General features: G+C 69.2%; 114 protein-coding genes (1 of these 114 only partly in view). 76 read left to right on the top strand and 38 right to left on the bottom strand.

Annotation, left to right across the window (positions count from 1 at the left end):
• Both SL003B_RS15160 and SL003B_RS24005 read left to right on the top strand, forming a co-directional pair.
• Nucleotides 1–1,124, top strand: partial view of a malate synthase G gene (locus SL003B_RS15160; protein WP_013653742.1) — the 3' portion only. The gene continues 1,039 nt to the left of window position 1, outside the view; the window shows 1,124 of its 2,163 coding nt (coding positions 1,040–2,163); its start codon lies off the left edge, out of view; it ends in the stop codon at nt 1,122–1,124.
• Between the two features lie 249 nt (nt 1,125–1,373).
• Nucleotides 1,374–1,496 (top strand): hypothetical protein, encoded by a 123-nt coding sequence (locus tag SL003B_RS24005; protein ID WP_277914606.1) that lies wholly within the window; start codon nt 1,374–1,376, stop codon nt 1,494–1,496.
• 66 nt (nt 1,497–1,562) lie between these two features.
• Here SL003B_RS24005 and SL003B_RS15155 read toward each other — a convergent pair whose 3' ends face one another.
• Together SL003B_RS15155 and SL003B_RS15150 are read right to left on the bottom strand one after the other, a co-directional pair.
• Nucleotides 1,563–3,275 carry a SulP family inorganic anion transporter gene (locus SL003B_RS15155; RefSeq protein WP_013653741.1) on the bottom strand — a complete coding sequence of 571 codons (1,713 nt, stop codon included), beginning with the start codon at nt 3,273–3,275 and terminating at the stop codon, nt 1,563–1,565.
• Between the two features lie 70 nt (nt 3,276–3,345).
• Entirely contained in the window at nt 3,346–3,603 is a 258-nt protein-coding gene (locus tag SL003B_RS15150) for a helix-turn-helix domain-containing protein (protein WP_013653740.1), read from the bottom strand.
• 193 nt (nt 3,604–3,796) lie between these two features.
• On the opposite strand from SL003B_RS15150, the gene SL003B_RS15145 reads away from it, so the two are divergent.
• Nucleotides 3,797–4,213 carry a (R)-mandelonitrile lyase gene (locus SL003B_RS15145; RefSeq protein ID WP_013653739.1) on the top strand — a complete coding sequence of 139 codons (417 nt, stop codon included), beginning with the start codon at nt 3,797–3,799 and terminating at the stop codon, nt 4,211–4,213.
• Between the two features lie 15 nt (nt 4,214–4,228).
• On the opposite strand, the gene SL003B_RS15140 is transcribed toward SL003B_RS15145, so the two are convergent.
• Nucleotides 4,229–5,665: an ATP-binding protein gene (locus tag SL003B_RS15140; protein ID WP_041375572.1), complete on the bottom strand. Its 1,437-nt coding sequence runs from the start codon at nt 5,663–5,665 to the stop codon at nt 4,229–4,231.
• Nucleotides 5,665–6,390, bottom strand: a complete 726-nt coding sequence (locus SL003B_RS15135; RefSeq protein WP_013653737.1) for a response regulator — start codon at nt 6,388–6,390, stop codon at nt 5,665–5,667. Before SL003B_RS15135 ends, SL003B_RS15140 begins: the two co-directional genes overlap by 1 nt.
• Before the next feature lie 233 nt (nt 6,391–6,623).
• On the opposite strand from SL003B_RS15135, the gene SL003B_RS22420 reads away from it, so the two are divergent.
• The 4 genes from SL003B_RS22420 (at nt 6,624) to SL003B_RS15105 (ending at nt 11,797) form a co-directional block, all read left to right on the top strand.
• Complete coding sequence (locus SL003B_RS22420; protein ID WP_013653736.1) at nt 6,624–7,808, top strand: EF-hand domain-containing protein; 1,185 nt, start codon at nt 6,624–6,626, stop codon at nt 7,806–7,808.
• A gap of 542 nt (nt 7,809–8,350) precedes the next feature.
• Complete coding sequence (locus SL003B_RS15115; RefSeq protein WP_013653735.1) at nt 8,351–9,481, top strand: type III PLP-dependent enzyme; 1,131 nt, start codon at nt 8,351–8,353, stop codon at nt 9,479–9,481.
• A 12-nt stretch (nt 9,482–9,493) separates the two neighbouring features.
• Nucleotides 9,494–10,051: a GNAT family N-acetyltransferase gene (locus SL003B_RS15110; RefSeq protein ID WP_013653734.1), complete on the top strand. Its 558-nt coding sequence runs from the start codon at nt 9,494–9,496 to the stop codon at nt 10,049–10,051.
• A 174-nt stretch (nt 10,052–10,225) separates the two neighbouring features.
• Nucleotides 10,226–11,797 (top strand): homospermidine synthase, encoded by a 1,572-nt coding sequence (locus tag SL003B_RS15105; RefSeq protein ID WP_013653733.1) that lies wholly within the window; start codon nt 10,226–10,228, stop codon nt 11,795–11,797.
• Nucleotides 11,798–11,866: 69 nt separating this feature from the next.
• On the opposite strand, the gene SL003B_RS15100 is transcribed toward SL003B_RS15105, so the two are convergent.
• Nucleotides 11,867–12,211 (bottom strand): hypothetical protein, encoded by a 345-nt coding sequence (locus tag SL003B_RS15100; protein WP_013653732.1) that lies wholly within the window; start codon nt 12,209–12,211, stop codon nt 11,867–11,869.
• A 226-nt stretch (nt 12,212–12,437) separates the two neighbouring features.
• On the opposite strand from SL003B_RS15100, the gene SL003B_RS15095 reads away from it, so the two are divergent.
• Both SL003B_RS15095 and SL003B_RS15090 read left to right on the top strand, forming a co-directional pair.
• Entirely contained in the window at nt 12,438–13,667 is a 1,230-nt protein-coding gene (locus SL003B_RS15095; protein ID WP_013653731.1) for an aminotransferase, read from the top strand.
• A complete protein-coding gene (locus SL003B_RS15090) occupies nt 13,660–14,691 on the top strand; it encodes an asparaginase (protein ID WP_013653730.1) in 1,032 nt (343 codons plus the stop codon). Before SL003B_RS15095 ends, SL003B_RS15090 begins: the two co-directional genes overlap by 8 nt.
• A 29-nt stretch (nt 14,692–14,720) precedes the next feature.
• Here the strand turns inward: SL003B_RS15090 and SL003B_RS15085 are convergent, their stop codons facing one another.
• Nucleotides 14,721–16,100 carry a TIGR03808 family TAT-translocated repetitive protein gene (locus tag SL003B_RS15085; protein ID WP_013653729.1) on the bottom strand — a complete coding sequence of 460 codons (1,380 nt, stop codon included), beginning with the start codon at nt 16,098–16,100 and terminating at the stop codon, nt 14,721–14,723.
• Nucleotides 16,101–16,290: 190 nt separating this feature from the next.
• Between SL003B_RS15085 and SL003B_RS15080 the strand changes: the two genes are divergently transcribed.
• A complete protein-coding gene (locus SL003B_RS15080; RefSeq protein WP_013653728.1) occupies nt 16,291–16,557 on the top strand; it encodes a hypothetical protein in 267 nt (88 codons plus the stop codon).
• Nucleotides 16,558–16,562: 5 nt separating this feature from the next.
• On the opposite strand, the gene meaB is transcribed toward SL003B_RS15080, so the two are convergent.
• Nucleotides 16,563–17,564, bottom strand: coding sequence for a methylmalonyl Co-A mutase-associated GTPase MeaB (gene meaB, locus SL003B_RS15075; protein WP_041375570.1), 1,002 nt, complete (start codon nt 17,562–17,564; stop codon nt 16,563–16,565).
• 162 nt (nt 17,565–17,726) lie between these two features.
• Between meaB and SL003B_RS15070 the strand changes: the two genes are divergently transcribed.
• A complete protein-coding gene (locus SL003B_RS15070) occupies nt 17,727–18,761 on the top strand; it encodes a phytanoyl-CoA dioxygenase family protein (RefSeq protein WP_013653726.1) in 1,035 nt (344 codons plus the stop codon).
• A 19-nt stretch (nt 18,762–18,780) separates the two neighbouring features.
• Here the strand turns inward: SL003B_RS15070 and SL003B_RS15065 are convergent, their stop codons facing one another.
• The 4 genes from SL003B_RS15065 to SL003B_RS15050 form a co-directional block, all read right to left on the bottom strand.
• Complete coding sequence (locus tag SL003B_RS15065; RefSeq protein ID WP_013653725.1) at nt 18,781–19,368, bottom strand: DUF1131 family protein; 588 nt, start codon at nt 19,366–19,368, stop codon at nt 18,781–18,783.
• Nucleotides 19,369–19,478: 110 nt separating this feature from the next.
• Complete coding sequence (locus SL003B_RS15060) at nt 19,479–20,060, bottom strand: LOG family protein (protein WP_013653724.1); 582 nt, start codon at nt 20,058–20,060, stop codon at nt 19,479–19,481.
• Between the two features lie 121 nt (nt 20,061–20,181).
• Nucleotides 20,182–21,570, bottom strand: coding sequence for a dipeptidase (locus SL003B_RS15055; RefSeq protein ID WP_013653723.1), 1,389 nt, complete (start codon nt 21,568–21,570; stop codon nt 20,182–20,184).
• Between the two features lie 124 nt (nt 21,571–21,694).
• Nucleotides 21,695–23,308 carry a helicase HerA-like domain-containing protein gene (locus tag SL003B_RS15050; protein WP_041375568.1) on the bottom strand — a complete coding sequence of 538 codons (1,614 nt, stop codon included), beginning with the start codon at nt 23,306–23,308 and terminating at the stop codon, nt 21,695–21,697.
• Here SL003B_RS15050 and SL003B_RS24055 point away from each other — a divergent pair.
• The gene (locus SL003B_RS24055) at nt 23,214–23,888 is read left to right on the top strand and encodes a DUF2780 domain-containing protein (RefSeq protein ID WP_339325428.1); all 675 of its coding nucleotides are present in this window, start codon (nt 23,214–23,216) and stop codon (nt 23,886–23,888) included. The genes SL003B_RS15050 and SL003B_RS24055 overlap by 95 nt on opposite strands.
• A 52-nt stretch (nt 23,889–23,940) precedes the next feature.
• Nucleotides 23,941–24,348 carry a DUF4332 domain-containing protein gene (locus SL003B_RS15040; protein ID WP_013653720.1) on the top strand — a complete coding sequence of 136 codons (408 nt, stop codon included), beginning with the start codon at nt 23,941–23,943 and terminating at the stop codon, nt 24,346–24,348.
• A gap of 113 nt (nt 24,349–24,461) precedes the next feature.
• On the opposite strand, the gene SL003B_RS15035 is transcribed toward SL003B_RS15040, so the two are convergent.
• Complete coding sequence (locus SL003B_RS15035; RefSeq protein WP_013653719.1) at nt 24,462–25,163, bottom strand: LuxR C-terminal-related transcriptional regulator; 702 nt, start codon at nt 25,161–25,163, stop codon at nt 24,462–24,464.
• 384 nt (nt 25,164–25,547) lie between these two features.
• Between SL003B_RS15035 and SL003B_RS15030 the strand changes: the two genes are divergently transcribed.
• Nucleotides 25,548–27,539: a methylmalonyl-CoA mutase subunit beta gene (locus SL003B_RS15030; RefSeq protein ID WP_013653718.1), complete on the top strand. Its 1,992-nt coding sequence runs from the start codon at nt 25,548–25,550 to the stop codon at nt 27,537–27,539.
• The gene (gene scpA, locus SL003B_RS15025) at nt 27,536–29,701 is read left to right on the top strand and encodes a methylmalonyl-CoA mutase (RefSeq protein WP_013653717.1); all 2,166 of its coding nucleotides are present in this window, start codon (nt 27,536–27,538) and stop codon (nt 29,699–29,701) included. Before SL003B_RS15030 ends, scpA begins: the two co-directional genes overlap by 4 nt.
• Before the next feature lie 50 nt (nt 29,702–29,751).
• On the opposite strand, the gene SL003B_RS15020 is transcribed toward scpA, so the two are convergent.
• Both SL003B_RS15020 and SL003B_RS15015 read right to left on the bottom strand, forming a co-directional pair.
• Nucleotides 29,752–30,414, bottom strand: coding sequence for a haloacid dehalogenase type II (locus SL003B_RS15020; protein ID WP_013653716.1), 663 nt, complete (start codon nt 30,412–30,414; stop codon nt 29,752–29,754).
• A gap of 105 nt (nt 30,415–30,519) precedes the next feature.
• On the bottom strand, nt 30,520–30,948 hold the full coding sequence (locus SL003B_RS15015) for a VOC family protein (RefSeq protein ID WP_013653715.1): 429 nt from the start codon (nt 30,946–30,948) through the stop codon (nt 30,520–30,522).
• 191 nt (nt 30,949–31,139) lie between these two features.
• Between SL003B_RS15015 and SL003B_RS15010 the strand changes: the two genes are divergently transcribed.
• Nucleotides 31,140–31,997, top strand: a complete 858-nt coding sequence (locus tag SL003B_RS15010) for a branched-chain amino acid aminotransferase (RefSeq protein WP_013653714.1) — start codon at nt 31,140–31,142, stop codon at nt 31,995–31,997.
• Nucleotides 31,998–32,006: 9 nt separating this feature from the next.
• On the opposite strand, the gene SL003B_RS15005 is transcribed toward SL003B_RS15010, so the two are convergent.
• Nucleotides 32,007–33,179, bottom strand: coding sequence for a YbfB/YjiJ family MFS transporter (locus SL003B_RS15005; protein WP_013653713.1), 1,173 nt, complete (start codon nt 33,177–33,179; stop codon nt 32,007–32,009).
• A gap of 142 nt (nt 33,180–33,321) precedes the next feature.
• The gene (locus tag SL003B_RS15000) at nt 33,322–34,023 is read right to left on the bottom strand and encodes a thermonuclease family protein (protein ID WP_013653712.1); all 702 of its coding nucleotides are present in this window, start codon (nt 34,021–34,023) and stop codon (nt 33,322–33,324) included.
• A gap of 308 nt (nt 34,024–34,331) precedes the next feature.
• Here SL003B_RS15000 and SL003B_RS14995 point away from each other — a divergent pair, with 308 nt between their 5' ends.
• The 3 genes from SL003B_RS14995 to SL003B_RS14985 all read left to right on the top strand — a co-directional run bounded on the left by SL003B_RS14995 (nt 34,332) and on the right by SL003B_RS14985 (nt 36,499).
• Nucleotides 34,332–34,931, top strand: coding sequence for a superoxide dismutase (locus SL003B_RS14995; protein ID WP_013653711.1), 600 nt, complete (start codon nt 34,332–34,334; stop codon nt 34,929–34,931).
• Nucleotides 34,932–35,124: 193 nt separating this feature from the next.
• Nucleotides 35,125–35,574, top strand: coding sequence for a c-type cytochrome (locus SL003B_RS14990; RefSeq protein WP_013653710.1), 450 nt, complete (start codon nt 35,125–35,127; stop codon nt 35,572–35,574).
• A 10-nt stretch (nt 35,575–35,584) separates the two neighbouring features.
• A complete protein-coding gene (locus SL003B_RS14985; RefSeq protein WP_013653709.1) occupies nt 35,585–36,499 on the top strand; it encodes a cytochrome c in 915 nt (304 codons plus the stop codon).
• Between the two features lie 19 nt (nt 36,500–36,518).
• Here the strand turns inward: SL003B_RS14985 and SL003B_RS14980 are convergent, their stop codons facing one another.
• Nucleotides 36,519–36,872 carry a hypothetical protein gene (locus SL003B_RS14980; protein ID WP_013653708.1) on the bottom strand — a complete coding sequence of 118 codons (354 nt, stop codon included), beginning with the start codon at nt 36,870–36,872 and terminating at the stop codon, nt 36,519–36,521.
• Between the two features lie 128 nt (nt 36,873–37,000).
• On the opposite strand from SL003B_RS14980, the gene SL003B_RS14975 reads away from it, so the two are divergent.
• Both SL003B_RS14975 and SL003B_RS14970 read left to right on the top strand, forming a co-directional pair.
• Nucleotides 37,001–37,678 (top strand): Crp/Fnr family transcriptional regulator, encoded by a 678-nt coding sequence (locus SL003B_RS14975; RefSeq protein WP_013653707.1) that lies wholly within the window; start codon nt 37,001–37,003, stop codon nt 37,676–37,678.
• Between the two features lie 125 nt (nt 37,679–37,803).
• Nucleotides 37,804–38,004: a YgaP family membrane protein gene (locus SL003B_RS14970; RefSeq protein ID WP_013653706.1), complete on the top strand. Its 201-nt coding sequence runs from the start codon at nt 37,804–37,806 to the stop codon at nt 38,002–38,004.
• 97 nt (nt 38,005–38,101) lie between these two features.
• Here the strand turns inward: SL003B_RS14970 and SL003B_RS14965 are convergent, their stop codons facing one another.
• A complete protein-coding gene (locus SL003B_RS14965; protein ID WP_013653705.1) occupies nt 38,102–40,189 on the bottom strand; it encodes a S9 family peptidase in 2,088 nt (695 codons plus the stop codon).
• A 126-nt stretch (nt 40,190–40,315) separates the two neighbouring features.
• Here SL003B_RS14965 and SL003B_RS14960 point away from each other — a divergent pair, with 126 nt between their 5' ends.
• Complete coding sequence (locus tag SL003B_RS14960) at nt 40,316–40,693, top strand: hypothetical protein (RefSeq protein ID WP_013653704.1); 378 nt, start codon at nt 40,316–40,318, stop codon at nt 40,691–40,693.
• 79 nt (nt 40,694–40,772) lie between these two features.
• On the opposite strand, the gene SL003B_RS14955 is transcribed toward SL003B_RS14960, so the two are convergent.
• Both SL003B_RS14955 and SL003B_RS14950 read right to left on the bottom strand, forming a co-directional pair.
• Nucleotides 40,773–42,017, bottom strand: coding sequence for an MFS transporter (locus SL003B_RS14955; RefSeq protein ID WP_013653703.1), 1,245 nt, complete (start codon nt 42,015–42,017; stop codon nt 40,773–40,775).
• Nucleotides 42,018–42,164: 147 nt separating this feature from the next.
• Complete coding sequence (locus tag SL003B_RS14950; RefSeq protein ID WP_013653702.1) at nt 42,165–43,016, bottom strand: SDR family oxidoreductase; 852 nt, start codon at nt 43,014–43,016, stop codon at nt 42,165–42,167.
• A gap of 97 nt (nt 43,017–43,113) precedes the next feature.
• Here SL003B_RS14950 and SL003B_RS14945 point away from each other — a divergent pair, with 97 nt between their 5' ends.
• The gene (locus SL003B_RS14945) at nt 43,114–43,587 is read left to right on the top strand and encodes a winged helix-turn-helix transcriptional regulator (RefSeq protein WP_013653701.1); all 474 of its coding nucleotides are present in this window, start codon (nt 43,114–43,116) and stop codon (nt 43,585–43,587) included.
• 39 nt (nt 43,588–43,626) lie between these two features.
• On the opposite strand, the gene msrB is transcribed toward SL003B_RS14945, so the two are convergent.
• Entirely contained in the window at nt 43,627–44,046 is a 420-nt protein-coding gene (gene msrB, locus SL003B_RS14940) for a peptide-methionine (R)-S-oxide reductase MsrB (RefSeq protein WP_013653700.1), read from the bottom strand.
• Between the two features lie 114 nt (nt 44,047–44,160).
• Nucleotides 44,161–45,138, bottom strand: a complete 978-nt coding sequence (locus tag SL003B_RS14935) for a GGDEF domain-containing protein (protein WP_013653699.1) — start codon at nt 45,136–45,138, stop codon at nt 44,161–44,163.
• A gap of 256 nt (nt 45,139–45,394) precedes the next feature.
• Between SL003B_RS14935 and SL003B_RS14930 the strand changes: the two genes are divergently transcribed.
• The 9 genes from SL003B_RS14930 to SL003B_RS14890 all read left to right on the top strand — a co-directional run bounded on the left by SL003B_RS14930 (nt 45,395) and on the right by SL003B_RS14890 (nt 53,316).
• Complete coding sequence (locus SL003B_RS14930; protein ID WP_013653698.1) at nt 45,395–46,417, top strand: AI-2E family transporter; 1,023 nt, start codon at nt 45,395–45,397, stop codon at nt 46,415–46,417.
• 157 nt (nt 46,418–46,574) lie between these two features.
• On the top strand, nt 46,575–48,962 hold the full coding sequence (locus SL003B_RS14925) for a putative monovalent cation/H+ antiporter subunit A (protein WP_013653697.1): 2,388 nt from the start codon (nt 46,575–46,577) through the stop codon (nt 48,960–48,962).
• Nucleotides 48,962–49,381 carry a Na+/H+ antiporter subunit B gene (locus SL003B_RS14920; RefSeq protein ID WP_013653696.1) on the top strand — a complete coding sequence of 140 codons (420 nt, stop codon included), beginning with the start codon at nt 48,962–48,964 and terminating at the stop codon, nt 49,379–49,381. The genes SL003B_RS14925 and SL003B_RS14920 overlap by 1 nt, the downstream gene beginning before the upstream one ends.
• Nucleotides 49,381–49,758 carry a Na+/H+ antiporter subunit C gene (locus SL003B_RS14915; protein WP_013653695.1) on the top strand — a complete coding sequence of 126 codons (378 nt, stop codon included), beginning with the start codon at nt 49,381–49,383 and terminating at the stop codon, nt 49,756–49,758. The genes SL003B_RS14920 and SL003B_RS14915 overlap by 1 nt, the downstream gene beginning before the upstream one ends.
• A gap of 3 nt (nt 49,759–49,761) precedes the next feature.
• A complete protein-coding gene (locus tag SL003B_RS14910; RefSeq protein WP_041375567.1) occupies nt 49,762–51,342 on the top strand; it encodes a Na+/H+ antiporter subunit D in 1,581 nt (526 codons plus the stop codon).
• Entirely contained in the window at nt 51,339–51,815 is a 477-nt protein-coding gene (locus tag SL003B_RS14905; RefSeq protein WP_013653693.1) for a Na+/H+ antiporter subunit E, read from the top strand. The genes SL003B_RS14910 and SL003B_RS14905 overlap by 4 nt, the downstream gene beginning before the upstream one ends.
• Complete coding sequence (locus tag SL003B_RS14900; protein WP_013653692.1) at nt 51,812–52,168, top strand: cation:proton antiporter; 357 nt, start codon at nt 51,812–51,814, stop codon at nt 52,166–52,168. Before SL003B_RS14905 ends, SL003B_RS14900 begins: the two co-directional genes overlap by 4 nt.
• Nucleotides 52,165–52,521 (top strand): monovalent cation/H(+) antiporter subunit G, encoded by a 357-nt coding sequence (gene mnhG / locus SL003B_RS14895; protein ID WP_013653691.1) that lies wholly within the window; start codon nt 52,165–52,167, stop codon nt 52,519–52,521. Before SL003B_RS14900 ends, mnhG begins: the two co-directional genes overlap by 4 nt.
• A 378-nt stretch (nt 52,522–52,899) precedes the next feature.
• On the top strand, nt 52,900–53,316 hold the full coding sequence (locus tag SL003B_RS14890; protein WP_041375566.1) for a Ros/MucR family transcriptional regulator: 417 nt from the start codon (nt 52,900–52,902) through the stop codon (nt 53,314–53,316).
• A 91-nt stretch (nt 53,317–53,407) separates the two neighbouring features.
• Here SL003B_RS14890 and SL003B_RS14885 read toward each other — a convergent pair whose 3' ends face one another.
• The gene (locus tag SL003B_RS14885) at nt 53,408–53,707 is read right to left on the bottom strand and encodes a hypothetical protein (RefSeq protein ID WP_148259325.1); all 300 of its coding nucleotides are present in this window, start codon (nt 53,705–53,707) and stop codon (nt 53,408–53,410) included.
• Between the two features lie 179 nt (nt 53,708–53,886).
• Here SL003B_RS14885 and SL003B_RS14880 point away from each other — a divergent pair, with 179 nt between their 5' ends.
• Nucleotides 53,887–54,303, top strand: coding sequence for a helix-turn-helix domain-containing protein (locus tag SL003B_RS14880; protein ID WP_206771934.1), 417 nt, complete (start codon nt 53,887–53,889; stop codon nt 54,301–54,303).
• On the top strand, nt 54,300–55,115 hold the full coding sequence (locus SL003B_RS22415; RefSeq protein WP_013653687.1) for a DUF6456 domain-containing protein: 816 nt from the start codon (nt 54,300–54,302) through the stop codon (nt 55,113–55,115). The genes SL003B_RS14880 and SL003B_RS22415 overlap by 4 nt, the downstream gene beginning before the upstream one ends.
• A 21-nt stretch (nt 55,116–55,136) precedes the next feature.
• On the opposite strand, the gene SL003B_RS14870 is transcribed toward SL003B_RS22415, so the two are convergent.
• Nucleotides 55,137–55,568: a SufE family protein gene (locus SL003B_RS14870; protein WP_013653686.1), complete on the bottom strand. Its 432-nt coding sequence runs from the start codon at nt 55,566–55,568 to the stop codon at nt 55,137–55,139.
• Between the two features lie 313 nt (nt 55,569–55,881).
• The gene (locus tag SL003B_RS14865) at nt 55,882–56,331 is read right to left on the bottom strand and encodes a DUF5330 domain-containing protein (RefSeq protein ID WP_013653685.1); all 450 of its coding nucleotides are present in this window, start codon (nt 56,329–56,331) and stop codon (nt 55,882–55,884) included.
• Between the two features lie 376 nt (nt 56,332–56,707).
• On the opposite strand from SL003B_RS14865, the gene SL003B_RS14860 reads away from it, so the two are divergent.
• From SL003B_RS14860 to SL003B_RS14850, 3 genes are read left to right on the top strand one after another with little or no spacing between them, the layout of a single operon-like run.
• The gene (locus SL003B_RS14860) at nt 56,708–58,453 is read left to right on the top strand and encodes a PAS domain-containing sensor histidine kinase (RefSeq protein WP_148259324.1); all 1,746 of its coding nucleotides are present in this window, start codon (nt 56,708–56,710) and stop codon (nt 58,451–58,453) included.
• A gap of 13 nt (nt 58,454–58,466) precedes the next feature.
• Nucleotides 58,467–59,201 (top strand): peptidoglycan-binding domain-containing protein, encoded by a 735-nt coding sequence (locus SL003B_RS14855; protein ID WP_041375565.1) that lies wholly within the window; start codon nt 58,467–58,469, stop codon nt 59,199–59,201.
• Between the two features lie 30 nt (nt 59,202–59,231).
• Nucleotides 59,232–59,573: a DUF1491 family protein gene (locus tag SL003B_RS14850; RefSeq protein WP_013653682.1), complete on the top strand. Its 342-nt coding sequence runs from the start codon at nt 59,232–59,234 to the stop codon at nt 59,571–59,573.
• Nucleotides 59,574–59,602: 29 nt separating this feature from the next.
• On the opposite strand, the gene SL003B_RS14845 is transcribed toward SL003B_RS14850, so the two are convergent.
• Nucleotides 59,603–60,748, bottom strand: a complete 1,146-nt coding sequence (locus tag SL003B_RS14845) for a DUF2336 domain-containing protein (RefSeq protein ID WP_206771933.1) — start codon at nt 60,746–60,748, stop codon at nt 59,603–59,605.
• Nucleotides 60,749–60,921: 173 nt separating this feature from the next.
• On the opposite strand from SL003B_RS14845, the gene SL003B_RS23730 reads away from it, so the two are divergent.
• Nucleotides 60,922–61,119: a hypothetical protein gene (locus SL003B_RS23730; protein WP_013653680.1), complete on the top strand. Its 198-nt coding sequence runs from the start codon at nt 60,922–60,924 to the stop codon at nt 61,117–61,119.
• A gap of 49 nt (nt 61,120–61,168) precedes the next feature.
• The gene (locus tag SL003B_RS14835; protein ID WP_013653679.1) at nt 61,169–62,017 is read left to right on the top strand and encodes a hypothetical protein; all 849 of its coding nucleotides are present in this window, start codon (nt 61,169–61,171) and stop codon (nt 62,015–62,017) included.
• An 11-nt stretch (nt 62,018–62,028) separates the two neighbouring features.
• Here SL003B_RS14835 and SL003B_RS14830 read toward each other — a convergent pair whose 3' ends face one another.
• Genes SL003B_RS14830 through SL003B_RS14820 form a run of 3 tightly spaced genes read right to left on the bottom strand, consistent with a single transcriptional unit; the run spans nt 62,029 to nt 65,467 of the window.
• A complete protein-coding gene (locus SL003B_RS14830; RefSeq protein ID WP_013653678.1) occupies nt 62,029–62,601 on the bottom strand; it encodes a DUF1254 domain-containing protein in 573 nt (190 codons plus the stop codon).
• Nucleotides 62,598–63,260: a DUF1214 domain-containing protein gene (locus SL003B_RS14825; protein WP_013653677.1), complete on the bottom strand. Its 663-nt coding sequence runs from the start codon at nt 63,258–63,260 to the stop codon at nt 62,598–62,600. Before SL003B_RS14825 ends, SL003B_RS14830 begins: the two co-directional genes overlap by 4 nt.
• Entirely contained in the window at nt 63,257–65,467 is a 2,211-nt protein-coding gene (locus tag SL003B_RS14820; RefSeq protein ID WP_013653676.1) for a transglycosylase domain-containing protein, read from the bottom strand. The genes SL003B_RS14825 and SL003B_RS14820 overlap by 4 nt, the downstream gene beginning before the upstream one ends.
• A gap of 84 nt (nt 65,468–65,551) precedes the next feature.
• Here SL003B_RS14820 and SL003B_RS14815 point away from each other — a divergent pair, with 84 nt between their 5' ends.
• Nucleotides 65,552–66,049 (top strand): YcgN family cysteine cluster protein, encoded by a 498-nt coding sequence (locus SL003B_RS14815; RefSeq protein ID WP_013653675.1) that lies wholly within the window; start codon nt 65,552–65,554, stop codon nt 66,047–66,049.
• Between the two features lie 32 nt (nt 66,050–66,081).
• Here the strand turns inward: SL003B_RS14815 and SL003B_RS14810 are convergent, their stop codons facing one another.
• The 6 genes from SL003B_RS14810 to SL003B_RS14785 form a co-directional block, all read right to left on the bottom strand.
• On the bottom strand, nt 66,082–66,309 hold the full coding sequence (locus SL003B_RS14810; protein ID WP_013653674.1) for a hypothetical protein: 228 nt from the start codon (nt 66,307–66,309) through the stop codon (nt 66,082–66,084).
• 377 nt (nt 66,310–66,686) lie between these two features.
• Nucleotides 66,687–67,304: an alpha/beta hydrolase gene (locus tag SL003B_RS14805; RefSeq protein WP_013653673.1), complete on the bottom strand. Its 618-nt coding sequence runs from the start codon at nt 67,302–67,304 to the stop codon at nt 66,687–66,689.
• An 8-nt stretch (nt 67,305–67,312) separates the two neighbouring features.
• Nucleotides 67,313–68,245 (bottom strand): VOC family protein, encoded by a 933-nt coding sequence (locus tag SL003B_RS14800; protein WP_013653672.1) that lies wholly within the window; start codon nt 68,243–68,245, stop codon nt 67,313–67,315.
• Between the two features lie 153 nt (nt 68,246–68,398).
• A complete protein-coding gene (locus SL003B_RS14795; RefSeq protein WP_013653671.1) occupies nt 68,399–70,018 on the bottom strand; it encodes an FMN-binding glutamate synthase family protein in 1,620 nt (539 codons plus the stop codon).
• 164 nt (nt 70,019–70,182) lie between these two features.
• Complete coding sequence (locus SL003B_RS14790; RefSeq protein ID WP_041375562.1) at nt 70,183–70,383, bottom strand: hypothetical protein; 201 nt, start codon at nt 70,381–70,383, stop codon at nt 70,183–70,185.
• Nucleotides 70,384–70,631: 248 nt separating this feature from the next.
• Nucleotides 70,632–70,979, bottom strand: a complete 348-nt coding sequence (locus SL003B_RS14785; RefSeq protein WP_013653670.1) for an ElaB/YgaM/YqjD family protein — start codon at nt 70,977–70,979, stop codon at nt 70,632–70,634.
• A gap of 760 nt (nt 70,980–71,739) precedes the next feature.
• Here SL003B_RS14785 and SL003B_RS23860 point away from each other — a divergent pair.
• The 14 genes from SL003B_RS23860 to SL003B_RS14730 all read left to right on the top strand — a co-directional run bounded on the left by SL003B_RS23860 (nt 71,740) and on the right by SL003B_RS14730 (nt 80,536).
• The gene (locus SL003B_RS23860) at nt 71,740–72,468 is read left to right on the top strand and encodes a hypothetical protein (RefSeq protein ID WP_013653669.1); all 729 of its coding nucleotides are present in this window, start codon (nt 71,740–71,742) and stop codon (nt 72,466–72,468) included.
• Complete coding sequence (locus SL003B_RS14775) at nt 72,413–73,690, top strand: DNA-packaging protein (RefSeq protein WP_479687519.1); 1,278 nt, start codon at nt 72,413–72,415, stop codon at nt 73,688–73,690. The genes SL003B_RS23860 and SL003B_RS14775 overlap by 56 nt, the downstream gene beginning before the upstream one ends.
• A gap of 324 nt (nt 73,691–74,014) precedes the next feature.
• Nucleotides 74,015–75,154 carry a phage portal protein gene (locus SL003B_RS14770; RefSeq protein WP_013653667.1) on the top strand — a complete coding sequence of 380 codons (1,140 nt, stop codon included), beginning with the start codon at nt 74,015–74,017 and terminating at the stop codon, nt 75,152–75,154.
• Complete coding sequence (locus SL003B_RS14765; protein WP_041375560.1) at nt 75,151–75,345, top strand: hypothetical protein; 195 nt, start codon at nt 75,151–75,153, stop codon at nt 75,343–75,345. Before SL003B_RS14770 ends, SL003B_RS14765 begins: the two co-directional genes overlap by 4 nt.
• A gap of 157 nt (nt 75,346–75,502) precedes the next feature.
• Complete coding sequence (locus tag SL003B_RS24000; protein WP_277914605.1) at nt 75,503–75,625, top strand: hypothetical protein; 123 nt, start codon at nt 75,503–75,505, stop codon at nt 75,623–75,625.
• Entirely contained in the window at nt 75,622–76,074 is a 453-nt protein-coding gene (locus SL003B_RS14760) for an HK97 family phage prohead protease (RefSeq protein ID WP_013653666.1), read from the top strand. The genes SL003B_RS24000 and SL003B_RS14760 overlap by 4 nt, the downstream gene beginning before the upstream one ends.
• On the top strand, nt 76,071–77,369 hold the full coding sequence (locus SL003B_RS14755; RefSeq protein ID WP_013653665.1) for a phage major capsid protein: 1,299 nt from the start codon (nt 76,071–76,073) through the stop codon (nt 77,367–77,369). Before SL003B_RS14760 ends, SL003B_RS14755 begins: the two co-directional genes overlap by 4 nt.
• A gap of 88 nt (nt 77,370–77,457) precedes the next feature.
• Nucleotides 77,458–78,015, top strand: coding sequence for a head-tail connector protein (locus SL003B_RS14750; RefSeq protein WP_013653664.1), 558 nt, complete (start codon nt 77,458–77,460; stop codon nt 78,013–78,015).
• Nucleotides 77,906–78,337 carry a head-tail adaptor protein gene (locus SL003B_RS24125; RefSeq protein WP_083812100.1) on the top strand — a complete coding sequence of 144 codons (432 nt, stop codon included), beginning with the start codon at nt 77,906–77,908 and terminating at the stop codon, nt 78,335–78,337. Before SL003B_RS14750 ends, SL003B_RS24125 begins: the two co-directional genes overlap by 110 nt.
• Nucleotides 78,334–78,750: a DUF3168 domain-containing protein gene (locus tag SL003B_RS14745; RefSeq protein ID WP_013653663.1), complete on the top strand. Its 417-nt coding sequence runs from the start codon at nt 78,334–78,336 to the stop codon at nt 78,748–78,750. Before SL003B_RS24125 ends, SL003B_RS14745 begins: the two co-directional genes overlap by 4 nt.
• A gap of 23 nt (nt 78,751–78,773) precedes the next feature.
• Nucleotides 78,774–79,187 (top strand): phage major tail protein, TP901-1 family, encoded by a 414-nt coding sequence (locus SL003B_RS14740; RefSeq protein WP_013653662.1) that lies wholly within the window; start codon nt 78,774–78,776, stop codon nt 79,185–79,187.
• Nucleotides 79,188–79,343: 156 nt separating this feature from the next.
• On the top strand, nt 79,344–79,727 hold the full coding sequence (locus SL003B_RS23405; protein WP_049792596.1) for a gene transfer agent family protein: 384 nt from the start codon (nt 79,344–79,346) through the stop codon (nt 79,725–79,727).
• Entirely contained in the window at nt 79,724–79,945 is a 222-nt protein-coding gene (locus SL003B_RS23400) for a rcc01693 family protein (protein ID WP_148259461.1), read from the top strand. The genes SL003B_RS23405 and SL003B_RS23400 overlap by 4 nt, the downstream gene beginning before the upstream one ends.
• A gap of 3 nt (nt 79,946–79,948) precedes the next feature.
• A complete protein-coding gene (locus SL003B_RS14730; protein ID WP_013653660.1) occupies nt 79,949–80,536 on the top strand; it encodes a phage tail tape measure protein in 588 nt (195 codons plus the stop codon).
• A gap of 22 nt (nt 80,537–80,558) precedes the next feature.
• Here SL003B_RS14730 and SL003B_RS14725 read toward each other — a convergent pair whose 3' ends face one another.
• Nucleotides 80,559–80,813: an HP1242/YdcH family protein gene (locus SL003B_RS14725; protein ID WP_013653659.1), complete on the bottom strand. Its 255-nt coding sequence runs from the start codon at nt 80,811–80,813 to the stop codon at nt 80,559–80,561.
• Between the two features lie 96 nt (nt 80,814–80,909).
• Between SL003B_RS14725 and SL003B_RS14720 the strand changes: the two genes are divergently transcribed.
• The 18 genes from SL003B_RS14720 (at nt 80,910) to SL003B_RS14635 (ending at nt 99,520) form a co-directional block, all read left to right on the top strand.
• Nucleotides 80,910–81,545 carry a DUF2460 domain-containing protein gene (locus SL003B_RS14720; protein ID WP_013653658.1) on the top strand — a complete coding sequence of 212 codons (636 nt, stop codon included), beginning with the start codon at nt 80,910–80,912 and terminating at the stop codon, nt 81,543–81,545.
• Between the two features lie 18 nt (nt 81,546–81,563).
• Nucleotides 81,564–82,457, top strand: coding sequence for a DUF2163 domain-containing protein (locus SL003B_RS14715; RefSeq protein ID WP_013653657.1), 894 nt, complete (start codon nt 81,564–81,566; stop codon nt 82,455–82,457).
• Complete coding sequence (locus SL003B_RS14710; RefSeq protein ID WP_013653656.1) at nt 82,447–82,908, top strand: NlpC/P60 family protein; 462 nt, start codon at nt 82,447–82,449, stop codon at nt 82,906–82,908. The genes SL003B_RS14715 and SL003B_RS14710 overlap by 11 nt, the downstream gene beginning before the upstream one ends.
• On the top strand, nt 82,896–86,765 hold the full coding sequence (locus SL003B_RS14705) for a baseplate multidomain protein megatron (RefSeq protein WP_013653655.1): 3,870 nt from the start codon (nt 82,896–82,898) through the stop codon (nt 86,763–86,765). The genes SL003B_RS14710 and SL003B_RS14705 overlap by 13 nt, the downstream gene beginning before the upstream one ends.
• Nucleotides 86,758–87,480: a DUF2793 domain-containing protein gene (locus SL003B_RS14700; RefSeq protein ID WP_041375559.1), complete on the top strand. Its 723-nt coding sequence runs from the start codon at nt 86,758–86,760 to the stop codon at nt 87,478–87,480. The genes SL003B_RS14705 and SL003B_RS14700 overlap by 8 nt, the downstream gene beginning before the upstream one ends.
• Nucleotides 87,481–87,524: 44 nt before the next feature.
• The gene (locus tag SL003B_RS14695; RefSeq protein WP_013653653.1) at nt 87,525–88,400 is read left to right on the top strand and encodes a glycoside hydrolase family protein; all 876 of its coding nucleotides are present in this window, start codon (nt 87,525–87,527) and stop codon (nt 88,398–88,400) included.
• Between the two features lie 122 nt (nt 88,401–88,522).
• Nucleotides 88,523–88,735: a hypothetical protein gene (locus SL003B_RS14690; RefSeq protein ID WP_013653652.1), complete on the top strand. Its 213-nt coding sequence runs from the start codon at nt 88,523–88,525 to the stop codon at nt 88,733–88,735.
• Complete coding sequence (locus SL003B_RS14685; RefSeq protein ID WP_013653651.1) at nt 88,732–89,145, top strand: hypothetical protein; 414 nt, start codon at nt 88,732–88,734, stop codon at nt 89,143–89,145. Before SL003B_RS14690 ends, SL003B_RS14685 begins: the two co-directional genes overlap by 4 nt.
• A gap of 107 nt (nt 89,146–89,252) precedes the next feature.
• Nucleotides 89,253–89,510 carry a PepSY domain-containing protein gene (locus SL003B_RS14680; protein ID WP_013653650.1) on the top strand — a complete coding sequence of 86 codons (258 nt, stop codon included), beginning with the start codon at nt 89,253–89,255 and terminating at the stop codon, nt 89,508–89,510.
• A 30-nt stretch (nt 89,511–89,540) separates the two neighbouring features.
• Nucleotides 89,541–90,215 carry a response regulator transcription factor gene (locus SL003B_RS14675; RefSeq protein ID WP_013653649.1) on the top strand — a complete coding sequence of 225 codons (675 nt, stop codon included), beginning with the start codon at nt 89,541–89,543 and terminating at the stop codon, nt 90,213–90,215.
• The gene (locus SL003B_RS14670; RefSeq protein WP_013653648.1) at nt 90,199–91,578 is read left to right on the top strand and encodes an ATP-binding protein; all 1,380 of its coding nucleotides are present in this window, start codon (nt 90,199–90,201) and stop codon (nt 91,576–91,578) included. Before SL003B_RS14675 ends, SL003B_RS14670 begins: the two co-directional genes overlap by 17 nt.
• Nucleotides 91,579–91,779: 201 nt before the next feature.
• Nucleotides 91,780–92,229 carry a LipA a lipoprotein gene (locus tag SL003B_RS14665; protein WP_013653647.1) on the top strand — a complete coding sequence of 150 codons (450 nt, stop codon included), beginning with the start codon at nt 91,780–91,782 and terminating at the stop codon, nt 92,227–92,229.
• 227 nt (nt 92,230–92,456) lie between these two features.
• Nucleotides 92,457–93,884 (top strand): hypothetical protein, encoded by a 1,428-nt coding sequence (locus tag SL003B_RS14660; protein ID WP_013653646.1) that lies wholly within the window; start codon nt 92,457–92,459, stop codon nt 93,882–93,884.
• Between the two features lie 143 nt (nt 93,885–94,027).
• Nucleotides 94,028–95,146 carry a c-type cytochrome biogenesis protein CcmI gene (gene ccmI / locus SL003B_RS14655; RefSeq protein WP_013653645.1) on the top strand — a complete coding sequence of 373 codons (1,119 nt, stop codon included), beginning with the start codon at nt 94,028–94,030 and terminating at the stop codon, nt 95,144–95,146.
• A gap of 47 nt (nt 95,147–95,193) precedes the next feature.
• A complete protein-coding gene (gene ccmE / locus SL003B_RS14650) occupies nt 95,194–95,640 on the top strand; it encodes a cytochrome c maturation protein CcmE (RefSeq protein WP_013653644.1) in 447 nt (148 codons plus the stop codon).
• Nucleotides 95,641–95,680: 40 nt separating this feature from the next.
• Nucleotides 95,681–97,672, top strand: coding sequence for a heme lyase CcmF/NrfE family subunit (locus SL003B_RS14645; protein ID WP_013653643.1), 1,992 nt, complete (start codon nt 95,681–95,683; stop codon nt 97,670–97,672).
• A gap of 10 nt (nt 97,673–97,682) precedes the next feature.
• On the top strand, nt 97,683–98,186 hold the full coding sequence (locus SL003B_RS14640) for a cytochrome c-type biogenesis protein (RefSeq protein ID WP_013653642.1): 504 nt from the start codon (nt 97,683–97,685) through the stop codon (nt 98,184–98,186).
• Nucleotides 98,187–98,266: 80 nt separating this feature from the next.
• Nucleotides 98,267–99,520, top strand: a complete 1,254-nt coding sequence (locus SL003B_RS14635; protein WP_013653641.1) for a bifunctional alpha/beta hydrolase/OsmC family protein — start codon at nt 98,267–98,269, stop codon at nt 99,518–99,520.
• Here the strand turns inward: SL003B_RS14635 and SL003B_RS14630 are convergent.
• Nucleotides 99,517–100,476, bottom strand: coding sequence for an SLAC1 anion channel family protein (locus SL003B_RS14630; protein ID WP_013653640.1), 960 nt, complete (start codon nt 100,474–100,476; stop codon nt 99,517–99,519). The genes SL003B_RS14635 and SL003B_RS14630 overlap by 4 nt on opposite strands.
• Before the next feature lie 175 nt (nt 100,477–100,651).
• Complete coding sequence (locus SL003B_RS14625; protein WP_013653639.1) at nt 100,652–101,728, bottom strand: DUF2336 domain-containing protein; 1,077 nt, start codon at nt 101,726–101,728, stop codon at nt 100,652–100,654.
• A 312-nt stretch (nt 101,729–102,040) separates the two neighbouring features.
• Between SL003B_RS14625 and SL003B_RS14620 the strand changes: the two genes are divergently transcribed.
• The 4 genes from SL003B_RS14620 (at nt 102,041) to SL003B_RS14605 (ending at nt 108,822) form a co-directional block, all read left to right on the top strand.
• Nucleotides 102,041–103,582 (top strand): Do family serine endopeptidase, encoded by a 1,542-nt coding sequence (locus SL003B_RS14620; protein ID WP_013653638.1) that lies wholly within the window; start codon nt 102,041–102,043, stop codon nt 103,580–103,582.
• A gap of 150 nt (nt 103,583–103,732) precedes the next feature.
• Nucleotides 103,733–104,416, top strand: a complete 684-nt coding sequence (locus tag SL003B_RS14615) for a winged helix-turn-helix domain-containing protein (protein ID WP_013653637.1) — start codon at nt 103,733–103,735, stop codon at nt 104,414–104,416.
• Complete coding sequence (locus SL003B_RS14610; protein WP_013653636.1) at nt 104,400–105,854, top strand: sensor histidine kinase; 1,455 nt, start codon at nt 104,400–104,402, stop codon at nt 105,852–105,854. Before SL003B_RS14615 ends, SL003B_RS14610 begins: the two co-directional genes overlap by 17 nt.
• Nucleotides 105,829–108,822, top strand: coding sequence for a bifunctional [glutamine synthetase] adenylyltransferase/[glutamine synthetase]-adenylyl-L-tyrosine phosphorylase (locus SL003B_RS14605; protein WP_013653635.1), 2,994 nt, complete (start codon nt 105,829–105,831; stop codon nt 108,820–108,822). The genes SL003B_RS14610 and SL003B_RS14605 overlap by 26 nt, the downstream gene beginning before the upstream one ends.
• The last annotated feature ends 862 nt before the right edge of the window (nt 108,823–109,684 follow it).

Here is a 109,684-nt window from a genome sequence, read left to right as displayed (position 1 = left end):
TGGACCGGGACGGCAACGAGGTGCCGGAAGGCATCCTCGACGGCATGGTTACCGCGCTGATCGCGCTGCACGACATCGGGCCGAGCGGCCGGCGCGCCAATTCCCGCGCCGGCTCGGTCTATATCGTCAAGCCGAAGATGCACGGGCCCGAGGAGGTCGCCTTCGCCTGCGAACTGTTCGACCGCATCGAGGACGCACTCGGCATGGCGCGCAACACGCTGAAGATGGGCATCATGGACGAGGAGCGCCGCACCACGGTCAACCTCAAGGAATGCATCCGCGCGGCGAAGGATCGGGTGTTCTTCATCAACACCGGCTTCCTGGACCGCACCGGCGACGAGATGCACACGTCGATGGAAGCAGGTCCTATGATCCGCAAGGGCGACATGAAGACGGCCACCTGGATCGCGGCCTACGAGAACAACAACGTCGACGTCGGCCTGGCCTGCGGCCTGCCGGGCCATGCCCAGATCGGCAAGGGCATGTGGGCCATGCCCGACCTGATGCACGCGATGCTGGAGCAGAAGCTCGGCCATCCGATGGCCGGTGCCAACACCGCCTGGGTGCCGTCGCCGACGGCGGCCACGCTGCACGCGCTGCACTACCACAAGGTCAACGTCGCCGGGCGGCAGGCGGACCTTAAGTCGCGTGCCAAGGCCAGGCTGGAGGACATCCTGTCGATACCGGTCGCGACCCGGCCGAACTGGTCGCCCGAGGACATCCAGGCCGAGCTCGACAACAACGCGCAAGGAATTCTCGGCTACGTGGTGCGTTGGGTCGAGCAGGGCGTGGGCTGCTCCAAGGTGCCGGACATCAACAACATCGGCCTGATGGAGGACCGCGCCACCCTGCGCATTTCCTCGCAGCACATCGCCAACTGGCTGCGCCATGGCGTCTGCTCGAAGGACCAGGTCATGGAGACCATGAAGCGGATGGCGGCGCTGGTCGACAAGCAGAACGCCGGCGATCCGAACTACCGGCCGATGTCGGCGGACTACGACGCCTCGGTCGGCTTCCAGGCCGCCTGCGACCTCGTCTTCAAAGGGTGCGAGCAGCCGAACGGCTACACCGAGCCGGTGTTGCACCGTCGCCGCCTCGAATTTAAGGCGAAGCAGGCGGTCTGACGGCCGGCAGCGTCTCAAACGGCAGGATCTGCAAACGGCCGGCGCGGCGACGCGCCGGTCGTTTTGTTTTGGGTCATTTTGTTTTGGGGTCGGGGCGCGAGGCGCCAGGGAACCGAGCGGTCGTCAGCGGGTTGCTTTCAAGAAAGCGCACACTGTGCGCTTGATGTGCGCACAGTGTGCGCCTATCTTTGCTGCAGGCCGCGCATTCCGTTGCGGCAGAGCAAAACGCCCGTTTGGAAGGAGAAGACCATGAACGTCCTTGTCGCCCGCAGCCTGATCCTGAATTCACGCAGGGACACCCGCAACCGGTTGCCCTGGCTGCCCGCCGGGCTGTATCGCCTGATCAGGAAAATGTGGCTGGCCGCGCGCTGAGCCGATAGCACTGCCCGAACGCAAAGACCCCGGCATCAGGCCGGGGTCTTTGCGTTCGGGGTGGGCTCAGGCGGTGGCGCGATGGGCGGCGAGCGCGTCGTCGAGATGCGCGAAATAGCGCGCCGCACCCGACCCCAGGCCATGGGTCTGCAGCTCGTGCCGGATCCGCGGCGTGGCGCCGACGATGTAGAGGGCGACGTTCCTGCCCGAGGTCTTGCGGGCGACCCCGGCCATGGTCGTCGCCGCAGTCGAATCGAGCAGGGCGACGGCGGAGAAGTCGAGTACGAGGGCCTTGTGCTGGTCCGCGATGCGGTCGAGCACCGCGCCGACGGTTGCCGCCGAACCGAAGAAGAACGCACCCGAGATGCGGTAGACGACGACGTCCGGGTCGGAGGCGAGGCCGGGATCGAACGCCGTGCGGCCGCCGTTGCTGTCGTCGGCCTTGTCCGCCTCGACGAAGGCGCGGTGCTGCTCGACGGAGATCATCTTCGCCATACGGTCGATGAAGATCGCAGCACCCATCACCACGCCGATGAGGATGGCTTCGGTGAGGTCGCGGAACACGGTCAGCAGGAAGGTCGCCAGGAAGACGACGGCATCGGCGCGCGAGGTGCGGAACAGCGTTGTGATGGCGTGCTTTTCCATCATGTTCCAGGCGACCACCGCCAGCACGCCGGCGAGCGTGGCGAGCGGGATGTAGCCGGCGAGCGGCGCCGCGACGACGAGGAACACCAGCAGGAACACCGCATGCAGCATGCCCGCGATCGGCCCGTGGGCGCCGGCGCGCACATTGGTGGCGGTCCGCGCGATGGTGCCGGTGACGCAGATGCCGCCGAACAGGGCGCTGGCCATGTTGGCCACGCCCTGCGCGACCAGTTCGCAATTCGAGCGGTGGCGGCGGCCGGTCATGCCGTCGGCGACCACCGCCGACAGCAGCGATTCGATCGCCCCGAGCAGGGCGAAGGCGATGGCGTCGGGCAGCACCGCCAGGACCTTTTCGAACGACACCGCCGGCAGCGACGGCAGGGGAAGGCTGCCGGAAATGCCGCCGAAGCGCGTCTGGATGGTCTCGACCGGCAGACCGAGCAGCGCGGCCGCGACGGCGGTGGCGGCGACGGCGATCAGCATGCCCGGCCAATGCGGTCGCACCCGGCGCAGCCCCAGGATGATGGCGACGGTTGCGATCGCAAGCCCGACAGCGGCCGGGTTGACGGTCGGCAGGGCGGCGGTTAGCGCCGGGAGCTTCTCGAGGATCGGGCCGGGCTCGGCTCCGGACAGAACGAGGCCGAGCAGGTCCTTGATCTGGCTTGCGAAAATGATCACGCCGATGCCCGCGGTGAAACCGACCGTGACCGGATGGGGGATGTATTTGATGTAGGTTCCGAGCCGCAGGAAGCCGATGGCGGTGAGGATCAGGCCGGCCATGAAGGTGGCCAGAAGCATGCCGTCGTAGCCGTGCCGGGCGATGTTGGCGGCGACCAGCACGATGAAGGCGCCGGCCGGTCCGCCGACCTGGAAGCGGCTGCCGCCGAGGGCGGAAACGAGGAAGCCGCCGATGATCGCCGTCACGATGCCGGCGCCGGGGCTGGCGCCGGAGGCGATGGCGATGGCCATCGACAGCGGCAGGGCGACGATGGCAACGGTCAGTCCGGCGAAGGCGTCGGCCTTGAAACGGGCGAGGCCGTAGCCCTCCCGCAGCACGGTGACCAGCTTCGGTGTAAACAGGTCCGAGAAGCTCGGACGGGGAGACAGGGAATCTGCCTGTGCGCGCATGTCCATACACCCGATTTCAGGCCCGGCCATTGTGATTCAAGCGGTTTTCGCCAACAAGCCGCCGGGCGCGGCCTGCTTAATCCGACGGCTGTGACTTGAGCCGAACGCCGCGGCCGCCGGTTTCGCTGCGGGCGTTGTCGCCGATGAGTTCGATTCCGGCCGCCTCGAGCGCAGCGACCACCTTGGTCAGCGTGTCGACCACGCCCCGCACCGTGCCGTCGCTGGCCTCCATGCGCTGGATTGTAGGCACGGAAACGCCGGCGAGGGCGGCGAGGGTCTTCTGGTCGATCCCCAGGAGCGCGCGGGCGGCGCGGACTTGGCCTGCTGTGATCATGGTTGAGGCAAAAACTTCTATCTTGATATTTCAGATATCATAATCTAGGGAATTTATTAATAAATCCATATTCAGAAATCAAGGGGGTGTCGCCTTGTTGGATGGCCCAGCCTTGCTAGGATGATGTGCGGCAGGCGCCGGCTCGCTGCCGGAAAGGCGCCGGAGACGTGATGAAAACTGGAGAACAGCAGCCATGGACATCCATCGCGCCGGAAGCCGTCCGACCGGACGCGCCAATCTGGCCTATTTCACCGGCACGGTGTGGCAGGACCCGATCATCGAGTCGCCGCCGCCGGCGCGCGCGGTCGCCCTGCGCGTCGCCTTCGAGCCGGGCGCGCGGACCAACTGGCACACGCATCCCTTCGGCCAGACCATCCATGTCCTGTCGGGCGTCGGCCGGGCCCAGGTCTGGGGCGGGCCGGTGCGCGAGATCCGGCCCGGCGACACGGTCTGGTTCGCGGCCGGCGAGAAGCACTGGCACGGCGCGGCGCCGGACAGCCAGATGGTCCACCTGGCGATCCAGGAAGCCCTCGACGGCAGGACAGCCGACTGGCTGGAGCCGGTGTCGGAAGCCGACTATGATGGCAGGCCGCAGGACGGCGTGGACTGACGGCGGGGACAGAACTCAGGCGCCGAGGGGCAGGTGCACGGTGGCGCGCAGGCCGCCCTCGGGACGGTTCTCCAGCGCGATCGTGCCGCCGTGGGCATGGACGATGGAGCGGGCGATGGCGAGGCCGAGTCCGATGCCGCCGGTTTCGCCGCTGCGTGATTCCTCCAGCCGGACAAAGGGCTCGAAGACATCGGCAAGCCGGTCGTCCGCGATGCCTGGTCCGTCGTCGTCGACGGTGAGCACGGCCTGGCCGCCCTCCGCGCGCACTGCGATCCGCGCCCTGGTGCCGTAGCGCACCGCGTTCTCGACGAGATTGCGCAGGGCGCGCTTCAGGGCGACCGGCCGGCAGGCAAGCACGACACGGTCCCGGGCGGCGACCTCCACGTCGCGGCCAAGATCGGACTGGTCGCCGGCGATGCTCTCCATGAGGCCGCCGAGGTCGACCGAGCGGCGTTCCTCCTGGGTCGCCTCGTCGCGGGCGAAGGCGAGCGTCGCCTCTGTCATCTGGGCCATCTCGTCCAGGATGGCGATCATCTTCTCGCGGTCCTCGTCGTCGTCGATGAACTCGGCACGGATGCGCAGCGAGGTGATCGGCGTGCGCAGGTCGTGGCTGATCGCTGCCAGCATGCGCGTCCGGTCGCGCACGAAGCGGGTCAGCCGGTCCTGCATCTCGTTGAAGGCGCGGATGGCGCTACGCACCTCTTGCGGCCCCTCCTCGGCCAGCGGCGGCATGTCCTCGCCGCGGCCGAGCCTGTCGGCGGCAGCCGCCAGCCGGCGCAAGGGGCGCGTGAGGCGGCGGATGGTGAAGGCGACGATGGCGACGATGGCGAGCGCCATCAGCACGATCTGCAGAAGCAGGGTCTGGATCGCGCCGGGTGGCGGCGGCCGGTGGCTGGTCGTCACGTTCAGCCAGGACCCGTCGGCGAGCGCGACGGAAAAGTCGATGGCGATCCGCGCGCTCCGCTCGGGCCGCTCCTTGTCCCGAAGCTTCCGCTCGCCGCGCTCCTCCTCGTCGGCCCGCTCGCTCCTGTCCCGGCGCTGGGCATGGATGAGCGCAGGCAGCATGCGTCCCTTGCTGGACACGGCGACGCGGATGTCGCGCTCCGTCCCCAGTTCGTCGAGAAGGACCTCCCCCAGCCGGCGCTCGGGCGCCGACCGGCCGGGTTCGCGCACGGCAGGCGACGGCGCGATCCAGAACCGGGTCACCGGACTGCTGGTGGCTCGAAGCATCTGCTCGCGGACGTCGTCCGTGGCGGTTTCCAGAAGCGGAACCAGGGAGGCGGCGCGCACGATCACGGCGTCGCCGACGACCTCGAAGATTGCGGTGCGCCGCTCGCCGGCGAACAGCCACAGCGCGATGGCCTGCGTGCCGATCAGGGCAATGAGCAAGAGCGCGATCAGCTGGGCGCCGAGGCTGCGCGGCATCCGGGGTATCAGACGGGAGCGATCCATCACGCTTCTTCCCGGACGTCGGCGGTGAACATGTAGCCGCCGCCCCAGACGGTCTTGATGAGTTTGGGATCCTTCGGGTCAGCCTCGATCTTGCGTCGCAGCCGGCTGACCTGATTGTCGATCGAGCGGTCGAACACGGTCGGGGCGCGGCCGGTCGTCAGGTCGAGCAGCTGGTCGCGGGTGAGCACCATCTTGGGCCGCTTGAGGAAGGCGGCCAAGAGCTGGAACTCGCCGGTGGACAGCGGTACGGCGACGCCATCGGGTGCCTCCAATTCGCGGCGCGGCACGTCGAGCAGCCAGCCCTCGAAACGCAGCCGCTCGCCGTCGAGCGCGTCGCGCTGCCTGGGCACCGTCGCGGTGCGGCGCAGCACCGCCTTGATGCGGGCCAGCAGCTCGCGCGGGTTGAACGGCTTGGTGACGTAGTCGTCGGCGCCGATCTCCAGTCCGATGATGCGGTCGGTCTCTTCGGCCATGGCGGTCAGCAGGATGACGGGAATCGCGCCGTTGTCGACCAGATGGCGGCACAGCGACAGGCCGTCCTCGCCAGGCATCATGACGTCGAGCACCACGAGGTCGATGACCGCGGCCTTGAGCGCCTTGCGCGCGTGGGCGGCACTCTCGGCGACGGAGGCGCGCAGGCCGTTCTTGACCAGATAGCGGGCGAGCGTCTCCCGGATGTCGCGATGATCGTCGACGATCAGGATATGGGGGCTGGGCTCGTTCATGCTCGTTGTTCCTCAACGCCGTCTGCAGGCCGGCCGGTCCGGCGCACCGGTGTCCTCCCCATCGTTAGGTAATCGCAAAATCGCCGCGCTTGGAGACGAAAGTGTAACGAGATGTCGCGCCGGACCCGAGACGGGACAGATGACGACACTTGCGACCGGTTCCGGTCCTATTTCGTCGCGCATCCTTGCTTATGTTGAGCCCATCGCAACGAGCAACCAAGGAGTCGATACTCATGAAACCGCTCAAGACGATCGCCATGGCCGCGCTGGCGGCCTCCGTGGCGGGCATCGCCCTCACCGCCCAGGCCGACGAGCGCGGCGGCTGGGGCGGCGGTCCCGGCTGGCACGGCTTCGGCGCCCATCACATGGTGATGGGCAAGATGCAGCGGCGCGGCGCCGAACGCCTGTTCGAGCGCTTCGACGTCAACGGCGACGGCGTGGTGACGCAGGCCGAGGTCGACGAACGCGTCGCGGCCCGCTTTGCCGAAGCGGATGCGGACTCCAGCGGCGGCGTCAGCCTCGACGAATTCAAGGACCACTGGATCGCCCAGAGCCGCGATCGCATGGTGCGCGGCTTCCAGCGACTCGACCGCGACGGCGACGGCAAGGTGTCGCGCGCCGAGTTCGACCGCATCTCCGACCGCCTGTTCTCCCGCCTCGACCGCGACGGCAACGGCGAACTGGAACGCGTCCGCCCGGGGCAGGGCCCCGGACAGGGACAGGGTATGGGCCAGGGCCCGAGGCAGGGCCAGGGTCCCGGACAGGGCATGGGCCAGGGTATGGGCCAGGGCCCCGGACAGGGCCGCGGTCCCGGCATGATGCGTGCCGATGACGGCGACCGGGACACCGCGCCGCGCGGCCGCGGGGGCGACGGGCCGCGCAGGGGGCCGGGCCATGGTCCGGGCTATGGGCCAATGGCCGGCGGCATGCACGGATTTGGCCCGGGCTTCGGTGCGGGCTTCGGTCCCGGCTTCGGGGGCATCGACGAGCTGTTCGAGCGCTTCGACACCGACGGCGACGGTAAGATCACCCGCCAGGAGTTCGACGAGGTACGCGGCACGCTGTTCGCCTCGGCGGACAGCGCGGGCGCCGGGGCGTTCGACCTCGAAGGCTTCGCCGTGCTGTGGCGCGACATGCACGACCGGGCCATGGTACGCATGTTCCAGAGCCTCGACGCCGACGGCGACCTGTCGATCAGCAGCGACGAGCATGCGGCCCGCACGGCCGGCATGGTCGCGCGGATGGACCGCAACGGCGACGGCGTGCTGACCAAGGCGGACCTGCGCGGCGGCCCGAAGGGCCGGGACGGCAGGCACCATGGCAAGCATGAGGGCAAGTGGCACGGCAAGCATCACGGCGACCATCACCGCGGCCCCAGCGGCGACGGCCCGCGCTGGCGTGACCGCAGCGGCGACTGAGCCGCAAGCCCAAGCCGCAAGCCTTTGAGGCCGCCGCCGTCGAGCCCCCAATCTGCCGCGGCAGCCTCATGAGCCCCGGGGAGCGCCGTTTTTCGGCGCTCCCCGGGGCGCCGCGGGAATTTTTCGGTCAATGCGAATTTCCGCTTGAACATGACAGCAAATCGATCCAAATAACGCTTGCCCAAATTCGCACGTGCCCGTGGTCGTCCACGAATTCGAGTGGCAGCCGGTCGCAGGTCCCAGACGGGACGACCGGCAAAAACCGGACGGCTTAAAGCAACGACGTAAGAGGGCTTTTTTGGTCTCTGCCGGGTTCTCCAAATCCCGGGGTTACTGAAGAGGCACTTGTTACTTCATTGCCGGCCGTGCGGATCGGATCCCCCGTTCCAAGCCAAGGCATCACACGCGGGAAAGCGACCGGCCCCTGCCGCGCGCTCGACCGTTCGCCGTCGTATCGTCGGACCCCCGTCTCCAAAACGGGGGAGGTCTCCGCGATCGCACCGGCGTCCCTGCGACGTGACCGATCTGAACGGGAGAGCCCGATGACCGAACGTATCCGAGAATTCCTCCGCCGCCGCACCGAAGACGGCCCCTGCGTCGTGGTCGACCTGGACGTGGTGCGCGACAACTACGAAGCCTTCGCCCGCGCCCTGCCGGACACCTCCGTCTATTACGCGGTCAAGGCCAACCCGGCGCCGGAGATCCTGAGCCTGCTCGCCGAGCTCGGCTCGTCCTTCGACTGTGCCTCGGTCGGCGAGATCGAGATGGTGCTCGCCGCCGGTGCGGGCGCCGAGCGCATCTCCTATGGCAACACGATCAAGAAGGAGCGCGACATCGCGCGCGCCTTCGAGCTCGGCGTGCGCCTGTTCGCCGTCGACAGCGACGCCGAGGTCGACAAGATCGCCCGCGCGGCGCCCGGCTCGAAGGTGTTCTGCCGCATCCTGTGCGACGGCGTCGGCGCCGAATGGCCGCTGTCGAAGAAGTTCGGCTGCGTGCCGGAGATGGCGCCGGACGTGCTGGAGCAGGCCCATCGCTCGGGCCTGGTCGCCCACGGCGTGTCGTTCCACGTCGGCTCGCAGCAGGCCAACCTCGGCGCCTGGGACAATGCCCTGGCGACCGCCGCGGCGGTGTTCCGCGAGACCGCGCGGCGCGGCATCGAGCTGAAGATGGTCAACATGGGCGGCGGCTTTCCGGCGCGCTACCTGAAGGACGTGCCGGGCGTGCCGGCCTACGGTCAGGCGATCTTCCAGGCGCTCAGCGACCATTTCGGCAACCGCCTGCCGGAGACGATCATCGAGCCGGGCCGCGGCATGGTCGGCGACGCCGGCCTGATCGAGGCCGAAGTGGTGCTGATCTCGCGGAAGTCGGCCGACGACGCCGTGCGCTGGGTCTATCTGGACATCGGCAAGTTCCATGGCCTCGCAGAGACCATGGACGAGGCGATCCGCTATCCGATCCGCACGGCACGGGACGGCGACGAGACGGCGCCCTGCGTGCTCGCCGGCCCGACCTGCGACAGCGTCGACGTGCTCTACGAGAAGACGCCGTACGAGCTGCCCGTGTCGCTGTCGATCGGGGACAAAGTGCTGATCGAGGCCTGCGGCGCCTACACCACGACCTATTCGACGGTCGGCTTCAACGGCTTCGCGCCGCTGGCGTCCTACGTGATCTGAAGCAGGTCCGCCATGTCCGACATCGTCGACGAGGCGCCGGAGCACTTCGGCGCCCGTGAGGCGCTGCTCGACCGTGCCTTCGGTCGGGCGCGCCATGCCAAGACCAGCGAGCGGCTGCGGGAAGGACGCCTGCCGGCGCTCGCCTTCAGTGCGGTGGACGGCGAGGGCCGCCTCGTCGCCACCGTGCGGCTGTGGAACGTCGCGACCGGCGACGGCCGAGAGATCCTGCTGCTTGGCCCGCTGGCCGTGGAGGCGGCGTGCCGCAGCGACGGGCTCGGCGGCCGGCTGATGCGGCACGCGCTCAATCGGGCGAGCCTCGCAGGCTACGGCGCGGTGATCCTGGTCGGGGATGCGCCCTATTACGAGCGGTTCGGCTTTTCGGCCGGGCCGACCGGGGCGCTCGACCTGCCGGGGCCGGTGGAGCGGTCGCGTTTCCTCGGCCTGGAACTCCGGCCGGACGCGCTGGCCGGGGCCTGCGGCCTGATCCGTCCGAGCGGGGCGCTTGCCCCCGCCGACCGACTTCTGGCGATCCTGCCCGAGACGCAAATCGTCGCAGCGCAGGCCGCCTGACGACATGGCGGCGCGCGACCGGCTGGATCTGCGCGCCGAAATGTGATCGGTTCGATCGCACCACGAGCAGGCGGAAGGCTGCCGGCGCGCTGCGCCGGCGGCTCCGTCCGCCCAGTCCGTCGCCGCACCGCCTTCTCCGGTCCGGCTGCGGCTTCGAGTTGAGAGGATGTGCACATGAGCGAGGAAACCTCGGCGACCACGACCGCCGCGACCAAATCCGCCGGCAAGAACGGCCCCAAGCGCACTGCGGCCCGCAAGACCGCCGCCGGCGCGAAGCGCGCAGGGCGGGCGCCCGCCAAGGCGGCTGCAGCGGCCGAGCCGTCCTGGCCGGTCCACGGCCGGATCTCCGGCCCGATCGTGATGATCGGCTTCGGCTCCATCGGCCGCGGCACGCTGCCGCTCATCGAGCGCCATTTCGACTTCGACCGCTCGCGCGTGACGGTGATCGATCCCGTCGACGCCGATCGGGCGCTGGTCGAGGACCGCGGCTTCCGCTTCGAGAAGCAGGCGATCACGCGCAGCAACTATCGCGAGGTGCTGACGCCGCTGCTGACCGAGGGCAGCGGCCAGGGTTTCTGCGTCAACCTGTCGGTCGACACTTCTTCGCTCGACCTCATGAAGCTGTGCCGCAAACTTGGCGTACTCTACATCGACACGGTGGTCGAGCCCTGGCTCGGCTTCTATTTCGCCCAGGACGTCGGCGCGGCCGACCGCACCAACTACAGCCTGCGCGAGACCGTGCGCAAGGAAAGGAAGAAGAATCCCGGCGGCACGACGGCGGTGTCCTGCTGCGGCGCCAATCCGGGCATGGTGTCCTGGCTGGTCAAGAAGGCGCTGGTCGACGTCGCCACCGATACCGGGCTCGCGTTCGAGGAGCCGACCGGCCGCAAGGGCTGGGCCAAGCTGATGAGGAAGGTCGGCGTCAAGGGCGTGCACATCGCCGAGCGCGACACCCAGCGCGCCAAGAAGCCGAAGCCGATGGGCGTGTTCTGGAACACCTGGTCGGTCGAGGGCTTCCTGTCGGAGGGCTTCCAGCCGGCGGAACTGGGTTGGGGCACGCACGAGACGTGGCTGCCGAAGACCGCGCGCAAGCACAAGAAGGGCTGCAAGGCGGCGATCTACCTGGAGCAGGCGGGCGCCAACACGCGCGTGCGCACCTGGTGCCCGACGCCGGGCGCCCAGTTCGGCTACCTGGTCACCCACAACGAGGCGATCTCGATCGCCGATTACTTCACCGTCAAGGACGACAAGGAGGTCGTCTACCGGCCGACCTGCCACTACGCCTATCACCCGTGCAACGACGCGGTGCTGTCGCTGCACGAACTGTTCGGCGCCGCCGGCAGGGTGCAGCCGGAGCTGCACGTGCTGAGCGAGGCGGAGATCCAGGACGGATCCGACGAACTCGGCGTGCTGCTCTATGGCCACGCCAAGAACGCCTACTGGTACGGCTCGCAGCTGTCGATCGAGGAGGCGCGCCGGCTGGCGCCCTACCAGAACGCGACCGGGCTGCAGGTGTCTTCCGCCGTGCTGGCGGGCATGGTCTGGGCGCTGGAGAACCCGGAGGCCGGCATCGTCGAGGCCGACGACATGGACTATCGCCGCTGCCTGGAGGTGCAGGGGCCCTACCTCGGGCCGGTCAGGGGCTACTACACCGACTGGACGCCGCTCGACGGCCGGCCGGGCCTGTTCCCGGAAGACATCGACGAAAGCGATCCCTGGCAGTTCCGCAACATCCTGGAGCACTGACCGGGGCGGGTGCCGTTTGCCACGAAGGCGGCGCCGGATCGCTCCGGCGTCGCCTTCGCCTGTTCGACGTCAGTTGCAGACTTCCTGCTGGCCGACCACGACATACTGGCCGTAGTAGGGATCCCAGCGGTGGACCGGCGACAGCACGCAATGCGGCATCGGCGGGCCGTAGTAGGCGGGGCCGTAAGCCGGGCCGGGGGCATAGTAGACCGGCGGCGGCGCGTAGTAGGGCTGGCTCGCGGCCGAGCCGATGATGGCGCCGGCGGCGAGGCCGATGATGGCGCCGGCGGCGATCGCGCCGCCGTCGTGACGATGGTGGCGGCCGCCGGCCTCTGCCTCGTGGCCGGTGACGGTGAGCGCCGTGGCCGAGACGACGGCGACGGCGAGGGCGGTGCGTGCGGCTTTCCTGAGCATGTCCTCGGCTCCAAATACGCGGGGGCGGTGACGGCCGCCCATGAAGCGACCATAGGTGGACCGCGATCTGGGCGATGTGATGGCGATCACGCGCCGGACGGCGTGTCCCACCCGCGGCATGCGCCGGACACAGGGATATCTCGACGCGAAGGCCGACAGCGGCTAAAGATCGAGCCCTTGTCCGGGGCAGCACGCGCCCGTGCGCCGGCCTGAAGGAGAGCGAGCGATGAAGCCAACCAATCCGGTGTTCACGGGCCTCGAGACGACCATCTTCGAGACGATGTCGCGTCTGGCCATAGCGAACAAGGCGGTCAACCTCGGCCAGGGCTTTCCCGACGTCGACGGGCCGGAGGACGTGCGGCGCACCGCGGCGGAGGCGCTGATCGACGGGCCGAACCAGTATCCGCCCATGCTTGGCCTGCCGGAACTGCGCCAGGCGGTGGCGGCCTCGGCCAAGCGCTTCTACGATCTCGACGTCGACTGGCAGAGCGAGGTGATGGTGACCTCGGGCGCGACGGAAGCGCTCGCCGACTGCCTGCTGGCGCTGATGGAGCCGGGCGACGAGGTGATCCTGATCGAGCCGCTCTACGACTGCTACCTGCCGATGGTGCGCCGGACCGGCGGCATTCCGGTGCGCGTCCGTGTGACGCCGCCGAGCTGGAGCCTCGACCTCGACGCGCTGGAGAAAGCCTTCACCGAGAACACCAAGGTCATCCTGCTCAACAACCCGATGAATCCGGCCGGCAAGGTGTTCAGCGAGGCGGAACTGGCGCGCATCGCCGAACTGTGCGTCGAGCACGACGTCTTCGCCATCTGCGACGAGGTCTACGAGCACCTGCTGTTCGACGGCAAGCGGCACCGGCCGCTGATGAGCTTCCCCGGCATGCGCGAGCGCACCGTGCGCATCGGCTCGGCCGGCAAGACCTTCTCGCTGACCGGCTGGAAGGTCGGCTACATCACCGGCGCGCCGAAGCTGCTCGACCCGATCGCCAAGGCGCATCAGTACGTCACCTTCACGACGCCGCCGAACCTGCAGAAGGCGGTCGCCTACGGGCTCGGCAAGGACGACGGCTATTTCACCGGCCTGTCGGCCGAGTTGCAGGCCAAGCGCGACGTCTTCGCCGCCGGCCTGGCCGAGCTCGGCTTCGGCGTGCTGCCCTGCGAGGGCACCTATTTCCTGACCTGCGACGTCGCCCCGCTCGGCCTTGCCGGCCGCGACACCGAGATCTGCCGGCGCATGGTCGAGGAGGCGGGCGTGGCGGCCGTACCGGTGTCGGCCTTCTACATCGCCGACGCGCCGCCCAACTACGTGCGCTTCTGCTTCTGCAAGAAGGACGAGGTGCTGGCCGAGGCGCTGGCGCGCCTGCGGACCTGGCTGAAGCCGGAGAGCGCCGCGGCCGGAGCTGCGGCCGGAGCTGCGGCCGGAGCGGCGACCGGAGCGGCGGCCCATGGCTAACCCGGTCCTTGTCGAGGTGACGCGCGGGGCGCTGGTGGAAAGCCGGCACCGCGGCGCGCTGGCGATCGTCGACGCCGCCGGCCGGCCGGTGCTCAGGATCGGCGACGTCGCCGCCAGGGTGTTCCCGCGCTCGGCGATCAAGGCGCTGCAGGCGCTGCCGCTGGTGGAGTCGGGGGCGGCCGACGCGCTCGACCTCGACGCGGCAGAACTGGCGCTCGCCTGCTCGTCGCACAACGGCGAGCCGGTGCATGTCAACGCGGCGCGCGTCATGCTGATCAAGGCCGGGCTCGACGAGGACGCGCTCGAATGCGGTCCGCAATGGCCGGCGCGCATGGAGGACGTCGCCGCGCTGTGCCGCGCCGACGAGGAGCCGTGCCAGCTGCACAACAACTGCTCGGGCAAGCACGCCGGCTTCCTCGGCCTCGCCCGCGCGATGGGCGTGCCGACGCGGGGCTATGTCCTGCCGGACCACCCCGTGCAGCGGGAGATCAGGGCGGTGCTGGAGGCGATGACCGGAGACACGCTGACGGCCGACGTCTGCGGCACGGACGGCTGCTCGATCCCGACCTATGCCAGCCCGCTCGAGGGGTTCGCGCGCGCCTTCGCCGCCTTCGGCACCGGCGAGGGGCTGGAGCCGCTGCGCGCGGCGGCCGCGCGCCGGCTCTACGACGCCTGCGTGTCCGAACCCTTCATGGTCGCCGGCACGGACCGCTTCTGCACCAAGGCGATGCAGGCCTTCGACGGCCGCGTCTTCGTTAAGACCGGCGCGGAGGGCGTGTTCTGCGCCGCGCTCCCGGACCTCGGCTACGGCATCGCGCTCAAGTGCGACGACGGCGCCGGGCGGGCGGCGGAGGTGACGATGGCGGCGGTGCTGGAGGCGCTGCTCGATCTCGACGACGACGAACGCACCGCACTCGACGCCCTGGCGCGTCCCGAACTGACCAACCGGCGCGGCCTGCGCGTCGGCGCCATCCGGCCGAGCGCCGAGCTGCTGTCGCTGCTGCGCCAGGCTGCCTCGGCCTAGGTAAAGCCTACTTCGACCGCGCTCGCGCCTCAGGAGGCGGCGCGGTTGCCGGAGAGTGTGAGGTGGGGGAAGGCGTCGGCGCCGGCGAGCGCGAGGTCGCCGGTGACCCTGTCGAGCCAGCGGTAGCCGGCGATGGCGGTGTCGCGGGCGCCGCGGATGAGGTTGTCGGCGACGATCGCCGGGCCGGCGCCCTCGACCACGGTGACGGCGATGCCGGTGGCGCAGTCGCGGATGACGTTCTGGGTCGCGACCACGTCGCGCAGATAAGGGCCCCAGCCGAGCAGCAGGCCGAACTTCGGCGCGCCCTCGATGACGTTGCCGGTGACCGTGGTATCGGCCTCCACGGCGATGCCGATGCCGAAGCCGGCGACCTCCGGCGGATAGGGGCCTTCGCTCTTCAGGTTGCGCACGATGTTGCCGGAACAGACGGCAAGCCGGCCGCCGTCCATGAAATTGGCGATCGAGATGCCCATGGTGGCGCCGTCGACCAGGTTGTTGGCGATCACCGCGCCCTCGAAGCCGAACTCCGAGTAGATCGCGGTCTCGCCCGAGCGCAGGCACGCGTTGCCGAGGATCTGCACGTTGGAGCCGGCGTTGGAGCGGATCGCCGAGAACGCGCAATCGGCGACGCGGTTGTTAGCGACGAGGACGCCGTCGGCGCGGAAGACGTTGATGCCGTTGCCGTTCTGTCCGGTGCCGCCGGCACGCGCGGCGATCCGCTCGATGCGGTTGCCGGTGACCAGCGTGCCGTCCTCGCCGGGGCTCCAGCGCAGCACCAGGATGCCGCCGTTGGCGCAGTCGCTGACCGTGTTGTCGGCAATCGACAGGCCGCGCGCCTCGACCGAGCGGATACCGGCTTCGGCCGCCCCCGAGACGAGGCAGCGGCTGACATGGCCCGAGCAGCGGTCGAGGGCAAGGCCCGAGCGGCTGCTGCCGAGGATTTCGCAGTCGGTCACGGTCAGCTGGTCGACGGCGCGGAAATGCAGCAGGCCGAAGGCATGCTCGGCGAGGCTCTTGTTGGCGCCGTCGAAGACGAGGCCGTCGAGCCCGATGCGCTCGCCGCCCTCGGCGGTGGCGAGCAGGCCGCCGCCGCCCCGGTAGACCAGGCGGGTGCGTCCCGGCACGCCGACGATGAGCGTGCCCGACGGCAGGGCGAGGTCGGCGACCGGATAGCGGCCGGCGGGCAGGAACAGCGCCCGGCCGCGCTCCGCGGCGCGGTCGATCGCCGCCTGCAGCGGCACGGTCTGGTCGTCGACGGCGTCCGCAACGACGCCGAGATCGGCGGCGTCGATGGTGCCCCTCAGATCGGCGACCTGGGTCAGCGCCCGCGTCGCCGTCCCGGATAGGCACAGCGCGGCGCCGCCGAGGAGCGCGCGGCGGCTCATGGGGCGGGCGATAATCCCTTTCATGCCAATGCCTTCCTCGTGCCTGTTCCGGGAGCCCGCCGCTCGACGGCGGAGGCCTGAAGACCTGGGAGAGCAAGCCGCATGCCGGGACATCCGTCCGGAAACGGGACAGGGTTTGACCGCGATCAACGCAGGGCGATGCGTCTCGGCTACACTTGCCTCACGGTCGGACCGCGATGGGAGGAGGCGCGCGATGATTTCGCTTCAGGATTGCATCGACATGTGCGGCCTCGACGAGGCCGAGATCCTCGCGCTGGCCGAGCACGAGCACATTCCCGAAATCGCCGCGACCGCGCTGGCGGCCTATCTGATGCACCTGCCGCACGGGGCGGACAGGGTGAAGGAGATGATCGAGGACGACATCCGCGATGCCCTGCAGCGCGGCGACCGCGAGCACGCCAAGGATCTGTTCATGGCGTTGCGCCATTTCCTCAAGGAGCACCGGGACGAGCTGGACTGAGCGCGTCAGATCCCCATCAGTCCGGCGATCTCCTCGACGGCGACCGAGACGGCGACGTCGCCGTCGCGCACGGCGGCCTCGAGCGCCTTGATGCGGGCGGCGCGGGCCGGGTCGCGCGTCAGCGCCTCCATCATCCGCTGCTGCAGCATGTCCCACATCCAGGCGACCTGCTGGCGCGCGCGCCGCGCCTGCAACTCGCCGCTCGCCGTCATCCTGTCGCGGTGCAGCTCGACCTGCCGCCACATCTCGTCGAGGCCCTGGTTGGCGAGGCCCGAGATGGTGATCACCGGCGGCGTCCAGGTCGGCGAGCGCGGCGCCAGGATGTGCAGCGCGCCGCGGTAGTCGGCGGCGGCCGAGCGCGCGCGCAGGGCGCCGTCGCCGTCGGCCTTGTTGACCGCGATCATGTCGGCGATCTCCAGCACGCCCTTCTTGATGCCCTGCAACTCGTCGCCGGCGCCCGGCAGCATCAGCACGAGGAAGAAATCGACCATGTCGGCGACGGTGGTCTCCGACTGGCCGATGCCGACCGTCTCGACCAGGATGACGTCGAAGCCGGCCGCCTCGCACAAGAGCATGGTCTCGCGCGTCTTGGCGGCAACACCGCCGAGCGTGCCGGCCGACGGCGAGGGGCGGATGAAGGCGTTCGGATCGGTGGCGAGGCGCTCCATGCGCGTCTTGTCGCCGAGGATCGAGCCGCCGGTGCGGGTCGAGGACGGGTCGACGGCGAGCACGGCGACCCTGTGGCCGGCGGCGGTCAGGTTCGAGCCGAGCGTGTCGATGGTGGTCGACTTGCCGACGCCGGGCACGCCGGTGATGCCGACCCGGTGCGCCTTGCCGGTGAACGGCAGCAGGAGCTGCAGCAGCGCGCGCGCCTTGTCCCGGTGCGCGGCCTTGCGCGATTCGACCAGCGTGATGCCGCGGGCGAGCATCGCGCGGTTGCCGGCGCGGATCTGCGCGGCGAGCGTTTCGACATCGGGCGACGGTGCGGGCGGCAGGATGCGAGTCATGGCCCAAGGCTTAGCCGATCGCTCCTGCGCCGTCACCTCGTCCATCGGCCGGCGCCGCTGCCGGGGGGAGGCCGCGGCGGTATTTCGGCCTTCGACTGCGGCGTGGTTTTCAATATACTCCGCCAAGCCTGCATGCGCGGTCCGCCTGGAAGGAACATGTCAATGAGCGTCCTGTCCTATCTGAACGCGCCGTTGTGGCTGCTCGGCGTCTTCGGTTCCGAGAAGTCGCCGAGGAAGAACCCGATCCTGGGCAACCCGGCGCTCAATCGCTGGGGCCTGCACCGTCGGCGCGTGTCGTTTGCCGCCGCCATGGCGGAGCGCCGGCGGGCGCGGCTCGCCCGCGCGCTCGACGCCGACAGCCGCCGGCAGTTCGACGACAACGGCTTCTTCCTGACCCGCGACTTTCTGCCCGAAGATCTGTTCCGTCGGCTGAAGGAGGAGGTCTACGGCCATCCCTTCGAGGCGCGCGAGATGCGCCAGGGCCAGACGGTGACGCGCATGATCCCGCTGCCGCCCTCGGTGCTGGCCGCCCATCCCGCCCTGGCGGCGGCCGTGCGCGATCCGCGCGCGGTGGCGCAGCTGCGCTATGCCGCCTCCGACGGCGGCCAGCCGGTCTCGTTCCTGCAGACGATCATCGCCGAGCCGGAGCGCCAGACAGAGGATCCGCAGACGCAGGTGCACGCGGACACGTTCCACCCCACCGCCAAGGCCTGGCTGTTCCTGCACGACGTCGGCGAGGGCGACGGTCCGTTCGCCTATGTGCCCGGCTCGCACCGGCTGACGCCGGAACGGCTCGACTGGGAATACCGCTGCTCGATCGCCGCGCGCGACGACAGCCGCTCGCACCACGCCCACGGCTCGTTCCGCGTGCGCCCCGAGGAACTGGAGGCGATGGGCCTGCCGCAGCCGCAGCGGGTCGCGGTGCCGGCCAACACGCTGGTGGTCGCCGATACCTTCGGCTTCCACGGCCGCACGCCGAGCGACCGGGCGACGACGCGGGTCGAGCTGCACTGGACCATGCGCCGCAACCCGTTCCTGCCCTGGACGGGGCTCGATCCGAAGGCGCTGCCGTTCATCCGCGAGCGCGACCTGTCGCTGTTCCTCGCCTATTCGGACGCGCGCGAGAAGTGGCTAAAGAAGCGCCACATCTGGCGGCCGGTCGGGGCGGTCAGGGTCGACGCGCCGGCACAGACCTGAGCGGCCGGGACGGCCGCGCTCAGCCGGCGGGCGACCACAGGATGCGCTGGATGGCGGCGCCCCGCAGCTCGCCGTCCGGCGGCAGGGCGTCGAACGGGCCAGTGTATTGCGGGATGGCATAGACCAGCTCGACATTGTCGGCGCCGCGCGCCGTGCAGATCGCCATGCCGCGCCACAGGTTGCGCCCGACGCGGCAGTCGGAGCGGCGCGTGCCGACCTCCGCGAAGGTCATGCCGATCCGCTCGCCGTTCGGGCCCTGCAGGTGGTGGGTGACGCCGTGCACGGTGCGGATGCGGCCGTTGGCGCCCTTGAACACCTGCAGCACCTGGAAGCCGTCGGAGTTGAAGGCGCCGATCGCCCATTCGGTGCTGTCCTCGACGGCGGTCTGGATGCCGTCGGTGGTGAACCCGGGGAGCGCCGCCTGGATGGCCTTGGCGCTGTAGGCGGTGTCGGCGGTGATGCCGCCCACGCCGGTGCGGGTGATCTGGACCAGGGTGACGTTGGAGGTGCGGGCGACAGTGACGGGGCCGTCGTAGTCGACGGTCGGCGAGCAGGCGCCCAGGAAGGTCAGTACGAGGCCGGACAACGCGACAAGCGGCAAGCGCATCAGCTGGAGGACTCCCGGAGTTTCGGCGGAACCGGCCGGGCGGCCGGAGCGATGCGCCGGACATAGCACCGCAAGTGCGGCGATGCCAAGGCGGGGGCCTGCGGCGGCCGTCAGGTCTCGGTGCGCTCGATCCACTTCGGCGTGGCCGGCGGCCGGTAGGCGGCGAAGGCGGCGAGCAGGTCCTGCGGCGTCGCGCCGACCTGGACCATGTGCCGCATTTCCGGCCGGACGAAGCCTTCCTCGACCTGCAGGTCGAGAAAGGCGAGCAGGCCGTCGTAGAAGCCGTCGACATTGAGGAAGCCGCAGGGCTTGCGGTGATAGCCGAGCTGGCCCCAGGTCCAGATCTCGAACAGTTCCTCCAGCGTGCCGGCGCCGCCGGGCAGGGCCATGAAGGCGTCGGACAGGTCCGCCATCATGGCCTTGCGCTCGTGCATCGAGCCGACGATGTGCAACTCGCTGAGGCCCATGTGGGCCAGTTCCTTGTCCTGCAGCGCCTTCGGCAGCACGCCGATCACCCGGCCGCCGGCGCCAAGCGCGCCGTCGGCGACCGATCCCATCAGACCGACCCGGGCGCCGCCATAGACCAGCGTCAGCCCGGCTTCAGCGATCGCTCTCCCGGTCGCCACGGCGGCGACCTCATAGGCCGGGCGGGCGCCGGAGCTGGAGCCGCAAAAGACGCAGACGGATCTCATTCAACGCTCCTTTCCAGGATCTGGCCAGGATCTGGCCAGGATCTGACCGGGATCGGGCCGGTCTCGGGCCGGTCTCGCGCCCGTGTCGGTTTTTCCAGTCATGCGGGCCGCACGGGCGCGGTCAGCCCCTGGACAGTTCGTCCAGGACGCGTGCCCAGGAGCGGATGCCCTTGTGGAAGCTCTTGAGCTCGTATTTCTCGTTGGGCGAATGGATCTGGTCGTCGTCGAGGCCGAAGCCGATGAGCAGGCTGTCCATGCCCAGCATGCGCTTGAAATCGCCGACGATCGGGATCGAGCCGCCCATGCCGATCAGCGCGGCGTCCTTGCCCCATTCGGCTTTCAGCGCCGCTTTGCCCTTCTCGACCGCCGGCATGGCCGGGTCGAGCGACAGGGCCGGGCTGCCGTCCTTGGCGATGAACTCGACTGTGCAATCGGCGGGGATCTTCGAGCGCACATAGGCGCGGAAGGCGTCGCGGACCTTGTCCGGATCCTGGTCGCCGACCAGGCGGAAGGTGAACTTGGCATGGGCCTCCGCCGGGATCACGGTCTTGGAGCCGGGGCCCTGGTAGCCGCCCCACATGCCGTTCACTTCCGCGGTCGGACGCGTCCAGATGTGCTCCAGCGGCAGCCGGCCCTTCTCGCCGCGCGGATGCTTCAGGCCGACTTCGCCGAGGAACTCCTCGACCGAGAAGTCGAGCTCCGCCCACATCTTCGCTAGGCTCTCGGGCAGGTCGCGGACGCCGTCGTAAAAGCCGGGCAGCGTGATGCGGCCGGTGTCGTCGTGCAGGCCGGCGATGATGGCGGCGACGATGTGGTTGGGGTTCTGCGCCGACCCGCCGTAGCTGCCCGAATGCAGGTCGCGGCTGGCCGCCTTGACGATGATCTCGTCGCCGACCATGCCGCGCAGCATGATCGAGATCGCCGGCGTGCCGGCGTCCCACATGCTGGTGTCGCAGACCAGCGCGAGGTCGCAGGAGAGTTCGTCCCTGTTGGTGGTCAGGAACGGATGCAGCGACGGCGAGCCGGACTCCTCCTCGCCTTCGAACAGGACGGTGACGTCGACCGGCAGGTCGCCGGTCTCGGCGATGAAGGCGCGGGCGGCCTCGACGAAGGTCATCAACTGGCCCTTGTCGTCTGAGGCGCCGCGCGCGACGATTTTCTTCGAGCCGTCGGGCCGGGTGACCAGGCGCGGCTCGAACGGATCAGTTTCCCACAGATTGAGCGGGTCGACCGGCTGGACGTCGTAGTGGCCGTAGAACAGCACGTGCGGGCCGGGCTTGCCGGATTTGCGGTGGCCGACAACCATCGGGTGGCCGGCGGTGTCGCGGACGCTGGCCGGGATGCCGATGTCGGTCAGTTCCCGCGCCAGCCAGCCGGCCGCCTTGCGGCAGTCGTCCTTGTAGGCCGGATCGGTGGAGATGCTGCGGATCCGGATAAGGTCGAACAGGCGGGCGAGGGAGGCATCGAGATCGGCGTCGATGCGGGCGAGAATCTTGTCGATCTGGCTCATGGGAAGTCCTTGGCGAGAAACGGAATCGGGGCGCCGGGAGCGCGAAGCGCCCAGGAAACGCTCAGCATGGCCCCAAGCGGCGGGCGCGGGCAAGCCCCGGCGCACCGGAGACTTGCGGCAGGGATCAGAAGCCGCGCTTGAGCGAGCCGAGGACGCCGCGCACCAGCGCCCGGCCGAGCGACGAGCCGACGCTGCGGGCGGCGGACTTGAGCCCCGCCTCGAGGGCGGTGTCGCGCGATCCGCTGCGCGGCACGCGGCCCGAAGTGCCGCCTGAAGTGCCGCCTGGCGCGCGGCTGCGGCCAGAGCCCGTGCCAGAGCCCCTACCAGAGCCCCTACCAGAGCCCGTGCCTGGGTCCGTGCCGAAGTCGGGCAACCGGAAGCCGGTGGCGGTGCGCCGGCTGCCGTCGTCGCGCGCCCGTGCCTCGGCCTCGCGGCGCTGCTCGTCGGCGGCGCGCTGGGCCAGCATCTCGTAAGCAGAATGGCGGTCGACGCTGCGGTCGTAGAGCCCGAACACCGGGCTCGAGCGGACCAGCGCCTGCCGTTCCGTCTCGCTGATCGGACCGATGCGTGACGACGGCGGCCGGATCAGAGTGCGCTGCACGACCGAGGGCACGCCCTTGCCTTCCAGCGTCGACACCAGCGCCTCGCCGACGCCGAGTTCGGTGATGACGCGTTCGGTGTCTAGCGCCGGATTGGGCCGGAAAGTCTGGGCGGCGGCGCGCACCGCCTTCTGTTCGCGCGGAGTGTAGGCCCTGAGCGCATGCTGGATGCGGTTGCCGAGTTGGGCGAGGACGGTGTCGGGCACATCGAGCGGGTTCTGGGTGACGAAATAGACGCCGACGCCCTTGGAGCGGATCAGCCGGACTACCTGCTCGATCCTGGTCAGCAGCGCCTTGGGGGCGTCGGTGAACAACAGGTGCGCCTCGTCGAAGAAGAAGACCAGCCTCGGGCGGTCCGGGTCGCCGACCTCGGGCAGTTCCTCGAACAGCTCCGACAGCAGCCACAAGAGGAAGGTGGCATAGAGCCGCGGCGCGTGCATGAGCCGGTCGGCGGCCAGCACGTTGATGACGCCGCGCCCGTCGCGCGCCGTGCGCAGGAAATCGCGGATATCGAGCGCCGGCTCGCCGAAGAAGTGCTCGGCGCCCTCGCGTTCCAGCACCAGCAGGCGGCGTTGGATGGCGCCGATGGAGGCGGTCGAGACGTTGCCGTAGACGCGCGACAGCTCCTGCGCGCGCTCGCCGACATGGGCGAGAACGGCGCGCAGGTCCTTCAGGTCGAGCAGCAGCAGGCCTTCATCGTCCGCGAGCTGGAAGGCGATGGTGAGCACGCCCTCCTGCGTGTCGTTGAGCTCGAGCAGGCGCGCCAGCAGCAGGGGGCCGACCTCGGAGATGGAGGTGCGTACGGGATGCCCCTGGGTGCCGTAGAGGTCCCACAGGGCGACCGGGAAGTCGGTGAAGCGGTAGCTGTCGGTCAGGCCGATCTGGGCAGCGCGCTTGAGCAGGAAGTCCTTCGGCTCGCCGGCGAGCGCGATGCCGGACAGATCGCCCTTCACGTCGGCGCAGAACACCGGCACGCCGGCGTTCGAGAAGCCCTCGGCGAGGATCTGGAGCGTCACCGTCTTGCCCGTGCCGGTGGCGCCGGTGATGAGGCCGTGGCGGTTCGCCAGCTTCAGCGTCAGGAATTCGCTCTTGTCGCTGCCGCCGATGAAGATCTTGTCGTCCGAATCCACTGGCCTCATCCCCTTATTCTCCGGTCCTATTGTCCGGCCCTGCCGTGCGGGATCGGCCGCCGGTCCGCGCGGGGCGGTTTTTTCCGACCTTCCGCAGTGGCACCATCGACTTGTCCCGGTTCGAAAGTGTATAGCCGTTTCGAGGCGTCCGGGTCTGCAGGAGATTGCACGGCCGGCGCGCGATCTGGAGGCTAACATGGAAGAACTGATCAAGCGTATCGTGGCTGCCGCCGGCATCAGCGAGGAGACGGCGCGCCAGGCGGTCGGCATCATCCTGAAGTTCCTGAGCAAGGACGGGCCGAAGGAACAGGTCGCGCAGATCATCGAGGCGCTGCCCGGCGCCGAGGCCGTGCTGGCTGAGGCGGAAGGCAGCAAGTCCGGCGGCGGCCTGTTCGGCGGTCTCGCCGGCATGATGGGCGGCGGCATGGGCGCCATGGCGGCGCTCAACGAGCTGACCAACGCCGGCCTCGACATGGGCGAAGTCCAGTCGGTGACCAGGGAGATCGTCGCCTTCGCCAAGGAAAAGGTTGGCGAGGACGTCGTCAACGAAGTCGTTTCCAAAATCCCGGGATTGAATCAGATCGTGTAAGCGGAAATGATGGTCGCCCCCGGCGGGGAAACGTCCTGAGAGGAGAATGCGCATGTCTTATCCGGTGATAGATATCGAAGGCATCGGTCCGGTCTATGCAGAGAAGCTGAACGCGGTCGGCATCAAGACCACGGGCGACCTGCTCGAGCGGGCAAAGGACCCGAAGGGGCGCAAGGATCTCGCCGAGGAAACAGGCATCGACGCCAGCCGCGTCCTCAAGTGGGCGAACATGGCCGACCTGATGCGCATCAAGGGCGTCGCGGAGGAATATTCGGAGCTGCTCGAGGCCGCCGGCGTCGATACCGTGAAGGAACTCAAGCACCGCAAGCCGGAGAACCTCGCCGCCAAGATGAAGGAAGTGAACGAGGAAAAGAAGCTGGTGCGTCAGGTGCCGAGCGAGTCGATGGTCGCCAAGTGGGTCGAAGAGGCCAAGTCGCTGCCGCCGATGATGACCTACTGAGCGCAGCTTCTGAGCGCGCTTCCGGCCGCAGCAGGCAACGCGAAAAGGGGCGGACCGTGAGACGGTCCGCCCCTTTTTTCGCATGGTGATTCGTGCTGCCGCGGAAGGAGCGTTCAGACGCGGATCTGGCCGTAGCGCAGGGCCTCGACGACCGTGTGGGTCTTGTTGGAGGCGTTCAGCTTGACGCTGGCGTTCTGCAGGTGGGCGTGGACGGTCCGCTGCGAAATGTCGAGCAGCTCGGCGATTTCGCTCGCCGTCTTGCCGAAGGCGGTCAGTTCGAGGACCTTGCGTTCGCGCGACGACAGCGCACCGGGGCGCTGGCTGGACAGGGCGCCGATGTCCTGCAGCCGGGTGAAGGCGGCGTCGGTGAGGAGTTCGAGGGCGGCCAGTTCGTACTTGCCGGTCTTCAGCTTCGGGCCGGCGCAAAAGACGAAGGCCTGCAGCGGGTGCAGTTCGGTCACCGGAACGATCAGGATCTGGCTGCCTTCGCCGACGGCGGCGAGCAGCCGGGAATGGTCCATGTCGCCGGCGGTGACGGTCCACACAGTGGCGCGGTTGGAGGCCAGGCCGAGCATCAGCGCGCTGTCGCTGGCGTGCAGGACGGGGCTTTCGGTGCTGCCGTTGCGCGTGTCCGGCCAGCGGTAGCGGTGAACCAGGCTGTCGATCGGCCGGTTCGGCATCGGCAGGCCGGTGATCAGGATATGGGTCGCCCCGATCCGGGCAAGGTTGGCTTCGAGGATATCGAGGATTTTCTGGGCGGTGGTCGATTCGGAAACAATACGCAACTGCGTGCTGAGATCAACTTCATCCATCATAGTGCACATCCGTAATCCGCAGCCGGAAGCTGCTTGTTGGTTATTGTGGCCCGAAGGCTCTTGGTCCGCTTTGCCGTTCGAGGCCAATGTCAGGCGCGCCGTGTTTGCGATGGGAGGCGATCCTGCATTTATTGTGTGCCACGGCTGGCGATTTCTTCTACCGTAGCGGCAATTTCATTTAGCGCAGAAGGTATAAAATTACCAATCGTATAAACGCAGAGTTATTGTCAAAATGCGCCAATTTTTGATCATATCGCCGGTTCGGCATGTCGAGTGCCGTGTGGAGAGGGACGCGCGGCGCGGGAGTCGGACGACGCTTCCCTCTTTTGCCTAGCTTGCGCCGCACCATGACGGGTGGGATATAGGATCCATCCGGAGGACTGCATGACATTGGACATTCCCGAGACATTCCTGGCGTCCGGCGAAGCGGCTTGGCACGACGCGGTCAAAAGGGCGCTCAAGGGCGCGCCGTTCGACACCCTGGTCGGGCGCACCGAGGACGGGCTGCGGGTCGAGCCGCTCTATCCGCGCCGCGCTGATGCCGCGCCCCAGCGCGGCCGGGAGGCGGGCCGTCCGTGGCAGATCCTCCAGCGGATCGACCATCCGGATCCGGTCGTGGCCAACGAACTGCTGCTGGCGGACCTGGAGGGGGGGGCGGACGGCTTCGACCTGGTGCTGACCTCCTCCGCCAATGCTCATGGCCACGGCTTCGCCGGCCAGGACCTCGCCAGCTTCGCGCGCCTGTTCGAGGGCGTGCTGCTGGACCTCGTGACGGTGCGCGTCGACGGCGGCTATGAAAGCTCCTCGGCCCTGGCGCTGCTGATCCTCCACGCCAGGCAGACGGGTCTCGACCTCTCGAAGCTGTCCGTCATTTCCTGCAGCGACTACGTCAGCAAGCTGGTGCACACCGGCATCCTGCGCAATTCGGTGCCCATGCTGCGCCGGCGGATCGCGGATCTGGAGGCCTATGCGCGCGGCCACGGGCTCTCCTGCCGCCTGCTCTGCGCCGACGGCCGCATCTGGCACGACCGCGGCGCCACCCATGCGCAGGAACTGGCCTATGTCCTTGCGACCGGCCTGCAGTACCTGCGCGACCTGGACGCGGAGGGTGTCGCCGCCGACGATCCGGCGCGGCTGATCAGCTTCACGCTCGTCGCCGACGCCGACCAGACCGGCTCGATCGCCAAGGTGCGCGCCATGCGCCGGCTGTGGGCCTCCGTGCTGGCGGCGAGCGGGCTGCCGCAGAACCCGACCCACCTGCACGTCGAGACGTCCTGGCGGATGATGACGCGCACCGACCCCTATGTGAACATGCTGCGCACGACCGTAGCCTGCTTCGCCGCCGGTGTCGGCGGCGCCGACAGCGTCAGCGTGTTGCCCTTCACCTTCGCCAACGGCCTGCCCGACGCCTTCGCCCGGCGCGTGGCCCGCAACACCCAGGCGATCCTGATCGAGGAAAGCAACCTGCACAGGGTCGCCGACCCGTCGGCCGGATCGGGCGCGATCGAGGCACGCACGGACGATCTCGCCGAGGCGGCCTGGACGCTGTTCCGCGAGGTCGAGGCGGCCGGCGGCATCGTCGAGGCCTTGCGGAGGGGGCGCGTGCAGCCGCATCTGCGCGCCGCTGCGGCGGAGCGTGACAGGCGCATCGCCACCCGGCGCCAGCCGATCACCGGCGTCAGCGCCTTCCCCAATCTCGGCGAAGCCGCGGTGCGGACCCTCGCCGCGCCTGCGGAAGGGCTGTCGTCAGGCTCCGCGCATGTGCCGCTGCCCCAGCCCGGCGACGGGCAGCTGTTGACCGCGATCGAGGCGGCGCTGGCGGGCGGGGCGTCCATCACCGACATCATGGTGTCGCGGCCGCCGATCGATCCGATGACCGCCGACATCCCCGCTCCGGCGCGGCTGGCCGAGCCCTATGAGGCCCTGCGGGAGGCCGTCGCCGCGCTGCCGGAGGCGCCTGTCGTGTTCCTGGCCGCGCTCGGCCCGCTCGCGCAATTCACCGCCCGGGCGACCTGGGCGAAGAACTTCTTCGAGGCCGGCGGCCTGAGGGCGGTCGGCGGCGAGCCGGCCGCCGATCTCGACGCACTGGTCGCCGCCTTCTCCTCATCGGGCGCCACGCTCGTCTGCCTGGCCTCCTCCGACCGGATCTATGCGGAGCAGGCCGGCGAAGCGGCACGCGCATTGTCGCGCGCCGGAGCCCGCTTCCTGTACCTCGCCGGGCGTCCCGGCGACCAGGAGGAGGCGTTCAGGGCAGCCGGAATCGAGACCTTCGTGTTCGAGGGGTGCGACGCCCTCGACATCCTTCGCAACGCCCACCGTCGGCTCGGCATCGCGGCCGGAGCGGACGACGCATCGAGCGCGGAGACCCGGACATGAGCCGCATCCCCGATTTCTCCGAGATCCCCCTGACGGACACGCTGGCACGGGCGGACGCCGGTGGCGCAACGCCTTGGATGACGCCCGAGGGGATCGAGGTCGCGCCGGTGTTCGGCGCCGCCGACGTGGCCGGCCTCAGGCATCTCGACACCTGGCCGGGCCTGCCGCCGTTCCTGCGCGGGCCCTATCCGACCATGTACGTGCAGCAGCCCTGGACGGTACGCCAGTACGCGGGCTTCTCGACGGCGGAGGATTCCAACGCCTTCTACCGGCGCAACCTGGCCGCCGGCCAGAAGGGCCTGTCGGTCGCTTTCGACCTGGCCACGCACCGCGGCTACGACAGTGACCATCCGCGCGTGGCCGGTGACGTCGGCATGGCCGGCGTGGCGATCGACAGCATCCTCGACATGCGCACGCTGTTTTCCGGCATACCGCTCGACAGGATGAGCGTGTCGATGACCATGAACGGCGCGGTGCTGCCCGTGCTGGCGCTCTACATCGTCGCGGCGGAAGAGCAGGGGGTGGCACAGGAGGCCCTGTCGGGGACCATCCAGAACGACATCCTCAAGGAGTTCATGGTCCGCAACACCTACATCTATCCGCCCGCCCCCTCGATGCGGATCATTTCGGACATCTTCGGCTACACCTCCCGGCACATGCCGAAGTTCAACTCGATCTCGATCTCCGGCTACCACATGCAGGAGGCCGGCGCGACGGCGGACCTGGAATTGGCCTACACCATCGCCGACGGCATCGAATATGCCCGCGCCGGCGTCGCCGCCGGGCTCGACATCGATCAGTTCGCGCCGCGCCTGTCGTTCTTCTGGGCGATCGGCATGAACTTCTTCATGGAAGTCGCCAAGCTGCGTGCCGCCCGCCTGATCTGGGCCAAGCTGATGCAGGAGAACTTCGCGCCCAAGAGCGACAAGTCGCTCAGCCTGCGCACCCATTCGCAGACCTCGGGCTGGTCGCTGACCGCGCAGGACGTCTTCAACAACGTCGTGCGTACCTGCGTTGAGGCGATGGCCGCGACCCAGGGCCACACCCAGTCGCTGCATACCAACGCGCTCGACGAGGCGCTCGCCCTGCCGACCGACTTCTCCGCCCGCATCGCCCGCAACACCCAGCTGTTCCTGCAGCAGGAAAGCCGCACCTGCGAGACCATCGACCTGTGGGGCGGTTCGTTCTACGTCGAGAAGTTGACCGCCGACCTCGCCGAACGGGCGCTCGCGCACATCCGCGAGGTCGAGGACCTCGGCGGCATGGCCAAGGCGATCGAGAAGGGCATCCCGAAGCTGAGGATCGAGGAGGCGGCAGCCAAGACCCAGGCGCGCATCGACAGCGGCGTGCAGACCGTGGTTGGCGTCAACAAGTACAAGCCGACCGCCGAGGAGGCGATCGAGGTCCTCAAGGTCGACAATGCCGAGGTACGCGCCCAGCAGCTGGCAAAGCTGCAGCGCCTGCGCGCCGACCGCGACGAGGCGGCGACCCAGGCCGCGCTTGACGCGCTGACCGCCTGCGCGGCGAGCGGCGAGGGCAACTTGCTCGACCTCTCCGTCAAGGCGGCCCGCGCCAAGGCGACGGTGGGCGAGATCAGCCTGGCGATGGAGAAGGTGTTCGGACGGCACAAGGCGGAGATCAAGGCGATCTCCGGCGTCTACAAGCGGGAGGCCGGAGCCATGTCGGACTCGGTCGCGAAGGTTCAGGAACTGGTCGAGGCCTTCGAGGAGAACGACGGCCGCCGGCCGCGCATCCTGGTCGCCAAGATGGGGCAGGACGGCCACGACCGCGGCCAGAAGGTGATCGCCTCGGCCTTTGCCGACCTCGGCTTCGACGTTGACATCGGGCCGCTGTTCGCGACGCCCGAGGAGGCCGCGCGCCAGGCGGTCGAGAACGACGTCCACGTCGTCGGCGTGTCGTCGCTAGCCGCCGGTCACCTGACCCTGGTGCCGGCGCTGAAGAGGGCGCTGGAGGATGAGGGCCGAGGCGACATCATGATCGTCGTCGGCGGCGTCGTGCCGCCGCAGGACTATGACGCGCTGCACAAGTCCGGCGCGACAGCGATCTTCCCGCCCGGGACAGTGATCGCGGACGCCGCCGCAGATCTGATCCACAAGCTCAACCGCGCGCTCGGCTACGAGCCGAAGCAGGCGGCGGAATAGGCGCGCGTCCCGGCGGGCAGCAGAAACCGGTCGACCGGCTGTCCCCCGGGCTATCCCAAAGCAGGAAGGCCGGTGAGGTCGCCGAGCACGGCGACCGGAGCGAGGTCGGGGTATTCGTCCGGCAGGCCGGCGCGGTTCATCCACACTGTGCGGAAGCCGAAGGCGGTCGCGCCGGCGATATCCCAGCGGTTGGACGACTGGAACGAGATCGTCTCAGGATAGACACGGAAGTGGGTCGTGACCAGTTCGTAGACGCGCTCGTCGGTCTTGTAGGTGCGCAGCGCATCGACGGAGAAGATCTCGTCGAGCAGGTCGGTGATGCCGGCCGCCTTGGCGGCTGCCTCGAGCATCTGCGGCGTGCCGTTGGACAGGATCGCCAGCTTGGCGCCGTTGTGCTTGAGCGTCGTCAGCACCTGCGGCACCTCCGGGTAGCAGTCGAGCGTCCAGTAGGCGTTGAGCAGATCGGCGCGCAGCGACCGGTCGGCGGCCGGAAACAGGGCGAAGGCGGTGTCAAGCGCCTGCTCGGTCAGGACCCAGAAATCCAGATACCGATGCATCAGCGCCCGCACCCAGGAATACTCGAGTTGCTTCTGGCGCCAGACGAAGGAAAACGCCTGCGGATCCGGACCAAGCTTTTCGGCATGCTTGCGCACGGCGGCGTGCACGTCGAACAGCGTACCGTAAGCGTCGAATACATAGGCCGTGTGCGCCATTGGACTGCCCCCACCAACTGCCGATTATTTAGGCGGCGATAGAAGACCGCGTGGCGCGGCGTCCGTCAAGCGTATTGTGCGTTGCACAAAGGTCGTGGCGGCGAGTCAGTCCGGCAGCGTCAGGGCACCGTCGGCGCCGAGCGGCCAGAACGGGTTGAAGCTGATCTCGAGCAGGTGGCCGCCGGGGATGGCGACATAGGCGCAATAGCCGCCCCAGAAGACCTTTTCAGGCGCCGTCACCGGCTCGGCGCCGGCGGCAAGCGCCTGCGCATAGGCCGCGTCAACCTCCGCCTCGCTGCGTCCGTTCCAGGCGAGCGAGACGGCGCCGCCCGGGCCGGACGGAATCGCGCGGCCGATGTCCGTTTCGAGGCTCCTGCGCGGGTAGAGCGCCAGCACGCTGCCGCCGGTCTGAAAGAAGACGACGCCGTCCTGGCTCTGGCGCGATGCGATCCAGCCGAGGCCGTCCTCGAAGAACCGGCGGACGGCATCGAGGTCGTCGACGGCGAGGGTGACGAGGCTGATCCTCTGGTCCACGGGACGGTTCCTTTCCGCAAGAGAGGCAGGAAAATTCCCGCTATGGTGAAGTTTGTGCGAACGAAGCGGGAACATCAAGGGGTGACGGAACAAATGACGGCGATTTTGTCGCGGTCGGCCCACCGGTGTTGACCCGGATGATCGAAGGGCGTTTTTTGCCGGACTGACAATTCAAGACGAGGGAGACGGCCATGAGCGGCTGGAGCGAGACCTGGACCTATGTCGACGGTACGTGGCACGCGGGCAATCCGCCGCTGATGGGGCCGCGCACACACGCCGCCTGGCTCGGGTCCTCGGTGTTCGACGGCGCGCGCTTCTTCGAGGGCGTGATGCCCGACCTCGACCTGCATTGTCGGCGCGTCAACGATTCGGCCGTGGCGCTTGGCCTCAAGCCGACCATGAACGTCGGCGCGATGATCGAATTAACGCAGGAGGGAGTCGCCCGGTTCGCGCCGGGAACGGCCGTCTACATCAAGCCGATGTACTGGGCGGAGGGCGATGGGCCTGGGGTGATTCTCGGCGATCCGGACTCGACCCGGTTCTGCCTGTGCCTGTTCGAGGCGGCGATGGCGCCGAAGGATGCGGCCATGTCGGTGACCCTGTCGCCGTTCCGCCGGCCGACGCTTGAGACCATGCCGGTGAATGCCAAGGCCGGCTGCCTCTATCCCAACAACGCCCGGGCTATGGGCGAAGCGAAGGCGCGTGGCTTCGACAACGCCGTCGTGCTCGACATGCTCGGCAATGTCGCCGAGCTGACCAGCGCCAACATCTTCATGGTCCGGGACGGGGAGGTGCACACGCCGGTGCCGAACGGCACGTTCCTGAACGGCATCACGCGCCAGCGCGTCATCGCGCTGCTGCGCAAGGCCGGATACGCGGTCCACGAACGCACACTGGCCTATCGCGAGTTTCTCGAGGCCGACGAGATCTTCTCCACCGGCAACTACTCCAAGGTGGTGCCGGTGAAGCGGATCGAGAGCCGCGACCTGCAGCCCGGTCCGGTCGCCGCCAGGGCGCGCGAACTCTACTGGGACTTCGCCCACGCCTGAGGCGCGGCGTCAGGGCGCGGTTCGCGCGGGCACCAGCACCAGAGCTGACGCGACCAGGAGCGCCACGGCCGCGGCGAGCGAGGGAAGCACGAAGCTGCCGGTCAGCTCGGCGCCGAGCCCGGCAAGCCAGGGGCCGACCATCTGGCCAAGGCCGAAGCTGGCGGTCATGACGGCCAACACGCGGCGCGGGTCGCCGGTGGCCTGGCGGCGCGCCTCCACCAGGCCGAGCGCGGCGATGCCGACGAAGGTGCCGCCAAGCAGGACCGCGGCGAGCAGTATGTTGGCGATGCCGGCCTCGATCACGCTGAGGCCGACGCCGAGCGCCTCAAGGACGCAGGCGAACGCGAAGGCCTGTGCCGCCCCGATGCGTGCAGCGACGCGGTTCCAGGCGAGTATCGAGGGTGCGGCGGACAGGCCGACGGCGAGCCAGACATAGGGCTCGACCGGGCGCAGGTCCGAACTGGTGCGCACGATGACCGAAATGAAGGTCGCGGTGATCACGTAGCCGAAGCCGTAGAGGCCGTAGGCGACGATCAGGCGCAGCAGCGGCGCCGACAGCGGTGCCTTCGACCGGTGTCCGTCGGCACCGGATCCGGCAGCAGTGTCGGGCGTGGCGGGCACGAGGAGGGTGGCGGCGAGCAGGCAGGCCAGCGTCGCCGCACCGCTGGCATACCATTGCCCGCGCCAGTCGACGCCGGCTGCGGCAAGCGCGGCGACGAGCACGGCGGTGAGCGCGATGCCGCCGCCGACGCCGGAAAAATGCAGCGCCGAAAGGCCAGGCCGGCCGGCGGCTGCGACGCGGTCGAGGACGATTGCCGAGGAAAACACGAGCACGAAGGCACTGGCGACGCCGCCGAGGAAGCGCAGCAGCAGGAACGCAGACATGCCTCCGGCCGCGCCCATTCCGGCCGTGGTGGCGGCGCTTAGCAGCAGGGCGCCGAGCAGCCAGCGCCGCCTGCCGCCGGGCAGGGTGCCGACGGAGGCGGCCAGCGCGCCGACCAGATAGCCGAAGAAGTTCGCCGACGCGATCAGCCCGGCGGCGGCCGGGTCGAGCGGCACGCCTTCAGCCATGTAGGGCAGGATGGGCGTGTAGACGAAGCGCCCGATGCCCATCGCCGCGGCCAGCGCGAGCAGGCCGCCAAGGGCGGTTGGAACGGGGCGGGAGGCGGCAGTATCCGGCACGCGGCGGAGTCCTCGATGGCGGGGCGACAGAGGGGATCGAGCAGGGCAGGAAAAGCCTATCCTGCCGATCCCGGCGCCAGCAAGGGCGAGCTTCGACGCAGCAATGAGTTGCCGCGAAACGCGAGCGCGCCCCGGACCGGCGTCAGGAGGGCGGCCGCCAGCCGGCGGCGAGCGCCTCCGCCTCGCTGCAGAACCAGCGTTCGCCCCGCGCCGGGTCGATCCGCGTCCGGGCGTAGGACGACGACCACGGCATGTGGTAGATCCGCCCGCGTTCGGAAATGTTGCCCTTGATCCGGCAGTCGCCGGGAGCCGTCTGCTGCGCGCCCGCCCACTTGCGGCTGCGGTAGTCCCAGGGCCGCTCGGCCGTGCCCGCCCACAAGCCGGCCCGCGCGCGCCGGGCGGTCGCCTCGTCGGCCTCGTAGGAGTGGGAATAGCGGGTGAAGGCGAAGGCATAGCCGTCGACGACCATGGCGCGGTTGAGGGTGCGTTCGCCGGCACGGCAGGTGGCGAGCAGCCGGCCGTAGGCGTCGCGCTCCGTTCCCGTGCAGGAGACGGGACCGGCTGCGGCCAGTTCGCGCAGGTGACGGGCCGCCGCCGCGCCGCACGGCCAGGACCGGCCGGAAGCGTCGAGGCAGGTTTGGCCCAGTTCCGGGGCATCGATGCCTTCCAGACGCAGCCGCTCGCCGTCGAGGACCAGCGTGTCGCCGTCGATCACGCGCAGCCGGCCGTCGGCCGGGGCGCCGGCAAGCGGCACGAGGATGACGCAAGTGGCGCAGGCAAGGGCCGCGACGACCCGCCGGAGCAGCTGGCGGCGCGCTTCAAACCGTCCAAGAATCAGCAACATGAAGGAAGTTTGACGCTCCTGCAGGCGAGGCAAAAGTCCGGCAGGCCGTGTACAGCCGGTTTTCCGTGGATGGACGCAGAACCGAACGTGCCGTGACGGCGTTCGCGTCGCGCGGCCCGCGGCCGTTTCGAGCCGCGACCGCAACGCAATACGTCCGATATCGTTCCCAGATTGGAAAGAAAAATATTTTTTTATTTCCGGCGGCCGGGACATTGCCGCCGGCTGCGAAGGCTCTTATCTTGCGGCTCGACGCCGGCCGTATTTATACGGATCTGCCGCCGGTCAATCGACCCACAGGAGGACGCACGATGTCTTTTCAATTGCCGGACCTGCCCTACGCCTATGACGCGCTCGGCCCTTACATGTCGGCGGAAACGCTGGAGTATCACCACGACAAGCATCACTTGGCCTATGTCAGCAACGGCAATAACCTGCTGAAGGACAGTGGCCTGGAGGGCAAGTCGGTCGAGGAGGTGGTCAAGGAGAGCTTCGGCAAGAACCCGGGTCTCTTCAACAATGCCGGTCAGCACTACAACCACATCCATTTCTGGAAGTGGATGAAGCCGAACGGCGGCGGCACCAAGCTTCCGGGCGCGCTCGCCTCGAAGATCGACAGCGATCTCGGCGGCTACGACAAGTTCCGCGCCGACTTCATCAACGCCGGCATCACGCAGTTCGGCTCCGGTTGGGCCTGGCTGGCGCTCAAGGACGGCAAGCTGGCGATCATGAAGACCCCGAACGGCGAGAACCCGCTGGTCCATGGCGCCGCGCCGCTGCTCGGCGTCGACGTGTGGGAGCACTCCTACTACATCGACTACCGCAACCTGCGGCCGAAGTACCTGGAAGCCTTCGTCGACAACCTGGTCAACTGGGACTACGTCCTGGAGATGTACGAAGCGGCCGCGTGACGCACCGGCCTGCGATCGTCTGGAATAGCCAAGCCCCGGCCACCGCGCCGGGGCTTTTTCGTTGCCGGCGTCCAGGGGCGTCAACCTGCCGCAGCCGCGTTCACGCCTCCGTGACTTCACCTTGTGTGCCGAATGGACGTGAATGGGAAAGGACCCGGTCGGGTCCCCTATCTATGAGGCAAGGGAGAGGACGATGCGAAAGACCATTTTTGCCGGCGCGGTGCTCGCGCTGTCGGCGCCCGCTGTTCTGGCTGCCGGCGACCCGGTTGCGGTGCGCAAGGCGACCATGCAGTCGGTCGGCGCGGCGGCCGCAGTGTCGGGTGCGATGATGAAGGGCGAACTCGCCTATTCGCCAGCGGTCGGCAAGGCGGCGATCGCGACCATGAATGCCGCGGCTCTGTCGTTCGGTGCCTTCTTCCCCGAAGGGTCGGACCTCGACGGCGACACCACCGCGGCGCCGAAGATCTGGGAGGACATGGCCGGGTTCGAGGCAACGCTTGCCAAGTTCGCCGAAGTCACCGGGGCGGCGGCGGCAGCCGCCGGCAAGGACGGTCCCGCGGACCTCGACGCCTTCAAGGCTGCGATGGGCCCCGTGATGGCGAGCTGCAAGACCTGCCACGAAACCTATCGCGTCCAGCGCTAGGAGCGAGGCCGTGCGCGCGCTGCTCGCCCTCATCCTTGCCGCGGTCCTCGTCGCGGTGTGGGGCGTGAGGATCGTAACGGCACCCCGGCCGCTGCCGGCCGAGGTGCTGGCCGCACTGCCCGAAGGCGACGCGGCTGCCGGCGAGCGCATCTTCTGGGCCGGCGGCTGTGCGTCCTGTCATGCCGCTCCAGGCGCCAAGGGCGACGACAAACTGCTGCTCGGCGGCGGCCTGCGGCTGGCGTCGCCGTTCGGAACCTTCGTGGCCCCCAACGTCTCCCCACATCCGGCCGACGGCATCGGGGCGTGGTCGGTCGCGGATTTCGCCAACGCCATGCTGACCGGCACTTCGCCTGCCGGCGAACACTATTACCCGGCGTTTCCCTACACCTCCTACGCCCGCATGACGGCCGGGGACGTGGCCGACCTGTTCGTCTTCATGAAGACCCTGCCCGCGGTGGCCGGCGTCGCGCCGGATCACGAGCTGTCGTTCCCCTTCACCGTCCGGCGCGGCCTCGGGCTGTGGAAGCGGCTCCATCTCGACCCTGAGCCCGTGGTGGCGCTTGCCGGGGCCTCGGAGCTGGAGCGGCGCGGGCAGTATCTGGTCGAGGGGCCGGGCCATTGCGGCGAATGCCACAGCCCGCGCAACCTGATCGGCGGGACGGACACGGCGCGCTGGCTGGCCGGCGCGCCTGCGGCGACCGGCGAGGGCTTCGTGCCCAACATCACCGGCGGGCCGGGCGGCATCGGCGGCTGGAGCGCGGCCGACATCGCCTACTATCTGGAGAGCGGCTTCACACCCGACTACGATTCGGTCGGCGGCGAGATGGTGGCGGTGCAGGAGAACATGGCCCGCCTGCCGGACGAGGACCGCCAGGCGATCGCGGCCTATCTGAAGGCCGTACCGGCGATGGCGGCCGCCCGCTGACAGCGGCAGGCCGGCCGCGTCACAGCGGCCGGCATTCGTGCGTGAACACCATATCGATGTAGCGGCGCATCATGACCAGATAGGCCTCGCAGTCCTGGCGGCTGGCGAAACAGGCCTCCTGGGAGATCTGGCGCAGGGTTCCGCTGCCGGTTCTGCTCTGGCCGCCGATCAGGCCGCGCCAGACCCCGGCGGTCTGCCCGCTGGCGCGATAGGGCCGACAATCGTAGGGCGTGCCGTAGACCTCCGGGACATAGTCCGGGTCGTAGGTCGGCGCGAACAGCAGATCATAGAGCAGGCCGGCCCGCGCGCTTTCCAGCGGCACGGAAACGGCGATCAGCGCGGCTGCGATGCAGGCGACCATGCGGGACTTCATCCGACAACTCCTCGTCCATCTTGCGGCGACCGGGACCATCTAGCACGTTGGCCGGTCCCTGGCTTTGATATAAGCCGTTTGTGGCGCGCGGCATACCGGCTCGTGCGCGGCCGGGCAGGGGAGCATGAATGGCCGGATCGTCGGACGCGGATGTCTTCGAGCGGCTCGGGCTGGCGGAGCTTCCGCAACAGCAGAGAGACGGGCTGGCGCGGACGATGCGCCAGGTCGCCCTCGCGGCGGGGACGACCGTGTTTTCCCCCGGCGAGGCCTGCGCCGGCTGGATCCTGGTCGAGGAGGGCTCGGTACGGGTGTTCCTGACCGCCGACACCGGTCGCGAGATCCTGCTCTACCGGGTCGGACCGGGCGAGAGCTGCGTGCTGACGACCGCCTGCCTGTTCGGCGAGGAGGTCTATGCGGCGACAGGCATCGCCGAGACCGACACGCGCGCGCTGCTCATCCCGGCGCCAACCGTGCTGAGCCTGATCGAGTCCTCCACAGGCTTCCGCCGCCTGGTCTTTCGCGGCTTCGGCCACCGCATCACCGACATCCTGGCGACGCTCGAAGACACGGTGTTCCACCCGCTGGAGGCGCGCCTGGCCAAGTTCCTGCTGGCGCGGGCGGATGCCGGCGGCGTGGTGGTGGCGACCCAGGCGGAGATCGCGGCGGAACTCGGCTCGGCGCGCGAGGTGGTCGCCCGCCAGCTCGGCCGGATGACCGGTGAGGGACTGGTCGAGCGCGAGCGCGGCCGTATCCGGCTGTTGCGTCCGGATCTGCTGGCGTGTCGCGCGGAAGCGGCGGGCCGATGACCGACAGGACAGTCCAGGATCGTGACTTGGTCACAGACGTGAGTGGAGGAGGATGGTATTTTTCCAAATGTTCTCAGGCCTTCGGCTACGCAGCGCCGGGGCGGACGTCGGAAAGGAATTACGCCATGACCACCAACATGGGCTCGCTCGACCGCATCCTGCGGCTCGTCGTGGGCATCGCCCTGGTTCTGTTCGCGCTGTTTGGATCCTCGGACATTGCCTGGAAATGGGTCGGCTGGATCGGCGTCGTGCCGATCGTCACCGCCGCGATCGGCTGGTGCCCGGCCTACACGATCCTCGGCATCAAGACCTGCAAGTCGGCCTGACCGGTTCCGTCCGGCCAGGGCAGGCGGCGTCACGGAGCGGCTCGCCTCTTGGCCGCCGCTCCCGTCGCGTTTTGAGCAAAGACGCTTCCCGTGCCTGTCATGTCCGTCCCGTCACCATCAGCGCGAAGGCCTGGACGAGGGCGACTTCCTTCAGGCGGTCGAAGCGGCCGGAGGCGCCGCCGTGACCGGCGTCCATGTTGGTCTTGAGCAGCAGAGGGTTGTCGCAGGTCTTGGTGGCGCGCAGCTTCGCCACCCACTTGGCCGGCTCCCAGTAGGTCACACGGGGATCGGTCAGGCCGCCGACGGCGAGAATGGCGGGATAGGCCTGGGGCGCGACGTTGTCGTAGGGCGAATAGGACGCGATGGTCCTGAACGCCGCAGGGCTGGCGCCCGGATTGCCCCATTCGGGCCATTCCGGCGGCGTCAGTGGCAGGGTGTCGTCGAGCATGGTGTTGAGCACGTCGACGAACGGCACCTCGCCGATGATGCCGGCGAACCTGTCCGGCGCCATGTTGGCGACCGCGCCGACCAGCATGCCGCCGGCCGAACCGCCGTGGGCGACGATGCGGTCGTGGCGCGTGAAGCCCTCGGCAACCAGATGCTCGGCGGCGGCGATGAAATCGGTGAAGGTGTTCACCTTCTTCTCGCGTCGGCCGTCCTTGTACCAGCGGTAGCCCTTCTCCTTGCCGCCGCGGATATGGGCAATGGCATAAACGAAGCCGCGGTCGACCAGCGACAGCGCATTGGTCGAGAAGGCCGCCGGAATGGCGATGCCGTAGGAGCCGTAGCCGTAGAGCAGGCACGGCGCCGAACCGTCCAGCGGCGTGTCCCTGCGATAGAGGATCGAGACCGGCACGGTCTCACCGTCGCGCGCCGGCGCCTGCAGGCGGCGGGTGACATAGGCGGCCGGGTCGTGGCCGGACGGCACCTCCTGCTCCTTGCGCAGCATGCGCTTGCGGGTTTCCACGTCGTAGTCGTAGACGCGCGAGGGCGTGGTCATGGACGAATAGGTGAAGCGGATGGTGCTTGTGTCGAACTCGTAGCCGTCGGACAGGCCGAGCGAATAGGCCTCCTCGTCGAAGGCGATGGCGTGCTCGATGTTGTCCACCAGGCGACGGATGACGATGCGCGGCAGCCCGTCCTCGCGCTCCAGGCGGATCATGAAATCCTTGTAGAGCGTGTGCGACAGGATCAGCCGCCCGGGCACATGCGGGACAAGGTCGTGCCAGTGCCCGCGGCCGGGGCTTTCTACCGGCGCGGTGACGATCTTGAAGTCCTCGGCGTCGCCGGCGTTGGTCAGGATATAGAAGGTGCCGCCGTTCTCCTCGACCGAATACTGCTGCGCGGTTTCGCGCGCGGCGATGAGTGCCGGCTCGGCGAGCGGATCGCCGGCCGGGATGGTCCAGACCTCGGACGTCTCGTGGTCATGGATGTCGATGACGATGTGGCTGCCGGACTGGGTCTTGCCGACGCCCATGAAGAAGCCCGGGTCGCGCTCCTCGAACACCAGCACGTCGCCGGCCGGATCGGTGCCGACCTCGTGGCGGAACAGTTTCGACGGCCGGTGGCTGGCATCGAGGCGGACGTAGAACAGGTAGCGCCCGTCAGCGGAGAAGACCCCGCCGCCGGCGGTGTCCTCGATCCGATGGTCGAGGTCCTTGCCCGTCTCCAGGTCGCGGATCAGCAGGGCATAGAATTCGGAGCCCTTGTCGTCGAAGGCCCAGGCAAGCCGCTTGTGGTCGGGCGAGTGCTCGGCGCCACCGAGGCGGAAATAGGCCTTGCCCTCGGCCTCTTGGTCGCCGTCGACGAGGATTTCCTCCGCGCCGCCGTCGCGCGGCGTGCGCGTCAGCTTCGGGTGCTGGCCGCCGGCGACGTAGCGCAGGCCGTAGGCATAGGGCCCGTCAGGCGAGGGAACGGAACTGTCGTCCTCCTTGATGCGCCCCTTCATCTCGGTAAACAGTCGCTCCTGCAGCGCGGCGGTCGGTGCCATGACATGGTCGAGATAGGCGTTCTCGGCGTCGAGATAGGCCTCGATGTCGTCGGCGAGCGCGGCACGGCCGTCGCGCATCACCTCCTGCCAGTTGTCGGCCCGCAGCCAGGCGTAGTCGTCGGTGCGGGTGACGCCGTGGATCTCGTGGGTGACGGGGCGCCGCACGGCGCGGGGGGGAAGGACGGTCTTGGTCATGTCGCCGAGGTAGGCGTTCTGCCGCGCGAAGGCAAGGGGAGGGGACGGGCCGACTGCGTATCCGAATTGACAGGGCCGGGGCAATCCAGCGAAGATTTTCTACTGAAGCCTGAACCGGGTGATGCCATGGAGCGGATCACGCAACTCGCTCGCCTGTCCGTTCTTCGCGCCTGGGGATTCTCGGGCCTGGCGATCCTCATGGTGATGATGGGGACCGCGTCCGACCTTGCGGCCAGCTTCTTCTTCGGCGCTTCGGGCGCCCTGGCCGTCTCCGCCGCCATGACCGTCTACGGCCTGACCTACCATCGCCGCCGCCGGGTCGAGGACACGGAGGTATGGATCATGCTGGCCGAGCAGGAACGGCCGGCCAGGCCGGTCGCCCGCATGCTGATCGTCACGGCCATGCGCGACCAACTGCTCGACAAGGCCTACTGGTCGGTGCGCCTGGCACTGGGGTTGTTCGCGGTGTCGATCGTGTTGCTGCTGGTGAGCGACCGGGCGTGAGGGTGTCAAGGGTGTGGTTCGATCCGGAGCGCGGTTCGATCCGGCTTGTCCTACTCCGACCTTGGCCGGGAGAGGGGGCTCACGCCACCGCCGGGGACCGGCGACCGCTTCGCAGCAGCAGGAACACCATGACGGCGATGTTCATCAGGTTCCAGGCGATGCCGTTCAGGAACGCGGCCTGGTAGGAGCCGGTGAGATCGTAGATCCAGCCCGACATCCAGCCGCCGAGGGCCATGCCGACGATGGTCGCCATGATGACCAGGCCGATGCGCTGGCCGGCTTCCCTGGCCGGCAGGTACTCGCGCACGATGACTGCGTAGCTCGGCACGATGCCGCCCTGCGACAGGCCGAAGATCAGCGACACGATATAGAGCGAGGTCAGTCCGTCGAAGGGGATGTAGAGGAACAGCGCCGCGCATTGCAGCACCGAACCGATCAGCAGGGTGCGCACGCCGCCGATGCGGTCGGCGAGCACGCCGGAGACGAGGCGGCTGACGATGCCGCCGCCGACCATCAGCGCCAGCATGTCGGCGCCGCGCGCGACGCCATAACCGAGGTCGGCGCAATAGGCGACGATATGGACCTGCGGCATCGACATGGCCACGCAGCAGCCGAGGCCGGCGAGCACCAGCAGACTCTGCAAGACCTTCGGCGACAGGCCGGTTTCGGCCGCGGCCGGCCGGGCATAGCCGCCGCGTGCGGCGAGTGCGGCATCGCTTTCCGGCACGGCGCGGGTGCGCAGGAGCAGCGCCAGAGGCACCATGGCGAGGACGCAGATGGTGGCGATGAGAAAATACGTGCCGCGCCAGTCGGACACCTCGAGGCCCCACTTAATGACGCTCGGCCATAGCGCACCGGCGAGGTAGTTGCCGCTGGCTGCGGCGGCAACAGCGATGCCGCGCCGGCGCACGAACCAGTGCGAGACATCGGCGAGCAGCGGGCCGAAGGTGGCCGCCGTGCCGATGCCGATCAGCACGCCCTGGGCCAGCGCGAAGGTCCAGATGTCGACCGACAGGGCGGCAAGGGAAAAGCCGGCGCCGAGCGCCAGCGCCGAGCCGATCACCGGCAGCACGATGCCGAAGCGGTCAACCCAGCGGCCGATCAGCAGGTTGCCCGCGGCGAAGCCGATCATGGTCAGCGTGTAGGGGATCGAGGCGTCGGAGCGGTCGACGCCGTAGTCGGCCTGGACCGCAGGCAGCACCACGACCACGCTCCACATGCCAACGCCGCCGAGCGTCGACAGCAGGATGGAGACGGCGAGGCGGAACCACGAATAGGGCCCATCCGGGGCATGGGCGTCGGTGACGGACAGAGAGGTCGGCAACGGCGGTCTCGCGGGACGGGGACAATGCTCCTGCGTAGCATCGCATGTCCTGGACGCACCAGAAAAAATCACGACGCGGCGCACCATGCACCGGGTCATCATGATGAATGGGAGGCGGCGGCGGCCGGCGCCGCCGTCCGGGTCCGCTCAGCGCGACAGGGTGCCGGCGATGTGGTCGGCCAGGGTCTTCGTCGGCCGGCCGATCAGCGTCGACAGCGTGGTGCTGTCGCTGAAGAGGTCGCCGCGGGCAGCACCGCGGTCGGAATCGGCGAGGATCTCGGCAAAGGGCTTCGGCAGGCCGGACGAGACCAGCAGTGCGGCATAGTCCGCCTCGGCGAGGTTGGTGAACGGGATCATCCGCCCGGTCCGGCGCGACAGTTCGGCCGCGAGATCGGCGAGGCTGAAGGCGGTGTCGCCGGCGAGCTCCAGCGCGCGGGTCGACAGGTCGTCGCCGGCAAGGACCGTGGCGGCGGCCACCGCATAGTCGTCGCGGCCGGCCGTTGAGATCCGCCCGTCGCCGCTCGCCCCCACCACCGCGCCATGGGTGAGGGCGGAAGCGATCGTCGCGTCGTAGTTCTCGATGTACCAGCCGTTGCGCAGCAGGGCGTGGGCGATACCCGAGCCGGCGAGCAGGGCCTCGGTCTCGACATGCTCCCTGGCGAGGGCCAGCGTCGAGGTCGGCGCGTTGAGCAGACTGGTGTAGGCGATGAAGCGGACGCCGGCGGTCTTCGCGGCCGTGATCACGGCCGCGTGCTGGGGCACGCGGCGGCCGATCTCGGAGCCGGAGACGAGCAGCAGGCGCTCGACGCCGGCCAGGGCCGGGACGAGCGTCCGCGGCCGGTCGTAATCGGCTTCGGCGATCTCGACGGCGTCCGAGGCAAGGTCCGCCGCCCTGGCTGGGGTGCGCACGAGCGCGCGGACCATGCCGGGGAGCCGCCCGGCGAGGTGCTTGAGGACGAGGCGGCCGAGCTGGCCATTGGCTCCGGTGACTGCGATCATGAGGGCTCCTTCGTCTTGAAGGGGATGATCGGACCGATATGGATCATGTTCTTACTTTTTGTTAGTACATACAAAAAGGTTAGTTTTGGAGGCGGCGGTGCGCGATCGCAACGAGGCGGGCGATGGAGGCAGGGGGGGCAGGAAAACCGGCGACGGGCGTTCGGACGAGAGCGAAGGCGGCTTTGCCCTCGCCCTGTCGGATCTCGTGCGGCGCGGCGAACTGTTCAGCGTCGACTGCCCCTCGCGCGACATCCTGAAGCACCTAACCAGCCGCTGGGGCGTGCTGGTGCTGATCGCGCTGCTGGAGGGACCGCACCGCTTCTCGGCGCTGCGGCGTAGGGTCGGCGGGGTCAGCGAGAAGATGCTGGCCCAGACGCTGCAGGTGCTGGAGGCGGACGGATTCGTGGACCGCACCTCTTATCCGGTGGTGCCGCCGCATGTGGACTACGCTCTGACGCCATTGGGTCAGGAGGCCGCGCACAGCGTGCGGATCTTCGCCGACTGGATCGAACTCAACGTCGGGCGGATCCTGGCCGAGCGCGAGCGCCGCCGGCACAAGGTGGCGGACTAGCGGCGGGCAGGGGATGCCCGCACGCCTGCCGGGCCTGTCTCAGCCGGCGTCCGGCTCCTCGGGGGTGAAGCGCATGGCCGTGCCGTTCAGGCAGTAGCGCAGACCGGTCGGCGGCGGGCCATCGGGGAACACGTGGCCGAGGTGGGCGTCGCAGGCAGCGCAGCGGATCTCGGTGCGCACCATGCCGTGGGAGAAATCGTCGAGTTCGACGATCGCCTCGGGCGATGCAGCCGCAAAGAAGCTCGGCCAGCCGCAACCGGCGTCGAACTTGGTGTCGGACAGGAACAGCGCCGCGCCACAGCACACGCAGTCGTAGCGGCCCTTTCGGAAGGTGTCCCAATAGGGTCCGGAAAACGGCCGTTCGGTGCCCTGGCGACGGGTGACATAGAACTGTTCTGGCGTGAGGTCGGCACGCCATTCGGCGTCCGACTTCACGACTTTCGCTGACGGCTTGCTCACGCCGGCTCTCCCCTCGCTGCTCCTGCGTCCGACATAGGACGGCGATCGACGGCCGGCAAGAGGCGCGCGCGGCGCCGTGGTGCCTGGCCCGCGGTGGGCAACGGCGACGACCGGTCAGAGCCGGTCGCCGGGAGCAAGCAGAACGCTGGTCACGACGCGATTGCGGCCGTCTTCCTTGGCCCGGTAGAGCGCGTTGTCGGCGGCCATCACCAGCCCCTCGGGCATGGCGATGCTGCCGCCGATGCGGGCGAAGGCGGTGGCGGCGCCGATGCTGACGGTCAGCACGCCGTTGCCGGCCGGATTGGCCTCGTTGGGCAGGCGCAGGGCCTCGACGTCGCGGCGCAGCGCCTCCGCGATGGCCGCCGCGGCGTCCTTGTCCGTGCCGGGCAGAATGAGCGTGAGTTCCTCGCCGCCGTAGCGCGCGGCGAGATCGCTAGGGCGACGGGCGGTCGCCCCGACCACGGCGGCAACGGCGCGCAGGCAGTCGTCGCCGACCTGATGGCCATACATGTCGTTGATGCCCTTGAAATGGTCGAGATCGATAAGGAGCAGGGAGATCTGCGACTTCTCGCGCAGCGTCCGCTGCCACTCGCGCTCCAGAGCGGCATCGAAGGCGCGCCGGTTGGCGAGGCCGGTGAGGCCATCGGTCTGCGCCATCAAGGCAAGCCGCTCCTCGAGTTCTTTGCGGTCCGTGATGTCGCGCATGGTGACGACGATGCCGCGCGCGGCGGTTGTCTCGCCGGGAATGCGGCGGGAGAAGCCCTCCATCCAGCGCAGCGAGCCGTCCTTGGCATAGACACGGAATTCTGCCCGGTAGCAGTCGAGTTCCCCGCTCGCAAGACGCAGGGACGAGGCGTTGAGGATCGGCAGGTCGTCCGGGTGGATGAACGGCGCCCACTCTTGCGTGATCTCCTCCGGGTGCCAGCCCAGGAGGTCGGTGACCGACGGCGAGACGTAGCGAATGGTCCGGTCCGGTCCGAGCTGGACGATCAGATCCATGGCCGTGTCGGCGAGCAGCTTGAAGTCGACCCCGTCCTCCGTTGAGGGGGAGCCGCGCAGAAACGCGACGATTTTCTTGAGCGGACGTAACATGCGCATTGCGCTCGCTGTTGGCGTTCGGTGTCTGTCGAATAACGCAGCCTAGCCGATGGCCGAGAACAAAAACCTAACGCAACGAAAACCTTTAAACGCGGTAGAAAAATCGTTTCAAGCTTTCTGAATATTGGAAAAAATGACGATGAATGCTGCCCTTGCGAAGGGGATGAGGCGCATTTCCTTTTCCTCTAAGCTTCCCTAGGATGACAGCGCACCCGTCGCGCCGCCTCGCAGCCGTCCGAGTTCCTCGTTCATGCTCCGCATCTTGATCGTCGCCGCATGCATCGTCATCGTCATCGCCGGACTGAGGGCGGCGGTGTTCTGGACCGTCCCGCTGCTGCTGGCGACCTTCCTGGCGATCCTGCTGGCGCCGGCGTTCCTGCGCCTGCGCGACTTCGGCCTGCCGACCTGGCTTGCGCTGACGGTGACGGTTGCCGGTCTGGCGCTCGCAGGGGCTGCGATCGTCGCCCTGCTGCAGGCGAGCCTCACGGACTTCGCAGCCCGGCTGCCCGACTACCAACAGACGCTGCGCGTCCAGATCGCCGACCTGATGCAGTCGATCGAGGACAACGGTTTTGTCCTGCCCGAGGAACTGCTGGCGCCGTTCACCGACCGGCAGACCGCCATGAGCCTGCTCGGCCAGATCGCCCGCACGCTGAGCGGTCTCCTGACGCAGGCCTTCATGGTGCTGATCTTCACCGCCTTCATGCTCGCCGAGGCCGCCGGGTTGAACCGCAAGCTCGACCTGCTCCCCGAGGTCTCGCAGGAAAGCCGCCTGGCGCTGCGCCGGAACCTGCAGAAGGTGCGCCGCTACCTGGCGCTAAAGACGGTGATGAGCCTGCTGACCGGTGCGCTCGTTGTCGTGATGCTCTGGCTGATGGGCGTCGAGAACGCGCTGTTCATGGGACTGCTGGCGTTCCTGCTCAACTACATTCCCAACGTCGGTTCCTTCCTGGCCGCGATCCCGGGCGTGCTGCTCGCCTTCATCCAGTTCGGTCCGGGCATGGCGCTGGTGGCGGCCATCGGCTATTTCGTCCTGAACACGGCGGTTTCAAACGGGATCGAGCCGCGTGTCCTCGGCGACAACCTCGGCCTATCGCCGCTGGCGATCATCGTCTCTCTGGTCGTCTGGGGCTGGGTTCTGGGCCCGATCGGCATGCTGCTCGCCGTGCCGATCACGATGATGCTCAAGGCCGTGCTCGAAGCCGGACCGTCGACCCGGATCTTCGCCCTGTTCCTCGGGGCGGCCGACGTTTCCCATCCTCGCAAGGACTGACCGTGGGTTGCGGAAGCATCGCCGGCCGGTCGGATGCGGTCATTTCGATGAAAAAAACTCTAGTCAAGTTGAACGAAAGCCTTAACTAACTCCCGCTAGCATCGCGAATCGGATTAATCCGAGACCGTCCTGTTCTGTTCAAGCAGCCAGAGTGAGTATGACGCCCGCCGCCATCGACACGACCATCCTCGCCGTGCTTGCGCCCTTCGCTGCGGCAGCCATCGCGCCCTATGCGACGCGGCTCTTCAAGCACAACGCCGCATGGGCGCTGGCGCTCGTGCCGGCCTGGATCTTCTTCCACTTCGCAGGCTTCGTCGGTCCTGTGGCCGAAGGCAGGACCTTCGTCGCCGCCCGCGAGTGGGCGCCGGCCTACGGCATCAACCTGTCATTCTACATCGACGGGCTGTCGACGCTGTTCGCGCTGCTGATCTCGGGCATCGGAACCTTCATCATCCTCTATGCCGGCGGCTACCTGAAGGGCCATCCCCAGCAGGGGCGGTTCTTCTCGTTCCTGTTCCTGTTCATGGGCGCGATGCTCGGGCTGGTGACCGGCGACAACCTGATCACGCTGTTCATCTTCTGGGAACTGACCTCGATCACCTCGTTCCTGCTGATCGGTTTCGACCACCTGCGCGCCGCCTCGCGCCGTGCCGCGCTGCAGGCGCTGGTCGTCACCGGCGGCGGCGGCCTGGCGCTGCTCGCCGGCTTCCTGCTGATCATCCAGGCGACCGGCGAAATCGAGATGTCGCAGGTGCTCAAGAGCGGCGACCTGCTGCGCGAGCACGCGCTCTACCTGCCGATCTTTCTGCTGGTGCTCGGCGGCGCCTTCACCAAGTCGGCGCAGTTCCCGTTCCACTTCTGGCTTCCCAACGCCATGGAGGCGCCGACGCCGGTGTCGGCCTTCCTGCATTCGGCGACCATGGTCAAGGCGGGCGTCTACCTGCTGATGCGCATGCATCCGGTGCTCGGCGGCACGGAGGCCTGGACCACGGTGCTGCCGCTGTTCGGCGGCGCCACGCTGCTGGTCGGCACCATCCTGGCGGTACGCCAGACCGACCTGAAGCTGATGCTCGCCTACACGACCGTCGCCTCGCTCGGCCTCCTGGTCATGCTGACCGGCACGAGCCACGAGAAGGCGCTGGAAGGGGCGGTGCTCTACCTGCTGGCACATTCGCTGTTCAAGGGCGCCCTGTTCATGGTCGCAGGCACCATCGACCACGAAGCCGGCACCCGCGACGTGACCAGGCTCGGCGGCTTGCGCAAGGCGATGCCGATCACCTTCGCAGCGGCCGCGCTTGCGGGTCTGTCGATGTCCGGCCTGCCGCCCTTCATCGGCTTCATCGCCAAGGAGGTGCTGTATTACGGCACCTGGGGCCTGCCGCAGGGCGCTCTGGTGCTGACCGTGGTCGCGGTCGTCGGCAATGCGCTGATGCTGGTGATCGCCGCGGGCGTCGCGGTCAAGCCGTTCTTTGGCCCCGAGGTGCATACGCCCAAGCATGCCCATGAAGGGCCGATCCTGCTCTGGGCCGGCCCGGTGGTGCTGTCGCTGACCGGCCTTGCCACGGCCCTGATGACCCATGCGACCGGCGATCTGCTCATCGGCCCGATGCTGTCCTCGCTCGTCGGCGCGCCGACGGCGGTGGAACTGCATCTGCTGCCCGGCTACATCTCCGCACCGCTGATCCTGTCCGCGATCACGGTCGCGCTCGGCATCGTGCTGTTCCTGCAACTGGACCGCCTGCGGGCGACCGTTGCCGCCGTGCTCGCGGCCATCGGCTGGGGTCCGGACAAAGGCTTCGACCAGGCGATTGCGGCGATCGTGCGCCTGTCGGCCGCCGTCACCCGCATCGTGCAGGGCGGCCGGATGCAGACCTACATGACGCTGACCTTCCTGATCACCGCACTGGCGGTTCTGGTGCCGGGCTACCTGGCAGACGGCTGGCCGGCCCTGCCGCCGCTGCCGCCTCTCCACTTCTACGAATGGGCGGTGCTGCTGATCGCGGTCGCTGGCCTTGGCGCGGTCCTCGTCGCCAGTACCCGCCTGACCGCGATCGTCTCGCTCGGCATCCAGGGCTTCGCGGTGGCGATGATCTTCATGCTGTTCGGCGCGCCGGACCTGTCCTTCACCCAATTCATGGTCGAAACGCTGTCCGTGGTGATCCTCGCGCTGGTGATGACCCGGCTCAACCTGGCCCCGCGCGATCATCGCGACGCCGCGGCGCGGCTGTTCACCGGCGCGATCGCGATCGGCGTCGGTGGCGGTCTGGCGCTGACGCTGATGGCGGTCACCCAGGCGCCGTTCGACACGCGCCTGTCGGAGTTCTTCAGCGCCTACAGCCGCACCATCGCCCACGGCCGCAACATCGTGAACGTGATCATCGTCGACTTCCGCGGCTTCGACACGCTCGGCGAGATTGCGGTGGTGGTGCTGGCCGGTCTGTGCGTGCTGGCGCTGATCCGGATCCGTACCCGGCCTGACCGCGACGTCGCCAAGGATGTCGCTGCATCGGCCCGCAGGGTCGGCGAAGCGGCGGAGGTCCACTGATGAGGACGATCATTTTCCGGACCATCGCGCCCTATCTCGCCGCGCTGATGGTGCTGTTCTCGATCTTCGTGCTTCTGCGCGGCCACAACGAACCGGGCGGCGGCTTCATCGGCGGCCTTATCGCGGCCTCGGCGCTGGCGATCTACGGCATCGCCTGTGGCGTCACGTCGGTGCGCCGGGCAATCGTGGTGCATCCGATGAGCCTGTCGGCCTTCGGCCTGCTGATTGCGACGCTGGCCGGCCTACCGTCGCTGATGATGCGGCAGGCGTTCATGACCAGCCAGTGGCTTGAGGTGCATGTGCTTGGCGTTCAGGTCGACCTGTCGACTCCCCTGGTGTTCGACATCGGCGTGTATCTCGTCGTGGTGGGGGCAATCGGCTCAATCGCCCTTGCGCTCGAGGAAAGGGAAAGCGACTGATGGAAGCCGGCCTCTCGATCCTCATCGGCCTGTTCTTCGCCGTGGCCGTCTACCTGATGCTGTCCAGGCAGCTCGTGCGCATGTTGCTCGGCATCGCGATCCTCGGCAACGCGGTCAACATGCTGATCTTCACCAGCGGCAGGCTGACACGCGAAGTGCCGCCGCTGATCCCCAACGATCTCTACGTTCCGGCGACGACGACGGCGAATCCGCTGCCGCAGGCGCTGGTGCTGACCGCAATCGTGATTTCCTTCTCCTTCTTCGCGTTCCTCCTGGTGCTGGCGTTCCGCGCCTACCAGGAACTGGGCACGGACGACGTCAACGAGATGCGCGTCGCCGAGCCGGAAGGCGAAGCCGGACCACCTCAAGGGTACTGATCCATGGCCGGTTCCTCCGTTTCCGTCGACCTTTCCCAGGCGATGGCGACCGCGCCGATGTCGGCCGCCGACTGGCTGGTCGTTGCGCCTTCGATCCTCACCATGGTCGGCGGCTCCCTGTGCCTGATCACCCGCAAGAACACGCAGGTACAGCCACGCATCGGCCTGGTCTTCCTCAGCCTGCTTGTCGTCAGCACCGTCGCGCTGCTGGCGCACGTGCTCGACAAGGGCGTCGTCACCATGGTGATGGGCAGCTGGCTGCCGCCATTCGGCATCGCCTTCACGGTCGACGCCCTCGGCGCCACGCTGGCTGTCATTGCCTCGATCGTCGCCCTGTGCGCCGGCATCTACGGCGCCGCGACGATCGACACCAGCCGTCGCCGCTATGGGTTCTATCCGTTCCTGCTGCTGATGATGACGGGTGTGTGCGGCGCCTTTCTGACGGGCGACGTCTTCAACCTGTACGTCTGGTTCGAGGTGCTGTTGATCTCGTCCTACGGCCTCTTGGTACTGGGCAACGACCGGTCCCAGCTCGACGGCGCGGTCAAATACGGCATTCTCAACCTGGTCGCCACCAACCTGTTCCTGATCGCGACCGGCTTGCTCTATGGCAAGTTCGGAACGCTCAACATGGCCGATATCGCGATCAAGGTGCGCGAGATCGAGATGAGTGGCACGGTGCTGTCGATTGCCGTGCTCTACCTGCTCGCCTTTGCCATGAAGGCAGCGGCCTTCCCGGTGAACTTCTGGCTGCCGTCTTCCTACCACACGCCGCGAATCGTGGTGTCGGCTGTGTTCGCCGGCCTGCTGACCAAGGTCGGTGTCTATGCGCTTCTGCGCGTGCTGGCGATGCTGATGCCTGCTGCCCGCGTCGAGATGGCCGACCTCGTGGCGCTTGTCGCTATTGCCACCATGTTGACCGGCGTCTTCGGCGCCCTGGCGCAGTCGGACGTCCGCCGCCTGTTCGGCTATCTGGTGATCTCGGGCATCGGTTCGATGCTCGCCGGTCTCGCCATTGGCTCGACCCTCGCCCTGTCCGGCACGATCTTCTATGCCGTCCATTCGATCATCGTCATGACCGCGCTCTACATGGCCGCCGGCGTTATGGGCGCCATGGGCGGATCGTTCGACCTGCGCCGGCTCGGTGGCCTCTACGGTGTCAGTCCGGCCTTCGCGGCCGTGTTCCTGGTGCTCGGCCTTGCCGTGGCCGGCCTGCCGCCGTTCTCCGGTTTCTGGCCCAAGCTGATGCTGGTCGATGCGGCGCTCGCGGGGGGGTGGACCTGGCTCGCGGTGACGATCCTCGCCAGCGGGCTGCTGACCTCGATCGCGGTCGGGCGGGTCTGGATATTCGCCTTCTGGCGCGGTGGGCCAGAGGGTACCGTTGACGGCGCCAGCATCGCTGCCCCGAAGCTAGCGGCCGAACTGAATTCTCCCGGCATTTGGCTGCCGATCGGCATCCTGACCGCGTTGGTAGTGTTGTTCGGCCTGCTGCCGGAATGGATGCTGGAGGTGTCGGCGCGCGGAGCAAGCGGTCTCGTCGACCCCGCCGGCTATTTGCGGTCCGTCTTCGGAGGCGCCCTATGATCGGCCTGTTCCTCGTCAACATCCTGATGGCGCTCGCCTGGGCGGCGGTGTCGGGTTCCTTTTCCGCCGTGAACCTCCTGTTCGGTTTCCTGCTCAGCACGGCTGTGCTGTACCTGATCCGCGAACAGATCAACACCGGCGGCTATTTCACCCGCTCGGGAAAGGTCGTGAGCCTGGCGGTGATGTTCGTCTACGAACTGGTGCTGTCGGCCTGGCGCGTCGCTCGGATCGTGACGCGGCCGAAGATCGTGCTGCAGCCGGGTATCATTGCCTATCCGCTGACCGTCGACCGGGATTTCGAGATCACGCTGCTGGCCAATCTGATCACGCTGACTCCCGGCACGCTGTCGGTCGACGTTTCCGACGACCGCAAGACGCTCTATGTCCATTGCATCGACGTGCCCGATCCCGAGGGCACTATTGCCGACATCAAGAACGGCTTCGAACGCAAGATCCTGGAGGCTTTTCGATGAGCCCGCTCGACCAGTTCGCCGACGGTTTTCTGGCCATTTGCGTGCAGGTATCTCTGGCACTGCTCTGCCTGTCCTTCGTGCTGATCGTGATCCGCACGGTGCGCGGCCCGACCCTGCCTGACCGGGTTGTCGCGCTGGACATGCTGGTCGCGACCGGGATCGGCTTCATCGCGGCGATCGGCGTTCTGACGGACTATTATCTCTACATCGACATCGCCATCACACTCGGCCTGGTCGGCTTCCTGGCCACTGTCGCCTTCGCTCGCTTCGTGCTCAACCGCGGCACTGCGGGCGACGAGACGATCCTGGCCGAGGTGAAGGACAGCATAGCCCGCAAGGAGACCGACCGATGAACGCCCTGATCGATATCCTGGTCGGCTGCGGACTGGTCGTGGGCGCCGCCTTTGCGCTGGTCGCCTCCATCGGCATCCTGCGCCTGCAGGACGTCTACATGCGCATGCATGCCGCTTCCAAGGCGGGCACCCTCGGTTCCGGTCTGATGCTGCTGGCGCTGGCGCTGCATGCCGGCGACCTCGGCGTCATTACGCGCGCCGTGGCGGGTGTCATCTTTTTCGTGCTGACCGCCCCGGTTTCCGCGCACCTGCTCGCGACGGCGTCCTACAAGGTCGGCTATCGGCCGTGCGCCGCCACCCGGATCGACGCGCTCGCCGACTCCAAGATCCGCAGGGACGCAGAGGCCAAGTAAGTTTCCCGCAAGGGCGGCGACGGTCCCGATCCACGCGGCGGCACCGTCGCCGTGCGACGGGCTATGTTCCCGATGGCGCATGGCCGGGACCACGATCATGCCAATACTGGGCCGATTGATCACAGAATCGACAAAATTCGAAAGGACACGTCCAATAAAATGTGTCTTATGGAGATGTTTTACTGTTTTTCTTATTGACTGGGGCTTGTCGACTGCCCGATCCGTCGATATAAGGACGACAACGTTGCCTATGCAGAAGAATCAATTTTTATCTGTGTGAGCTGAAAGTAAGGCGTTATTGCTCTTGAGCGGCTCACCAAGATCCTCGCATCGCGCAAGCATGATGAATCCGAGCAAGATATCTGGAACGGGTGAGATATGACTGACAATCCGGTAGACACGAACCTTATTGATCTTACGGCCGAAATCGTTTCTGCCTACGTGAGCAACAACACGGTTGCCTCGACGGACCTCCCGGCTCTGATCAATGATGTCTATACCGCCCTGCAGCGGACGTCCGGTGCCCAGGCGGAGCCGGAGCCGGAGCCTCTGAAGCCGGCGGTCCCGGTCAAGAAGTCGGTCATGCCCGACTACATCATCTGCCTGGAGGACGGCAAGAAGTTCAAGTCGCTGAAGCGGCACCTGCGCACGCACTACGACATGACGCCGGAAGAGTACCGCGAGAAGTGGGACCTGCCCGCCGATTATCCGATGGTCGCGCCGAACTATGCCGCCGCCCGGTCCGAACTGGCCAAGAAGATGGGCCTCGGTCAGCAGCGCAAGCGTTCCAAGTAAGCATCAGCGCGTCGTCGCGTCGACTTGAGGCCGTCCCGGAGGATCTCCGGGGCGGCCTTTCTCATGATGGCCTTTCTCATGATGGCCTTTCTCATGGTGGCCTTCCGTGCGGGAACGGCTCCCGCGGTTTCGTCCGCCCGGCGCGATAGCGCGCCCATTGGCGGGCGAGTTCGCCGTGGAGGCCGTCGAGGCGGTTGAGATCGCCGGTCCAGTGACCCGCGCGGCAGCGTGTCCGTTCCCCTCGTGCCGCCCGGACCAGGCGACGCAGCACCGCCCGGTGGCTGGGCCCGCCGGCAGGCGGGTCGACGGCTGCGCCCAGGTCCGCGAACAGGCGCGCCAGGAAGCGCGCATCTTCGCCCATGCCGGCCCGTCCATCTCCCGTCTCTGCCATCCGGTGCCCCATCTTTCGTTACGGATATCCACATTGCCACGGCACGCGGCGGCGGGGATTTCCCATGTTTTCAAAAAGCCCCTCAGGGGTAGTTAGGAAAGATATCCACCACTAAAAATTGAGGTAATAATATGTAGGAAAATAAGCCTACAAGTCGCTTCTGCCACGGGAGATCTGTCATGGAGCGTTTCGAAGGAGGGGATAGAAGTCAGCCTGCCGGAATCCTGCGGTCGCGCCGCCACCCGGCCTCCTGCGGAGACCACCTTGTCCGTGCCCGATTGGTGATGACCGAAGGCCTGATTGCCGAAGGCCTCGGCATCAGTCCGGACGAGATCCACCACTCCACGCGCGGCAGGGCGCGGTCGGCCGAGGCGCGCCAGATGGTGATGTATCTGGCGCATGTCATGCTGGGCCTGTCGCTCTGCGAGGTCGGCCGCCGCTATCGGCGCGATCGTTCGACCGTCGCCCACGCCTGCCGCAAATGGGAGGACCGGCGGGACGATCCTTACTGCGACACGTTCCTGACCGAAGTCGAGCAGATCGTGATGGGCGCATGCCGATTGCGCTTCAACCCCACCTGCGGAGACAAACGATGAACGGACCGGCGGTCGGAGCCGAGGCCCGCCTGCATCGGCGCGTGTTGAAGCGGCTGGCGACGGGGCCGTTGTTGTGGGAGGCAGGCGGGCGGGCACCCTGCCTGCGCGATCCTGCCGCGTCGGCCGATGCACCTGCGCTGGATCTGCCGGCTGGATTGCTGGAACGTCTGCGCGCTGCCGGCCTGGTCGCCGGCGAGCCAGGTGGTACGGTGCTGTTGACCGACGACGGACGCACCCACCTGCGTCGCCTGTTGTCAGGGAGGGAAGACCTGCGTGCCCAGCAGCAGGCGCAGGCGGTCGAACTGGTGCCCGACCCGGTCGGGCCTGGGCGGGTGCATGCCCTGGTCAATCTCGCGGAAAGCCCGCTCGCCTGGCTGGCACGGCGGCGCGACCGCAGCGGTGCGCCGCTGATCGATCCGGCTGCCGTCGAGGCCGGCGAACGCCTGCGTGCCGACTATACCTTCGCCGGCTTGATGCCGGCGCTAGCCGGCGGCTGGCGTACGGAGGTGGGGCCGGGACGCCATTGCCGAGCAGGCGGCGGCGCGGCGGGGGACCTCCCGGACCACGTGCTGGCGGCGCGCGACCGCGTCCGCGCCGCGCTCGACGCCGCAGGACCGGGCCTCTCGGGCGTTCTGGTCGACGTCTGCTGCCTGCTCAAGGGGCTGGAGACCGTGGAACGGGAAAGAGGCTGGCCGGCGCGGTCGGCCAAGGTGGTGCTTGGCCTCGCCCTGGGACGCCTGGCCGACCATTACGGCTATGCCAGCACGGCGCGTGGCCGTGCGAGGATACGGCCGCGTCGCCGGCGCGATTGATCCCCCTTGCGATGAGTTCCGTCAGGCGGCCTCGAGTGCGATCCGGGCGTCGTCGCGGATGCGGTTGACCATCGACTTGAGTCCGTTCGAGCGCTGTGGCGTGAGGTGGTCCTTCAGGCCGATGCGCTCGAATACCGCATCAACGTCGGTGGCCAGGATCTCGCGGGCCGTCTTGCCAGAAAACAGCGCCAGAACGATGGCGACCAGACCCTGCACGATCAGCGCGTCGCTGTCGCCACGGTAGCGGATGACCGGCTCGCCGGCGTCGTTGCGGCCGACGTCCTTGACCAGCCAGACCTGTGACACGCAGCCGCGCACCCGGTTCTCTTCGCTGCGTTCCGCTTCCGGAAACGGCGGCAGTTCCTTACCGAGGTCGATGACATACTTGTAGCGGTCTTCCCAGTCATCGAGGAATTCGAAGTTTTCCAGGATGTCGTCGAGAGGGGTCGTCATCGGTTCGTTTGGGCTCGCTGGGCGCGCTGGCCTGTGAGGGCAGGGTAGTCTTCGCCCTTCATATAGCTGGCAGGGCGGGCGGCGCAACCGCCCGGTGACACCGAGCGCCCCGGTTTCGGAGGCGTGGAAAAAGAAACGCCGCAAGCGGACAGGGTAGATCCCGCTTGCGGCGTTGCGGGAGATCCCGCCAAGGTGTTTGTCCGTCTCTCCGGGCCGGCTTCGGGTCAGGACAAGAAGCCGGTCGGGTCATGCGGGGCGCAAACCGCCGCCTTGCGAAGGGAGTGGAGGCCTTCGATCGGCGGCATTGCCGCGGTCAGGCTCGCTGGCCTGATCGCGGATTGGGCCGTGGCACCGGCCCAAATGGTGTCTCCGGAGCGGAGACCTTTTCGCTGACGGCCTGCCACGCAGGCTGCATGTCATCCGGGGTGAGCGTGCCGCCCGCGAGCGGGAGGGGCATATCGCCCGCGGCGGCCTGCTGTGTCTCGCCGGATCCGGACTCAAGCGACGTGTCCAGGAACTCGTAGACGATCTTCGCGCCGTCGCGGGCACGCGACCCGATGGCTGCAAGCGCCTGTCCCCCGGTCTCGCAGGCCTGCGGATTGCGGGTGCAGAACGTGGAGATGTCGCTCACTGTCGCCTGGGCCGCCATGAAGGCCTCGATCGGGTCGACCTTGATCTCCGCCGTGCTGGTCTCGTCCGAACCGAACGGGATCAGCATCAGCACCAAGGTTAGCCAGAAGGCTGTCCTCAGAAGAAAAAACATCGCGCTACCCTTCGAAGTCGATCCTGCATCCGGTTACCGTGCCAGGCGCGGACGCTTTTGTTGTTGAGACACCCTAGCATCGACATCCGAAAGCCCGGTTGCAGCGGGCCGTCGGATTTTCATCAAATACACGGCGCATTTGACTAAAAGGCGCGACGAATTCGTCTAAAGTTTTATCGAGACCGAACGAAGTGCCGGATTCGGCGAGGATTTTCCCCGAGCAACGATCGACGCCCTCCCGCTTGCCTTTAGCGTTCCTTAAGCGGTCCGCGCGAAAATCGCTCCAGTCAAGAATCTGGAGACGGAGGCCCGTCGGGGGTCCCGTTTGAGTGTGTTGCGTAGCGTATCTGCCCATTTGCCGGTTCTGGGTCAGGCGGTGTCCCGTTTCGTCGACGCCCTGATACACCCCTCCGTCGTCGATGACGACCTGAGAGCTCCCCGGCACAGGGCGTTCCTCATTGCGACCCTGGTCGCGGGTACTGCGGCGCTGATCCTGCTGCCGCTCTATCTCGCTCTAGTCGGGCCGACCTCGCTGCCGCTGACGCTCGGCCTTGCCTGGGCGATCGGGCAGTGGCCGCTGGCAATGTATCTGTCACGCACCGGCAACCTGGCCGTCGCTCATGGCGCGTCCGCTGGCCTGTTTGCCGTCTTCATCGGAGCCATGTGCGCTCTGACCGGCGGCATTCAGTCCTTCGCTGTCGTCTGGCTGTTGATGGCGCCGCTCGAAGCCGCCCTGTCGGGCGAGCGCAGGGTGGTCGTGCTGGTTGCCATCCTGTGCGCGGCCGAGGCAGCGGCGCTCGCCCTGTTCGCTCAGCCTGTGGCGGTCTTCGGCTTCGCCGGGCATATCGCCGGTCATGAGACGGTGTCGGCCCTGTTCGCGCTCGCCTATGCCTCCATGCTGGCGCTGCGAATCGGTCTGGAGCAGCATCGCAGCGAGAATCTCGTACGCGACCGCGACCAGCGACTGAAGCTGCTGTCGGAAAATGTCGATGATCTGGTCGCCGTGCTCGGCGAAGGCGGTGACGTGCTGTCCCTGGCCGGTCCCGCGGACAGGCTGCTCGGCGCGCCGGCGCGATTGATCCGCACCGACGGACTGTTCCAGCGGGTGCATGTCGCCGATCGGCCGTTGTTCCTCAAGACCGTCTCGGACGCCGCCTGCGACGAGGTGCCCCGCTGCGCCGAACTCCGCATCCGCACGGGTGCAACCCGGCCGGGCGAGGTCGGAATCGCCGACTATCGCTGGATGGAGATGACCTGCCGGCGCCCGCCGGTGCGGTCGGGCGCATCGGCCAGCGGGACTGTGGTGGCCGTGCTGCGGGACATTTCAGCCCGCCGGCTGCACGACGATGCCCTTGCCGCCGAGCGCAGTGCGGCGGAAGCAACCAGCGCGGCAAGGACACGGTTCCTGGCCAGCATCGGGCAGGAGTTGCGCACGCCGCTCAATGCCATCCTAGGCTTCGCCGACCTGCTACGCGCAGGGTCCTCTCCGTCCGACGACAGCCGCAGCCGCAAGTACATCGACCTCATTCATCAGTCGGGGACTCACCTGCTCCAGATGGTCGAAGATCTGCTTGACATGTCGAAGATCGAGGCCGGACGCTACGATCTGTCGATCGAGCCCTTCGACCTGCCCCAGTGCCTGGAAACCTGCCGGCACATGCTGGCCACCGAGGCCAGCGGCAAGGGCATCGAGATCGTCACCGAGGTCGACAACGGCCTTGGAGCCTTTCCGGCCGACCGACGCGCCTGCATGCAGATCGTGCTCAGCCTGCTGTCGAATGCGGTCAAGTTCGGGGCGTCGGGCTCCAGGATGGTTCTTTGTGCGCGGCGCGATCGCGACCGGGTCGAGCTGTCGGTCCGCGACAGCGGCCCCGGCATCGCCGCAACGGACTTGCCACGGCTCGGTCAGTCCTATTTCCGGACCAGGGACCCGGCGCTGTGCGAGGCCCCCGGGACCGGGCTCGGCCTTTCGGTGGTGAAAGCCCTGGCCGAACTGTATGGCGGCGCGATGACGGTGGACAGCCTGCCCGGCACCGGCACCTGCGTCACCGTCACGCTGCCGCTTCGGACCGCTCACGCTGGCGCCGCCGGCGAGGTCGGCGCCCTGAGGAATACGGCGTAGGGGATCGGAGGCGATGGCGCGTAGGCGAGACGTTCACGATCCCGAGCCCCGTGAAGGTATGATCGCGCGCGCCGGCAACGCGGCGCTCGACAATCCGGTCGCCGCCGGCGGATCCGTCGTCATGGCCCTGACCGGCTGCCTGATCGTGGCGAATGCGGTCGGCCTGCAGCCCGGCCGCCATCCGGCGCCCCTGCTGATCACGCGCGAGCGGCCGGCAGCCATCGCAACGGCCGAGGAGCGCACCGTGGCGACGTTGCCGGTATCCGCGCTGGTGCTCGACATCCAGACCGAGTTGCGCCGTCTCGGGCTCTACGAGGGCCTGCTCGACGGTCTGGTCGGGCCGGCGACCGAACGAGCGGTGCGCCGGTATGAACTTCAGGCCGGCCTGCCCGAGACGGGCGAGGCGACGGCGGCCCTGCTCGCCCGGTTGACCATGGAGCCGGACGGGACCGTCCTGTCATCCGATCCCGGTGTGCCGGTGCCTCGCCGCTCGCCGCTGGCCGCTGCGCCGGTAGCGGCGGAGACCACCGGATCGGTGCCGGCCCAGGACAGGCTGCTGATGCGGGTCCAGCAGGTGCTGTCCGATCTCGGCTACGGTCCCTTGCGGGCGGACGGCCTGATGGGCGACAACACCGCCAGCGCGATTCAGCGGTTCGAACTGGACCGAGGATTGCCGATCACCGGACGGGTCAACCCGACCCTGGTCGAGCGCCTTGAACAGGTCAGCGGCGTTTCGATCCAACCCTGAAAGGCGGACGCCCGGCGACGGCGGCATATCATGCGGGTCACATCCGACTTTTTCGTCCGCGCGCTCGTCCGCCGCGTCTTCGGCGAGGGCGGCTTTGCCGCTCCCGTGCGCAAGGGCGCGCCGGAGGCAGGCGCCATCTTCGTCGTTGTCGACCGGCTCGACGGCCGGCTCGATCTCTACGGCCCCGCACCGCAGGCCTATTTCTCCGAGACGCCCGATGGCCGCCTGTTCGAGCCCCTGATCACGGAGGGCGACCGCGCAGCGGTGGATGCACGACTCGCCCGCGAGATGCGGATGGACCCAGACTTCTGGGTGATCGAGATCGAGGATCGTGACGGCCGCAGCTTCCTGCCGCTGGTTGGGGAAAACTGATCGGGCGCAACGCACCGGCGCTGTCTCCCTCAGGAGGCCTGCCGCTCGCGATCCACGTCCTTTCGTGCGGGTGCTGGGGCCTCGGATCCGCTCCGAGACGCTTGGAGACGCGTTTCCTGGTGGAGCGGTGCATGGCGTTCGGGCGTAGCGGCTTGGCCGCCTTCAAGGACACGCCAACGCCCGACCAGGACCAGAGCCGCGGCCGGCGACAGCGCATCGTGAAAGGCGAGCAGCGCACGCAGCTGCTCGATCGACAGCGTCCGTCCGACGATACGCACCACAACGGTCGCAACGCTGGCCGGGGCGAGGCCGAGCGCCTTCAGGCACACGACCAGCGGCTCGCCGCTGGCGTCGACGGTGACGCGCGCGGCGAGGCCGGCGCTGAGACCGAGCGCATAGGCGATCTGACGTGCGAACGAGGCGCGTCCGCCGGTCAGGGCGGCTGCGACGATCCGTTGCAACAGCGCCGGCTTGAAGGCGGGCTGCGGCGCGCGTGTGCCACCCTGGCGGGCGCGATCGGCGAGCGCGCGCAACTCTGCGGCCGCGATCGCCCGCTGCCGGTTCGCGGCGTCGAGGGTCGGATAGTGGGCGATCAGGAGGTCCGACGGCAGCAGGGCGCGCCCGGCGAGTTCCGGGCCGATCACGGCCATGATCTCGGGACGTGCGCACAGGGCGGCCAAGGCCGGTACCGGCAGCAGCGGTCGGCCGTGAGCGATCAGCAGGCGCACGGCTGCCTCGTCGCCGCGCGCTGCGAGCCGTTCCAGCACGGACTCCGGCAACTCAGGACGGCGGGAGAGGGCGCGTCGCAGACTGTCCGGGCCGCGTTCGGCGACCGCCAGCAGGGTGTCCTCGGGCAGGACTGCAGCATGCAGAAGAACGGGATAGGCGACCAGGGGGTCAGGATCCGCTGCGAGGGCGTTGAGGACCTCGGGCGGTGCGTCCGGCGTGCGCGCCAGCAGACAGGCGATGCGGCGCCGGTCGCCGACAGGCGTGTCGGGCAGCAGGTTGAGGGCGAGTTCGCCGAACAGCCGCCTTTCGCTGCGGTCATGGCGATCACGCGCGACGAACAGCTCCGTCGCGGCCAGCAGCAGGCAGTCCCTGCGGGCCAGATCTCGCTTCGGATCAAGGAAGGATGTGCCGCGTGGCGGCTCGGTGCAGGTCATGGTGCTCGTCAACGCTACTCGATACCAGAAACGAGCCTAGCGGCCGTTTGCATAAAATTAGGTGCAAAGCGTTAGCATCCTGTTAACCCTGACCGCGCGTAATGAGTTTCAATCTACGTAAAGCGTCGCCCAGTGGCATAGCGGCCCGTGCGTCTTTTCGGGTCACCGGACCAACGGAGGAGACGATGGGCACTGTGTTGAACTTCGCCGCGGCCCGCCGGCCGATTTCCCGCAGACTGCTTCCGGCGATCCGATCGGGCGGCGGATCCGGTCAGGTGATCATCTTCCCGGGCGTCAGGATCGAGCGCGACACGCTTGATCTCGGCGTGCGAATCGGAACCATCGGGAGAACGGCCGGCCAAAAGGTGTCGGACCGCGAGTAGGCGCCGCCGCCTGGGGCCGCGCCGCTTGAATCCGTGCGGGGACGGCCCGATGGGCGCAATGACTGGCTTCGGACGAGCGGACGCAGGACGTGCTGCCTGCAGGCCTGCCGCGCATCTTGCGCCGTTGCTGGTCGTGCTCGCGCTGACCGGCTGCAGCCGGCCGACCGGCGATTTTGACCGCGCCGCGCCGTCGGTCATGCACGACACCGTGCTGCCCGCCGCCGGCGACCTCGCGGCACGCTACCGGGAGGAGCCGGTCTCCACCTTCAATCTGACCGACGACGAGAAGCTGCTGCGCGACCTTGGCTGGGGCCTGATCCGGCCGCCCTGGACGAAGGACTGGATCGGCGGCACGCTCGTCGAACTGACGCGCACCCGGATCCTGCCCGAGGAGCAGGGTCGGGTTCCCGTCGTGCTCTATTCCATTTTCCTGAACTCGGAGAAGTTCCGCTCCAGCAACGCACGCTACGACCGTATCGCCGCCGACGCGCGGGGCGATGCCAAGCTGGTGATGCCGTTCTGCGAGGTGGCGCGACGGGTCGAGCAGGCCGATGAGGAGCGCCTGCGCGCGCTGAACGCTCGACCGCTGGTCACCGAGGAGGCCTTCGCCGGCGCGAATGCACGGGTGTGGGAAAACCGCACCTACCTGCGCTGGGTGTCCCAGGCCCTGCGTTTCCGCATAAAGGCCTATCAGACCGCCGTCGATCAGCTGGAGATCGAGACGCCTTCGGGCAACCGGGTGTGGGACACCAACACCGCCATCAAGGACATGGAGAAGATGGTGCGCCTCGCCGAGGAGGATTGCGTCGCCGAGAACCGCTATCGCACCCCGGACGAGGTGCTCAAGTCACGCATCCTTACCGGCTGGTCGCGGGAGCAGCCGCCACTGCAGAAGTAGCGGCCGAGGTCTCAGCGGCTGCGCCCCGACAACGTCGCGCAGCGTGCCGCCGCCAGGCCGGCGTCGACGCTGCTCTTGTGCGCAGCATCCGGCACGAAGGCCCTCAGCAGCGCGAAGCCGTCCGATTCCTCGGTCTCGATGACGATCAGTTCGTCCAGGTTCTCCGGCGGGTTCTCGCGCAGGATCGACAACTGCTCGGGCGACAGGACCAGCATGGCCAGTTCGCCACTGCCCGACGTGCGGTTGTTGAGGCTGTATACGACTTCGCCCGCGCCGTTGAACAGACCGAGCGACCAGAACGGCGAGTCGACAGACGCAGACATGTGCACGGGCCCGTCCGTGAGGCGGAAGCGGCAGATGGCGTGTTTCATCGCGGGATCCAGCATCGGCAGGGGTTCGGAGCCGGGTGCGATGTCGCGCAGCACGTTAAAGGTACGGTCCGGACCGAACCGGGCCAGTTTCTCGAAGGCGTCGACACGCACGTGGCCGGGCACCGTCAGGACTACAAGTATGTGGACGATTCCGGCCAGCAGCAGCGTGGCGAGGACATAGAGCAGCGGGCGCAGCGGCAGGAACCGGGTCATCGGCAGTTCTTCCGGCTGATCTTCGGCATGGTCAGACCGGCGAGCGAGGAGCCGGTGGTGATTGGCGCGTCGTACAGGCGCAGGACGAACGCAAGGCCGTCGCCGTTGCCGGTGGGCAGCCAGTTGCCCGGCTGAGGGCGGACCGAGGCGACGATCTCGAAGCTGCCGTCGGGTCGGCGCAGCAGGTGGGCGCCGATCAGGTTGGAGCGGCCCGCGAGGGTCTCCACCAGCCGCCCATGGCTGTCCGTTGCGGTCAGCGTCCACAGTCGTGCCGGTGGGGTGGCGCCCTCGATCAGGTAGTCGCAGGCGGCGGTGAGCGTGGCCCCGGAGCTGTCTGTCTTCGCGGTGAAGGCGATACCTTCCCCGGAGGCGAGAGGGACGCGGCCGGTGCGGGCATACATGGCGGCCGAGTAGGGGTCAGCCTGCGGCGTGCCGGCATGGGGGTGGGTGCCCCAGACGCCTATGCGGACGGAATGGAACAGGCTTTCCCGATCGATGGCGTGATAGGCAGACCCGATACCGAGCGCCAACGCAGCGATTGCAACCAGAAACAGGGTGCCGGCGCGCACCAACGGATGCGGTCGGTATGGCCGCAGGATGGCGGGGACCTCGCTCGCCTGCCAGTCCGTTTCGGGATTGGGACGGAAGCCGGCCGTCACCGGATCACCGCTGCCGCTTCGGAGGCGTGCGGTCCGGCTGCGGCCGTCGGACGCAGGGCGTCGAGCGCGCGGCCGATCGACTGCAGGACCTCCGAGGCGCGCGTGTTCAGAATGCGCGGCTGGCTCGCTGCAGGTCCGTCCTGGCTGCCGGCGACCGGCGTCCTGACGAGCGCACCGGCACCGACGCCCGGCATTGGTGTCAGTTCGATGCCTTCGTGGGCATAGGCCATGTATTTCTGCCAGGTCATGGCCGGCAGGCTGCCGCCGGTGACGCGATTCGTCCCCGTGAAGTCGTCGTTGCCGAACCAGACCGCTGTGGTGAAGTTGCCCGTGTAGCCGACGAACCAGGCGTCGCGATAGGCCGAGGTCGTGCCGGTCTTGCCGGCGGCGACCACACCTTCGAGAATGGCCCGGCGACCGGTGCCGTTCTGCACTGCGTTGACCAGGATGTCGTTCATTTCGGCCACTTTGTCGGCCGGCAGGATGCGCGCCGGCGGCGCCTCCTCTCTGTCGCGGTCGTAGATCGTTTGGCCGGCGGAATTCTTAACCTCGAGGATGGCATAGGGCGTCGCCTTGTAACCGCCGTTGGCAAAGGCGGAGTAGGAGGCGGCCATGTCGATGATCGACACGTCGGACGCGCCAAGCGGCAGTGACTTGGAGATCTTGAGCTCGTGGCTGATGCCCATGGCGTAGGCCGTCTCGACGATCTTGTCGCGTCCGATCGCCTGGGCGAGGCGCACCGGGATGGTGTTGATCGAGCGGGTCAGGGCGTTCTTCAGCGTAACCGGACCGGCAAAACCGCGCGAATAGTTGCGCGGGCTCCAGCCGCCGATGCTGATCGGCGCGTCGGGTACGACGCTGGCCGACGAGTAGCCGTTCAGGAAAGCGGCCATGTAGACGAAGGGCTTGAACGACGAGCCGGGCTGGCGCAGGGCGTCGACCGCGCGGTTGAACTGGCTCTCGCCGTAGTCGCGCCCGCCGACCATCGCCCGCACCGCCCCGTCGGGGACCATCGACACCAGGGCTGCCGAGCGTGCCCGCCGTTCCTCGCCGAACTGGCGCAGGACCGATTCCACGGCCTGTTCGGCCTGGCGTTGCAGTGCCGGATCGAGCGTCGTGCGTACCGTCACGATGCGGTCGCGCGCGAGGGCGGGCTTGCGGCGGGCGAGCCGCTTGACCTCCGAGAAGGCCCAGTCGAGGAAATATTCCGGTGCCTGATCCTTGGAACGGTCGACGGCGACCGCTGGATTGCGTCGGGCGCCGATCACCTGCCCCTCGGTCATGAAGCCGGCCTGCACCATGTTGGTGAGCACCTCGTTGGCGCGCGCGCGCGCCGCCGGCAGGTTGACATGCGGGGCGTATTTCGACGGCGCCTTGTAGAGTCCGGCCAGCATGGCGGATTCGGCCAGCGTCAGCTCGCGCACGTTCTTCTTGAAATAGAAGTCGGCCGCCGCGGTGACGCCGAACACGCCGCCGCCCATGTAGGCGCGGTCGAGATAGAGCTTGAGGATCTCGCGCTTGGTCAGGTTCGCCTCCAGCCACAGGGCGAGGAAGGCTTCCTTGATCTTGCGCTCCAGCGTGCGATCGTTCGACAGGAACAGGTTCTTGGCGAGCTGCTGCGTGATCGACGAGCCGCCCTGCACGACCGTACGCGCACGCAGGTTCTCAACCATGGCGCGGGCGGTGCCGAAGATGTCGATGCCGAAGTGTTCGAAGAAGCGGCGGTCTTCCGTTGCCAGTGTCGCCTTGACGAGCGAGTCCGGGATTTCCTCCAACGGTACCGTGTCGTTGAGGACGATGCCGCGGCGGCCGATCTCCTTGCCGAAACGGTCGAGAAAGGTGACGGAGAAGTCGTCGGTGGTTCGCCAGTCCGCATTGCGCGTCGCCTCGAAGGCCGGCTGGGCGAAAGTGAGGACGACGATCAGACCCATCAGGCCGAAGGTGCAGGCATCGGAGCCGAGTTCGGAGAACACGCGCGGAATGCCGCGGGTGCGGAATCGCCGCAGGAGGCCGTCGTACCGTTCGAGAAGTCGTGCAAGGCCCGAGCCCGCGCGCCACAGGGCGGTGTCGACCCAGGCATCCGCCGACAGCAGGGACGCGGACAGCGACCAGCGGCGGCGCCGCTTCTGCCCCGGATCCGTCTGCTGGCCGCCCTGCCGGCTGTCAGGAGCGCCGCGACCGTTGTTGCCATCGAGATCGGAAGTCACCGCTCTGCTACCCGTGCGGAGGAGATCCTGATAAGGATCGGTTCGTGAAAATGGATAGTACCGCATAGGAACCCGAAACCGCACATGAAATCAATGACTGGCCCGGCATGCGCCAACGACGAGCCGTTCTGGCGCGTCAAGAGCTTGGAAGAGATGTCCGCCGCGGAGTGGGAATCGCTTTGCGACGGCTGCGCCCGCTGCTGCCTGAACAAGCTTGAGGATTGGGATACCGGAGAGATCGTCTGGACGGACGTCGCCTGCGCGCTGCTGGACGACGCGACCTGCCGCTGCCGGGACTACCCGAACCGGACCGCGACGGTGCCCGACTGCATTCAACTGACGGCGGTCGAAGTGCGCAGCCTGACGTGGTTGCCGCTAACCTGCGCCTATCGCCTGGTCCGGGAGGGGCGCGATCTCTACTGGTGGCATCCGCTCGTGTCCGGCGATCGGGACAGCGTGCACGCCGCCGGCATATCGGTGCGCGGCCGCACGGTGCCGGAAACCGAGGTCGAGATCGAGGACTACGAGGACCACGTGGTGACCTGGCCGGAGGAAGCGCCGGAGAGTTGCACGCTCCCCTGACGCTTCATGCTGAGCGTTGCTCCGGGACGGTGTCAGCCGACGTTGGCTGCCCGCGTGGTGGTCAGCGACTGGCAGAAGATCTTCGCGTATTCGCCGTTCCGTACCATGTGTGATTCGGCCGCGAATTTCTGGCCGTGGACCATGCAATAGGACAGGCTGAACGTCCCGGGGGCGACCATCCAATCCTGGGCCGTATTCTGATTGCAGTCCTTGATGGGGGTCGAGGCAAGGCACACCGCCACGTACACAGTATAGAGCATGTGATCGTTCCTTATCTTACGGCCCTGGGGAGGCAAGGCCGCGGCTCCGGCGTCGCAATCCGTATGCCAGTCATTTTGCGCTGCAGTATAGTTGGGTGCGGTGCAAAATGCCTTCAAGGGCATCAAGTCGCCGACGGTCTGCTTAAATTATACGCATTCAGCGGCGCGCGGATCCTCATGAACGGGCAATTTCCGGGATGTTACAAAAAAGTCGTTTATTATCAAATGTTGTACTGTGAATATTACCTAAAGGAAGATGGTCGTGGCCCGGTTCGGGCCTGATGTCACGGCCATGGATGTGTCCCGCGGGTCTCATCCGCGCCGAAAGGGCACCGGTGTTCACCTGCAGCAGGCCGTCTGCGCCAGGTTGCGCCCCGTCAGGCGGGGCCCGGCGCCAGAAAACCCGCTGCCGCCGCCAACTCGCTCTGGCGGATCTCGTGGCCACCGTCGTGCCAGACTTCACTGACCCTGCTGCCTTGCCGGCTGAAGTAGGCGGACAGCGCGTCGGTCAGCGGCGCGGGGCAGATCGGGTCGCTCCGTCCGGCGGTGATCAGAACGCGCAGGGTCGCGAGATCCGGGTTGGCTGCGGGTGTCCACGGAATCAGCGGATGCATCAGCACGATGGCGTCGAAGAGAGCCGGATCGCGGAACGCCACGGACGCCAGGATGTTGGCGCCGTTGGAATAGCCGAGGCCGACGACCTGGCCCGGAGCGATCCGTTCGCGGTGGGCTGCGATGAAGGCGGCCATCCGGGCGGTGCGGTCGGTGAGATCGTCCATGTCATAGATGCCTTCGGCCTTGCGCCGGAAGAAGCGCGCTGCGCCATGTTCGGACACGTCGCCGCGTGGCGCGATCACGGCCGCGCCGGGCAGGAGCTGGTCGGCGAGACCGAGCAACTGGCGTTCGTCGCCGCCCGTGCCGTGGAAGACGAAGACCAGGGGGGCGTCCGGTCCCGAGGCAGGCTTTTCGATGAAATGGTAGCTGTCGAGCGCCATGGCAGACTTCAGTCTTCGAGCGGCGGCAGATGCCGTTCCAGATACGCACGCAGATGCGCATGCTGGGTCGGCAGCTTCAGGGTTTCGCCGAGATGGGCAGTGTCCTCGTCGCGATCGAAGCCCGGCTCGTTGGTGGCGATTTCGAACAGCACGCCGCCGGGGGTGCGGAAGTAGATCGCCCAGAAATAGTCTCGGTCGATCACGGGCGTGACCTGGAACCCGGTGTCCATCAGCGCCTTGCGGACCTCGAGCTGGCGGGCACGGTCCTCCACGGAGAAGGCGATGTGGTGGACCGAGCCGGCGCCCTGCTGCGCGGCGGCGATGGACGGCATGATCTCGATGTCGATGACATCGGCGCCGTTGCCCGTGGCGAGGGCGAAGCGGCGGACGCCGTCGGCTCCATCGGTCTCCTCGTAGCCCATGAAGCCGAGGAGTTCGGCCGTGGCGCCGGCGTCGCGCAGCCGCAGGGCCGCGGAGTGGAAGCCGCGCACCGCGGCGTCCTCCGGAATGTCGGCACCGGTCCAGGGTGAGCGGGGGTCGTCGGCGACCTCGACCAGCGCGAAGCCGTCGCCGTCCGGGCCGGCGAACAGCAGGCGGTTCTCGCCGAACAGCGTCTCGTCCTTCAGCCCATCGACGCCGAGTGCCGTGAAGCGGTCGCGCCAGTAGGGCAGGGCGCCCTTCGGCACCGAGAAGGCGGTGGTGCCGATCTCGCCGGTGCCCGGCCGGCCGGACCGCGCGCCGGGAAACGGGAAGTAGGTCATCACCGAACCGGGCGTTCCGGCCGCGTCGCCGTAATAGAGATGATAGACGTCGGGGGAGTCGAAGTTGACGGTCTGCTTGACCCGGCGCAGTCCCAGCACCTTCGTGAAGAAGGCATTGTTCACCTGTGCGTCGCCGGCGATCGAGGTGACGTGATGCAGGCCGAGGATCTGGTTCAGCATGGCGTGTTGTCTCCCTGGTCGGGCAGGAGGACACCCGTGATGGGTTTCCTCCAGTCACACTGGCCAGATAGAGCGCGCCGGCACTCGGGATAAGGGGCGCGCTGCTCGACGTATCGTTCCCGTCTCGTGAACAGTCGCCAGATGCGGGCCGCGTCAGGAGGTCGGCGGGGCGACCGGGCGGACCGGCTGGAAGCTGTCGGCGGTCGCCATCTGCCAGTAGTTCGAATAGCCGGGGATGTCTTCGCCCGCGAGCAGGGCACCGGGCGCCAGCCAGCGCAGCGCCTTGCTGGCGGGCAGGACGTCGCCATGGCCCTCGCGCAGGTAGAAATGCGCCGGGGTGAACTCCTTGGGGTGCTCGAGGCCGGCGGCCGCGGTGAAACCTGCCAAGGCTTTCAAGGTGTTGCGGTGAAAGTTGGCGACCCGCTGGGCCTTGTCCGGCACCACCAAGGCCTGCTGGCGGCGCCTGTCCTGGGTGGCGACCCCGGTCGGGCAGCGGTTGGTGTGGCAGCTCTGCGACTGGATGCAGCCGATGGCGAACATGAAGCCGCGGGCGGAGTTGCACCAGTCGGCGCCCAGGCACAGAGCGCTGGCCAGGTCGAAGGCGCTGATCAGCTTGCCGCTCGCCCCGATGCGGATCCGTTCGCGCAGGTTGGTGCCGACCAACACGTTGTGAACGAAGGACAATCCCTCCTTGAGCGGGGTTCCGAGCCGGTTCGAGAACTCCACCGGCGCCGCCCCGGTGCCGCCCTCGCCGCCGTCGACGACGATGAAGTCCGGGGTGATGCCGGTCTCCAGCATCGCCTTGGCGATGGCCATGAACTCCCACTTGTGTCCGATGCACAGCTTGAAACCCGCCGGCTTGCCGCCGGATAGCTGCCGGAGCCTTGCGACAAACTGCAGAAGCTCGACCGGGGTCGCGAACGCGCTGTGCGCGGCGGGCGATACGCACTCCTCGCCGACCGCCACGCCGCGCGCCTCGGCGATCTCCTCGGTGACCTTGGAGCCGGGCAGCACGCCGCCGTGGCCGGGCTTGGCACCCTGGCTGAGCTTGACCTCGACCATCTTGACCTGCGGGTCGCTCGCCTGGGCGGCGAAGCGGTCGGGGTCGAAGCGGCCGTCCGGGGTGCGGCAGCCGAAATAGCCCGAGCCGATCTCCCAGATCAGGTCGCCGCCGAATTCGCGGTGATAGCGCGAGATGCCGCCCTCGCCGGTGTCGTGGGCGAAGGTGCCGAGCTTGGCGCCCTTGTTCAGGGCCAGGATGGCATTGGCACTGAGCGAGCCGAAGCTCATCGCCGAGATGTTGTAGAGCGAGGCCGAATAGGGCTGGCGGCAGTCCGGCCCGCCGATCGCCACCCGCGGCACCTCCGGCGCGTGTTCCTTCGGCGCCAGCGAATGGTTGACCCACTGGTAGTCCTCGGCGTCGACGTCGATCTCGGTGCCGAAGGGCATGTTGCCCTCCTCGTTCTTGGCGCGCTGATAGACCAGCGAGCGGCGCTCGCGCGAAAACGGCCGGCCGTCCTGGTTGGACTCGAAGAAATACTGCCTGAGTTCGGGGCGGATGTCCTCGAACAGGAAGCGCAGGTGGCCGATCAGCGGATAGTTGCGCAGGATCGCGTGGCGCGGCTGGACCAGGTCGCGGGTGCCGACGGCGGCCAGCGGCACGAGGATCGCCAGCGGCCAAGCAAGGGCCGGATCGGCGAGCAGGGCGAGGGCGAGGAACACGGCGCACAGCGCCAGGCAGGCATAATAGGCGAAGTAGCGGGGCGCGAGCATGCGGCGGCGGGTCCTGTCCTGAGACGGCCGGCCGCCGGGGAGGCGGCCGGGCCGGACCAGTGTCGCCGCAAAGGGGTTAACAAAGCTGGATCTGGGCCGGATCTTGGCCGGATCTGGGGGGCGGGGCTGGGCAGGGGCGCGGCCGGCGGGTCGCGCGCGGGCGGTCAGACGTCCTCGTCGCCGCCGTCGTGTCGCGGCCGGGTCGCCAGATAGAGCCCGGCGGCGACGAGCGGCAGCACGAGGCCGGCCTTCGGCCCGAGGCCGCCGGCGAGGCTGCGCGCCAGCACCAGAGCTCCTGAGATGCGGGCCGCCTGGGCGGCGGTCGCCGCCGCCTGCCGGCGCCGGTAGCGGCGCTCGGCGAGCACGTTGGCGAGCCCAGCCCGGCGGCGGCGAGCGCAAGCACGCCGCCGAGCACGGACAGGGCCGCGACGGTGCCGATCCGGCCAGCAAGCCAGACGGTCAGGGCAGCGCCGAGGAGCCCGGACGCGACGAGCCCGGCCGTCCCGGCGGCGAGCCACAGCAGCGCGGCCTGGCGGAGCCGGCGCGTCAGCGCCGGGCCGTCCAGCGTCAGGACTCCGGCCAGGGTGTGCGAGAGCGCCATCGCGCCGGCCGCTTACCGGCGCACCAGCAGGGCGGCGAGGAAGCCGACGCCGGCGGCGATCGCCACCGCCTGCAGCGGATGCTCGCGGATGCCGGCGCGGGCGCGCAGTTCCAGTTCGCGCTCGCGCGCGGCCAGCTCGTGGATCAGCGCCTCGCCGGTCGCGGCGGCCTTGGCGGTGGCGGTCTTCGTCTCGGTGCGCAGCGCGCGCGCGCCGGTCTCGCCAAGGCCGGCGATGCGGGCGGTCAGGCTGGACAGGTCGGCCTTGAGCGCTGCGATCTGCGCGGCGAGGTCGTCGCGGGTCTCTTCGATGGCGGGCTCGGTCTTGCTGTTGTTGGTCTTGATCGCTTGGGCGGTGGCCATGGGGGTCTCCTTCGATCTGGTGCAGGTCAATCGGGTTCGCCGGGCAAACGCGCGGTCGCTTCGATGGTTCCGCCGCGCCGCGGACCGAAACCTCGCCGCTCCGGCACCGCGTGGGCCCCGGGTCTCGCGCTGCTCGCCCGGGGTGACGGCGGAGGGGGGCGTGCCCTGCGCGCGCCCGGGCGATGGCTGCGGGCGAGGTATAGGAAAAAATTCCTTGACAGCGTGACGCTGCTCGGGTAGGGTTTTGCCATGATCCGAAAACTGCGCGCCGGGCGATGCCTTGGGGGCATGGCGGCGCGGGCGGCGCGGGCGGCGCGGGCGGCGCGGGCGGCGCGGGGCAGTGCCGGAACAATTACGGGACAGTGTGATGCCGACGCTGCGGGGCGGGGATAAGTCCTGTGCGGCGGAGCCTGCCGCTGCCGCTGCCGCTGCCGCTGCCGCTGCCGCTGCCGCTGCCGCGACCGGCCGCTGCCGTACATGTCGCGATCGACCGGATGGCCCAGATCGGCCGGTCCAGATCGGCCGGCCCGCCGATTGGATCCCCCGCAAGACGGGGATGACCGCGGTGGGTCGTCTGTCGCCAGCGACGTGCAGCCTGAGTCCGAAGAAGCCGCGCCAGCGACTGTTTCGAAGGATACGACCTCCGGAGCCTGCCGCCCATGGTTCGGGATGGGACCTTGCGCCCCTTCCTCACCATGAGGCTTGCGAGACGCGGGCAGCGGCAGGAGGCGTCGTGGGCAGCGAACAGAGGATATCTGTCATGACCGACGCGGACGAGAGCGGCGGCGCGCAGGCTTGCGCTCCGCGGGGCAATTTCGGGGAGGGGCCGGGACGCGACCCGGAGGAGGCGCTCGCGAACGCCCCGGACGGCGGTCCGGACGGCAATCGGGACGGCGCAGCGGCGGGCCTGGCGGGCGGGCGGAGTTATGTCAATCACGCGCCCGAGATCTGGGCCGAGGCGCGCCGGCTCTACGAGGAGACGGAGACGCCGGTCCTGTCCATCGTCGAGCGGCTGGGCGTTTCGGACAGCCAGGTGCACAACCGGGCGAGAAAGCACGGCTGGGTGCGACGCTCGGAGGTCGCCTCGGCGCTGGCCGAGGCGAGCCCGCAGGCGCGGGCGCAGATGGTCGCCCGACTGTACCGGGCGTTCGAGAAGCAGGTGGCGCGGCTGGAGGACCGGCTCGGCCGGCTGATGGCGCGCGAGGCGCGCCACGATCCTGCCGGCGACGGCCGGGGCGAGGCGGCAGCGGGCATCGAGAGCCTGGCCGAGGTCGACCGCACGGCCAAGACGCTGGCCAGCCTCGCCCGCACGCTCGACATGCTGCTGGCGCTGCAGAAGGCGCGCGCGGAGGAGACACGCCATGACGTCGACCCCGACGCCCTGCGCCAGGAGCTTGCGCAACGCCTTGGCCGCCTGCCGGAGGGAGGGCCGGATCGAGGCGGCTCTGGACGCGCTGACGCCCCAGGAGATGGCGTTCCTGCTGCATGACTGGCCGACCTTCGCCCATGGCCACCAGATGCCGCCGCCGGGAGCGTGGTCGCTGTGGCTGCTGATGGGCGGACGCGGCGCCGGCAAGACGCGGGCGGGAGCGGAATGGATCCGCGCCCGCGCGCTCGGCCACCGCTGGTGCGAGGCGGCCGTCGCCGGGCGCATCGCGCTGGTCGGAGAGACCTTCGCCGACGTGCGCGAGGTCATGATCGAGGGCGTCTCGGGCCTGCTCGCCGTCCACCCGCGCCACGAGCGCCCGGCCTGGAACCCGAGCCGCCGGCGCCTGGAATGGCCCAACGGGGCGGTGGCACAGGCCTTTTCCGCCGAGGACCCGGAGGCCCTGCGCGGGCCGCAGTTCGACATCGCCTGGTCCGACGAACTCGCCAAGTGGCGACACGCCGAGGAGACTTTCGACATGCTGCAGTTCGGCCTGCGCCTGGGGGCGCGCCCTCGCCAGCTGGTGACCACGACGCCGCGGCCGGTGCCGCTGCTCAAGCGGCTCATCGACCTACCCGGCACGGCGCTGACCCATGCGCCGACCAGGGCCAACGCACTGTTCCTGGCGCCCGGCTTCCTGGAACGCATCGTCGCCCGCTACCAGGGCACGCGGCTCGGCCGCCAGGAACTCGACGGCGAACTGATCGAGGACCGGCCCGACGCGCTGTGGCGGCGCGACGCACTGGAGGCCTGCCGGGTCGACCGGGCGCCCGACGCGCTTGTCCGCATCGTCGTCGCCGTCGATCCGCCGGCGACCGCGACCAGGCGCTCGGACGGCTGCGGGCTGATCGTCGCCGGGCTTGGCGCCGATGGCGTCGCCTATGTGCTCGCCGACCGCAGCCGGCGCCCGGCGCGCCCGGCCGACTGGGCCGGCGCGGCGGTGGCGCTGTGGCATCACTACCGGGCCGACTGCCTGGTCGCCGAGGTCAACCAGGGCGGCGACATGGTGCGCGCGGTGATCGCCGGCATCGACCCGGCGGTGCCGGTGCGCTGCGTGCGGGCGACGCGCGGCAAGCTGCTGCGCGCCGAGCCGGTGGCGATGCTCTACGACCAGGGCCGGGTGCGCCACGTCGGCGCCTTGCCCGAGTTGGAGGACGAGATGGCCGACTTCGGCCCGGGCGGCCTGTCCTCGGGGCGCTCGCCCGACCGGCTCGACGCCCTGGTCTGGGCGCTGAGCGAGTTGATGCCCGCCGGCCGCGGCGAGCCGCGACTGCGGCGGTTGTAGCGACGGCGGTGGGTGTGGCGGGGACATTGCCCTGCACTCTCCGCGTCGCCCCGGCCGCAGCGAAGCGGAGAGCCGGGGCCTACTCGCGGGCCCGTTGGCCGCAGGAACGAAGGGCGCGGCAAGCATTTCGCCGACAACCGGCGCTCTGGCACCGAGTGGCCCCCGGGTCTCGCTGCGCTCACCCGGGGTGACGGCAGGGGCGTTTGCGGAATCGGTTTGTAAACGTCTTCAAGCGGTCTTTCAGCCGGCGGAAAGGGAAGCGACGTCATGGTGTTACGCAGGTTTCTGGACTTGCTTCGCGCGCCTAGTGACTCGGCGGCAACGGTGGAGCGGAAGGCATCGCGGGCGGCGGCGCTGATCGCGCTGCACGGCGCCGGCCAGCCGGTGTGGAGCCCGCGCGACTATGCCGCGCTCGCCCGCGAGGGCTATGCCCGCAACCCGGTGGTGCATCGCTGTGTGCGCATGGTCGCCGAGGCGGCGGCGAGCGTGCCGTTCCTGCTCTACGACGGCGCGCAGGAGCTCGACACCCATCCGCTGCTCGACCTGCTCGCCCGGCCGAACGCCGCCCAAGGCGGCGCCGACCTCTTCGAGACGGTCTACGGCCACCTGCTGGTTGCCGGCAACGCCTATCTGGAACAGGTGCCCAACAATGGTGTCCCGCGCGAACTGCACGCCCTGCGCCCGGACCGGATCAAGGTGGTGCCGGGCGACGCGGGCTGGCCGGTCGCCTTCGACTACACCGCGCACGGGCGGACGCTGCGCATCGGCGCGGAGACCGACGACGGCATCGCGCCGGTGCGGCAGCTGAAGCTGTTCCATCCGCTCAACGATCACTACGGCTTCGCGCCGGTCGAGGCCGCGCAGGTGAGCCTCGACATCCACAACGCCGCCTCGGCCTGGAACAAGGCGCTGCTCGACAACGCCGCGCGGCCCTCCGGCGCGCTGGTCTACGGCGCGGCGGAGGCGGCGAACCTGTCGGCCGAGCAGTTCGACCGGCTGCGCGCGGAACTGGAGGACGGCTACCAGGGCGCGCGCAACGCCGGCCGGCCGCTGCTGCTCGAAGGGGGGCTCGACTGGAAGCCGATGGGCCTGACGCCCAAGGACATGGACTTCATCGAGGCCAAGCGCGAGGCGGCGCGCGAGATCGCGCTTGCCTTCGGCGTGCCGCCGATGCTGCTCGGCATTCCTGGCGACAACACCTATGCCAACTTCCAGGAGGCGAGCCGGGCGTTCTGGCGCCAGACGGTGCTGCCGCTGGTCCGCCGAACCGGCCTTGCGCTCGGCGCCTGGCTGGGGCCGGCGCACGGCGGCGCGCTGCGCCTGGAGCCGGACCTCGACGCCGTCGAGGCGCTGTCGGTCGAGCGCGAGGCGCTGTGGCGCCGGCTCGCGGCGGCCGACTTCCTGAGCCGCGACGAGAAGCGCCAGGCGGTCGGCTACGGCGTCGGGCCGGAGGCGGACGCGTGACCGGCGACCTGATCGAGGCCGTCCTGCAGCGCGGCGACCTCGCCCACCTGGCGCTGTTCCTGTGGGCGGCGAGCGCCTCGGCGCTGGGCCTCGCCCTGCTGAGGGAACTGGCCGCCTCGAACCGGCGTTTCTCCGACTTCGTCGACGAGATCGAGCGCCTGAACCAGATCTTCAGGCAACGGCGCGGCTGAACGTCTGCCGCCAAAGCCTTCACGCGACTCGCGTTTTCCGGCCCGTTGACTCGGTTTGAGAGGCCGCTGACCCGGCCTGCGAGCGGCCTGAGCCGGATTCGGAGCCGCAAGTCCCTGACTCCGTTTGCGAGCCGGCGAGCCCAACGAGGAGATGTCCATGATCACCGGCCTGTTCCGCCGCGCGCGGGGGCGCGCGCGCCACCGCGCGGTCTTCGCCCGTTTCGCCGGCTGCCTGTCGGCGCTGCTTGCCCCCGCACCGCGCCGGGAGCGGCGGCCATGAGCGGCGGCATCCCGATCGCCGGCTACGCCAGCCTGTTTTCCCGCCGCGACGGCGCCGGCGACACGGTCGTCCGCGGCGCCTTCGCCCGCTCGCTGGCGCGCCGCGGCGCGGACGGCATCCGCATGCTGTGGCAGCACGATCCGGCACGCCCGATCGGCGTGTGGGAGCGGGTCGCCGAGGACGGCGCCGGGCTCTATGTCGCCGGCCGCCTGCTGGCCGACGTCGCCCAGGCGCGCGAGGCGGCGAGCCTGATCGGCGCCGGCGCGCTCGACGGCCTGTCGATCGGCTTCCGCACCGTGCGGGCACGCGCCGGCGGCCGCGGCGCGGCGCGCGTCCTGACCGAGATCGACCTGTGGGAGGTCTCGCTGGTCACCTTTCCCGAGCTCGCAGGGGCGCGCGTGCGCCTCGTCGGGCCCCCTCGCAGCCCCTACCGGAGGAGCGACGCATGAGCATCCATTCCGATCCCGTCCTGGAGACCAAGGCGGGCCGCCCCGACAACGGCTCCGGCGCAGATCTTGGCCTTGGCAGGGACCGCGGCCTCGACGAGGTCTACACTGCCTTCGCCGCCTATCGCGACGCCAACGAGGAGCGGCTCGCCGAGATCGAACGCCGGGGGGCGGCCGACGTCGTCACGCTGGAGCGGCTGGCGCGGCTCGACGCCGCGCTCGACCACACCCAGCGCCGGCTCGACGAGCTGACGCTCAAGGCGCGCCGGCCGCATCTCGACTGGCCGGACCCCGCCGGGCCGTCGGCGCGCGGCGCCAGCGGCCCGGCGCTGGAACACAAGGCCGCCTTCGAGGCCTACATGCGCGCCGGCCGCGAGCAGGGCCTGCGGCCGCTGGAGGTGAAGGCGCTGTCGGCGGGCTCCGACCCGGACGGCGGCTACCTGGTGCCGGAGGAGACCGAGGCGGGCATCCTCAGGCGGCTCGCTGCCGTGTCGCCGATCCGCGCCATCGCCGGCGTGCGGCCGGTGTCGGCGAGCGTCTACAAGAAGCCCTACGCGATCTCGGGTCCGCAGACCGGCTGGGTCGGCGAGACGGCGGCCCGTCCGCAGACCAACGCGCCGACGCTGGCCGAACTGGCCTTCCCGGCGATGGAGCTCTACGCCATGCCGGCGGCGACGGCGACGCTGCTGGAGGACGCGGCCGTCGACATCGACGCCTGGATCGCCGAGGAGGTCGAGACGGCCTTCGCCGAGCAGGAGGGCGCCGCCTTCGTCGCCGGCGACGGCGTCAACAAGCCGACCGGTTTCCTGAGCTATCCGCGCGTTGCCGAAAGCGCCTGGGCCTGGGGCTCGCTCGGCACCGTCGCCACCGGCGCGGCCGGCGGCTTCGCCGCCCTCGACCCGGCCGACCGGCTGATCGATTTGATCTATGCCCTGAAGAGCGGCTATCGCCAGAACGGCCGCTTCGTCATGAACCGGCGCACCCAGGCGGCGGTGCGCAAGCTGAAGGACGCCGACGGCAACTACCTGTGGCAGCCGCCGGTCAGCGCCGGCGCGCCGGCGACGCTGCTGAACTTCCCCGTAACGGAAGCCGAGGACATGCCCGACATCGCCATCGACGCCCCGGCGATTGCCTTCGGCGATTTCCGGCGCGGCTATCTGGTCGTCGACCGCACCGGCGTGCGCGTGCTGCGCGATCCCTATTCGGCCAAGCCCTACGTGCTGTTCTACACCACCAAGCGCGTCGGCGGCGGCGTGCAGGACTTCGACGCGATCAAGTTCCTGGTGTTCTCGGCCTAGCCGCCGGCCACCCGCGTTTCCTCCCCACCTGGCGCCGGGGCCCGCTCCGGCGCTTTTTTCTTTTCTTGCGCAACGAGGCAGGGTGCCCATGACCGCGGTGCTGACGAACCCGCCGGCCGTCGAGCCGGTGACGGTGGAAGACATGCGCGCCCATCTGCGCCTCGCCCACGAGGCTGAGGACGCGCTGCTGGCCGAGCTGATCGCCGCCGCGCGCAGCCAGGTCGAGCGCGAGACGCGCCGCGCGCTGATCGCCCAGGGCTGGCGCGCCTATTTCGACGCCTGGCCGGCGGGACGGATCGTTCGGCTGCCGGTGGCGCCGGTCATCGCTGTTGCGGCGGTGACCGTCTACGGCACGGACGGCCTGCCGGCGGATCTCGACCCGGTCGACTGGCGCCTCGACGGCCCGGCGGCCCGGCTCAGGGTGGCTGCGGGAGCCGGCGGCGACGCGGCCAACGGCATCGAGATCGATTTCACCGCCGGCTACGGCGCGGCTCCCGCCGACGTGCCGGCACCCCTGCGCCAGGCGATCCGCCTGCTTGCGGCGCACTGGTACGAACACCGCGAGGCGGGGTCTGACCTCGCGCTCGCCAGCGTGCCGCACGGGCTCGACCGACTGCTGTCCGTCTACCGGGTGCCGCGGCTGTGAGCGGCGCCGGCTTGTTCCGCACGCCCGTGACGCTGGAACGGCCCGAGCGCACGGCGGCCCCCGGCGGCGCGGCCGGCACGCTGTACGTCGCAGCCGGCACCGACTTCGCCGCGACTCCGGGCTGCGCCGGCAGGACGAGGCCGTCGCCGGCGCCCGGCTCGACGGCGTCGTCAGCCACGAGATCCGCCTGCGCTACCGCGACGACATCGCCGGCGGCTGGCGTATCCGCGCCGGGGCGCGTGTGTTCCGCGTGCTGGCGGCGAGCGATCCGGACCTCGGCCGCCGCCAGATCCTGTGCCTGGTCGAGGAGGAAGGGGCATGAGCACGACTGCGGCCGAAATCGCCCTGCGCGACGCGATCCTGATCCACCTGGCCGGTGACGCGGAACTCGAGGCCCTGCTCGGCCCCGGGCGGCTGTTCGACGCGCCACCGCGCGGTCAGGCGTTTCCGTTTCTGCGCCTCGACGCGGTAACCGGCAGGCGACTGGCCGGGTCGGCCGAGGATGGGCTCGAACACGAACTGCGCCTGACCGTGCTGTCGCGCGCCGACAGCCGCGACGAGGCGGTCAAGGCGATCGCCCGCGTCGCGGCGCTGCTGGACGGGCCGGTGCTTGCGCTTGCCGGCCACAGGCTGGTCGACCTCGTGCCGGTCGCGACGGCCAGCGGGCCGCTGCGCGACGGGCGCACCTTCCGCGCCGAACTGGTGCTGCGCGCGGTCACCGAGCCGGCCGACTGATCCAACCAGACGAGGACACGACCATGAGTGCACAGCGCGGACGCGATCTCCTGCTCAAGCTCGACGGCGACGGGCTCGGCAGCTTCGTGGCTGTCGCCGGGCTGAGGGCCCGGCGCATCGCCCTCAACGCGGGGGCGGTCGACATCACCGCCGCCGACAGCGCCGGGCGATGGCGCGAGCTGCTGGCCGGCGCCGGCACCCGCACGGCGAGCCTGTCGGGCTCCGGCCTGTTCCGCGACGCGGCCAGCGACGCGGCGGTGCGCGCGCTGTTCTTCGACGGTGCGATCCGCGCCTGGCAGGTGGTGATCCCGGAGTTCGGGACGCTGGAGGGGCCGTTCCAGGTCACCGCGCTGGAATATGCCGGTCGCCACGACGGCGAGGTGACCTACGAGATGGCGCTGGAATCGGCCGGCGAGGTTACGTTCACGGCGGCCTAGGCGGACGAACGCCGCCGCTCTGGCAACGAGTGGGCCCCGGGTCTCGCGCTGCTCGCCCTGGGTGACCTCCGGGGGTGTGGCGGGGCGGTGGCCTGCGCTCGCCCCGGGTGATGGCCGTGGGGGAAGAAAAAGGTTCACGACAGGGAGGATGGCATCATGCCCAATCGGTTGCGGGGGGAGATCTCGGCCATGCTAGATGGCCGGGAATGGACGCTGGTTCTGACGCTGGGGGCGCTGGCGGAACTGGAGGACGCCTATGCCTGCGCCGATCTGCAGGCGCTGGTCGAGCGCTTCGCCGGCGGGCGGCTGTCGGCGCGCGACATGGTGCGCCTGATCGGCGCCGGCTTGCGCGGCGCCGGCAACGTGGTCACCGACGACCAGGTGGCGTCGATGACCGCACCCGGCGGCGCGCCGGGCTTTGCCGCCATCGTCGCCGACCTGCTGCGGGTGACCTTTTCGGACGCCGACGACGATGGGGGCGACGACGGGGAGGACGAGGTTGCGGAGACCGGCGCAAACCCTCCGCCGCCGCGGGGCTGAGCCCGGCCGCCGCGGCGTTTCCCTGGGCCGAGGCGCTGCAGGCCGGGCTCGGCAGGCTCGGCTGGACGCCGGAAACCTTCTGGCGTGCGACGCCAAGGGAACTGGCGGCGGCGCTCGGGCTTGCCCGGCGCGGTCGCGCGCCGGCACGCGCGGATCTGGATCGGCTGCTGCGGCGGTTTCCTGACCGGCCGGCATGCGCAAGCAACAGTCAGGAGTGAGCCATGGCCCGCGACGACGATGGATTTTCCGTGCCGCTGGACGATCTGGCGGCGTTTTCGCGCCAGATGGAGGCTATGACGCGTTCGGCCGGCGACTTCTCGCGCCTGGTGTCCGGCGGCCTGCGCGCGGCGCTGGTCGACGGCAAGGCGCTCGACGCGGTGTTCCGCTCCATGGCGCTGTCGCTGTCGAGCCGGGTGCTGGCCGGGGCGCTGCGTCCCTTGGAGACGCTGGCCGGCACTGCCGTGGCCGGTCTGGTCGGGTCGCTGGCGGGCACGGCCGCCGGGGCGGTCGGCCCTGGCGCACGCGTGACGGCCTTCGCCGACGGCGGCGTGATCGCGGCGCCGACCTATTTCGGCATCGGCGCAAACGGCGCGGGCGGTCTGGGCGTAATGGGGGAAGCGGGAGCGGAAGCGATCCTGCCGCTGGCGCGCGGCGCCGACGGACGGCTGGGCGTGGCCAGCCGTGGTGGCGCGGAGCCGAAGGTTGTCGTCAACGTGACGACGCGCGATGCGGACAGTTTCAGGCGGTCGGAAGCACAGGTTTCGGCGATGGTGGCCCGCGCCGTCGGACGGGGACGGCGCGGGCTCTAACACCGGCTTGAAGAGGAGGGGCTCAAGAGCCGGTGTTTTTCGCAGCGGCGATCATCGCCGCGATCTGGTCTTTCAGCTGAAGGCGCTTCTTCTTCAACTCCTCGGTGGCTTCGTCCGACGCCGGGGCGATCTCCGCCTCGATGCGGTGAATCTCCCGGTTCACCTCGTGATATTCGTCGGCGAGCCTGGCGAAATGCGCGTTGGAGACCTTCAGCGCGTGCAGCGCGTCGCCCGCGTCGGGAAACTCCTCGTGCAATTCGTGGGGAACATGACTCATGCGTTTTTTCTCCTTCTTCGAACCGACCATGGCCGGTGCCGCGCATGCGGTCCTTGAGCCAAATCAAAACGGCGCGGTTCTGTCGGGATCAGCTACATGATTCCTTTCCTCGACGAGAGCTTTCCGATCGCAGTTTCCTTCGGTGCGACCGGCGGCCCGGAGCGGCGCACCGAGATCGTCGCCCTGGCCGGCGGCCACGAGACGCGCAACGCGCGCTGGGCCGAGAGCCGGCGGCGCTACGACGCCGGCACCGGCGTGCGCTCGCTCGCGGACCTGCGGGCGGTGGCGGCGCTGTTCGAGCGCGCGCGCGGCCGGCTGTCGGGCTTCCGCTTCCGAGATCCCTTCGACCACGCCTCGACCGCCGACGGCACGCCGCCGGGGCTGCTGGACTGCGCGCTCGGCACGGGCGACGGCAGCCGGACGCGGTTCGTCCTGGTCAAGACCTACGGTTGGGGCGCGGCGGCCTACGGGCGAGCGATCGCCTTGCCCGTCGCCGGCACGCTGCGCGTGGCGCTCGACGGCGTGGAGCAGGCGGAAGGCGCAGCCTTTGCCTTCGACGCGGAAACGGCCGAAGTCGTGTTCGCGGTACCGCCGCCCGGCGGCGCCGAGGTCACGGCCGGCTTCCTGTTCGATGTGCCGGTGCGTTTCGACACCGACCGGCTGGAGATCAGCCTGACTCATTTTGCGGCCGGCCAGGCGCCGTCGATCCCGCTGGTCGAGATCCGGCGCTGAGGCAACGGAGACCTGCCCATGAAACATATTCCCGAGGCGCTCGCCGGCCATCTGGCGGGGCGGGTGACGACGCTTGCCGTCTGCTGGCTGGTGCGGCGCGCCGACGGGCTGGTGCTCGGGTTCACCGACCACGACCGGCCGCTGACCGTCGCGGGCACCCCGTGCCGGCCCGAGAACGGCCTGGAGGCGACGGCGGTGGCGCAGGGGCCGGGCCTGGCCGCTGCCGGCGGCGAGGTCGCCGGCAGCCTGTCGGGCCCCGGCCTGACCGACGCCGACCTCGACGCCGGGCTGTGGGACGGGGCCGAGGTCGAGGTCCATGTCGTCAACTGGGCGGTCCCCGACGAGACCGCGATGCTGCGCCGGGCGGTCATCGGCGAGGTGACGCGCGAGGGCCGCGCCTTCCGCGCCGAGTTGCGCGGGCTCGCCCATTTGCTGGGGGCGCGGCGCGGGCGAGTGTTCGCCCAGGGCTGCGACGCCGATCTCGGCGACGCGCGCTGCACGGTGGATCTAGACGACCCGGCCTACAGCGCCACCGGCACCCTGAGCGGACCCGCGCAGGCGGCAGACCTGATCGTGGACGGACTGGACGGCTTCGCCGACGGCTGGTTTTCCGGCGGGAGGCTCGAGGTGCTGTCGGGCCCGGCGAGCGGCCTTGCGGTCGCGATCGCCCGCCATGACGGGACAGCGGAGGGGGCGCGGCTGCGGCTGTGGCTGGCCGCGCCGGTGTCGCTCGATCCGGGAACGCAGGTCAGGGTCACCGCCGGCTGCGACAAGCGCTTTGCCACCTGCGCGCAGAAATTCGCCAACGCCGTCAATTTTCAGGGCTTCCCGCACATGCCGGGGACCGACTTCGTGCTGTCCTATCCCGGCCGCAACACCGGTGAGAACGACGGAGGCGCGCTTGTTCCCTGAACCCGCACCGATCGACCGCGCTGCGCTGATCGCCGAGGCGCGCACCTGGATCGGCACGCCCTATCGGCACCAGGCGTCGGCGAAGGGTGCCGGCTGCGACTGCCTCGGCCTGGTGCGCGGCCTCTGGCGGGCGTTTTGCGGCGCCGAGCCGGAACCGCTGCCGGCCTATGGCGCGGACTGGGCCGAGACGGGAGGCGGCGAGGCCTTCGCCGCGGCCGGACGACGCTGGCTGGTCGAGATCGACCCCGGCCGGGCCGCGCCCGGCGACGTGCTGCTGTTGCGCTGGAAGGACGGCGCACCGGCCAAGCATGCCGGCCTCCTCGCCACCGCCTCGACACTGGTCCACGCCTACGAGCGGGTCGGCGTGGTCGAGAGCCCGCTGGTGCCGGCCTGGCGCCGGCGTATCGCCCATGTCTTCGCCTTTCCGGGAGCCCGGCCATGGCAACCCTGATCCTGAGCGCCGCCGGCCAGGCGCTGGGCGGCGCCCTCGGCCTCGGCGGCTTCGGCGCCGTGCTCGGCCGGGCGGCCGGCGCGGTCGCCGGCACGCTGGTCGACCAGGGCCTGTTCGGCACGTCGCGCACGGTTCAGGCCGGCAAGCTCGCCGACCTGTCCGTGCAGGCCTCGACCGAGGGTGCGGCGCTGCCGCTTGTCTACGGACGGGTGCGCCTGTCCGGCCAGGTGATCTGGGCGACGCGCTTCGAGGAGGAGGTGAGCGAGGAGCGGCAGGGCGGCAAGGCGGGCGGCAGCGGCGGCACGACGGTGCGCGCCCATGCCTATTACGCCAATTTCGCCGTCGCCCTGTGCCAGGGACCGGTCGCCCGCATCGGCCGGATCTGGGCCGACGGCAAGCTTCTGGACATCGCCGGGCTGACCCTGCGCGCCTATCCGGGCAGCGCCGACCAGCCGGTCGATCCGCTGATCGCCGCCCACCAGAGCACGGCGCCGGCCTATCGCGGCACGGCCCATGTCGTGTTCGAGCGGCTGGCGCTGGCGCCGTTCGGCAACCGTATCCCGCAGCTCGCCTTCGAGGTGGTGCGCACGGTCGACACGCTGGAGGGCCTGGTGCGGGCGGTGACGCTGATCCCCGGCGCGGGCGAATTCGTCTATGCGCCGGCGCCGGTCACCGACCGGCCGCTGCCGGGGACGACGGAAAGCGTCAACCGGCACACCATGCTCGCCGCCAGCGACTGGCACGCCGCGCTGGACGAGCTGCAGGCGCTGTGCCCGGCGCTGGAAAGCGTCGCGCTGGTGGTCGCCTGGTTCGGCGACGACCTCAGGGCCGGCCACTGCACGGTGCGGCCGAAGGTGGAAGCGAATTCGCGCACGACCGCCGGCATGACCTGGTCGGTCGGGCCGCTCACACGCGGCGCGGCGCAGCAAGTCTCATACATCGACGGCCGGCCTGCCTATGGCGGCACGCCGGCGGACGCGAGCGTGATCGCCGCCATCCGCGACCTCAGGGCCCGCGGCCTGCGCGTCGTGCTCTATCCCTTCGTGATGATGGACATCGCGGCCGGCAACGGCCTGCCGGACCCCCATGGCGGCGCGGAGCAGGCCGCCTATCCCTGGCGCGGGCGGATTGTAGCGGCGGGCGACGTGGCGGCGGAGGTTGCGACCTTCATGGGTACGGCTGTGCCCGGCGATTTCCCCGTTTCCGGAGAGACGGTGGGCTATGCGGGGCCGGACGAATGGTCCTACCGCCGCTTCGTGCTGCACAACGCCCATCTGGCGCAGGCGGCTGGCGGCGTCGACGCCTTCCTGATCGGCTCGGAGCTGCGCGGCCTGACCCGCGGCCATGCCGGCGGCGGCAGCTATCCCTTCGTCGACGCATTGAGGGCGCTGGCGGCGGACGTGCGCGCCGTCACCGGTGCGGCCACGAAGCTCTCCTATGCCGCCGACTGGTCGGAGTACGGCGGCCACCAGGTCGCCGCCGGCGCGCTGCGCTTTCCGCTCGATCCGCTGTGGGCGGATCCGGCGATCGACTTCGTCGGCATCGACAACTACCTGCCGATGACGGACCTGCGCGACGGCGGCGACCCGGACGGCAACGACGACCCCTATGACCTCGCGCTGCTGCGCGCCGGGATCGCGGGCGGGGAATACCACGACTGGTTCTATGCCAGTGCCGCGGACCGGGGGGCGGGGCTGCGCACGCCGATCACCGACGGCGCCTACGGCAAGCCCTTCGTGTTCCGCGCCAAGGACCTGCGCGGCTGGTGGCAGAACGCCCACCACGAGCGCGTCGGCGGCGTCGAACTGGCAGGCCCGACGCCCTGGCAGCCGGCGTCCAAGCCGATCTGGTTCACCGAACTCGGCGTACCGGCGATCGACCGGGGCGCCAACCAGCCCAACGTCTTCGTCGATCCGAAGTCGTCGGAATCGCAGCTGCCGCATTTCTCCGCCGGCGCGCGCGATGACCTGATCCAGCGCCGGGCGCTGGAGGCGGCCTTGAGCTACTGGGACGACCGCCATCCGGAGCTGCCGATGGGCGATAACCCGCTGTCGCCGGTCTATGGCGGGCGGATGGTCGATGCCGCCAACCTGCACCTGTGGACCTTCGACGCGCGCCCGTTTCCGGCCTTCCCGACCTTCGCCGACGTCTGGGCCGACGGCGCCAACTGGCAGGTCGGCCACTGGCTGAACGGCCGGTTCGGCGGTGCCGGTCTCGGCGCCATCCTGCGCCGGATGCTGGCCGATTTCGGCATCGCGCCGGAGGACGTCGCCGTCGGCTCGCTGCCCCATGCGCTGGACGGGCTGACCGTGGCGGGGCCGGCGACGGCCCGCGAGGTGATCGAGCCGCTGCTCGATGCCTTCGGCTGCCTCGCCGTCGACCGCGGCACGCGGCTGGAGCTGATCCGACCGCCGCTCGTCCCGGTCGCGCGCCTTGCCGGCGACGATCTGGTCGAGACCGATCCCGACGCGCCGGTGCTGGCGCGGGTGCGGGCGCAGGCCGGCGAACTGCCGGCCGAGGTGCGCCTGTCGGGCGAGGACGCGGCCAGCGATTTCCGCCGCCTGGTCACCGCCTCGCGCCGCCTGGAGGGCGCGAGCCGGCACCTGGAGACGCGCGACCTTGCCGTCGTCGCGCCGCCGGAAACGCTGCTTGCGGCCGCCGACCGGCGGCTGCAACGGTTGTGGGCGGAGCGCGAGCGGGTCGAGTTCGCCCTGCCGCCGACGGCGCTGGCGCTGGAGCCCGGCGATCTCGTCGAACTCGACGGGGCGCCCGGCCAGGCCTTCGAGCCGGCGCTGAAGCTGCGCATCGAGGCGATCGAGGACGGGCCGGCGCGGCGCATCGAGGCGATGCGCACCGAGCCCGCCGCGACGCTCGCCGCTTCGCCCCGGCCGCGCGCCGGCGCCTGGCGCAGCGCCGATCTCGGCCCACCGCATGCGCTGATGCTGGACCTGTCGAAACTGTCCGACGGCGACGCCGACCGCGCGCCGCGGCTCGCCGTGTTCGCCAGGCCCTGGCCGGGCGGCTACGCCCTGCTGCGCTCGGCCACGGAAAGCGGCTTCCAGCCGGTGGCGACGGTCGACCGGCCGGCGACGGTCGGCCGGCTGGCAGAGCCGCTGGCGCCGGGCCCGGTCTGGCTGTGGGACGAGGCGACCCGGCCGCTGGTCGAGCTCTATGGCGGGACGCTGGAAAGCCGCGATCCGGCGGCCGTGCTCGCCGGCGCGAACGCGCTCGCCGTGCGCACGGCGGCGGGCGGCTTCGAGATCCTGCAGTTCCGCGGCGCGGAACTCGTCGGGCCGCGGCTCTACCGCCTGTCCGGCCTATTGCGCGGCCAGCGCGGCACGGAAGCCGAGGCGGGCGCGGGCGCGCCGGCCGGTGCCGACGTGGTGCGGCTCGACGCCGCCGTCGCGCAGGTGCCGCTCGACGACGATCTCGCCGGGTTGCCGCTCGCCTACCGGCTGGTGCCGCAGGGACGCAGCCTCGACGATCCCGCAAGCCTCGGCCTGTCCCATGCGGCGAGCGGGCGCGGCGCGCAGCCGCTGTCGCCGGTGCATGTGCGGGCCCGGCGCACGGCGGCGGGCATCGTGCTCGCCTGGATCCGCCGCTCGCGGATCGGCGCCGACGGCTGGGAACAGCTCGAGGTGCCGCTTGGCGAGGCCGCCGAGGCCTACGAGGTCGACGTGCTCGACGGCGCAGCGGTGCTGCGCACGCTGCGCGCGACGACGCCAGAGGTCCTCTATCCCGCCGCCGAGGAACTGGCCGACTTCGGCGCGCCGGTCGCAAACTTGACGGTCGCCGTGGTCCAGCTTTCCGAAACAGCCGGCCGCGGCCAGCCAGCAAAGGCGATCCTCCATGTCTGAAACCCCGAGATTGAAGCTGCCGCTGATCGCGGCGGCCCAGGCGCAGAAGCACGTCACCCACAACGAGGCGCTGGCGCGGCTCGACGCGCTGGCGCACCTGTGCTTCCTCGACCGCGACCTTGCGGCGCCGCCGCCGGCCGCCGACGGCGACACCTATCTGGTCGCCGCCGGCGCCACCGGCGACTGGTCGGGCCGCGACGGCGCGATCGCCCATGTCCGCGACGGTGCCTGGCAGTTCCTCGAAGCCGTCGAGGGGCTGACCGCCCATGTCGTCGACGAGGATGTCTTCGTCGTCTTCACCGGCGGGGCCTGGCGGGTCTACGCAGCGCTTCTTGCGCCCGTCGCCACGCTGGCGCAGGGCGGCTTCGGCTCGGCGGTCCGCTTCGCCACGCTCGAAACCCAACTGTCGGGCCTCGCCGGCCCGCATGCCGACACGGAGCCGATCATTCCCGACCGGGCGGTGGTGTTCGGCGTGTCGACGCGCACGGTCGCGACCGTGACGGGAGCCGCCTCCTACGACTGCGGTCTGGCCGGCGAAACGTCGAAATTCGGCGGCTCGCTCGGCGTCGCGGCCGGGTCGAGCAATGCCGGGGTGATCGGCCCGACCGCCTTCTACGCCGACACGGCCGTGCGCCTGACCGCCAACGGCGGCAGCTTCACCGGCGGCGCGGTGCGCATCGCCGTGCATTGTTTCCTGCCCGGAGTGCCGGGCTAGGGGCGGACGCGGCGGCTTCGCGGCCCTGGCCGCAAGGAGATCCCATGAAAACCAGCGACGAGGGACTGGGCTTCATCGCCCGGCACGAGGGCTTCGTGGCCACGGCCTACCGCGATCCGGCCGGGGTGCTGACCATCGGCTACGGCTTCACCATGGGCTCGCGGATCTTTGCCGGCTGGTGGCGGGCACGCCATGGACGGGCGCTCGCGCCCGGCGACCGGATCGGCCGGGCGCAGGCGGACACGGTGCTGCGCGCGCTGCTCGACGGCGAATACGGGCCGGCGGTGGCGCGCCGCTTCGCCTTCCTGCCGCAGCATCGCTTCGATGCCTGCGTGTCGGTCGCCTACAACCTCGGGCCGGGCGCGCTCGGCTGGCGCTGGGCGGCGGCCCTTGCCGCCGGCGACGTCGCAGCAGCGGCGCGGCTGCTCGAGACCACCGGCACGACGGCGGGCGGACGGCGGCTGGCCGGCCTGGTGCGCCGGCGCAAGGAAGAGGCCGCGCTGCTGCGGGCCGGCGACTACGGCGGCGCCGGCCGCAGCGTGCCGCGCCGCGCGGACGTGCAACTGCAGGACGACCAGCGTCTGCTCGCCAGCCTCGGCTACCGGCCGGGCCCGGTCGACGGCTTCGACGGGCCGCGGACGCGGGCGGCGGTGATGCGCTTCCAGCAGGACCATCCGCCGCTTTCCGTCGACGGCCGCATCGGCCCGGCGACGCGCGCGGCCCTGCGCCGGGCGCTCGACGCCCGCGCCGGCGTCCGGGGCGCGGGCGGCGCGGCGGTCGCCGGCGGCGTCGCCGCCCTGTCCGGAGGTCTGTCCTGGCAGGGGGCGGCGGCCTGTGCGGTTGCGGCGCTCGTGCTGGTGCTGCTCGCCGCGCTTGCCTGGCGCCACCGCGGCCGGCTGCGGCCCCGCCGGGCGAAATGAGGGTTTCGAATGCCCCGCCCTGGATGCCCTACCCCTGACTCCTTCCCGAGAGGGAAGGGAGGCCCGGCGGCAGGGACCGGCGGGATCATCGGTCAAGACCATCTGACGGAAAGGGCCAAGCCATGACCGGCTGGAAGACGCTCCTGTTCAACGGCGGCCTCGCCGCGCTCGTGCTCGCCGCCGAGATCCTGGATCACCTTGCGGTGGTCGACTGGCGCCAGATCGTGCCGCCGGGCGCCGCGCCGCTGGTGGTCCTGGCGATTGGCCTCGCCAACATCATGCTGCGCCACGTGACGCACGGGCCGGCCGGCTGGCGCGGCGGGGGGCGGCGATGATCGGCACGCTGCTGCAATGGCTGTCGGGCGGGGTGCTCGACCGTCTGCTCGCCCATCTGGAGCGGCGGGTCGAGGGCGAGACGGCGCGCCGGCGCATCGAGGCGGACCTGGCCGCCGAGGAAATCCGCGCCGAGATCGAGGCACGCAAGGTTGCGCGCGCGGTGCTGATCGCCGAAAGCGGCCATCTGCTGTCCGCCGGCCGGCTCGGCCGGCTGGTGTTCGTGCTGCCGCTCGGCCTGTGGTGGGCGGCCGTGTGCCTCGACAGCGTGTTTCATTTCGGCTGGCGGATCGCCGAGGTGCCGGTGCTGCGCGACTGGGGCGGGGCGATCGTCACCTCGCTGTTCCTGGTCGACGGCGCGCGCGGCATGGCGCGCGGACTGGCGGCGCGTCGCGGCGGTGTGGTGTCCTGAGCGGGCCTCGGCGAGGGGCCCTTGCGCTTGCCGCGGACGATCGTTCATGTGCTATTCAGGCGCGGGCCGCTAATCCTGGCGCCATGACACGCACATCCGGATCGACCATGGTCAGTCGACTCATCGCCGCTCTTCTTCTCATCGCCGCCAGTACGGCGCCGGCGCTCGCCCAGTGCCTGTCGCAGGGCGAGGCGCAGCAGGTCGTCGCCAGCGGCCGGGCCGCGCCGCTCGGCGCGGTGATGGGCGCGGTGCGCGGCGAGGTGGTCAAGGCGCAGCTGTGCCTGGAGGGCGGACGCTACGTCTACCGCCTGTCGGTGCTGGCCAACGGCCAGGTCACCACCCAGGTGGTCGACGCCAGCCGCTGACCGGACAAGCCACCAGGAACGGGAACCGCCATGCGCCTGCTTGTTGTCGAGGACGACGCCGATCTCAACCGCCAGCTAACCGAAGCCCTGACCGAGGCCGGCTATGTCGTCGACCGCGCCTTCGACGGCGAGGAGGGTCATTTCCTCGGCGACACGGAGCCCTATGACGCGGTCGTGCTTGACCTCGGCCTGCCCAAGCTCGACGGTCTGTCTGTGCTGGAGCGCTGGCGCCGAGACGGGCGCAAGATGCCGGTGCTGATCCTGACCGCGCGCGACCGCTGGTCGGACAAGGTCGCCGGCATCGATGCGGGCGCGGACGACTACGTCGCCAAGCCGTTCCACATGGAGGAGGTGCTGGCGCGCGTGCGCGCGCTGGTGCGCCGGGCGGCGGGGCACGCCTCCAACGAGATCGAATGCGGCCCCGTGCGCCTCGACCTGCGCGCCGGACGGGTGACCGTCGACGGCCATCCCATCAAGCTGACCTCGCACGAGTACCGGCTGCTCGCCTACCTGATGCACCACAAGGGCAAGGTGATCTCGCGCACCGAACTGACCGAGCATCTCTACGACCAGGATTTCGACCGGGATTCGAACACGGTGGAGGTGTTCGTCGGGCGGCTGCGCAAGAAGCTCGGCGGCGAGCCGATCGAGACCATCCGCGGCCTCGGCTACCGCATGGGGGACCCCGTTGAGGACCGAGGCTGAGGCGGGTGCGCCGGGTGCCAGGCGCTCGCTCGCCGCGCGCCTCGTCCTGGTCGCCTCTCTGTGGTCGACCGGCGCGCTCGTCGTCGCGGGCTTCATCCTGGTCGGGCTGTACCGGGCCGCGGGCGAGCGTGCCTTCGACAGCCAGCTCGAGGTCTATCAGAAGGCGATCATCGGCGCGCTGGCGCCGGTCGAGGGCGAGGCACTGAACCGGCCGGAAAACCTCGGCGAGCCGCGCTTTTCCCTGCCCTTGTCGGGCTGGTACTGGACCGTATCGGAAGCCGACGGCGGCGTTCGCGTGTTTTCCTCCGCCTCGCTGGTCGGCGATCCGCTGGCCGAGCCGGATCTCGGCGGACGCGACGCCGCCAGCGCCTTCGCGACCGGCCCGGGCGGCGAGGAGATCCGCATCCACCGGCGCGTCGTCGGCTTCAACGGCAAGCGCTACGTTATCGCGGTCGCGGGCAAGACCGAGACCTTCCGCCAGGAGGTGCGCGACTTCGCCGGCCAGGTCGCGCTGACGCTGGCGGTGTTCGGCATCGGCCTCATCGGAGCGGTGTTCCTGCAGGTGCGCATCGGCCTGATGCCGCTCGCCCGCCTGAGCGCCTCGCTCGCCGCCGTGCGCCGGGGCGACGCCGAGCGCATCGAGGAGGACCTGCCGCGCGAGATCGCGCCGCTGGCGGTCGAACTCAACGCCCTGATCCTGTCCAACCGGGAGATCGTCGAGCGCGCGCGCACCCATGTCGGCAACCTCGCCCATGCGCTGAAGACACCGCTGAGCGTGATCGCCAACGAGGCGCGCGCGACCGGCGGGCCCTTCGCGGACAAGGTCGCCGAGCAGGCGGTGCTGATGCGCACCCAAGTCGACCACCATCTGGAGCGCGCCCGCATGGCCGCCCAGCGGCGGGTGATCGGCGTGTCGACCCCGGTCGAGCCGGCGCTGGCGCGCCTGGCGCGCGCGATGGGGCGCATCCACGGCGAGCGCGGGCTGGCGATCGAGGCGGCGGCGCCCGGCGATCTGCGCTTTCGCGGCGAGCAGCAGGACCTGGAGGAGATGGCCGGCAACCTGATGGACAACGCCTGCAAGTGGGCCGCGCGCCGTGTGTCGGTGAGCGCGGCGGCGCGGCCGGGCGGGGAGGGCGGGCGCGCCCTGTTCGAACTGGTCGTCGACGACGACGGTCCGGGCCTGACTGCCGAGGAGCGGCGCGAGGCTGTCAAGCGCGGCCGCCGGCTCGACGAGACCGTACCCGGTACCGGCCTCGGCCTGTCGATCGTCGCCGACCTCGCTGCGCTCTACGGCGGGCGCCTGGAGCTCGACGATTCGCCGCTCGGCGGGCTGCGCGCGCGCCTGGTGCTGCCGTCGGTCTGAACCAATCTGCCGTTCGTGCGTTGCCCTTGGTGTCCGGATTGTGACGCACGACACGGACGGGGGCGGACAATCCGCCGACAGTGCGTGCGGATGTGGCCTAGTTCGGCCACAAAGTGTCACTATTTTAACGATAACGGCGCAGGATGGGCGAGACCGGCTGAGGCGGTTCCCCGGCTGCGGATCGTGGCGATGGAGTGCCAGATGCGGTGGTTCGGAATGGCATGCGCGGTGGTGATGGCGGCGGCCCTGTCGGGCTGCAACTCGCTGATGGGCGCCTCCGATTCGGGCGGCGCCGGCCTGTGGGGAACCGCCTTCGGCTCGTCGGCGAAATCCGTCGCCGAAGCCGAGGCCAGCGCGGCGATCACCAAGCTCCTGGAAGGCAACCAGGGCCTCGTGCTCGAGCCGTCCGACCGCCGGGTCGCGGCCGAGGCGCAGCGCCAGGCGCTGGCAGCGCCCGGCACGGGCGGCGCGGTGCGCTGGGACAACCCGAAGACCGGCCGCTCCGGGGAAGTGCGCCCGGGGCCGCGCTACCAGGTCAACCGCACCGAATGCCGCGAGTTCACCCACGAGGTGGTGGCGAAAGGCGCGGCGCCGGTCGCCGTGCGGGCAACGGCCTGCATGGACGGTGGCACCTGGCGCACGATCAGCTGATCGGCCGGCGCCGTGGCTCCGCCGCGGCGCCCCCCAGCACGGGCGGACCGTCGCGGAGCGACGCGCGTCAGGGTTACGAAATCCTTGCCGGACCATGCGAAGATTCGCCATTGCGGAAAATTGTCATGACTTTTCCGTGGGTTCTCCGGCGCGTCTCAACGTTTGTTTAAACGTTGGAATGATAGATCGGAGGTCGTGCCCTATTCCGTGTCGCTCAGCTCGAAACAATGACCGATCAGGCCATACTGACGAACAAGATCCGGTCCTACCTGCAGGCGCTGTCGCCGCGCGCGGTCGAAACGCTGGTTCGCGGGCTGGAGAAGGCGCGCGACAGCGGCACGGCGGACCCGCATGTCGAGCTGATCCTGGCCGCCTCCAGCAGCATCCTGCGCGCCGGTGCCGCAGTCGGCTCGGCGTCGCAGGCGAACGAGATCGCCCGTCGCAACCACCTGCAGCGCCTGTTCTTTTCGCCGGTCGACACCTTCGTCATCAACGAGCAGCTGCCGCGCAAGCAGGAGGGGCGGGTCTACCGACCCTATCTGACCGAGATCTGGAACTGGCTGGAGCGCGACGTCCTGCCGGACGACTTCCGCAAAGTGCGCGGCGCATTCGAAAAGCCGACCGTGGACGACGAAAAGGCGGCCCGGCTGGCCGCCAGGCTGCGCGAGAAGGCGCTCGAGGCCATGCTCGAGACCATGGCACGGGTGGAGCAGTCCGAACGCGAACGCCGCCGCCTCGGCATGGTGATCGGCGGCGAGCGGGCGATCCAGGACCTGTCCGACGTCACCAAGGTGTTCAAGGCCGAGCCCTGGCTCATGCCCTTCCTCAACCAGATGCCGCCGTCGCTGAGCGAGCGGCGGCTGAAGCAGGACACCGACGTCCTCAATCTGGTCGGCACCTATTCCTCCAGGCATCCCGACGCCGTGCCGATGATCGCCGCGGCGGTGCTCGACCGCGCCGATGCGCCGTCAAGCCTGGGCGCCTTCGCGCTCCGCCTCGGTCATGCCAAGGACGCCAAGGATCTCGGCAAAACCCCGTTCGCGCCGTTCGTCGACATGGTCATTTCCGAAGCCGAACGGCTCAACGTCCTGGCCAGGCAGCATCAGAAGCACAATCCGGATCCGGTCGCCTTTTCCGAGGCGGTGTCGAGCTATGCCAACCTGATCCGGGGCCTCGACCTCGACCTCGATCTCGCCGACTGCGACGAGTGGCGCGGTCGCATCGCCGAAACCCGGCGCGATGTTTCCCATATCGTCACCAACGAACTCCAGGGTGCCTGCGGCGCGGTGCGTCGCGCGCTGCAGGTGCCGCATGCGGGCAAGGACGGCACGCTCGAAGTCGACCAGCGCGCAGTCGACGACGCGGTCCGCGCGCTGCGGGTGGTTTCCATGGCCCGCGGCTCGGCGGAGACGCTGGCCGTGAACGAGGTCGGCAAGCGCACGCGCCAGACCGTCGAACAGACGCTGGAGATCGTCACGCGTTCGCTGCTGAGCGACCTGCGCAAGCAGAAAGGCGACGACCGCGAGGCGCACGCGGCGGCCGTCGACGTCGCCATCCAGCTGTCGGAGATCTATTTCGGCGCCGACTACGCGAGCCAGCTGCGCCGCAGCCGCCAGAACGCTATGGCGGATGAGGAAAAGAAGACCGGCACCTAGCCTGGCAGAACGGTCGCCAGACCGAAAATGCGGGCAAAAAAGCCGCTCGATCTCGGGCGCCGGACTTGCAAATCCTCCTCCGCGACCCAAGGTCACACGATCGTCTGTTGCCTTTGCCGGCTCGCCGCGATCTATATGGCCCCATGATGCTCTGGATCCTGTTCGCCCTGATGACCGCAGCCGCCGCCATCGCCATTCTGGTGCCGATGACGCGGGCCGCACGCGTCGACGATACCACCGTCGCCGCCGATGAGGCGGTGTACAAGGCGCAGCTCGAGGAGGTCGACCGCGACCTGGCGCGGGGCCTGGTCGACGAGGAGGCCGCGGCTGCGGCGCGCACCGAGATCGCGCGGCGGCTTCTGGCCGCCCGGCGCAGCGCCGGGGCAGGCATTGCCGCTTCCGGCTGGTCCTGGCCGGTGCGGGTCGGTCAGGCGGTGGCCGTGGTCGGCCTGCCGGCCGGCGCGCTTGCCCTCTATCTGGTCCTCGGCTCACCCGACTATCCCGACCAGCCGCTGGCGGCGCGCCTTGCCGAGCCAACCGAAGGCCAGCGGGTGGAAACCCTGGTGGCGCGCGTCGAGCAGCATCTGGCCAGCAATCCCGAGGACGGCAAGGGCTGGGAGGTTCTGGGACCGGTCTACATGCGCCTCGGCCGTCCCCAGGAAGCGGCCCGCGCCTATGCCAACGCGATCCGCCTGCTCGGGTCGACCGAGCAACGGGAGTCCGACTATGGCGAAGCCCTCGTCATCGTGAATCGCGGGATCGTCAACGCCGATGCCCGCGCTGCCTTCGAACGGGCGGTCGCGCTGGCGCCGGACGCGGTCAAGCCGCGCTATTTCCTCGCCTTGGCCCTCGGCCAGGAAGGCAAGCGCGCGCAAGCCGTTGCCGCCTGGCAGGCGTTGCTGGCCGGCGCCGCGGGCAACGAACCCTGGGTCGTGTCCGCGCGCGAGGAACTGGCGGCGCTGGGCGGCGAGGCGCCGGCGCTGCGCGGCCCGAGCGCCGAAGACGTCGAGGCGGCGCAGGACATGCCGGAGGCCGACCGGCGCGAGATGATTCTGGGCATGGTCCAGGGTTTGAAGGACCGCCTGGAAAGCCAGGGCGGCAGCGTCGACGAATGGCTGCGCCTGATCCAGGCCTATGCGGTGCTCGGCCTGACCGACGAGGCGAAGGCGGCGGCCGGCAAGGCCAGCGCCGCGTATCAGGCCGACGAAGCGGCACTTGGCCGCATCCGGTCGCAGATCAAGGAAATCGGTCTAGATTCCTGACAGGCTGACATAACAAGCTGGTAAATGGTGAGGGACGGAACACGACGATGACCAGAAAACAGCGCCGCCTGACGCTGATCGGATCCGCCGGCGTGGTGCTTGCCGCCGCGGTCGGACTCATCCTCTATGCTCTGAACGATCAGATCGTCTTCTTCCAGAGCCCGACCGACGTCATGACCAAGGCGATTCCCGCCGGCCAGCGCATCCGCCTCGGCGGACTGGTCGAGGACGGCTCGGTCGAACGCGGCGACAACGCCACGGTGAGCTTCCGCGTGACCGATACCGCCAACACCGTGCAGGTGGCCTTTACCGGCATCCTGCCGGATCTGTTTCGCGAGGGTCAGGGCGTGGTGACCGAGGGCGTGATCGGTCCCGACGGCGTGTTCCGCGCCGATTCCGTGCTCGCCAAGCACGACGAGACCTACATGCCCAAGGAAGTCGCGGATGCCTTGAAGCAGCAGGGCGTCTGGCAGGGCGAGGAAGAGACCAACTAGCGCCGGCTCGGGCGGGCGGATCGAGGGAGAGAGGGAACCCATGATCGTTGAAGCAGGCCATTTCGCGCTGGTGCTGGCCTTCGTGCTGTCGCTGGCGCAGTCGGTGGTGCCGATCTGGGGCGCGACCACGGGCGACCGCCGGCTGATGGACGTCGCCGCGCCGGTGGCCAACATGATGTTCCTGCTGCTGGCCGTCTCCTTCGGCGCGCTGACCTGGGCCTATCTGGCCTCGGATTTCTCCGTCGCCAACGTGTGGGAGAACTCCCATTCGGCCAAGCCGCTGATCTACAAGATCTCCGGCGTCTGGGGCAACCACGAGGGCTCGATGCTGCTGTGGGTGCTGATCCTGACGCTGTTCGGTGCGCTGGTCGGCCTGTTCGGCACCAACATCCCGGCACCGCTGCGCGCGGCCTCGCTCGGCGTGCAGGGATGGATCACGGCCGCCTTCCTGCTGTTCCTGCTGGCGGCGTCCAATCCCTTTGCGCGCATTGCCCGCCCGCCGCTGGAGGGCAACGACCTCAACCCGATCCTGCAGGACATCGGCCTCGCCATTCACCCGCCGCTGCTCTACCTCGGCTACGTCGGCTTCTCGATCACCTTCTCCTTCGCCGTCGCCGCGCTGATCCTCGGGCGCATCGATGCGGCCTGGGCGCGCTGGGTGCGTCCGTGGACCCTACTGGCCTGGGTGTTCCTCACCCTCGGCATCGCCATGGGCTCCTACTGGGCCTATTACGAACTCGGCTGGGGCGGCTGGTGGTTCTGGGACCCGGTCGAGAACGCCTCGTTCATGCCCTGGCTCGCCGGCACGGCGCTGTTGCATTCGGCCATCGTGATGGAAAAGCGCGAGGCGCTGAAGGTCTGGACCGTGCTGCTGGCGATCTTCACCTTCTCGCTGTCGCTGCTTGGCACCTTCCTCGTGCGCTCCGGAGTGCTGACCAGCGTGCACGCCTTCGCCGTCGATCCGGCACGCGGCGTGTTCATCCTGGCGATCCTGTGCCTGTTCATCGGCGGTTCGCTGGCGCTCTACGCCTGGCGCGCGCCGCTGCTCAAGCAAGGCGGCCTGTTTGCACCGATCAGCCGCGAAGGCGCGCTGGTGCTGAACAACCTGTTCCTGAGCGCGGCCTGCGCCGCCGTCTTCGTCGGTACGCTCTATCCGCTGGCGCTGGAAGCCGTCACCGGCGAGAAGATCTCTGTCGGCGCGCCGTTCTTCAACCTGACCTTCGGTCCGCTGATGGTGCCGCTGCTGATCGCCGTGCCGTTCGGGCCGCTGCTGGCCTGGAAGCGCGGCGACCTTCTGGCGGCGGCGGAGCGGCTCTACGCCGTGTTCGGCGTGGCGATCCTCGCCGCCGTGTTCGTGTTCTGGCTGTGGGGCATGGAGCGCGTGCTGGCTCCGCTCGGCGTCGGCCTGGCGGTCTGGGTGATGGCGGGTGCGGTGGCCGAACTGGTCACGCGGTCGCGGATCACGGAAGTGGGGCTCGGCCGGGGCCTTGTCCGTCTCGCCGGGCTGCCGCGTTCGGCCTTCGGCACCATGCTCGGCCACTTTGGCCTCGGCATGACGGCGCTCGGCATCGTCACCGCGTCGGCCTTCCAGGTCGAGCACGTGCAGACCATGCGGCCGGGCGACATGGTCGAGGTCTCCGGCTATCAGGTCACCTTCGATGGCGCTGCGCCGCGCCAAGGCCCGAACTACACCGAGCAGGTCGGCCACTTCACGGTCCGCTCGGGCGGCATCGAGGTGGCCAAGCTCGACCCGTCCAAGCGCGTCTACACCGCCCGCGGCATGCCGACCACGGAAGCCGCGATCAAGACCTTCGGCTTCTCCCAGCTCTACCTGTCTCTGGGCGAAGGGCGGGAGGACGGCGGCATGGACGTGCGCGTGTACCACAAGCCGCTGATCACCCTGATCTGGCTCGGCTGCCTGGTGATGTCCTTCGGCGGCATCGTGTCTATCAGCGACCGCCGGCTGCGCGTCGGCGCACCCAAGCCCGCCCGCAGCCGCACGGCCGGCGCGGGCCTGAGCCCGGCGGAATGAGGTCACAGGCATGACTCGCGTCGCCTCCCTCCTGATCGCCCTACTGGTCGCCGGCCTGGTTGCCGCAGGATCCGCGCTTGCGGTCGCGCCCGACGAGGTGCTCGACGATCCCGCGCTGGAGGCGCGCGCGCGGGCGCTGTCGGCCGAACTGCGCTGCATGGTTTGCCAGAACCAGTCGATCGACGACAGCGACGCGCCGCTGGCCAAGGACCTGCGCGTCCTGGTGCGCGAGCGCCTGGTCGCCGGCGACAGCGACGCCCAGGTACTCGACTATCTCGTCTCCCGCTACGGCGAGTTCGTGCTGCTGAAGCCGCGCATCGCGCCACACACCTATGTGCTGTGGGCGGCGGCGCCGCTCGCCCTGCTCGCCGGCTTCGTCGGCATTGTCGTGGCGTTGCGCCGCCAGCGCGGGCAGCGCGCGGTGTCCGCGACCGTGCCGCTGAGCGCCGAGGAACAGGCCGAACTCGACCGTATCCTGGGCAAGGCGCCGGCCGGGTCGACGCGGGAGTCCTGAGCGGCGCGCCGCGCCGGTTGCATTCGCGCCCGCGAGTGCCAATGTTCCTCCTGGACGACAACCGGTGAGGGAGCAGGATGATGGCCGGCAAGGCGCTGAAGATCGAGTTCGAGGGATCGAAGGGCGCACGCCTGGCCGCACGGCTGGACCTGCCCGCGGGCGCGGTGCGCGCCTATGCCCTGTTCGCCCATTGCTTCACCTGTTCAAAGGACCTCGCCGCAGCGCGCCACATCGCCGGGGCGCTGACCCGAGACGGCTTCGCGGTGCTGCGCTTCGACTTCACCGGCCTCGGTGCCAGCGGCGGTGACTTCGCCTCGACCGACTTTTCTTCCAACCTGGAAGACCTGAAGCGCGCGGCCGATCACCTGCGCCGGCACTTCGCGGCGCCGGCGCTGCTCGTCGGCCATTCGCTTGGCGGGACGGCGGCGCTGGCGGTGGCCGGTGATCTGCCGGAGGTGAGGGCGGTGGCGACCATCGGCGCGCCGGCGGACGCGGCGCATGTGCTGAAGAGCTTCCACGGCTCGCTTGACGAGATCCACGCCAGCGGCGAGGCGCGCGTCACCCTGGCCGGGCGGGCTTTCACGATCCGCAAGGATTTCGTCGACGACCTCGACCGGCACAGGCTCGACGGCCGCATCAGGCAACTGAGGAGGCCGCTGCTGGTGCTGCACGCGCCGCTCGACGAGGTGGTCGGCATCGACAACGCGACCGAGATCTTCATCGCGGCGCGCCATCCCAAGAGCTTCGTGTCCCTCGACAAGTCCGACCACCTGCTCAGCGACGAGGCCGACGCGGCCTATGCGGCGCGGGTGATCGCGGCCTGGGCGAGCCGCTACGTCGGCGCCGGACCGAAGGCTGCCGAGCGAGCCGGGGAGGGGTCGGTCGAGGTGGCCGAGACCGGCTACGGAACCTTCCAGGTCGCGGTACGCGCCGGGCCCCATAGGTTGCTGGCCGACGAGCCGGAGGGGGTCGGCGGGCTCGGCAGCGGGCCGTCGCCCTACGATTACCTGGCCGGCGCGCTGGGCGCCTGCACGGTCATGACCCTGCGGCTGTACGCCGACCGCAAGGGCCTGCCGGTGGAGCGGATCTCGACCCGGGTGACGCATGCCAAGGTGCATGCCGAGGACTGCCTCGACTGTTCGGCGCAGGCGCGCGGCAAGGGCGGGCGGATCGACCGCTTCGAGCGCACCATCGCGATCGAGGGCGAGATCGACCCGGACACGCGGGCCCGCATGCTCGAGATCGCCGACAAGTGCCCCGTGCACCGGACCCTGGAGGCCGGCGCGGCGGTGGTGACGCACGCGGCCGGGGACGGCAAGCCGGCCGAGGCCTAGCCTTCGTCGACGCAGATGCCGCGCCGGGCGACGCCTTGCGCCGTCCTGGCGACCAGCAGCAGGATGAGCAGGCTGACCAGCGCCAGCAGGACCATGGCGAGGCCGGAGAAGAAGGCAAGACCAGTCCTCTGCGCCATCGCCACGGTGGCGACGGTGATCGCTGCCATCGGGAAGGAATAGGCCCACCAGGACAGGAAGAACTCGAGCCGGGCGAAGCGGCGGACCTGGGTCAGCAGCAGCAGGGTCAGGAACAGCGCGATATAGTAGAGGATGCGCGCGAAGGCGTCCAAGCTGTCGGTCAGCTGCAGCCAGGACAGGAAGCCGACCGCCGGTGGCGCGATCAGGATGAACAGCGTCGGGATCATCCGCTCGGGCAGCGGCTGGTGGAAGATCACCCGGTACAGGATGATGGTGAACAGCAGCAGCCAGAACACCAGGCCGATGCTGAAGAAGAACCACGAGATCTCGGGCGAGGCGTGATGGACGCCGGCGATCGGCACCAGGATGTTGCCGACGATCGGGATGAACCAGGCCGGGTTGATGTGGGCGATCTCGAAGTGGGTGTGATGGATCCACACCGACAGCACGTAGAGCGTGAACACGAGATGCAGGGCGGCGCCGGCCGCCCACAGCACCAGCGAGACAGACGGGGCGGCGTGGACGAGGGTCGTCGCGATCAGGATCAGGCTGATCGAGATGGTGGCGAAGAAGTTGAGCTTCACCGGATGCTTCAGTTCCTTCGCCACCGCCTGCGGATGGCGGATGGCCTTGGCTGCGTAGAGCGTCGCCAGGACGACGAACACGGCCGGCGTCAGCACCACGAGGACCGGGCTGAGCGCGACCGGCAGCGTCAGTACGGTCTCCGCGCGCGCCCAGGCCAGATCGAGGCCGGCGAGACCCATGACCACGGCAAACCAGGAAATCGGGAAATTCTCAAGTCGTGACGGAGCGGACATCGTCTTCCCCAAAAGCAGCGTGTCCCGCCGATCCGGCCGGGAGGCAGCACGGATTCGTGGGACACCAATGGCGGGAATCCTGCCTCAGCCGGCAGGCGGGGGAAAGAGACTATTCGTCGCAACCGGCCGCCTGTCGCTCGGTCGCCTGTCGCCGGCGTTGCCTCGCCGCGGTGCCTCAGGCACAGGCTTCAAGGGTCGCCAGACGGGCGCGCACGAACCGCATGGTGCGCTGGGCTTCGGCGCTCGGCATCGTCCGGTACTCGGCCTGCCAGTTCTCTGCGATGCTGAGCGGCACCTTCAGGTGGCGGCAGCGGGCCCTGCTCAGGGCGCTGAAGGCGGTTTCGCCGAGACCGAGCGCCCGGCACAGGATCACCAGCGCCGCCGCGTCGTAGCGGACCATGATGTTGCGGACATACCTGGGATCGATGCCGGCGAGTTGGGCGAGCAGGAACGCCAGGTCGTAGAGGTTGATCGACAGGCTGTATTCGATCACCGTTTCGTCGAGCCGGCGTTCGCCCGCCTTCAGGTCCTTCAGCATGACCTTTGCCGAGAGGCGCGACCGGCGGCGCTCCAGCTTGCTGCCCTCGACGTGCTTGCCTGCCTCGCGGAACAACTCCTGGGCGAGGGCCTCGTTCTGCTCGAAGATCTGGCGCAGCTTGTCCTGCCGCTCCCGCGGCAGCATCGAGAGCAGCTTCTCGAAATTCGCCGCGCTGAGATCATGGCGGACCGTGAGCGACTCGCGGATGTCACGGTCGGTCTCTGCGAGCTTGACGAGCAGCCTGGATCCCCAGTCCGACAGGCTGGCGCCAGGATTGGCAGCGACGGACCGGCGCACCGGCTGTGCGCCGCGTTCAAGCAGGACGTCGGTGACTTGTGCGTCCAGGTGCTCGCGCCGGGAGATCGCAAGCAGGTGCGCCTGGCCCTTGCTGCGGGCAAGCCCGAGCAGGTCGTCGGAGGTCAGCACCGGCGAATGCTCCAGGACCGGCGCAGCCACTTCCGGCTTGTCGTTTGCCAGTTTCAGGACGATGCCGCGGGGCGTGGTCCTGATCGGGGCGAGCCGTTCCGACAACGCGCTGCGGCCCGGCACGTCGACCTTGTCGATCAGACGGGTCAGGACGTCATTGAACAGGGCGAGTTCTTCGTTGCTGTAGCGGTCGGCCCCTTCGACGAACAGCGTGGCGACGTGCCCCATCAGCTGCCGCCGCTTGTCGCTGCAGGTCTCGCGTGCCAGCTGCACCAGGGAGTCGAGCATTCCGTCCTCGGTTTTCCAACCCGTTTTCTTAATTTCACATAGCAGCAATTAATTGACGGACCGCTAAGGCCGTTACGGAAATCTAAGAAAAACGAATTGTACAGCGAAAGTCGTCATGTTGCGGCAAAGGTTTATTGTAAAAATTACGCAGGGTGCGATCCGCTTTCTCGCGCATGGCGACATTACGAAAGTTTAATTCCCCCGACAGGCTGCCGTAAGGCGCCCGCCTCCATATTGGCACCGAAGGACGGGCAGCCAGTCCCCGCGGCGCGCCGTCCAACCGTTCCGATCCCTATTCCTTGGAGGATGTCCATGTCCGAATTCGAAACGTCGTCAGCCAGGGGCCGCTTGCTCGCGAGCCGCCGTGCGCGGCTGCTCGCCGGCGTCATGGCGCTCGGCCTGGCCGGCCTGCTGTCGGCCCAGACCGTGGTGCCACAGCAGGCTGCCCTGGCCGATCCGGTACGCGTCGAGGCGGCGGCACCGCTCGACTTCTCCCATGTCGTCGACGCCGTGCAGCCGGCGGTGGTCAGCGTCCGCGTCAAGCAGGAAGCGGCGGCGGAGGCCATGACGTTCGGCAGCGGCGGTTTCGGCGACTTCTTCCGCGGCCCCGGCTTCGACGATCTGCCGGACGGCCATCCGCTGAAGCGTTTCTTCGACCGCCGCAGCGAGGACAACCGCAGCACGCCGCGCCAGGCGCCGCGCCGCTACGGCCTGTCGCAGGGCTCCGGCTTCTTCATTTCCGATGACGGTTATGTCGTCACCAACCATCACGTCATCGACAAGGGCACGGAGTTCACGGTCGTCGACCAGGACGGCGAGGAATATACGGCCAGATTGATCGGCGCCGATGCGCGCACGGACCTGGCGCTGCTGAAGGTCGATGCCGAGCGGACGTTTACCTACGTCGGCTTCGCCGAAGAGGCGCCGCGGGTCGGCGAATGGGTGGTCGCCATCGGCAATCCGTTCGGCCTCGGCGGCTCGGTCACCGCCGGCATCGTCTCGGCGCGTGGCCGTGACATCGGCGCCGGCCCCTACGACGACTTCATCCAGATCGACGCGCCGGTCAACCGCGGCAACTCGGGCGGTCCGGCCTTCAACATGAAGGGCGAGGTGATCGGCGTGAACGCGGCGATCTTTTCGCCGTCGGGCGGCAATGTCGGCATCGCCTTCGCCATTCCGGCCTCGACCGCATCCAACGTAGTCGCCGACCTGCAGCAGAGCGGCGCGGTCACGCGCGGCTGGCTCGGCGTCCAGATCCAGGCGGTGACCAACGACATCGCCGAGAGCCTGGGCCTTGCCAAGGCGGAGGGCGCGATCGTGGCCGAGGCCCAGGACGGCAGCCCAGCGGACAAGGCCGGCCTGCGGTCGGGCGACACGATCCTGAAGGTCGACGGCAAGCCGATCAAAGGTCCGCGCGACCTGTCGCGGCTGATCGCCGGCTACGCGCCCGACACCACGGTCGACGTCACGGTCTGGCGCGACGGCCGTGAACGCGACATCCAGGTGACGCTCGGCACGCTCGACGAGCCGAGCCGGGTGGCGGCGGCCGATCCGGCGACGCAGGGTCCGACCACGCTGGAGGATCTCGGGCTCGGTCTGACCTCGACGGCCGAGGCCGGGATCGACGGCGACGGCGTGGTCGTCGTCGACGTGACGCCGGGCGGCCCGGCTGCCGAGAAGGGCCTCAAGCGCGGCGACATCATCGCCGAGGTCGCCGGCGAGAAGGTCGCCCGGCCCGCCGACGTGGTCGAGGCGATTGCCAAGGCCCAGGCCAGTGGCCGCAAGGCGGTGCTGATGCGGGTCTATTCCGATCGCGCCTCGCGCTTCGTCGCGCTGCCGCTCAAGCTCGCCTGACCGGCGCCAGACCTCCGACGCGGCGCCGGACAGCCCCCGCCCCGATCCCCCGTCCGCCCGCGTCGACGGCCGGTCCGCGGCGGCTCCGAAAGGAGCCTGCCGCGGACCCCGTTTCGCCCCTGCGTTTTTCCCAGTAAAAAGAGGATCATGATGCGGATCCTGATCATCGAGGACGACAAGCAGGCTGCAGCCTATCTCGCCAAGGGGCTGCGCGAGGTCGGCCATGTCGCCGACCATGCCGCCGACGGCGAGGAGGGGCTGGAGCGCGCCCTCGACGGAGACTATGACGTGATGATCGTCGACCGGATGCTGCCGCGCCGCGACGGCCTGTCGGTCATCGAGGCGTTGCGCAAGGCCGGCGACCACACGCCGGTGCTGATCCTGTCGGCGCTCGGCCAGGTCGACGACCGCGTCACCGGACTGCGGGCGGGCGGCGACGACTACCTGCCCAAGCCTTTCGCCTTCACCGAGCTGCTGGCGCGGATCGAGGCACTCGGCCGGCGCCCGAAGGCGTCGGGAGAGACGGAGACGGTGTACCGGGTCGCCGACCTGGAACTCGACCGCCTGACCCATCGCTGCAGCCGCGCCGGCAAGGACATTCCCCTGCAACCGCGCGAGTTCCGCCTGCTCGAATACCTGATGCAGCATGCCGGGCAGGTGGTCACCCGCACCATGCTGCTGGAGAACGTCTGGGAGTATCACTTCGACCCGCAGACCAACGTCATCGACGTCCACATCTCCCGCCTGCGCGCCAAGATCGACAAGGATTTCGACAGGCCGCTGCTGCACACGATCCGCGGCGCCGGATATTCGATCCGTGACGCCGCTGTCTAGGCTGATCCGCACGACGGCGTTCAAGCTGTCGGTGCTGTATCTGGCGGTGTTCACCGCCCTTTCGGGCTTCCTGCTCGTCTACATTTCCCGCAACATCAACGCGCTGATGGCCGATCAGGTGGTTCAGACCGTCGATGCCGAGATCGACGGACTGGCCGATCAGTATGCCCGCGGCGGCGTGCGCGCACTGGTGGCCGCCATCGACAGCCGCTCGCGCCGGCCCGACGCCAGCCTCTACCTGTTCGTCGACTTCGCCGGCAACGCCATTGCCGGCAACATCTCGCGCCTGCCGACCACGGTGCTGGAGGAGGCCGACGGCGGCGTGCGCCGGGTCAAGTACGCCCGCCGCGAGGCGGACGGCGAGCCGGCCGGCGAGAGCGAGCGCGAGGCGATCGTGCGCACCTTCGAACTGCCCGGCGGCTTCCGCCTGCTGGTCGGTCGCGACCTCGGCGAACAGCTGCGCTTCCGCGACATCCTTTCGGGCGCCCTGCGTCTGTGGCTCGGCGTCGTCGTCGCCATGGCGGTGGTGACCTGGCTGTTCGTCAGCCGCCGCGTGCTCAAGCGCATCGACGCCATGGCCGCGACCAGCCGCCGGATCATGGAGGGGAACCTGTCGGAGCGCCTGCCGCTGGCCGGCAACGGCGACGAGTTCGACCGCCTGGCGGTCAGCCTGAACGGCATGCTGGAGCGGATCGAACTGCTCATGCACGGCTTGCGCGACGTCACCGACAACATCGCCCACGACCTGAAGACGCCGCTGACGCGGCTGCGCACGCGGGTCGAGGCGGCGCTGCGCGAGGCGCGCGGCGAGGCCGACTACCGCGAGGCGCTGGAGGCGACGATCGAGGAATCGGAAGGGCTGATCCGCATCTTCGACGCGCTGCTGCGCATCGCCCGCGTCGAGGCGATGTCGCCGGAGGAGGACATGGCGCCGGTCGACGTCGGCGCCATCGCCCGCGAGATGGCCGAACTCTACGCGCCGCTGGCGGAGGAGGGCGGCGGCGCCCTGACGGTCGAGGCCGATGACAGCTGCCTGGCGCTCGGCAACCGCGACCTGATCGCCCAGGCGCTCGTCAACCTGATCGAGAACGCATTGAAATATGGCCTTCCGGCGGATGGACAGCCCCCGGCAATCACCGTAAAGCTGCGCAGGGACAGGGAGCGGATCCGCCTGTCGGTCGAGGACAACGGCCCCGGCATCGGGGCGCAGGACCGCGACCGCGTGCTCGACCGGTTCGTCCGGCTCGAGGCGAGCCGCAGCGAACCGGGCTACGGCCTGGGGCTGAGCCTGGTGCGGGCGATCGCCCGCCTCCACGGCGGCACGCTGGTGCTGGAGGATGCCGGTCCGGGGCTAGCGGCGCGCATCGACCTGATGGCGGCGCCGGCGGACAGGCTGGGAGGCGAGACGGGCAATGCGGGAGACACGGGCCGGGCGTGACGCGCAGGACGGCGCCCTGTGGAAACGGCTGGCCGTCATCCCGGTCGCTCAGGATCCGGAGCGGGCAACTAGCCTGATCGCCGACTTGCGCGCGCGCGCGCACGAAACCCCCGAGGCCTCCGACCTTGCCGGCCTGCTTGAGGACGAGGCGACCCTGACACGCTTTCTCGGCGGCGTGTTCGACAATTCCCCGTTCCTGCGTGACCTTGGCCTGCGCGATCCGCAGCGGCTCCAGCGCATCGTCTCTGCCGATCCCGATTCCTTCGTCGCCGCGACCGTCGCCGCGGCGCGGGAGGCCGTCGCCGAGTCCGAGGCCGAGTTGATGCGCCGGCTGCGCCTGCTCAAGCAGGATCTGGCGCTCGGCGTCGCGCTGGCAGACATCGGCGGCGTGTGGGACCTCGACAGGGTCACCCGCGCACTGGCCGAGTTCGCCGACGCGGCGCTGACCGCCGCGATCCGCTTCTCGTTGCGCGAGCTCGCCGCCAAGGGCCGGTTCGTGCCGAAGAACCCGGACGCGCCGGAGGAGGGCTCGGGCTTCATCGTGCTGGCCATGGGCAAGCACGGCGCCTTCGAGCTGAACTATTCCAGCGACATCGACCTGATCGTGCTCTACGACCCGGCGACGGCGCCGCTGGCAGGCGGCGCCGAGGCGCCGGTCGAGTTCGTGCGCCTGACCAAGCGCATCGTCCGGATCATGCAGGAGCGCACCGCCGACGGCTACGTTTTTCGCACCGACCTGCGCCTGCGGCCCGATCCGGGCGCGACGCCGGTCGCCATGTCGATGCCGGGCGCCCTGTCCTACTACGAGAGCCTCGGCCAGAACTGGGAACGCGCGGCCCTGATCAAGGCGCGTCCCTGTGCCGGCGACATCGCCGCCGGCGAGGCCTTCCTGCGCGAGATCGTGCCCTTCATCTGGCGCAAGTACCTCGACTTCGCCGCCATCGCCGACGTGCAGTCGATCAAGCGCCAGATCCACATGCACAAGGGCCACGGCAGGATCGCGGTTGCCGGCCACAACGTGAAGCTCGGCCGCGGCGGCATCCGCGAGGTCGAGTTCTTCGTCCAGACCCAGCAGCTGATCGCTGGCGGTCGCAACCCGGCGCTGCGCGGCCGGCGCACGCTTGACATGCTCGACCAGCTGGTCGAGGCCGGCTGGATCGAGGCGGCGGCCCGCGACGACCTCGCCGAGGCCTATGTCTTCCTGCGTGCCGTCGAGCACCGCATCCAGATGCTCAACGACGAGCAGACCCAGCTGCTGCCCAAGGACCAGGAGGGCCTGACAAGGATCGCGCACCTGATGGGCTTTGCCGGCCTGGCCGACTTCGAGGCGGCGCTCAAGCAGCGGCTGCAGACGGTCCAAGGCCACTATGCCGGCCTGTTCGAGGACGAGCCGGAACTCGCCTCCGAGCTCGGCAACCTGGTGTTCACCGGCGACGACCACGACCCCGACACGCTGGAGACGCTGTCGGGCCTGGGCTTCCGCCAGCCGGCCGATGCCGCCGCCATCATCAAGGCCTGGCATTTCGGCCGCTATCCGGCGACCCGCTCGACCAAGGCGCGCGAACGGCTGACCGAGCTGCACCCGGTGCTGATCGCCGCGCTGGCCAAGACCGACAACGCCGACGCGGCGCTGCGCGCCTTCGACAGTTTCCTCGGCAAGCTGCCCGCCGGCGTGCAGCTGTTCTCGCTGCTGCGCTCCAACCCGCAGCTCCTGGCGCTGCTGGCCACCGTCATGGGCTCGGCGCCTCGCATGGCCGAAACCGTGTCGCGCCGGGTGCACGTGCTCGATGCCGTGCTCGATCCGGCGTTCTTCGGCGCCATGCCGACGGCGGAGGAATTCCGCGACGGCCTCGACCGGACGCTGGCGCTGGCGCGCTACTACGAGGAGGCGCTCGACCGGGCGCGCATCTTCGCCCAGGAACAGCAGTTCCTGGTCGGCCTCAGGCTGCTGTCGGATACGCTCGGCGCCGAACGGGTCGGCTTCGCGCTCGCCCGTCTTGCCGAAGTGGTCGTCGACCGCATCCTGGCGCGGGTGGTCGACCATGTCGCCGACAGCCACGGCCGGGTTCCCGGCGGCAACCACGCCGTGCTGGCCATGGGCAAGCTCGGCGGTCGCGAGATGACGGCGGCCTCAGATCTCGACCTGATCCTGCTCTACGAGGCCCCGCCGGACGCCGCCCAGTCCGACGGCAAGCGGCCGCTGGCGGTCTCCCATTACTACACCCGCCTGACCCAGCGGCTGGTGACGGCGCTGTCGGCGCCGACCGCCGAGGGGCTGCTCTACGAAGTCGACTTCCGCCTCCGCCCGTCCGGCAACGCCGGCCCGCTCGCCACCAACCTCGACGGCTTCGCCGCCTACCAGAAGGCCGAGGCCTGGACCTGGGAGCACATGGCGCTGACCCGGGCGCGGGTGATCGCGGTGTCCTCGCCGCAGTTTCAGGACAAGATCGAGGGCATGCTGCGCGACACGCTGGCCAGCCGGCGCGACCGCGCCAGGCTTGCCGACGACGTGCGCTCGATGCGCGCGCGCATCGAGAAGGACAAGGGCACCCGGGATATTTGGGACCTGAAGCAGGTCGCCGGCGGCCTGGTCGACATCGAGTTCATCGCCCAGTTCCTGCAGCTGGCGCACGCCCACGACCATCCGCACGTCCTCGCCCAGGGCACGGAGGACGCGCTGGAGCGGCTGCGCGCGGCCGGCCTGCTCGACCCGGGCGACGCCGACCTGCTGCTGCAGGCGCTGCGCCGCTACCAGGCGCTGACCCAGGTGCTCAGGATGGTGCTTTCAGGCCGGTTCGTGGCAGCCGAGGCGCCGCGCGGCGTCATCGACCTGCTCACCCGCGCCGCCGGCGCGCCGAGCCTCGACGCCCTCCAGCTCGACCTCGCCGACCTGCAGCAGGCCGTGCGCGCCCGCTTCGAGGCGATCGTCGGCAAGGTCGAGATGGCCGAGGCGGACGGGAAGGGGTGAGGGGGACAAGGGGCGCCGGCGCCCGCCCGATCGCGAGGCTTGCCTTGTCGACGGCGACACGGGTCAGCCTCCTTTCTTTTCGAAGGTTGAGATTTTCTCGCGTAGAAAAGACACGGGGTCCCAGTCAGTCGTGAGGGAAGCGCGGCTTTTTTTAGCAATGCTGAATTGCTTTCGGAGGTCGTCTGCAAGTTCGAAAGCGTCTAAGCCGAGACGGGCATAGCCTTGTTGGCGTGCCTCGAAGAATTCACCGTAATCCGGCGGGGAAGCGTATTCGCTGCACTCGGAAATGTACCGGTTAGTGCTCCGTGCCGTGTTAGGCAAATCAAGCGCCCGATGCATGAGAGGCGCCGGCAGGCTCCGCCACACGATATCGTCGGGAAAAACCAACGGATCTGGCTCTCGGACCTGTGCCTCGTAATATTCTTCACCACTTTTGGTTTGACCTGCGGGCTGACCCCAGACGGTGCCATCGTCACAGACTACATCGATGCATTTGTCCGCATATTCCTCCAGAATCGGCCTAAACGCATCGCCGAATAGGAGCCCTCGCGGCGGCGTTCACGCCATGACGTCCATAGGTCTTTCGAAAGCGTGATTACACTTCCGACGACGACGCCAACGAGCCCAATGATAGCTTCTGTCATGCTGCCTCCTTGGTCGTTGCCATCTTCGTGTCAATCTCGAACTGAACCGCGCAGGGTTCGCCGGATTTCGGCCTGAGCCTGGCGCAGACCCTGCCCCGAGCGCGCCGGATCCTCGACGCGGACTGCGGCAGCGCCATCCTGTGGCTGCGGGCCGGGGACATTCTAGCGGATCTGGCGGATCCGGCGCAGGGATAGCGGCGCGGCGGTCCGCGGCTCGG

The organism is Polymorphum gilvum SL003B-26A1, assembly GCF_000192745.1.
GTDB lineage: Bacteria > Pseudomonadota > Alphaproteobacteria > Rhizobiales > Stappiaceae > Polymorphum > Polymorphum gilvum.
The sequence above is the reverse complement of the archived record's forward strand: the minus strand, read 5'-3'. Positions and strand labels throughout refer to the sequence as shown.

What these genes read in the sequence shown, in the direction of transcription:
- SL003B_RS14615 (WP_013653637.1), top strand. Translation starts at nt 103,733, where the DNA reads ATGCGGATCCTGATCATCGAGGACGACAAGCAGGCTGCAGCCTATCTC.
- SL003B_RS15100 (WP_013653732.1), bottom strand. Translation starts at nt 12,211, where the DNA reads ATGCTCAGGAAAGCCGCACGCACCGCCCTCGCCGTCGCCGTCGTCTCG.
- SL003B_RS15115 (WP_013653735.1), top strand. Translation starts at nt 8,351, where the DNA reads ATGACCGAACGTATCCGAGAATTCCTCCGCCGCCGCACCGAAGACGGC.
- scpA (WP_013653717.1), top strand. Translation starts at nt 27,536, where the DNA reads ATGAGCCGCATCCCCGATTTCTCCGAGATCCCCCTGACGGACACGCTG.
- mnhG (WP_013653691.1), top strand. Translation starts at nt 52,165, where the DNA reads ATGAACGCCCTGATCGATATCCTGGTCGGCTGCGGACTGGTCGTGGGC.
- SL003B_RS15140 (WP_041375572.1), bottom strand. Translation starts at nt 5,665, where the DNA reads ATGGATCGCTCCCGTCTGATACCCCGGATGCCGCGCAGCCTCGGCGCC.
- SL003B_RS14640 (WP_013653642.1), top strand. Translation starts at nt 97,683, where the DNA reads ATGACTCGCGTCGCCTCCCTCCTGATCGCCCTACTGGTCGCCGGCCTG.
- SL003B_RS14890 (WP_041375566.1), top strand. Translation starts at nt 52,900, where the DNA reads ATGACTGACAATCCGGTAGACACGAACCTTATTGATCTTACGGCCGAA.
- SL003B_RS14630 (WP_013653640.1), bottom strand. Translation starts at nt 100,476, where the DNA reads ATGTCCGCTCCGTCACGACTTGAGAATTTCCCGATTTCCTGGTTTGCC.
- SL003B_RS14690 (WP_013653652.1), top strand. Translation starts at nt 88,523, where the DNA reads ATGACCGGCTGGAAGACGCTCCTGTTCAACGGCGGCCTCGCCGCGCTC.
- SL003B_RS14740 (WP_013653662.1), top strand. Translation starts at nt 78,774, where the DNA reads ATGAGTGCACAGCGCGGACGCGATCTCCTGCTCAAGCTCGACGGCGAC.
- SL003B_RS14810 (WP_013653674.1), bottom strand. Translation starts at nt 66,309, where the DNA reads ATGCTCTATACTGTGTACGTGGCGGTGTGCCTTGCCTCGACCCCCATC.
- SL003B_RS14760 (WP_013653666.1), top strand. Translation starts at nt 75,622, where the DNA reads ATGAGCGGCGGCATCCCGATCGCCGGCTACGCCAGCCTGTTTTCCCGC.
- SL003B_RS14970 (WP_013653706.1), top strand. Translation starts at nt 37,804, where the DNA reads ATGACCACCAACATGGGCTCGCTCGACCGCATCCTGCGGCTCGTCGTG.
- SL003B_RS14930 (WP_013653698.1), top strand. Translation starts at nt 45,395, where the DNA reads ATGCTCCGCATCTTGATCGTCGCCGCATGCATCGTCATCGTCATCGCC.
- SL003B_RS24000 (WP_277914605.1), top strand. Translation starts at nt 75,503, where the DNA reads ATGATCACCGGCCTGTTCCGCCGCGCGCGGGGGCGCGCGCGCCACCGC.
- SL003B_RS15145 (WP_013653739.1), top strand. Translation starts at nt 3,797, where the DNA reads ATGGACATCCATCGCGCCGGAAGCCGTCCGACCGGACGCGCCAATCTG.
- SL003B_RS14700 (WP_041375559.1), top strand. Translation starts at nt 86,758, where the DNA reads ATGTCTGAAACCCCGAGATTGAAGCTGCCGCTGATCGCGGCGGCCCAG.
- SL003B_RS14830 (WP_013653678.1), bottom strand. Translation starts at nt 62,601, where the DNA reads ATGACCCGGTTCCTGCCGCTGCGCCCGCTGCTCTATGTCCTCGCCACG.
- SL003B_RS15040 (WP_013653720.1), top strand. Translation starts at nt 23,941, where the DNA reads ATGTCTTATCCGGTGATAGATATCGAAGGCATCGGTCCGGTCTATGCA.
- SL003B_RS14715 (WP_013653657.1), top strand. Translation starts at nt 81,564, where the DNA reads ATGAAACATATTCCCGAGGCGCTCGCCGGCCATCTGGCGGGGCGGGTG.
- SL003B_RS15030 (WP_013653718.1), top strand. Translation starts at nt 25,548, where the DNA reads ATGACATTGGACATTCCCGAGACATTCCTGGCGTCCGGCGAAGCGGCT.
- SL003B_RS14605 (WP_013653635.1), top strand. Translation starts at nt 105,829, where the DNA reads ATGCGGGAGACACGGGCCGGGCGTGACGCGCAGGACGGCGCCCTGTGG.
- meaB (WP_041375570.1), bottom strand. Translation starts at nt 17,564, where the DNA reads ATGACTCGCATCCTGCCGCCCGCACCGTCGCCCGATGTCGAAACGCTC.
- SL003B_RS14725 (WP_013653659.1), bottom strand. Translation starts at nt 80,813, where the DNA reads ATGAGTCATGTTCCCCACGAATTGCACGAGGAGTTTCCCGACGCGGGC.
- SL003B_RS15155 (WP_013653741.1), bottom strand. Translation starts at nt 3,275, where the DNA reads ATGGACATGCGCGCACAGGCAGATTCCCTGTCTCCCCGTCCGAGCTTC.
- SL003B_RS15085 (WP_013653729.1), bottom strand. Translation starts at nt 16,100, where the DNA reads ATGAAAGGGATTATCGCCCGCCCCATGAGCCGCCGCGCGCTCCTCGGC.
- SL003B_RS14815 (WP_013653675.1), top strand. Translation starts at nt 65,552, where the DNA reads ATGAAATCAATGACTGGCCCGGCATGCGCCAACGACGAGCCGTTCTGG.
- SL003B_RS23860 (WP_013653669.1), top strand. Translation starts at nt 71,740, where the DNA reads ATGACCGACGCGGACGAGAGCGGCGGCGCGCAGGCTTGCGCTCCGCGG.
- SL003B_RS14705 (WP_013653655.1), top strand. Translation starts at nt 82,896, where the DNA reads ATGGCAACCCTGATCCTGAGCGCCGCCGGCCAGGCGCTGGGCGGCGCC.
- SL003B_RS14925 (WP_013653697.1), top strand. Translation starts at nt 46,575, where the DNA reads ATGACGCCCGCCGCCATCGACACGACCATCCTCGCCGTGCTTGCGCCC.
- SL003B_RS15055 (WP_013653723.1), bottom strand. Translation starts at nt 21,570, where the DNA reads ATGAGCCAGATCGACAAGATTCTCGCCCGCATCGACGCCGATCTCGAT.
- SL003B_RS15090 (WP_013653730.1), top strand. Translation starts at nt 13,660, where the DNA reads ATGGCTAACCCGGTCCTTGTCGAGGTGACGCGCGGGGCGCTGGTGGAA.
- SL003B_RS14990 (WP_013653710.1), top strand. Translation starts at nt 35,125, where the DNA reads ATGCGAAAGACCATTTTTGCCGGCGCGGTGCTCGCGCTGTCGGCGCCC.
- SL003B_RS14660 (WP_013653646.1), top strand. Translation starts at nt 92,457, where the DNA reads ATGACCGATCAGGCCATACTGACGAACAAGATCCGGTCCTACCTGCAG.
- SL003B_RS22415 (WP_013653687.1), top strand. Translation starts at nt 54,300, where the DNA reads ATGAACGGACCGGCGGTCGGAGCCGAGGCCCGCCTGCATCGGCGCGTG.
- SL003B_RS14885 (WP_148259325.1), bottom strand. Translation starts at nt 53,707, where the DNA reads ATGGCAGAGACGGGAGATGGACGGGCCGGCATGGGCGAAGATGCGCGC.
- SL003B_RS14750 (WP_013653664.1), top strand. Translation starts at nt 77,458, where the DNA reads ATGACCGCGGTGCTGACGAACCCGCCGGCCGTCGAGCCGGTGACGGTG.
- SL003B_RS15070 (WP_013653726.1), top strand. Translation starts at nt 17,727, where the DNA reads ATGAGCGTCCTGTCCTATCTGAACGCGCCGTTGTGGCTGCTCGGCGTC.
- SL003B_RS14995 (WP_013653711.1), top strand. Translation starts at nt 34,332, where the DNA reads ATGTCTTTTCAATTGCCGGACCTGCCCTACGCCTATGACGCGCTCGGC.
- SL003B_RS14920 (WP_013653696.1), top strand. Translation starts at nt 48,962, where the DNA reads ATGAGGACGATCATTTTCCGGACCATCGCGCCCTATCTCGCCGCGCTG.
- SL003B_RS14635 (WP_013653641.1), top strand. Translation starts at nt 98,267, where the DNA reads ATGGCCGGCAAGGCGCTGAAGATCGAGTTCGAGGGATCGAAGGGCGCA.
- SL003B_RS23405 (WP_049792596.1), top strand. Translation starts at nt 79,344, where the DNA reads ATGCCCAATCGGTTGCGGGGGGAGATCTCGGCCATGCTAGATGGCCGG.
- SL003B_RS14935 (WP_013653699.1), bottom strand. Translation starts at nt 45,138, where the DNA reads ATGTTACGTCCGCTCAAGAAAATCGTCGCGTTTCTGCGCGGCTCCCCC.
- SL003B_RS14695 (WP_013653653.1), top strand. Translation starts at nt 87,525, where the DNA reads ATGAAAACCAGCGACGAGGGACTGGGCTTCATCGCCCGGCACGAGGGC.
- SL003B_RS14645 (WP_013653643.1), top strand. Translation starts at nt 95,681, where the DNA reads ATGATCGTTGAAGCAGGCCATTTCGCGCTGGTGCTGGCCTTCGTGCTG.
- SL003B_RS15060 (WP_013653724.1), bottom strand. Translation starts at nt 20,060, where the DNA reads ATGAGATCCGTCTGCGTCTTTTGCGGCTCCAGCTCCGGCGCCCGCCCG.
- SL003B_RS15105 (WP_013653733.1), top strand. Translation starts at nt 10,226, where the DNA reads ATGAGCGAGGAAACCTCGGCGACCACGACCGCCGCGACCAAATCCGCC.
- SL003B_RS15150 (WP_013653740.1), bottom strand. Translation starts at nt 3,603, where the DNA reads ATGATCACAGCAGGCCAAGTCCGCGCCGCCCGCGCGCTCCTGGGGATC.
- SL003B_RS14720 (WP_013653658.1), top strand. Translation starts at nt 80,910, where the DNA reads ATGATTCCTTTCCTCGACGAGAGCTTTCCGATCGCAGTTTCCTTCGGT.
- SL003B_RS15050 (WP_041375568.1), bottom strand. Translation starts at nt 23,308, where the DNA reads ATGAGGCCAGTGGATTCGGACGACAAGATCTTCATCGGCGGCAGCGAC.
- SL003B_RS14680 (WP_013653650.1), top strand. Translation starts at nt 89,253, where the DNA reads ATGGTCAGTCGACTCATCGCCGCTCTTCTTCTCATCGCCGCCAGTACG.
- SL003B_RS15020 (WP_013653716.1), bottom strand. Translation starts at nt 30,414, where the DNA reads ATGGCGCACACGGCCTATGTATTCGACGCTTACGGTACGCTGTTCGAC.
- SL003B_RS24055 (WP_339325428.1), top strand. Translation starts at nt 23,214, where the DNA reads ATGAGGCCGTGGCGGTTCGCCAGCTTCAGCGTCAGGAATTCGCTCTTG.
- SL003B_RS14980 (WP_013653708.1), bottom strand. Translation starts at nt 36,872, where the DNA reads ATGAAGTCCCGCATGGTCGCCTGCATCGCAGCCGCGCTGATCGCCGTT.
- SL003B_RS14665 (WP_013653647.1), top strand. Translation starts at nt 91,780, where the DNA reads ATGCGGTGGTTCGGAATGGCATGCGCGGTGGTGATGGCGGCGGCCCTG.
- SL003B_RS15035 (WP_013653719.1), bottom strand. Translation starts at nt 25,163, where the DNA reads ATGATGGATGAAGTTGATCTCAGCACGCAGTTGCGTATTGTTTCCGAA.
- SL003B_RS23730 (WP_013653680.1), top strand. Translation starts at nt 60,922, where the DNA reads ATGGGCACTGTGTTGAACTTCGCCGCGGCCCGCCGGCCGATTTCCCGC.
- SL003B_RS14965 (WP_013653705.1), bottom strand. Translation starts at nt 40,189, where the DNA reads ATGACCAAGACCGTCCTTCCCCCCCGCGCCGTGCGGCGCCCCGTCACC.
- SL003B_RS14745 (WP_013653663.1), top strand. Translation starts at nt 78,334, where the DNA reads ATGAGCACGACTGCGGCCGAAATCGCCCTGCGCGACGCGATCCTGATC.
- SL003B_RS14625 (WP_013653639.1), bottom strand. Translation starts at nt 101,728, where the DNA reads ATGCTCGACTCCCTGGTGCAGCTGGCACGCGAGACCTGCAGCGACAAG.
- SL003B_RS14795 (WP_013653671.1), bottom strand. Translation starts at nt 70,018, where the DNA reads ATGCTCGCGCCCCGCTACTTCGCCTATTATGCCTGCCTGGCGCTGTGC.
- ccmI (WP_013653645.1), top strand. Translation starts at nt 94,028, where the DNA reads ATGATGCTCTGGATCCTGTTCGCCCTGATGACCGCAGCCGCCGCCATC.
- SL003B_RS15135 (WP_013653737.1), bottom strand. Translation starts at nt 6,390, where the DNA reads ATGAACGAGCCCAGCCCCCATATCCTGATCGTCGACGATCATCGCGAC.
- SL003B_RS15000 (WP_013653712.1), bottom strand. Translation starts at nt 34,023, where the DNA reads ATGTTGCTGATTCTTGGACGGTTTGAAGCGCGCCGCCAGCTGCTCCGG.
- SL003B_RS22420 (WP_013653736.1), top strand. Translation starts at nt 6,624, where the DNA reads ATGAAACCGCTCAAGACGATCGCCATGGCCGCGCTGGCGGCCTCCGTG.
- SL003B_RS15065 (WP_013653725.1), bottom strand. Translation starts at nt 19,368, where the DNA reads ATGCGCTTGCCGCTTGTCGCGTTGTCCGGCCTCGTACTGACCTTCCTG.
- SL003B_RS14975 (WP_013653707.1), top strand. Translation starts at nt 37,001, where the DNA reads ATGGCCGGATCGTCGGACGCGGATGTCTTCGAGCGGCTCGGGCTGGCG.
- ccmE (WP_013653644.1), top strand. Translation starts at nt 95,194, where the DNA reads ATGACCAGAAAACAGCGCCGCCTGACGCTGATCGGATCCGCCGGCGTG.
- SL003B_RS14800 (WP_013653672.1), bottom strand. Translation starts at nt 68,245, where the DNA reads ATGCTGAACCAGATCCTCGGCCTGCATCACGTCACCTCGATCGCCGGC.
- SL003B_RS14620 (WP_013653638.1), top strand. Translation starts at nt 102,041, where the DNA reads ATGTCCGAATTCGAAACGTCGTCAGCCAGGGGCCGCTTGCTCGCGAGC.
- SL003B_RS14910 (WP_041375567.1), top strand. Translation starts at nt 49,762, where the DNA reads ATGGCCGGTTCCTCCGTTTCCGTCGACCTTTCCCAGGCGATGGCGACC.
- SL003B_RS14865 (WP_013653685.1), bottom strand. Translation starts at nt 56,331, where the DNA reads ATGTTTTTTCTTCTGAGGACAGCCTTCTGGCTAACCTTGGTGCTGATG.
- SL003B_RS14950 (WP_013653702.1), bottom strand. Translation starts at nt 43,016, where the DNA reads ATGATCGCAGTCACCGGAGCCAATGGCCAGCTCGGCCGCCTCGTCCTC.
- SL003B_RS14685 (WP_013653651.1), top strand. Translation starts at nt 88,732, where the DNA reads ATGATCGGCACGCTGCTGCAATGGCTGTCGGGCGGGGTGCTCGACCGT.
- SL003B_RS14960 (WP_013653704.1), top strand. Translation starts at nt 40,316, where the DNA reads ATGGAGCGGATCACGCAACTCGCTCGCCTGTCCGTTCTTCGCGCCTGG.
- SL003B_RS14855 (WP_041375565.1), top strand. Translation starts at nt 58,467, where the DNA reads ATGGCGCGTAGGCGAGACGTTCACGATCCCGAGCCCCGTGAAGGTATG.
- SL003B_RS14850 (WP_013653682.1), top strand. Translation starts at nt 59,232, where the DNA reads ATGCGGGTCACATCCGACTTTTTCGTCCGCGCGCTCGTCCGCCGCGTC.
- SL003B_RS24005 (WP_277914606.1), top strand. Translation starts at nt 1,374, where the DNA reads ATGAACGTCCTTGTCGCCCGCAGCCTGATCCTGAATTCACGCAGGGAC.
- SL003B_RS14785 (WP_013653670.1), bottom strand. Translation starts at nt 70,979, where the DNA reads ATGGCCACCGCCCAAGCGATCAAGACCAACAACAGCAAGACCGAGCCC.
- SL003B_RS14675 (WP_013653649.1), top strand. Translation starts at nt 89,541, where the DNA reads ATGCGCCTGCTTGTTGTCGAGGACGACGCCGATCTCAACCGCCAGCTA.
- SL003B_RS14900 (WP_013653692.1), top strand. Translation starts at nt 51,812, where the DNA reads ATGAGCCCGCTCGACCAGTTCGCCGACGGTTTTCTGGCCATTTGCGTG.
- SL003B_RS15095 (WP_013653731.1), top strand. Translation starts at nt 12,438, where the DNA reads ATGAAGCCAACCAATCCGGTGTTCACGGGCCTCGAGACGACCATCTTC.
- SL003B_RS14755 (WP_013653665.1), top strand. Translation starts at nt 76,071, where the DNA reads ATGAGCATCCATTCCGATCCCGTCCTGGAGACCAAGGCGGGCCGCCCC.
- SL003B_RS14870 (WP_013653686.1), bottom strand. Translation starts at nt 55,568, where the DNA reads ATGACGACCCCTCTCGACGACATCCTGGAAAACTTCGAATTCCTCGAT.
- SL003B_RS14805 (WP_013653673.1), bottom strand. Translation starts at nt 67,304, where the DNA reads ATGGCGCTCGACAGCTACCATTTCATCGAAAAGCCTGCCTCGGGACCG.
- SL003B_RS14905 (WP_013653693.1), top strand. Translation starts at nt 51,339, where the DNA reads ATGATCGGCCTGTTCCTCGTCAACATCCTGATGGCGCTCGCCTGGGCG.
- SL003B_RS15010 (WP_013653714.1), top strand. Translation starts at nt 31,140, where the DNA reads ATGAGCGGCTGGAGCGAGACCTGGACCTATGTCGACGGTACGTGGCAC.
- SL003B_RS15080 (WP_013653728.1), top strand. Translation starts at nt 16,291, where the DNA reads ATGATTTCGCTTCAGGATTGCATCGACATGTGCGGCCTCGACGAGGCC.
- SL003B_RS14915 (WP_013653695.1), top strand. Translation starts at nt 49,381, where the DNA reads ATGGAAGCCGGCCTCTCGATCCTCATCGGCCTGTTCTTCGCCGTGGCC.
- SL003B_RS14835 (WP_013653679.1), top strand. Translation starts at nt 61,169, where the DNA reads ATGGGCGCAATGACTGGCTTCGGACGAGCGGACGCAGGACGTGCTGCC.
- SL003B_RS15110 (WP_013653734.1), top strand. Translation starts at nt 9,494, where the DNA reads ATGTCCGACATCGTCGACGAGGCGCCGGAGCACTTCGGCGCCCGTGAG.
- SL003B_RS14880 (WP_206771934.1), top strand. Translation starts at nt 53,887, where the DNA reads ATGGAGCGTTTCGAAGGAGGGGATAGAAGTCAGCCTGCCGGAATCCTG.
- SL003B_RS14730 (WP_013653660.1), top strand. Translation starts at nt 79,949, where the DNA reads ATGGCCCGCGACGACGATGGATTTTCCGTGCCGCTGGACGATCTGGCG.